98 protein-coding genes, 1 tRNA gene and 1 pseudogene (2 of these 100 only partly in view) are annotated in these 113,064 nt (G+C 70.8%); 55 read left to right on the top strand and 45 right to left on the bottom strand.

What is annotated here, in order from left to right:
- Nucleotides 1–843 carry the 5' portion of an alpha/beta fold hydrolase gene (locus tag E1B00_RS14920; RefSeq protein ID WP_176693287.1) on the bottom strand. Its footprint begins 96 nt before the window's first position, so only the first 843 of its 939 coding nucleotides appear in the window; its start codon is at nt 841–843; its stop codon lies off the left edge, out of view.
- 137 nt (nt 844–980) lie between these two features.
- On the opposite strand from E1B00_RS14920, the gene E1B00_RS14925 reads away from it, so the two are divergent.
- From E1B00_RS14925 to E1B00_RS14960, 8 genes are all read left to right on the top strand, one after another.
- The gene (locus E1B00_RS14925; RefSeq protein WP_139450269.1) at nt 981–2,069 is read left to right on the top strand and encodes an alkene reductase; all 1,089 of its coding nucleotides are present in this window, start codon (nt 981–983) and stop codon (nt 2,067–2,069) included.
- Nucleotides 2,070–2,133: 64 nt separating this feature from the next.
- A complete protein-coding gene (locus tag E1B00_RS14930; RefSeq protein ID WP_139450271.1) occupies nt 2,134–3,495 on the top strand; it encodes an esterase/lipase family protein in 1,362 nt (453 codons plus the stop codon).
- A gap of 34 nt (nt 3,496–3,529) precedes the next feature.
- Nucleotides 3,530–4,291, top strand: coding sequence for a hypothetical protein (locus E1B00_RS14935; protein WP_139450272.1), 762 nt, complete (start codon nt 3,530–3,532; stop codon nt 4,289–4,291).
- Nucleotides 4,292–4,298: 7 nt separating this feature from the next.
- Nucleotides 4,299–4,673: a YchJ family protein gene (locus E1B00_RS14940; protein WP_139450274.1), complete on the top strand. Its 375-nt coding sequence runs from the start codon at nt 4,299–4,301 to the stop codon at nt 4,671–4,673.
- 54 nt (nt 4,674–4,727) lie between these two features.
- Entirely contained in the window at nt 4,728–5,798 is a 1,071-nt protein-coding gene (locus tag E1B00_RS14945) for a TraB/GumN family protein (protein ID WP_139450276.1), read from the top strand.
- 132 nt (nt 5,799–5,930) lie between these two features.
- On the top strand, nt 5,931–8,156 hold the full coding sequence (locus E1B00_RS14950; protein WP_139450277.1) for a winged helix-turn-helix domain-containing protein: 2,226 nt from the start codon (nt 5,931–5,933) through the stop codon (nt 8,154–8,156).
- Between the two features lie 135 nt (nt 8,157–8,291).
- On the top strand, nt 8,292–9,161 hold the full coding sequence (locus E1B00_RS14955) for an AraC family transcriptional regulator (RefSeq protein WP_139450279.1): 870 nt from the start codon (nt 8,292–8,294) through the stop codon (nt 9,159–9,161).
- 117 nt (nt 9,162–9,278) lie between these two features.
- Nucleotides 9,279–11,933 carry a TonB-dependent receptor plug domain-containing protein gene (locus tag E1B00_RS14960; protein ID WP_139450281.1) on the top strand — a complete coding sequence of 885 codons (2,655 nt, stop codon included), beginning with the start codon at nt 9,279–9,281 and terminating at the stop codon, nt 11,931–11,933.
- A gap of 81 nt (nt 11,934–12,014) precedes the next feature.
- On the opposite strand, the gene E1B00_RS14965 is transcribed toward E1B00_RS14960, so the two are convergent.
- The 4 genes from E1B00_RS14965 to E1B00_RS14980 form a co-directional block, all read right to left on the bottom strand.
- On the bottom strand, nt 12,015–12,773 hold the full coding sequence (locus E1B00_RS14965) for an outer membrane protein (RefSeq protein WP_176693288.1): 759 nt from the start codon (nt 12,771–12,773) through the stop codon (nt 12,015–12,017).
- Between the two features lie 191 nt (nt 12,774–12,964).
- Nucleotides 12,965–13,711 carry a LytR/AlgR family response regulator transcription factor gene (locus tag E1B00_RS14970; RefSeq protein ID WP_139450284.1) on the bottom strand — a complete coding sequence of 249 codons (747 nt, stop codon included), beginning with the start codon at nt 13,709–13,711 and terminating at the stop codon, nt 12,965–12,967.
- Nucleotides 13,708–14,820 (bottom strand): sensor histidine kinase, encoded by a 1,113-nt coding sequence (locus E1B00_RS14975; RefSeq protein ID WP_139450286.1) that lies wholly within the window; start codon nt 14,818–14,820, stop codon nt 13,708–13,710. Before E1B00_RS14975 ends, E1B00_RS14970 begins: the two co-directional genes overlap by 4 nt.
- A 125-nt stretch (nt 14,821–14,945) precedes the next feature.
- Nucleotides 14,946–15,377 (bottom strand): YybH family protein, encoded by a 432-nt coding sequence (locus E1B00_RS14980; RefSeq protein ID WP_139450288.1) that lies wholly within the window; start codon nt 15,375–15,377, stop codon nt 14,946–14,948.
- A 215-nt stretch (nt 15,378–15,592) separates the two neighbouring features.
- Here E1B00_RS14980 and E1B00_RS14985 point away from each other — a divergent pair, with 215 nt between their 5' ends.
- Together E1B00_RS14985 and E1B00_RS14990 are read left to right on the top strand one after the other, a co-directional pair.
- The gene (locus E1B00_RS14985; protein WP_139450290.1) at nt 15,593–16,405 is read left to right on the top strand and encodes a helix-turn-helix domain-containing protein; all 813 of its coding nucleotides are present in this window, start codon (nt 15,593–15,595) and stop codon (nt 16,403–16,405) included.
- A 113-nt stretch (nt 16,406–16,518) separates the two neighbouring features.
- Nucleotides 16,519–17,370, top strand: a complete 852-nt coding sequence (locus tag E1B00_RS14990) for an amidohydrolase family protein (protein WP_220396306.1) — start codon at nt 16,519–16,521, stop codon at nt 17,368–17,370.
- A gap of 156 nt (nt 17,371–17,526) precedes the next feature.
- Here the strand turns inward: E1B00_RS14990 and E1B00_RS14995 are convergent.
- Nucleotides 17,527–17,603, bottom strand: a tRNA-Arg gene (locus tag E1B00_RS14995).
- 151 nt (nt 17,604–17,754) lie between these two features.
- On the opposite strand from E1B00_RS14995, the gene E1B00_RS15000 reads away from it, so the two are divergent.
- The gene (locus tag E1B00_RS15000) at nt 17,755–20,532 is read left to right on the top strand and encodes a sensor domain-containing protein (protein ID WP_139450292.1); all 2,778 of its coding nucleotides are present in this window, start codon (nt 17,755–17,757) and stop codon (nt 20,530–20,532) included.
- Between the two features lie 6 nt (nt 20,533–20,538).
- Here E1B00_RS15000 and E1B00_RS15005 read toward each other — a convergent pair whose 3' ends face one another.
- Nucleotides 20,539–20,754, bottom strand: coding sequence for a hypothetical protein (locus E1B00_RS15005; protein WP_139450295.1), 216 nt, complete (start codon nt 20,752–20,754; stop codon nt 20,539–20,541).
- A 111-nt stretch (nt 20,755–20,865) separates the two neighbouring features.
- Here E1B00_RS15005 and ubiA point away from each other — a divergent pair, with 111 nt between their 5' ends.
- Both ubiA and E1B00_RS15015 read left to right on the top strand, forming a co-directional pair.
- Complete coding sequence (gene ubiA / locus E1B00_RS15010) at nt 20,866–21,774, top strand: 4-hydroxybenzoate octaprenyltransferase (RefSeq protein ID WP_139450297.1); 909 nt, start codon at nt 20,866–20,868, stop codon at nt 21,772–21,774.
- 100 nt (nt 21,775–21,874) lie between these two features.
- Nucleotides 21,875–22,408 (top strand): Rid family hydrolase, encoded by a 534-nt coding sequence (locus E1B00_RS15015; protein WP_220396307.1) that lies wholly within the window; start codon nt 21,875–21,877, stop codon nt 22,406–22,408.
- Here the strand turns inward: E1B00_RS15015 and E1B00_RS15020 are convergent.
- Entirely contained in the window at nt 22,405–23,118 is a 714-nt protein-coding gene (locus E1B00_RS15020) for a ComF family protein (protein ID WP_139450299.1), read from the bottom strand. The two genes, E1B00_RS15015 and E1B00_RS15020, sit on opposite strands and share 4 nt — an antisense overlap.
- Before the next feature lie 178 nt (nt 23,119–23,296).
- On the opposite strand from E1B00_RS15020, the gene bioB reads away from it, so the two are divergent.
- The 5 genes from bioB (at nt 23,297) to E1B00_RS15045 (ending at nt 27,946) form a co-directional block, all read left to right on the top strand.
- Nucleotides 23,297–24,313 (top strand): biotin synthase BioB, encoded by a 1,017-nt coding sequence (bioB, locus tag E1B00_RS15025; RefSeq protein ID WP_139450301.1) that lies wholly within the window; start codon nt 23,297–23,299, stop codon nt 24,311–24,313.
- Nucleotide 24,314: 1 nt separating this feature from the next.
- Nucleotides 24,315–25,508, top strand: coding sequence for an 8-amino-7-oxononanoate synthase (bioF, locus tag E1B00_RS15030; RefSeq protein WP_139450303.1), 1,194 nt, complete (start codon nt 24,315–24,317; stop codon nt 25,506–25,508).
- Nucleotides 25,509–25,510: 2 nt separating this feature from the next.
- Complete coding sequence (bioH, locus tag E1B00_RS15035; protein WP_139450458.1) at nt 25,511–26,278, top strand: pimeloyl-ACP methyl ester esterase BioH; 768 nt, start codon at nt 25,511–25,513, stop codon at nt 26,276–26,278.
- Entirely contained in the window at nt 26,275–27,147 is an 873-nt protein-coding gene (gene bioC / locus E1B00_RS15040; RefSeq protein WP_139450305.1) for a malonyl-ACP O-methyltransferase BioC, read from the top strand. The genes bioH and bioC overlap by 4 nt, the downstream gene beginning before the upstream one ends.
- A gap of 76 nt (nt 27,148–27,223) precedes the next feature.
- Nucleotides 27,224–27,946 carry an META and DUF4377 domain-containing protein gene (locus E1B00_RS15045; protein WP_139450307.1) on the top strand — a complete coding sequence of 241 codons (723 nt, stop codon included), beginning with the start codon at nt 27,224–27,226 and terminating at the stop codon, nt 27,944–27,946.
- A gap of 3 nt (nt 27,947–27,949) precedes the next feature.
- Here E1B00_RS15045 and E1B00_RS15050 read toward each other — a convergent pair whose 3' ends face one another.
- The 3 genes from E1B00_RS15050 to E1B00_RS15060 are packed head-to-tail and all read right to left on the bottom strand — an operon-like array spanning nt 27,950 to nt 29,819.
- Nucleotides 27,950–28,402, bottom strand: a complete 453-nt coding sequence (locus tag E1B00_RS15050; protein ID WP_139450309.1) for a PH domain-containing protein — start codon at nt 28,400–28,402, stop codon at nt 27,950–27,952.
- Nucleotides 28,403–28,419: 17 nt separating this feature from the next.
- Nucleotides 28,420–28,854: a ketosteroid isomerase-related protein gene (locus tag E1B00_RS15055; protein ID WP_139450311.1), complete on the bottom strand. Its 435-nt coding sequence runs from the start codon at nt 28,852–28,854 to the stop codon at nt 28,420–28,422.
- Nucleotides 28,855–28,868: 14 nt separating this feature from the next.
- The gene (locus E1B00_RS15060; RefSeq protein WP_139450313.1) at nt 28,869–29,819 is read right to left on the bottom strand and encodes a threonine ammonia-lyase; all 951 of its coding nucleotides are present in this window, start codon (nt 29,817–29,819) and stop codon (nt 28,869–28,871) included.
- A gap of 67 nt (nt 29,820–29,886) precedes the next feature.
- On the opposite strand from E1B00_RS15060, the gene pepN reads away from it, so the two are divergent.
- Nucleotides 29,887–32,499, top strand: a complete 2,613-nt coding sequence (gene pepN / locus E1B00_RS15065) for an aminopeptidase N (RefSeq protein WP_139450315.1) — start codon at nt 29,887–29,889, stop codon at nt 32,497–32,499.
- Between the two features lie 48 nt (nt 32,500–32,547).
- Here pepN and E1B00_RS15070 read toward each other — a convergent pair whose 3' ends face one another.
- Nucleotides 32,548–33,465 carry a DMT family transporter gene (locus E1B00_RS15070; RefSeq protein WP_176693289.1) on the bottom strand — a complete coding sequence of 306 codons (918 nt, stop codon included), beginning with the start codon at nt 33,463–33,465 and terminating at the stop codon, nt 32,548–32,550.
- 108 nt (nt 33,466–33,573) lie between these two features.
- Between E1B00_RS15070 and E1B00_RS15075 the strand changes: the two genes are divergently transcribed.
- From E1B00_RS15075 to E1B00_RS15110, 8 genes are all read left to right on the top strand, one after another.
- Nucleotides 33,574–34,725 (top strand): hypothetical protein, encoded by a 1,152-nt coding sequence (locus E1B00_RS15075; protein ID WP_139450317.1) that lies wholly within the window; start codon nt 33,574–33,576, stop codon nt 34,723–34,725.
- Between the two features lie 458 nt (nt 34,726–35,183).
- A complete protein-coding gene (gene mnmG, locus E1B00_RS15080) occupies nt 35,184–37,061 on the top strand; it encodes a tRNA uridine-5-carboxymethylaminomethyl(34) synthesis enzyme MnmG (RefSeq protein ID WP_139450319.1) in 1,878 nt (625 codons plus the stop codon).
- A 21-nt stretch (nt 37,062–37,082) separates the two neighbouring features.
- Nucleotides 37,083–37,679 (top strand): DUF2062 domain-containing protein, encoded by a 597-nt coding sequence (locus E1B00_RS15085; RefSeq protein ID WP_139450321.1) that lies wholly within the window; start codon nt 37,083–37,085, stop codon nt 37,677–37,679.
- 9 nt (nt 37,680–37,688) lie between these two features.
- Entirely contained in the window at nt 37,689–38,888 is a 1,200-nt protein-coding gene (locus E1B00_RS15090; RefSeq protein ID WP_139450323.1) for a sialidase family protein, read from the top strand.
- A 193-nt stretch (nt 38,889–39,081) separates the two neighbouring features.
- Nucleotides 39,082–40,905 (top strand): autotransporter domain-containing protein, encoded by a 1,824-nt coding sequence (locus E1B00_RS15095; RefSeq protein WP_176693290.1) that lies wholly within the window; start codon nt 39,082–39,084, stop codon nt 40,903–40,905.
- Nucleotides 40,906–41,069: 164 nt separating this feature from the next.
- Nucleotides 41,070–41,834: an isocitrate lyase/PEP mutase family protein gene (locus E1B00_RS15100; RefSeq protein ID WP_139450327.1), complete on the top strand. Its 765-nt coding sequence runs from the start codon at nt 41,070–41,072 to the stop codon at nt 41,832–41,834.
- A gap of 74 nt (nt 41,835–41,908) precedes the next feature.
- Nucleotides 41,909–42,319, top strand: coding sequence for a hypothetical protein (locus tag E1B00_RS15105; RefSeq protein ID WP_139450329.1), 411 nt, complete (start codon nt 41,909–41,911; stop codon nt 42,317–42,319).
- A gap of 48 nt (nt 42,320–42,367) precedes the next feature.
- A complete protein-coding gene (locus E1B00_RS15110; protein WP_139450331.1) occupies nt 42,368–42,778 on the top strand; it encodes a hypothetical protein in 411 nt (136 codons plus the stop codon).
- A 19-nt stretch (nt 42,779–42,797) separates the two neighbouring features.
- Here the strand turns inward: E1B00_RS15110 and E1B00_RS15115 are convergent, their stop codons facing one another.
- Together E1B00_RS15115 and E1B00_RS15120 are read right to left on the bottom strand one after the other, a co-directional pair.
- Nucleotides 42,798–46,562, bottom strand: a complete 3,765-nt coding sequence (locus tag E1B00_RS15115) for a translocation/assembly module TamB domain-containing protein (protein WP_139450333.1) — start codon at nt 46,560–46,562, stop codon at nt 42,798–42,800.
- Nucleotides 46,559–48,334, bottom strand: a complete 1,776-nt coding sequence (locus E1B00_RS15120) for an autotransporter assembly complex protein TamA (RefSeq protein ID WP_139450335.1) — start codon at nt 48,332–48,334, stop codon at nt 46,559–46,561. The genes E1B00_RS15115 and E1B00_RS15120 overlap by 4 nt, the downstream gene beginning before the upstream one ends.
- Before the next feature lie 244 nt (nt 48,335–48,578).
- On the opposite strand from E1B00_RS15120, the gene E1B00_RS15125 reads away from it, so the two are divergent.
- From E1B00_RS15125 to E1B00_RS15135, 3 genes are read left to right on the top strand one after another with little or no spacing between them, the layout of a single operon-like run.
- Nucleotides 48,579–50,945: a TonB-dependent receptor gene (locus E1B00_RS15125; protein ID WP_139450337.1), complete on the top strand. Its 2,367-nt coding sequence runs from the start codon at nt 48,579–48,581 to the stop codon at nt 50,943–50,945.
- 48 nt (nt 50,946–50,993) lie between these two features.
- Nucleotides 50,994–51,683: a Fe2+-dependent dioxygenase gene (locus E1B00_RS15130; RefSeq protein WP_139450339.1), complete on the top strand. Its 690-nt coding sequence runs from the start codon at nt 50,994–50,996 to the stop codon at nt 51,681–51,683.
- Nucleotides 51,684–51,693: 10 nt separating this feature from the next.
- Nucleotides 51,694–54,303: a PepSY domain-containing protein gene (locus E1B00_RS15135; protein WP_139450341.1), complete on the top strand. Its 2,610-nt coding sequence runs from the start codon at nt 51,694–51,696 to the stop codon at nt 54,301–54,303.
- Nucleotides 54,304–54,425: 122 nt separating this feature from the next.
- Here E1B00_RS15135 and glyS read toward each other — a convergent pair whose 3' ends face one another.
- Together glyS and glyQ are read right to left on the bottom strand one after the other, a co-directional pair.
- Complete coding sequence (gene glyS / locus E1B00_RS15140; RefSeq protein WP_139450343.1) at nt 54,426–56,513, bottom strand: glycine--tRNA ligase subunit beta; 2,088 nt, start codon at nt 56,511–56,513, stop codon at nt 54,426–54,428.
- Nucleotides 56,506–57,417: a glycine--tRNA ligase subunit alpha gene (glyQ, locus tag E1B00_RS15145; RefSeq protein WP_139450345.1), complete on the bottom strand. Its 912-nt coding sequence runs from the start codon at nt 57,415–57,417 to the stop codon at nt 56,506–56,508. The genes glyS and glyQ overlap by 8 nt, the downstream gene beginning before the upstream one ends.
- Before the next feature lie 68 nt (nt 57,418–57,485).
- On the opposite strand from glyQ, the gene E1B00_RS15150 reads away from it, so the two are divergent.
- Nucleotides 57,486–58,220 carry a glutamine amidotransferase gene (locus E1B00_RS15150; protein ID WP_139450347.1) on the top strand — a complete coding sequence of 245 codons (735 nt, stop codon included), beginning with the start codon at nt 57,486–57,488 and terminating at the stop codon, nt 58,218–58,220.
- Entirely contained in the window at nt 58,217–59,122 is a 906-nt protein-coding gene (locus E1B00_RS15155) for a hypothetical protein (protein ID WP_139450349.1), read from the top strand. The genes E1B00_RS15150 and E1B00_RS15155 overlap by 4 nt, the downstream gene beginning before the upstream one ends.
- On the opposite strand, the gene E1B00_RS15160 is transcribed toward E1B00_RS15155, so the two are convergent.
- The 5 genes from E1B00_RS15160 to E1B00_RS15180 all read right to left on the bottom strand — a co-directional run bounded on the left by E1B00_RS15160 (nt 59,123) and on the right by E1B00_RS15180 (nt 62,013).
- Entirely contained in the window at nt 59,123–59,818 is a 696-nt protein-coding gene (locus E1B00_RS15160; protein ID WP_139450351.1) for an RDD family protein, read from the bottom strand.
- A gap of 4 nt (nt 59,819–59,822) precedes the next feature.
- Nucleotides 59,823–60,527 carry a twin-arginine translocase subunit TatC gene (tatC, locus tag E1B00_RS15165; protein WP_139450462.1) on the bottom strand — a complete coding sequence of 235 codons (705 nt, stop codon included), beginning with the start codon at nt 60,525–60,527 and terminating at the stop codon, nt 59,823–59,825.
- A 32-nt stretch (nt 60,528–60,559) separates the two neighbouring features.
- On the bottom strand, nt 60,560–61,003 hold the full coding sequence (gene tatB / locus E1B00_RS15170) for a Sec-independent protein translocase protein TatB (RefSeq protein ID WP_139450353.1): 444 nt from the start codon (nt 61,001–61,003) through the stop codon (nt 60,560–60,562).
- A gap of 30 nt (nt 61,004–61,033) precedes the next feature.
- Nucleotides 61,034–61,261, bottom strand: coding sequence for a Sec-independent protein translocase subunit TatA (gene tatA, locus E1B00_RS15175; RefSeq protein WP_139450355.1), 228 nt, complete (start codon nt 61,259–61,261; stop codon nt 61,034–61,036).
- Between the two features lie 68 nt (nt 61,262–61,329).
- Complete coding sequence (locus E1B00_RS15180; RefSeq protein ID WP_139450357.1) at nt 61,330–62,013, bottom strand: lipid-binding SYLF domain-containing protein; 684 nt, start codon at nt 62,011–62,013, stop codon at nt 61,330–61,332.
- A 116-nt stretch (nt 62,014–62,129) separates the two neighbouring features.
- On the opposite strand from E1B00_RS15180, the gene hemH reads away from it, so the two are divergent.
- Together hemH and E1B00_RS15190 are read left to right on the top strand one after the other, a co-directional pair.
- A complete protein-coding gene (gene hemH / locus E1B00_RS15185; RefSeq protein WP_139450359.1) occupies nt 62,130–63,140 on the top strand; it encodes a ferrochelatase in 1,011 nt (336 codons plus the stop codon).
- Nucleotides 63,140–63,988: an alpha/beta fold hydrolase gene (locus tag E1B00_RS15190; RefSeq protein WP_139450361.1), complete on the top strand. Its 849-nt coding sequence runs from the start codon at nt 63,140–63,142 to the stop codon at nt 63,986–63,988. The genes hemH and E1B00_RS15190 overlap by 1 nt, the downstream gene beginning before the upstream one ends.
- A 9-nt stretch (nt 63,989–63,997) precedes the next feature.
- Here E1B00_RS15190 and E1B00_RS15195 read toward each other — a convergent pair whose 3' ends face one another.
- The 4 genes from E1B00_RS15195 to ttcA all read right to left on the bottom strand — a co-directional run bounded on the left by E1B00_RS15195 (nt 63,998) and on the right by ttcA (nt 67,286).
- Nucleotides 63,998–64,513 (bottom strand): hypothetical protein, encoded by a 516-nt coding sequence (locus E1B00_RS15195; RefSeq protein WP_139450363.1) that lies wholly within the window; start codon nt 64,511–64,513, stop codon nt 63,998–64,000.
- A 39-nt stretch (nt 64,514–64,552) separates the two neighbouring features.
- On the bottom strand, nt 64,553–65,317 hold the full coding sequence (locus E1B00_RS15200) for a M48 family metallopeptidase (protein ID WP_139450365.1): 765 nt from the start codon (nt 65,315–65,317) through the stop codon (nt 64,553–64,555).
- 82 nt (nt 65,318–65,399) lie between these two features.
- Nucleotides 65,400–66,311 carry a recombination-associated protein RdgC gene (locus E1B00_RS15205; protein WP_139450367.1) on the bottom strand — a complete coding sequence of 304 codons (912 nt, stop codon included), beginning with the start codon at nt 66,309–66,311 and terminating at the stop codon, nt 65,400–65,402.
- Nucleotides 66,312–66,419: 108 nt separating this feature from the next.
- Nucleotides 66,420–67,286 carry a tRNA 2-thiocytidine(32) synthetase TtcA gene (gene ttcA, locus E1B00_RS15210; protein ID WP_139450369.1) on the bottom strand — a complete coding sequence of 289 codons (867 nt, stop codon included), beginning with the start codon at nt 67,284–67,286 and terminating at the stop codon, nt 66,420–66,422.
- 146 nt (nt 67,287–67,432) lie between these two features.
- Between ttcA and E1B00_RS15215 the strand changes: the two genes are divergently transcribed.
- Nucleotides 67,433–67,639, top strand: coding sequence for a YdcH family protein (locus E1B00_RS15215; protein WP_139450371.1), 207 nt, complete (start codon nt 67,433–67,435; stop codon nt 67,637–67,639).
- 23 nt (nt 67,640–67,662) lie between these two features.
- On the opposite strand, the pseudogene plsB reads toward E1B00_RS15215, so the two are convergent.
- The 3 genes and pseudogenes from plsB to E1B00_RS15235 all read right to left on the bottom strand — a co-directional run bounded on the left by plsB (nt 67,663) and on the right by E1B00_RS15235 (nt 73,096).
- Nucleotides 67,663–70,324: pseudogene (gene plsB, locus E1B00_RS15220) on the bottom strand (glycerol-3-phosphate 1-O-acyltransferase PlsB).
- 1,124 nt (nt 70,325–71,448) lie between these two features.
- Complete coding sequence (gene pyrF, locus E1B00_RS15230; protein WP_139450377.1) at nt 71,449–72,150, bottom strand: orotidine-5'-phosphate decarboxylase; 702 nt, start codon at nt 72,148–72,150, stop codon at nt 71,449–71,451.
- 7 nt (nt 72,151–72,157) lie between these two features.
- Nucleotides 72,158–73,096 carry a 5'-nucleotidase, lipoprotein e(P4) family gene (locus tag E1B00_RS15235; protein WP_139450379.1) on the bottom strand — a complete coding sequence of 313 codons (939 nt, stop codon included), beginning with the start codon at nt 73,094–73,096 and terminating at the stop codon, nt 72,158–72,160.
- Nucleotides 73,097–73,267: 171 nt separating this feature from the next.
- On the opposite strand from E1B00_RS15235, the gene E1B00_RS15240 reads away from it, so the two are divergent.
- On the top strand, nt 73,268–75,628 hold the full coding sequence (locus tag E1B00_RS15240; RefSeq protein ID WP_176693291.1) for a tetratricopeptide repeat protein: 2,361 nt from the start codon (nt 73,268–73,270) through the stop codon (nt 75,626–75,628).
- A gap of 54 nt (nt 75,629–75,682) precedes the next feature.
- Here the strand turns inward: E1B00_RS15240 and E1B00_RS15245 are convergent, their stop codons facing one another.
- Complete coding sequence (locus E1B00_RS15245; RefSeq protein ID WP_139450383.1) at nt 75,683–77,665, bottom strand: UvrD-helicase domain-containing protein; 1,983 nt, start codon at nt 77,663–77,665, stop codon at nt 75,683–75,685.
- Between the two features lie 164 nt (nt 77,666–77,829).
- Here E1B00_RS15245 and arfB point away from each other — a divergent pair, with 164 nt between their 5' ends.
- Nucleotides 77,830–78,255 (top strand): alternative ribosome rescue aminoacyl-tRNA hydrolase ArfB, encoded by a 426-nt coding sequence (arfB, locus tag E1B00_RS15250; protein ID WP_139450385.1) that lies wholly within the window; start codon nt 77,830–77,832, stop codon nt 78,253–78,255.
- Nucleotides 78,252–78,839 (top strand): 1-acyl-sn-glycerol-3-phosphate acyltransferase, encoded by a 588-nt coding sequence (locus E1B00_RS15255; RefSeq protein ID WP_139450387.1) that lies wholly within the window; start codon nt 78,252–78,254, stop codon nt 78,837–78,839. The genes arfB and E1B00_RS15255 overlap by 4 nt, the downstream gene beginning before the upstream one ends.
- Here E1B00_RS15255 and E1B00_RS15260 read toward each other — a convergent pair.
- Nucleotides 78,836–79,795, bottom strand: a complete 960-nt coding sequence (locus tag E1B00_RS15260) for a LysR family transcriptional regulator (protein WP_139450389.1) — start codon at nt 79,793–79,795, stop codon at nt 78,836–78,838. The genes E1B00_RS15255 and E1B00_RS15260 overlap by 4 nt on opposite strands.
- A gap of 117 nt (nt 79,796–79,912) precedes the next feature.
- Here E1B00_RS15260 and aceB point away from each other — a divergent pair, with 117 nt between their 5' ends.
- The 4 genes from aceB (at nt 79,913) to E1B00_RS15280 (ending at nt 86,741) form a co-directional block, all read left to right on the top strand.
- Nucleotides 79,913–81,514 carry a malate synthase A gene (gene aceB / locus E1B00_RS15265; RefSeq protein ID WP_139450391.1) on the top strand — a complete coding sequence of 534 codons (1,602 nt, stop codon included), beginning with the start codon at nt 79,913–79,915 and terminating at the stop codon, nt 81,512–81,514.
- An 80-nt stretch (nt 81,515–81,594) separates the two neighbouring features.
- Nucleotides 81,595–82,899: an isocitrate lyase gene (aceA, locus tag E1B00_RS15270; RefSeq protein WP_139450392.1), complete on the top strand. Its 1,305-nt coding sequence runs from the start codon at nt 81,595–81,597 to the stop codon at nt 82,897–82,899.
- A gap of 130 nt (nt 82,900–83,029) precedes the next feature.
- Nucleotides 83,030–84,046 (top strand): GGDEF domain-containing protein, encoded by a 1,017-nt coding sequence (locus E1B00_RS15275; protein ID WP_139450394.1) that lies wholly within the window; start codon nt 83,030–83,032, stop codon nt 84,044–84,046.
- Nucleotides 84,047–84,134: 88 nt separating this feature from the next.
- A complete protein-coding gene (locus E1B00_RS15280; RefSeq protein WP_220396308.1) occupies nt 84,135–86,741 on the top strand; it encodes a putative peptide modification system cyclase in 2,607 nt (868 codons plus the stop codon).
- On the opposite strand, the gene E1B00_RS15285 is transcribed toward E1B00_RS15280, so the two are convergent.
- Nucleotides 86,742–87,029 carry an NHLP-related RiPP peptide gene (locus tag E1B00_RS15285; protein ID WP_139450397.1) on the bottom strand — a complete coding sequence of 96 codons (288 nt, stop codon included), beginning with the start codon at nt 87,027–87,029 and terminating at the stop codon, nt 86,742–86,744.
- 108 nt (nt 87,030–87,137) lie between these two features.
- On the bottom strand, nt 87,138–87,443 hold the full coding sequence (locus tag E1B00_RS15290; RefSeq protein WP_139450399.1) for an NHLP-related RiPP peptide: 306 nt from the start codon (nt 87,441–87,443) through the stop codon (nt 87,138–87,140).
- A gap of 89 nt (nt 87,444–87,532) precedes the next feature.
- Here E1B00_RS15290 and E1B00_RS15295 point away from each other — a divergent pair, with 89 nt between their 5' ends.
- Nucleotides 87,533–88,708, top strand: a complete 1,176-nt coding sequence (locus E1B00_RS15295) for a putative peptide maturation dehydrogenase (protein ID WP_139450401.1) — start codon at nt 87,533–87,535, stop codon at nt 88,706–88,708.
- 1 nt (nt 88,709) lies between these two features.
- On the opposite strand, the gene E1B00_RS15300 is transcribed toward E1B00_RS15295, so the two are convergent.
- From E1B00_RS15300 to ubiK, 3 genes are all read right to left on the bottom strand, one after another.
- On the bottom strand, nt 88,710–89,123 hold the full coding sequence (locus E1B00_RS15300; RefSeq protein ID WP_139450403.1) for a GFA family protein: 414 nt from the start codon (nt 89,121–89,123) through the stop codon (nt 88,710–88,712).
- 71 nt (nt 89,124–89,194) lie between these two features.
- Complete coding sequence (locus tag E1B00_RS15305) at nt 89,195–90,712, bottom strand: YifB family Mg chelatase-like AAA ATPase (RefSeq protein WP_139450405.1); 1,518 nt, start codon at nt 90,710–90,712, stop codon at nt 89,195–89,197.
- A 21-nt stretch (nt 90,713–90,733) separates the two neighbouring features.
- A complete protein-coding gene (ubiK, locus tag E1B00_RS15310) occupies nt 90,734–91,000 on the bottom strand; it encodes a ubiquinone biosynthesis accessory factor UbiK (RefSeq protein WP_139450407.1) in 267 nt (88 codons plus the stop codon).
- A 224-nt stretch (nt 91,001–91,224) separates the two neighbouring features.
- On the opposite strand from ubiK, the gene E1B00_RS15315 reads away from it, so the two are divergent.
- The 3 genes from E1B00_RS15315 to E1B00_RS15325 are packed head-to-tail and all read left to right on the top strand — an operon-like array spanning nt 91,225 to nt 93,405.
- On the top strand, nt 91,225–92,541 hold the full coding sequence (locus tag E1B00_RS15315) for an ammonium transporter (RefSeq protein WP_139450409.1): 1,317 nt from the start codon (nt 91,225–91,227) through the stop codon (nt 92,539–92,541).
- Nucleotides 92,542–92,560: 19 nt separating this feature from the next.
- Nucleotides 92,561–92,899, top strand: a complete 339-nt coding sequence (locus E1B00_RS15320) for a P-II family nitrogen regulator (protein ID WP_139450412.1) — start codon at nt 92,561–92,563, stop codon at nt 92,897–92,899.
- A complete protein-coding gene (locus tag E1B00_RS15325) occupies nt 92,896–93,405 on the top strand; it encodes a hypothetical protein (RefSeq protein ID WP_139450414.1) in 510 nt (169 codons plus the stop codon). Before E1B00_RS15320 ends, E1B00_RS15325 begins: the two co-directional genes overlap by 4 nt.
- Nucleotides 93,406–93,492: 87 nt before the next feature.
- On the opposite strand, the gene speE is transcribed toward E1B00_RS15325, so the two are convergent.
- Nucleotides 93,493–94,353: a polyamine aminopropyltransferase gene (gene speE, locus E1B00_RS15330; protein ID WP_139450415.1), complete on the bottom strand. Its 861-nt coding sequence runs from the start codon at nt 94,351–94,353 to the stop codon at nt 93,493–93,495.
- Nucleotides 94,354–94,510: 157 nt separating this feature from the next.
- Between speE and speA the strand changes: the two genes are divergently transcribed.
- Together speA and E1B00_RS15340 are read left to right on the top strand one after the other, a co-directional pair.
- Nucleotides 94,511–96,415, top strand: a complete 1,905-nt coding sequence (gene speA / locus E1B00_RS15335) for an arginine decarboxylase (protein ID WP_139450417.1) — start codon at nt 94,511–94,513, stop codon at nt 96,413–96,415.
- A complete protein-coding gene (locus E1B00_RS15340; RefSeq protein ID WP_139450419.1) occupies nt 96,412–97,272 on the top strand; it encodes an NAD(P)-dependent oxidoreductase in 861 nt (286 codons plus the stop codon). Before speA ends, E1B00_RS15340 begins: the two co-directional genes overlap by 4 nt.
- Here the strand turns inward: E1B00_RS15340 and E1B00_RS15345 are convergent.
- The 5 genes from E1B00_RS15345 to radC all read right to left on the bottom strand — a co-directional run bounded on the left by E1B00_RS15345 (nt 97,250) and on the right by radC (nt 102,009).
- Nucleotides 97,250–97,636: a hypothetical protein gene (locus E1B00_RS15345; RefSeq protein WP_139450423.1), complete on the bottom strand. Its 387-nt coding sequence runs from the start codon at nt 97,634–97,636 to the stop codon at nt 97,250–97,252. The genes E1B00_RS15340 and E1B00_RS15345 overlap by 23 nt on opposite strands.
- 29 nt (nt 97,637–97,665) lie before the next feature.
- Complete coding sequence (locus tag E1B00_RS15350) at nt 97,666–98,256, bottom strand: SPOR domain-containing protein (RefSeq protein ID WP_139450424.1); 591 nt, start codon at nt 98,254–98,256, stop codon at nt 97,666–97,668.
- Nucleotides 98,256–100,019 (bottom strand): arginine--tRNA ligase, encoded by a 1,764-nt coding sequence (gene argS, locus E1B00_RS15355; RefSeq protein ID WP_139450426.1) that lies wholly within the window; start codon nt 100,017–100,019, stop codon nt 98,256–98,258. The genes E1B00_RS15350 and argS overlap by 1 nt, the downstream gene beginning before the upstream one ends.
- 200 nt (nt 100,020–100,219) lie before the next feature.
- Nucleotides 100,220–101,263: a hypothetical protein gene (locus E1B00_RS15360; RefSeq protein WP_139450428.1), complete on the bottom strand. Its 1,044-nt coding sequence runs from the start codon at nt 101,261–101,263 to the stop codon at nt 100,220–100,222.
- A 71-nt stretch (nt 101,264–101,334) separates the two neighbouring features.
- Nucleotides 101,335–102,009, bottom strand: coding sequence for a RadC family protein (gene radC, locus E1B00_RS15365; protein ID WP_139450430.1), 675 nt, complete (start codon nt 102,007–102,009; stop codon nt 101,335–101,337).
- Between the two features lie 95 nt (nt 102,010–102,104).
- On the opposite strand from radC, the gene coaBC reads away from it, so the two are divergent.
- The 3 genes from coaBC to E1B00_RS15380 are packed head-to-tail and all read left to right on the top strand — an operon-like array spanning nt 102,105 to nt 106,105.
- Nucleotides 102,105–103,310 carry a bifunctional phosphopantothenoylcysteine decarboxylase/phosphopantothenate--cysteine ligase CoaBC gene (gene coaBC / locus E1B00_RS15370; protein WP_139450432.1) on the top strand — a complete coding sequence of 402 codons (1,206 nt, stop codon included), beginning with the start codon at nt 102,105–102,107 and terminating at the stop codon, nt 103,308–103,310.
- Nucleotides 103,307–103,765, top strand: a complete 459-nt coding sequence (dut, locus tag E1B00_RS15375) for a dUTP diphosphatase (RefSeq protein ID WP_139450434.1) — start codon at nt 103,307–103,309, stop codon at nt 103,763–103,765. The genes coaBC and dut overlap by 4 nt, the downstream gene beginning before the upstream one ends.
- 36 nt (nt 103,766–103,801) lie before the next feature.
- A complete protein-coding gene (locus E1B00_RS15380; protein ID WP_139450436.1) occupies nt 103,802–106,105 on the top strand; it encodes a phosphomannomutase/phosphoglucomutase in 2,304 nt (767 codons plus the stop codon).
- 1 nt (nt 106,106) lies between these two features.
- On the opposite strand, the gene E1B00_RS15385 is transcribed toward E1B00_RS15380, so the two are convergent.
- Nucleotides 106,107–106,808 carry a DUF4124 domain-containing protein gene (locus tag E1B00_RS15385; protein WP_176693293.1) on the bottom strand — a complete coding sequence of 234 codons (702 nt, stop codon included), beginning with the start codon at nt 106,806–106,808 and terminating at the stop codon, nt 106,107–106,109.
- A gap of 13 nt (nt 106,809–106,821) precedes the next feature.
- A complete protein-coding gene (gene pyrE / locus E1B00_RS15390) occupies nt 106,822–107,472 on the bottom strand; it encodes an orotate phosphoribosyltransferase (protein ID WP_139450441.1) in 651 nt (216 codons plus the stop codon).
- A 104-nt stretch (nt 107,473–107,576) separates the two neighbouring features.
- Here pyrE and E1B00_RS15395 point away from each other — a divergent pair, with 104 nt between their 5' ends.
- Genes E1B00_RS15395 through E1B00_RS15405 form a run of 3 tightly spaced genes read left to right on the top strand, consistent with a single transcriptional unit; the run spans nt 107,577 to nt 110,237 of the window.
- Nucleotides 107,577–108,344, top strand: coding sequence for an exodeoxyribonuclease III (locus tag E1B00_RS15395; RefSeq protein ID WP_139450444.1), 768 nt, complete (start codon nt 107,577–107,579; stop codon nt 108,342–108,344).
- Nucleotides 108,341–109,885 (top strand): AmpG family muropeptide MFS transporter, encoded by a 1,545-nt coding sequence (locus E1B00_RS15400; RefSeq protein ID WP_246048755.1) that lies wholly within the window; start codon nt 108,341–108,343, stop codon nt 109,883–109,885. The genes E1B00_RS15395 and E1B00_RS15400 overlap by 4 nt, the downstream gene beginning before the upstream one ends.
- 55 nt (nt 109,886–109,940) lie before the next feature.
- A complete protein-coding gene (locus tag E1B00_RS15405; RefSeq protein ID WP_139450445.1) occupies nt 109,941–110,237 on the top strand; it encodes a hypothetical protein in 297 nt (98 codons plus the stop codon).
- Here the strand turns inward: E1B00_RS15405 and E1B00_RS15410 are convergent, their stop codons facing one another.
- Entirely contained in the window at nt 110,238–111,380 is a 1,143-nt protein-coding gene (locus E1B00_RS15410) for an anhydro-N-acetylmuramic acid kinase (protein ID WP_139450447.1), read from the bottom strand. It abuts the gene before it with no gap.
- 4 nt (nt 111,381–111,384) lie between these two features.
- Nucleotides 111,385–112,629, bottom strand: coding sequence for an OapA family protein (locus tag E1B00_RS15415; protein WP_246048759.1), 1,245 nt, complete (start codon nt 112,627–112,629; stop codon nt 111,385–111,387).
- A gap of 229 nt (nt 112,630–112,858) precedes the next feature.
- On the opposite strand from E1B00_RS15415, the gene tyrS reads away from it, so the two are divergent.
- On the top strand, nt 112,859–113,064 hold the beginning of the coding sequence (tyrS, locus tag E1B00_RS15420) for a tyrosine--tRNA ligase (RefSeq protein ID WP_139450451.1). Its footprint extends 1,006 nt past the window's final position; 206 of the gene's 1,212 nt are visible here — the first part of the coding sequence; its start codon is at nt 112,859–112,861; its stop codon lies off the right edge, out of view.

Consider the following 113,064-nt stretch of genomic DNA (forward strand, 5'->3'; position numbering starts at 1 on the left):
GCCGGCGCCGGCGATGATCGCCCAGCGCGCCGACGGCAGCTCGCCGCGCAGGCGCCGGGCCACTTCGGGCTTCACCCAGCGGTCGTCCTCGCCCCAGACCACCAGGGTGGGCACGCGGTCCAGGCGCGCGGCGTCGGCCGGTGGCGGCCACTGGGCCGAATAGCCGGTGAGGATGGCCAGCGCGGTGCCCGGCCGCTGCAGCGGCGCGAGGTAGCCGCGCACCTCCTCGGGGCGTGGTTCGCGGTTGTAGGCGCGTTCGATCAGGTCGGCGATGCGTTCGGGATGGCCCAGGTAGCGGCTTTCCACCAGGCCGGCGACGAAGCGGCGGAAGCGCGGCGAACGGAAGCGTTCGCGGCTGCGCAGCTCGCGCGGCGAAAGGATCGGATTGCCGGCGATGTAGACCACGCTGCGCGCGAACGCCGGCCGCTGCGCCAGTTCGGCGACCACACGCGTGCCCATCGAATGGCCCAGCAGGCACCACGGCCCGGGTGCCTGCGCCTGCAGCCAGGGGCCCAGGGCGCCGCCGGCGGTGCGCGGGAACGGCACCCGCGCGCTGTAGCCGTAGGCCGGCAGGTCCAGGGCCCAGACCGGATGCCCGGCCGCCGCCAGCGCCGGCGCCAGTTCGCGGAAGGAGAAGGTCGAGCCGCCCAGGCCGTGCAGCAGCAGCACCGGGCAGCCGCGGCCGCCGGCCGCCGCGGGCCACTGGCGCACGTGCACCCGGATCCCGTCCAGGGTCTCGAAGCGGGAGTTGGGGAAGGGCGGGGCGTCCTGGGCCGGGGCGGGGCCGGCCAGTAGCGGACTGGCCAGAAGCAGGCAAAGCAACAGGGCGGACAGGCGGCGCATGGGGCCATTGCACGCCTTCACGCGTCGGCGTGGCGTCACGGCGGCGTTCCATCCCGGAAACGTTACGTTATGAGCCGACCCCTTTGTTGCGCCGATGACCGGGTCCATCTTTCGATTACCTCCACGGAGATCCCGACATGGCCACCCCGCTCACCCAGCCCACCCGCCTCGGCAACCTGACCCTGCGCAACCGCATCGTCATGGCGCCGATGACCCGCTCGCGCGCCGAAGACAGCCTGCCCACCGCCCTGGTCCGCGATTATTACGCCCAGCGGGCCTCGGCCGGCCTGATCATCAGCGAAGGCACCGCGCCTTCGCCGGACGCGCTCGGCTACGCCCGCATCCCCGGCCTGTTCACCAAGGCCCAGGCCCGCGCCTGGGGCGGCATCGCCGAGGCCGTACACGCCGGCGGCGCGAAGTTCTTCATCCAGCTCATGCACACCGGCCGCATCGGCCACCCGGCCAACCTGCCCGCGGGTGCGCGCCTGCTGGCGCCGTCGGCGATCGCCGCGGCCGGCCAGATGTGGACCGACAGCGCCGGCATGCAGGACCACCCGGTGCCCAAGGCCATGGACGCGGCCGAACTCGCCGCGGCCCGCGACAGCTTCGTCAATGCGGCCACCCTGGCGGTGGCGCACGGGGTCGACGGCGTCGAGCTGCATGCCGCCAACGGCTACCTGCTGGCGCAGTTCCTCAACCCGCGCAGCAACCAGCGCACGGACGCCTACGGCGGCAACGGCGAGAACCGCCGGCGCTTCCTGCTCGAGACCGTCGACGCCACCGTCGCCGCGATCGGCAGGGACCGGGTCGGCGTGCGCCTGACGCCGTTCAACCCATTCAACGACCTTGAGGCCAACTTCGAAGGCGAGCGCGAGGAGTTCCTCGCCACGGTCGCCGAACTGGCGCAGCGCGGCATCGTCTACCTGCACCTGGGCGGCGGCACCGTGCCGGCCGAGCTGCTGCCGGAAGTGCGCCGCCTGTTCCCGGGCACCCTGATCCTCAACGGCGGCTACGACGGCGCACGCGCCGAGGCCGACATCGCCGCGGGCCTGGCCGACCTGGTCGCGTTCGGCCGCCCCTTCGTCAGCAATCCGGACCTGCCCGAACGCTTGCGTACGGGTGCGCCGATCGCGGACCTTGATGCCGCCACGCTCTACACTCCGGGCGCCGCCGGCTACACCGACTATCCGCGGCTGCGCGAAGCGGAGGCCGCACTGGCGACCTGACACCGACAGCTGATCTCGCCGCCGCGGCCTGGCCCGGCCGCGGCGACGATGGGAGAATTGCGGCATGACGCGCCTGTTCCGAAGCCTGCTGCTGGTCTGCACCCTGCTGCTGGTCGCCTGCGCGGGCACGCCCGAACGTCCCGACCTGGCGCGCCTGTACGAAACCGACGCGCAGAACGGGAACCAGCCGCCGGTCATCCTGATCCATGGCCTGATGGGCTCGACCCTGGTCGAGAAGGACACCGGCAAGGAGTTCTGGCCCGGCGGCATCGGCAACCTGGCCTTCAGCGAATACCGCGAGCTGGCGCGCATGAAGGCCGCCGAAGCCAAGGGCGGCGGCCTGGTGCCGGGCGACCTGTTCTACGGCGTCGCGCGCACCGACTTCTACGGCGCCCTGGTCGACACCCTGGAAACCGCCGGCCGCTTCAAGCGCGGCACGCCCGGCACGCCGGTCACGGGCGACGACCGCCGTCGTTACTACGTGCTGCTGTACGACTGGCGCAAGGAAAACCTGGTCGCCGTGCGCCAGCTGCACGAACTGATCGACCAGATCCGCCGCGACTACGGCGACCCCGACCTGCCGGTCGACATCCTGGCGCACAGCAACGGCGGCCTGATCGCCAACTACTACCTGCGCTACGGCCCCAAGGACGTGCTGACCTCGGACGAGTTCATCCCCTGGGACGAGGGCGCGCACCGCATCCGCCGCATGGTGCTGCTGGGCACGCCCAGCCTGGGCGCGGTGACCAGCCTCGAGCGCCTGCAGCAGGGTTTCAAGATCGCCTGGCGCACCGTGCCGGTGGAGGTGCTGGTGACCTTCGCCACGCCCTTCGAGGCGCTGCCGCATCCGGACGCGCAGGTGGTGTATTCGACCGAGGGCAAGCCCATCCCCTTCGACATCTACAACGCCGACGTCTGGCGGGTGCGCCGCTGGTCGGTGTTCTCGCCCGAGGTCGAGGCCCGGGTGCTGGCCGACGCGCCCGACCGCCAGACCGGCGAGCTGAACATGGCCGAGCTGCAGGCCTACTTCGTGCGCCACCTGGCCCGCGCCCGACAGTTCCAGCGCGCGCTCAGCGCGCCGGTGCGCGCCAACGGCGTCGAGGTAGCGGTGTTCGGCGGCGACTGCACGCTCACCCCGGCCCGGGCCGTGCTCGACCGCGACGCCGGCGGCGAGCGCCTGGTGATCCGTCCGGAGCAGGTCAAGGCGCGGGTCGAGGGCGTGGACTACGAGCGCCTGCTGCTGCAGCCCGGCGACATGCTGGTGCCCCGGGACTCCCAGCTCGGCCGCGGCCTGCCGACCGTGGCGGGCCAGCCCTCGGCCTTCTTCCCGCTGGCCCAGAGCTTCTTCCTGTGCGAGACCCACGACCAGCTCTCGGTCAACGCCTACTTCCAGAACAACCTGCTGCAGTTCCTGCTCGGCCGCTAGCCGCGGGCCCGCCGCAGGGGCATAGAATGGGCCCATGAAGGACCTGCGTTCCCTGCTGATCGACTGCCGCATCGAGCTGCGCAAACTCTCGCGCGACTTCCAGAAGACCGAGCTGTGCGAACGCCTGGACCTGGCGATCCAGTCGGCGATCAACGCCAGCAACGCCGCCAGCGCCGAACAGGTCAACGAGGCGCTGCCGCCGGAGAAGGCGCAGACCGTCAGCCAGGTCGCGCTGGCCTGGCAGACCGCGTCGCGCGACCTGAAGTTCTCCGACCCGGCGATCCACGCGCGGCTGAGCGAGAAGGTGATGCGTCTGCTCGGCGCCAAGTCCCTGGTCGACCCGGCCACCGAGATCGTGCAGCTCGAGCAGGTGACGGCGACGCTCAACGACCGCATCACCGCGCTGGAGCGCGAACACAAGGCGCTGGTGGTCGAGCGCGACAGCCTGCTCGGTGCCCTGGCCACGGCGGTGCCCAAGCTCAAGGACGGCGGCGACCGCCTGGCGGTGGCGCTGGCGCGCGTGGCCTGGCTGAAGGCGGAAGCCGACAAGGCCGCGGACGCCGCGGCGTCGCCGGCCAAGGCCGGCAAGCGCGCGCCCGAACCGCAGGACACCGTGCCCACGCCCGAGCTGCTCGCGGCCGCCGCCGCCGGCGCCGCCGCTTTCACCAAGGAGCAGCGCGAGTGGTGCGTGGGCGAAGCGATGGTGCTCACCGGCTTCTCGTTCACGCCGGTCGAGCTGATCGAAAAGGGCGACGCGGCGATGGCCAAGATCATCCTCGACGCCCGCAAGGCCTGAGCGCCGCATGCACTGCCCCTGCGGCCGCGGCGCCTACGCGCACTGCTGCGGCCCGCTGCACGCCGGCGCGCCGGCACCGGATGCCGAAGCCCTGATGCGTTCGCGCTACAGCGCCTATGCGCTGGGCCTGGCCGACTACCTGCTCGCCACCTGGCATCCGTCCACGCGTCCCGACGGGCTCGACCTGCACAGCGATCCGCCGCTGCGCTGGCTCGGGCTGGAGGTGAGGCGCCACGTTCCCGCCGGCGGCACCGCGGTGGTCGAATTCGTCGCGCGCCATCGCCAGGGCGGCGGACGCGCCGGCCGGCTGCACGAAACCAGCCGCTTCGTACATGAACGGCAGCAGTGGTTCTATGTCGATGGGGACATGACGCCGGACTGACGCGACCTAGAATCGGCCCGACCCCGGCGCCGCCGGGCCGCCCGAAGGAACCGCATGTCCGCACTCCGCCGCCTGCTGCTGCCGCTGGTCCTGCTGTCCGCCGCATCCCTGGCCGCCGCCGCGCCGGCCGAAGCGCTGCCGGCCGAGGAGCAGCTGCCGGAGGAGATCGACGGCCTGCGGTTGATGGACGTGGTCGTGGTCAGCGGCGTGCAGCCCGGTCCCGGCCTGTGGAAGGTGTCGCGCGACGGCCGGGTGATGTGGGTGATGGGCACCGTGTGGCCGCTGCCCAAGCGCATGGAATGGAATTCGCTCGAGGTCGAACGCCGAATCGCCGGCGCCGGCGTCGTGCTGCTGCCGCCGACGGTGGACATCAAGGCCAAGGGCGCGGCGCTCGGCGGCCTCTTCCTGCTTCCCTCGCTGATGTCGGCGCGCAACAACCCGGGCAAGGAGAAGCTGGTGGACGTGCTGCCGCCGGCCGACTACGCGCGCTGGACGCGGCTCAAGGCGACCTACCTGGGCCGCGACCGTGGCGTCGAAAAACGCCGGCCGATCCTCGCCGCGATGGACCTGCGCGACAAGGCGCTGGACGCCCACGACCTGGGCCAGGGCAATCCCGTGCGCGAGGTGGTCAATCGCGCGGCCAAACGCGCCGACGTGCCGGTGCAGCGCACCCGGCTGACGCTCGAGGTCGAAGACGCCAAGGCCGCGGTGAAGGAATTCGCCGGCCGGCCGCTGGACGACCTGGAATGTTTCCGCCGCACCCTCGACCAGGTCGAGAACGACCTCGACACGCTCGCCCTGCGCGCCAACGCCTGGGCCCTGGGCGACATCGCCCAGCTGCAGGCGCTGACCTACACCGACAACGCCAAGGCCTGCACCGATGCGCTGCTGCAGAGCGGCCTGGGGCAGTCGCGCGGTTTCGCGGAGCTGCCGGCGCGCGTGCAGGCGGCGTGGCTGGCCGACGCCGAGAAGGCGCTGGCCACGCACGCGGAAAGTTTCGCGGTGCTGTCCATGGCCCAGGTCGTCGGCCCCGAGGGTTACCTGGCCCTGCTGCAGCAGCGCGGTTACACCGTGGAGGCGCCGGGCGCGGACGCGCCGCCGGCACCCGCCGCAAACCCGCGCTGAGCGCCGCGCCGCGGCCCTCTGCCGTGCCGCGCGCGCGGTGCGGTTGTGCCGAGTCTGGTCAAATCCGCGCCTGCCTTGTGGCGCGCGCGCGCCGTCCCCCAGAATCGGTCCAGGCCTGAGGTCCGACCCCCCATGCGCGCCCCGCATCCGAACACTCCCGAACCGCCCAGCCCGCGCCTGCGGGTGGGCGACTTCGTCGCCGACCTGCCGGCGCGCGAACTGCGCCGCGCCGACGGCGGCGACACCCACAAGATGACGGTGAAGACCCAGGGCGTGCTGGTGGCGCTGGCGCTGCAGCCGGGCCAGGTGGTGACGCGCGAGGAGCTGATGGACCGCGTCTGGCCCAACACCTTTCCCACCGGCGACGTGCTGACCCAGGCGATCACCGCGCTGCGCCGCGCCTTCGCCGACAGCGCCGACGCGCCGCGCTATGTCGAGACCATCGCCAAGTCCGGCTACCGGCTGCTGGCGCCGGTGGAGTGGCTGCCGGAACCGCCCGCCGCGGCGACCGCTGCGGCCGCCGCCGGCCTGCCCGCGTCCCCCGCGCCGGCGCGCCGGCGGACCGCGCGGATCGCGGCACTGGTCGCCGCGCTGGCGGCGGCCGCGGCGTTTGTCGGGTGGCGCTGGCCGTCGCCGCCGCCGCCGGACGGGCGCGCCGCGCCGCACGCCGCCGCCGCCGCGCCGGCGGCCGAAAGCACGGTCATCGCCGCCAGTCCCGATTCCGAAGTCATGCCGCGGCTGTCGCCGGACGGTTCGCAGGTCGTCTACGCGCGTGCGCCGACCGACAGCAACCGGAGCCGGCTGTACGTGCAGTCGGCGATGTATGTCGAGCCCAAGGCCCTCACCACGCCCGGCCCCGAGGAGTTCGACGCGGTGCCGGTCTGGTCGCCCGACGGCCGCCAGATCGCTTTCCAGCGCCGCGACGCCAAGGAATGCCGGACGATGGTGATGCCGGCCTCCGGCGGCGAACCGCGGCGCGTCGGCCGCTGCTCGCTCAACGTCATCCTCTTCCACGACTGGCTGCCAGACGGCAGCGGCCTGATCACGGGCGGGCTGCGCGTGGCCAAGGTGCCCGGCAACCTGTTCGTGCTGCCGCTGGATACCGGCGAATGGCGCCCGCTCGACTACGTCGTCGACGGCAGGCAGATGGACATCGAACCTCGCGTCTCCCCCGACGGCCAGTGGATCGCCTTCCGGCGCGGCCTGGGCCCGGCCGACCTGTGGCGGGTGCCGATGGCCGGCGGCACGCCCGAGCGCCTGACCCGCATCAACCGCGAGATCTGGGGCCTGGACTGGACGCCCGACGGCCGCGCCCTGATCTTCGCCAGCGCCGACGGTTCGCAGCCGGGCCTTTACCGGCTCGAGCTCGACACCCGCACCGTCACCCGGCTCGGCGTCGCGCCCGCGGCCTTCCCGGACGTCGCCGCGCGCGCCGGCGTCGTCGCCTACGAGATCCCGCGCGTGCGCCGGAACCTCGCCGAGTTCGACCTGGCGCATCCCGAAGGGCCGGAAACCGTGCAACTGGCCTCCAGCGGCAACGAATGGGCCGCGGCCAGCGACGCCGAAGGGCGTCAGCTCGCCTTCTATTCCGACCGCTCGGGCCGCGACGCCGTCTGGCTGGCGACGCGCGACCCGCAGACCGGCGCCTTCGGCGAACCGCAGCAGGTGGACGGCCTGGTGCCGGCCGACCGGTTCCCGCCCGGCTGGTCGCCGGACGGCAGTCACCTGGTGGTTGCCGGCGAGGGTCGCGGCGGGGCCGGGCTGCACGAGATCGAGCGCAGTTCGCGGCGCAGCCACCGACTGGTCCTGAGCCACGATCCCGAGCCCGACTACGGCAGCTACCTCGGGCCCGACCGCCTGCTGGTGGGCAGCCGCGACGGCGACGCCCGCGATCGCCTGAGCCTGTACACGCGCCGTGGTCCGGACGCGCCCTGGACCTTCGCGCACAGCCGCGACCAGATCGGTTTCGCGCGCGCCGACCCGCGCCGCAACCGGGTGCTGGTCACCGACACCCAGCGCAACGGCCTGTTCGCCCTGGCGCCGGACCTGTCCGGCGAGCTGGTGACGGTCGTGCCGGAACTACCGACCGCCCTGGGCTACCGGGGCTGGGACCTGCGGGGCGACCGGCTGTGGGTGCTGGTGATCCGCAACGCCACGCAGATGGAGGCGATGCCGGTCGACCTGGGGACGGTGCCGGCGCCGGACGGGAAGCCGCCGATGCACCGTTACGTGCCGCTCGACGCCAACGGTCTGTCCTTCCTGATGGCCATCGGCCGCGACGAAGACCATCTGCTGCTGGGCCAGAGCACCGATGCCGGCCACGACATCGGCCTGCTGCCGCTGGAGCCAAGTCGCTGATCTGAAAGGCGGCCGCCGACGAAACGGCGGTCTCGGCAGGAATTCGGAAAAGATTCCGGAAAGCTTCGGCCAAATTTCCTTACCCGAACCGGCCGCCCCGGTGCACTGGCCGCTCCCCCACCGAAGGAGCGTGCCATGTGGCTTCAGGAACATCACATCCGTTTCGGCCGCGCCGGCCAGCTGGGCGAGTCGCCGACCCCGCGCCTGGCCCTGTGCGACATCGCCCTGGTCGAGCCGGCATCGGGGCTGCAGGTGGCCGCGGGCACCGCCGCCATCTTCCTGGTGCTGGCCGGTCGGGCCGAGGTGCGCTCGCTCGAAGGGAGGTTCGAACTCGGGGCGCGCCGCTGGCTCGTGCTTGATCGCGACTCCGCGCCCACGCTGCGCATGGGTCCGGGCGGCATCGCGGTAGCGATCACGCTCAACGGCGCCGCGCTGCGCAATCCCGCCGGTCTGGCCGCCGCGGCCCTGATGCCCGGCAGCGGCCCGCTCGACCGCCTCACCTACCGGCTGGTACGCCAGGCGCTGCGGGCGCAGGACGCGCCGATGACCCACTTCTGGATGCGCGAGCCTTCGCTCAATGCGCTGATCGAGCGCCTGGCCGCCTGCCAGCGCGCCCTGCTGCCGAGGGCCGACAGCTGCCCGGGCCGCAGCTACCTGCGCAAATGCCAGGTGCTGGCGCGGCTGCAGCGGGCACGCCTGTACGTCGAGGGCCACGCCGACCGCGTGGTGCACATCCCCGAACTCGCCGCGCTGACCAATTTCTCGCCCTGGTACTTCACCAAGACCTTCCACCGCGTCTACGGCGACAGCCCGCAGAGCTACGCCTGCCGGGTGCGGCTCGACCGCGCCCGCTCGCTGCTGGCGGCGACGCCGTACTCGGTGAGCGAGATCGCCGAGGCCTGCGGATTCGAGAACCAGAGCTCGTTCGCGCGCGCGTTCCGGCGCAGCTTCGGCCGCTCCGCCAAGGAGTTCCGGGCCGCGGCGCCGCAGTTCGCGCACGCCTGAGTGTGCCGGCAGCCACGGTGCGCCAACGGACAGGAACGGCAAAGAAAAGCCGGGCGGCAAGACCTACCGTCGTTGCGTGCTTTAACGCACGCATAACGAAACCATCGGAGAACTGAAATGACCCATTCCAAACTGCGGGACGCCATTCGTCTCGCGCTGCTGCCCACGGCCTTCGCCGGCCTGGCCGCACCGGGGCTGGTGTCCGCCCAGGAAGCGGACGCGGAGGAAACGACCACGCTCGACCAGATCGAGGTCACCGGCTCGCGCATCAAGCGCGCCGACATCGAGGGCGCGCTGCCGGTCACCGTCATCACCCGCCAGCAGCTCGACGTCAGCGGCGACATCTCGGTCTCCGAGTACCTGCGCGACACCACTTTCAACAGCTTCGGCTCGTTCCGCCCGCAGTCGGGCAGCGCGGCCCAGGCTGCGGCGCAGGTGAGCCTGCGCGGCCTCGGCGCCAGCCGCACCCTGGTGCTGATCGACGGCCGGCGCGCGCCGGTGAGCCCGGCGACGGGCTCGGGCCAGGACCTGAACTCGATCCCGCTGGCGGCGGTCGAGCGCATCGAGATCCTGTCCGACGGCGCTTCGGCCATCTACGGTTCCGACGCGATCGCTGGCGTGATCAATGTCATCACCCGCAAGGACTTCAACGGCGTGCAGCTCAGCGTCGGCTCCTCCAATCCCAAGCGTGACGGCGGCGAGACCGAAGAAGGCTCGGTCATCTTCGGCATCTCGGGCGAGCGCGGCAGCCTGCTGGCCGGCGCGTCCTTCAGCAACCGCGGCATCGTGTTCGCGCGCGATCGCGAATGGTCGCGCACCGGCGCCTCGACCTACTCCAACAACTTCACCAACCCCGACGGCACGTTCTTCACCGCGCCGTCTGGCCCGACCGCAGGCACCTCGGTGGTGCCCGGCGGCTGCGCCGAGCCGGCCTTCAGCGTGGTCGGCAACCGCTGCTTCTACGACTTCGGCCTGGTCGCGGCCGACGAGGCCGAGATCCGCCAGGACGGCTTCTTCGCCCGCGGCAGCTACGACATCAGCGACAACTGGACGATGTACATGAACACCTCGGTGAACCGGGTGTTCTCGTTCGGCCGCTACGCGCCCAGCCTGGCGGAAGCCTTCGTACCGGCGGCCTCGCCCAACAACCCGTTCGGCCAGGACCTGTTCGTGCGCCATCGCTTCGCCTCGCTCGGCACCCGCGACGACACCGTCGATTCCAACGCCTACGACCTGCTGCTGGGCCTGCAGGGCCGCATGGGCGTGGTGGACCTCGACGTCGGCATGCGCCGCAACGAATTCAAGGCCTTCACCACCGGCCGCAACTACGTCGTCATTCCGATCGCCGAGCAGTACATCGCCGACGGCACCTACGACATCTTCAACCCCAGCGGCAACTCCGCCACCACGCTCAACGCGATGAAGGCCACCATCGGTCGCGAGTCGGCGACGCTGAACGAGGAGATCTTCGCGGTCGCCAGCATGGACATGTTCGAGCTGCCCGGCGGCACCTCCAGCATCGCCGTCGGCGCCGAGTACCGCAGCGAGGACTACTACGACCAGTACGACTCGCTGTCGGAGGCGGGTGTGATCGGCGGCTCGGCCGGCAATTCCGCCGCCGGCGGCCGCAAGATCCGCGCCGCTTACTTCGAGGCCCTGTTCCCGATCTGGAGCAGCTTCGAAGCGACCCTGGCGGGCCGCTACGACAAATACAGCGACTACGGCGCCGACTTCTCGCCCAAGGTTGCCTTCCGTTGGCAGCCGCTGGACAGCCTGACCATCCGCGGCTCCTACGGCGAGGGCTTCGCGGCGCCGCCGATTCCCATCCTCAGCGCCCAGCCCTCGTCGAGCGCCGACTTCGTCACCGACCCGCAGACCTGCGTGGCCTTCGGCCTGACCTCGCAGTGCACCGACCCGGTCACCGGCGACACCGTGACGCCGCAGGTCACCGCATGGACGATCGCCAACCCGAGCCTGGAATCGGAAACCTCCAAGCAGCTCAGCCTCGGCGTGGCCTGGGATGCGACCGAGTGGCTGAACCTGAGCCTGGACTACTACCGCATCGAGATCGACAACCTGATCGCCGCCATCAGCACCGACACGATCATCGCCTGCCTCGACGACCCGACCCTGGGCGGCTGCCCTCCGGGCCTGAGCACCCTGCCGACCACCACCAGCACCGGCCTGCCGGTGAGCCAGGCGGTGCCGAATCCGCAGCTGGGCCTGGGCCTGGCCCGCGACCCGGCCACCGGCCTGATCCTGTACGTGCAGCGCGGCTTCGCCAACCAGGGCGACCTGGAGACCTCGGGTTACGACCTGAACGTGCGCACCAACTTCGAGCTGGGCAATGCCGGCACGCTGCGCAACCAGCTGCAGGTCAGCTGGGTGAAGGAGTACAGCTTCAACGGCGGCGACAACCTGGTCGGCATCGAGCGCACGCCGGAGTTCCGCGCCTCGCTGCAGAACATCTACAGCGTCGGCGACTTCAGCTTCGCCTGGAACATCAACCACATCGATTCCACCGGTTCGCGCAATGCGCTGCGCGCGACGCCGGATCCGGCGCTTTCGCTGACCCTGCCGTCGTGGACCACCCACGACCTGCAGATCAGCTGGAACGCGCCCTGGAACGGCATCTTCGTGGTGGGCGTGAACAACATCGCCGACAAGGATCCGGTGCTGGACCCGCTGGACCCGACCGGCCGCGGTTACGACTTCAACCTCTACGACGGCTACGGTCGCGTGCCCTACGTGCGCTACACGCAGTCGTTCTGAGAAACGCGGGCGGCCCCAGCGCCGCCCGCTCCACCGCTTGTCCCCTGGCCGCCGCGTTCACCCGCGGCGGCTTTTTTTTGCTCAGAAGCGGTAGCTGAGGCCGACGCGGAAGGTGTCGAAGTCCACGTCCTGGCGGAACGACTCGGTATAGGCCGGCGAGACGAAGGTGCTTCCGGGCAGGTAGGCGGTGTCGAAGCGCAGCTCGTCCAGGTCGGTGGCCAGGTATTCGGCGCGCAGCGACCAGCGGTTGCCGAAGTCGTATTCGTAGCCCGCGCCCCAGACGCTGCCGTCGAGCGTGTCGGAACGGCGCCCCGCCTTGAGGTAGCCGCCGTTGCTGGCGACCGTGGCCACCGCTTCGGCGTCCACCTGGGTCCAGCCGCCGGTGACGAAGAACAGGTGCCGGCCGCTGGCGTAGCCGAAGCGGGCGCGCAGCGAGGCCTGGTCCTCGAGCTCGATGCGGTTGCCGAAGTCGTAGGCCAGGGACGGGATCGCCGGCACCGGCACCGAGCCGGTGGCACGCGCGTCGTCGATGTTGAGCTGGTTGTAGTCGAGTTCGGCGCCCAGCACGAAGCCGTTGCCGAACTGGTGGTTGTAGCCGAACTGCAGGCCGTAGGCGCTGCCGCTCGGGTCGAGGTCGTTGGACCAGTTGCCGGTGACGTGGTCGCGCAGGGCCTGCGATTCGATGCTCCATTGGCCGCCGAGGCTGACGCGCGCGTCGGAGCTGCCGCTGCCGTGGCCGGCGTGGGCGCCGAGGTACCAGCCGGTCCAGTCGTCGCCGGCGGCCAGGGCGGGCGCGCTGAGCAGGCAGCAGGCGGCAAGGAGCGAAATGCGCTTGAACATGTGGGTAGCCTTTTTCGATGGGGGGGAATGCGCCGCCGGGCGCGGCCGGGCGCAATCACTTCCATCGGAATCCGGCGGCCGGAGTGGACATGCGGCGCCCCGCAACGGGGCAGGGCGGCGTCCATCCATGCGCCGATGCGGCCGCGCCGCCGCGCGCGCCGTGGCCTCGAATGCCGCGTGCCGGCGCCGCGTTACGAGGGCGACTTCTGACGCCCGACCAGGGCCAGCACCCGGTCGCGGAAGTTGCGACCGCTCTGCACGCGGCCGCCGCCATGCAGTTCGATGCGGAAGCGCCCCGAACCCACGGGACGGATCTCGCGGATGGCGCCGATGCGCACGATCAGCGAGCGGTGCAGGCGCATGAATCGTGCGGGGTCGAGCTCGGCCTCGAACGAGGCCAGGGTGCGCCGGACGACGTAGCAGCGTTCGGCGGCGCGGATTTCCAGATAGTTGCCCTGCGCCTCGACGGTGTCGATCTGGTCCACGGGCACCAGCTGGATGCGGCGCCCGACCGGCAGCGGCAGCGTGTCGGAGGGGCGCGGCATCGGTGCGCCCGCCGCATCCGCGCCGGCGAGGGACTGGCGCAGGCGGTCGATCGTCTCGCGAAGGCGGTCGGCCGACACCGGCTTGAGCAGATAGTCGACCGCGTGCACGTCGAAGGCGCGCGCCGCGTGCTCCTGGTAGCCGGTGACGAAGACCACGCGCGGACGCGGCGCCGGCCAGCGCTCCAGCGCCGAAAAACCGTCGCCGCCGGGCATCCGGATGTCGAGGAAGAGAACGTCCAGCGGCCCCAGCGGCGCGGCGGCCAGCAGTTCGTCGACGTTGGCGCAGTCCAGCGCGACCACCACCGAATCGCCGGCGACCTGGGCGAGCAGGCGCTGCAGGCGCGCGCGCGCCAGCGGCTCGTCGTCGACGATGGCGACCTGCAGCGGCTTCATGCCGCCGTCTCCGGTGTGCGCGGCGCGGGCCTGGCGTGGCCCTCGGGCAGCGGCAGCGCGAGCTCGACACGGTACAGGCCGTCCTGCTGAACCTGCCGCAATCGCGCCTGGTCGCCGTGCAGCATCTGCAGCCGTTCGCGCGTGGCGCCCAGGCCGGTGCCGGAACCGGGCGCAGCCGGGCCATCGGGTCCGGCGGTGTTCTCGATCTCGATCTGCAGTTCATCGGCGTGCAGCCGCGCCCGCAGGTCCAGCCGGCCCGGTTCGCGGCGGCGCGCGATGGCGTGCACGATCGCGTTCTCCACCAGCGGCTGCAGGATCAGGGTCGGCACCGGCACGGGCAGGCAGGACGGGTCGATCGCCCAGCCGACCTGCAGGCGTTCGCCGAGGCGGATCTTCTCGATCTGCAGGTAGTGTTCGACCAGAGCGACCTCGTCGCGCAGCGGGCGCTGCTGCGGCATGTCGGGGCGCAGGCTCACGCGCAGCAGTTCGGCCAGCGAGACCAGCATGCGGTCGGCCACGTCCGGGTCGCGGTGCACCATTTCGGCCACCGAGTTGAGCGCGTTGAACAGGAAGTGCGGATCCAGGCGCGCGCGCAGGGCTTCGAGCCGCGCCAGCGCGAGTTTGGTCTCGAGCTCGGCGATTCGGCTGGCATCGGCACGCACCCGCCGCGACTGCACGATCGCCTGCGCCACGCCCACCAGCAGCCAGGTGGTGACCGAGTTGTAGGCGGCGCTGGTCATCAGCAGCAGGCGCACCGACGGCGGCGACGGATACCAGCCCAGCACCGGGTCGGTGGCCCAGACGAACAGCGCACGGCCCAGCACCACCGCGGTCACCACCGCGCAGTGCACCAGGACCCAGCGCAGCAGCGAAGCCTGTCGGCGGTGCAGGCGTTCGGCCAGCCAGACCAGGAACAGCGTGATGCCGATCCAGACCAGTGCGCTGGCGGTTTCCTGCGCCAGGCGCAGCATCACGCCGCGGTCCTGGTCGGGCGGGCCCCAGTACTGGGTGGCGCGGAACACCGCGTTGGCCAGCCACGCCATCGCCACCCAGGCCCAGAGCGGCAGGGAGAGGCCGGGCGATGGAGCGGGAGCCGGGGCGGCGTTCATGGGCAGGGACGGCGGAAGGACGCCGCCAGTGTCGCATGGGCTCCGGGGCTGGTCGCTCGCGGGGGCCAACGGCACCCATGCGTATGCGAACGGCATCGCACCGGACGCGCGGCGCTGTCCGCCGCTCAGTCGGCCGCCTCCTCCGGCAGGCGCGTGTTCTGGTCGAACACCAGTCGCCATTGCCCCGCTTCGCAGCCGAAGCCCATCGAAAGCCAGGACGAGCGCGGTGCCGAGGACGGCGTCGCCCGGAAGCTGGACTTCAGTGCCACCAGGGTCATCGACGGGGTCGAGATTCGCGACACTTCCTCGAAGCGCATGCGCCACGACCGGTCGCGGAAGAACGCGCGGTGGAAACGCAGGTAGGCTTCGCGGGTGTCGGTCCGCACGCCGTCGGGAAGGATGAGCACCAGCGCCGCGCCGCGCGTGACGGTGGCTTCGATGCCCGGCAGGTCCCGCGCCTGGATCGCGGCCAGGTGCCGCGAGATGGTTTCGTCGGGCGAGCCGCAGGGGCCTGGCGCGGCGTGCGCCAGGCCGAGCGGCAGAAATCCGGTCAGCATCAGTCCGAGCAACCCTGCACCCGGTGTCGTTCGTCCATCCATCGGCGGTCTCCGTTGTTCGTGGCCATGGCAGCAGCCGGGGGCCCGCGCGAACAACTACCTCGTGGGTAATTGGCGGCGCAGTGCGCCGCATCGAGTCTTGACGCCCGCCTGCCCGCGCCCGATGGGTAGAATCGTGCCCAGTGCCGGCGTCCGAAGGCCGCGGGTGATCCGACATGAACGACAAGACCAGCCCCGCCGGGCTTCCCTCACACCTGCGGACGATGCGGACAACGCTCGGGGTATCGCAGATGGAGCTGGCGTTCCGTCTCGGCATTTCGCAGCGCCACCTGAGCTTCGTCGAGCGCGGCCGCGCCAAGCCCAGCCGCGATCTGGTGCTGCGCTGGGCGCGCGAGACGGGCGCATCCACGGAAGACCGCAACGCGGCGCTGCTCAGCGCCGGCTTCGCGCCCGCCTTCCGCGAGTTCGGTGCCGGGCACGTGCGCGAAACGCCGGGCTTCAAGGCGCTGTCGGAGATGCTGGTCGCGCACGAACCGCATCCGGGCATCGTGTTCAACGCCGACTGGATGATCGTCGCGATGACCGAGGGTGGGCAGTGGCTTTGCCGGGTCGGCATGGCCGACTTCCTGGCGTCGATGTCCGGCCCGCTGTCGCAGATGGACATGATCGCCGCGCTGACGCATCCGGGCGGCATGCTCAGCTGCGTGCGCAACGCGCCGGAAGTGGGGTTTGCGCTGCTGCGCCAGCTCCGCTCCGAGCAGCTGGCGCGGCCGTCGCTGGGGCCGCGGGTCGATGCCCTGGAGGAATCGCTGCTGCGGCGCTACGGCGACGACTGCGCCGAACGGCCCCGTTCCGCGGGCGATCCGTATCTTCGCGTGGTCATGGACACCGCCTGGGGGCCGCTGTCTTTCCTGCTGGTGCAGACCGTGTTCGGTCTTCCACACAGCATCTCCCCGGCATCGCTGCGCACCGAGCTCTGGTTCCCGACCGATCCGCATACCCGGCGGGTGATGGCGGCCAGCGGCTGATCCGGACTGCCGCCGTCATGCCGGCGGTTACCTGGAACGGAATTGAGGCGGCGGCGACGCGCGGCTAGTCTGCCCGCATCGCGCCGCCGCACGGCGCCCGGACGGGAGCAGCCATGAATCTTCGCGCCCATGCCCTGTGGATGGGGGCCTGCATGCTGGCGCCAGGGATCGCCTGCGCCGGTGAACCGGTGTTCGACGTCCATGTGCACCTGCGCGACGGCGAGGCCTCGCTTCAGCGCTACCGCGACGAGGCGGCCGCCGCCGGGAGGCCGCTCGATGGCCTGGCCGCGATGTGGTTCGGCGGACCGAACCAGGCGCGTGCGGGCGACCCGGCGGCGATACGCGCCGGCAATGACGGCGTCCTCGACCTCGCGTCGGAGCATCGCGACGTGCTGCCCGTGGTGACCGTGCATCCCTACGACGGACCGGCGGCGCTGGACGAACTGGCGCGGGTGGCGGCGCGCGGCGCGCGGCTGCTGAAGCTGCATCCGCACACCCAGGGTTTCGATCTGGACGATCCGCGCGTGCTGCCGGTGGTGCGGCGCGCGGGCGAGCTGGGGCTGCGCGTGCTGCTGGACAACGCGGGTATCGTGCCGGGCGACAACGAGCGGTTGTTCAACCTGGCGGCACAGGTGCCGGGCACGACCTTCATCTTCGCGCACATCGGCGGCCTGAACTTCCGCTACTGGAACCTGCTGGCGCTGGCCCGCACCGCCGACGGCTTCGCGCTGGACAACGTCTGGTTCGACCTTTCCGCCACGGTGCTGCTGGCGGCCGATTCGCCGGTCGAGGCGGAGTTCGTATGGACGCTGCGCAACGTCGGCATCGACCGCGTGCTGGTCGGGTCGGACTATCCGCAGATCGGCCTGGACCGGACCCTGGACGCGCTGGAGCGGCTGGACCTGGACGACGAAGAAAAGGCGAAGCTGCGCTCGGGGAACGCGCGGCGCCTGTTCGGGCGCTAGGCCGACCGGGAATCCCGAACCCGGACTCCCGTTGGGAAGGATGGCGCGCCTGGAGGGTCGAGCGTTCGACGCTGTGGACCGCAGGTCCAGTCGAACGTGAGGGGGAGGCCGTCAGGCCGACCGGGAATCCCGAACCCGGACTCCCGTTGGGAAGGATGGCGCGCCTGGAGGGATTCGAACCCCCGACCAATGGCTTCGGAAGCCACTACTCTATCCGGCTGAGCTACAGGCGCGCGGCCCGGCATTATGTCATTGAAGTCCGTCACGGTCTAAGCCCGCGCACCGTGCGGGACTGTGGGCAGGCTCACAGGCCGGGCCTTCCAGGGTTTTCGGTACAGGTTCCGGGGCGTAAGGTCGGGTCGTCTCCCGTGGTGAAGGAGAGGGATGGACGCCGCCTTCCTGACCAGCCTGCTGCAACACCCGTCCCGGCACGCCCTGCTGGCGCTGGATGCCGCCGGCCGGCTGCTGGCCGCCAACGACCGGGCCCGCGAACTGGTCACCCCGAGCCTGGAGGCGGAGCTGCGCCAGGTGCTGGCCGGCGCCATGGCCCAGCTGGCCGCCAATCCCGACCGGCAGGTCCAGCACCGCCACCGCAGCGAGGGCGTCGAGATCGACTGCGTGCTGTTGGCCGCCCGCGACGCCGAGGGCGACCTGCAGGGCTACACCGTCAGCCTGCTGGCGGTGGACGAGGCCCCGGACCTGGCCGAATCGCCCGACCGCGCCCGCTGGCGTTTCGCGCTGGAGAACGCACAGGACGGCCTGTGGGACTGGAGCGCCGATACCGGCAAGGTCTACCGGTCCAGCCGCTGCATGAGCATGCTTGGTTACCCGCGCGACCACCTGAGCGATGAACTCGACAGCTGGCGCAGCATGGTGCACCCCGACGACCAGGCCCGCGTCGCCGAGGCGCTCGAGAACCACATCGCCGGCCGCCACCCCAAGTACCAGTCCGAATACCGGGTGCGCGACGCGCGCGGCCGCTGGCGCTGGATCCTCGACCGCGGCCGGGTGATCGCCTGGACCCTGGAGGGCCGGCCGCGCCGCGTCATCGGCACCCATACCGACATCACCGGCTACAAGCAGATCGAGGCGCAGCTGCGCGAGCGCGAAGTGCTGCTCAACCAGGCCCAGCACGTCGCCCGCATCGGCAGCTGGAGCTGGGACCCGGAGACCGACAGCCTGTGGTGGTCGGACGAACTGTTCCTGATCGCCGGGCTGCCGGCGGGCGCGCCCCCGCCGCCGTTCCGGCGCCAGCGCGCGCTGTTCGAACCGGCCTCGTACGAGCGCCTGCAGGACGCGTCGCGGCGCATGCTCGAGGACGGCTCGCCCTACGACATGGAGCTGGTGATGCTGCGCCCGGACGGCGAACGCCGGACCGTGGCGGCGCGCGGCGAGGGCATCTTCGGCGCCGACGGCCGCGTCACCCGGCTGGTCGGCGTGATCCACGACGTCACCGAGCGCAACCGCGCCGAGGAAACCTCGCGCTGGCGCAACGACCTGCTCAACCGCATCGCCGCGGTCGGCCGCATCGGCGGCTTCGAGCTGCTGGTCGAAACCGGCGAGCTGCAGTGGACCGACGAGAACTACCGCATCCACGGCATCGAGCCGGGCACGCCGCTGACGGTGGCCAGCTCGATGCAGCACTACGAAGAGGAGTCGCGGCCGCGGCTGCTCGAGGCGATGCGCCGCATGATCGAGGACGGCGTCGCCGAGCAGACGCTGGAGGTGGGCTACATCACGCCGGACGAGCGCCGGCTGTGGCTGCGCATCATGGCCCGGCTGGAGCTGCGCGACGGCCGGCCCTACCGCATCACCGGCCTCACCCAGGACATCACCGAGGAACACGAGGCCGACGAACGCATCGAGCAGCTGGCGCACTACGACACCCTCACCGGCCTGCCCAACCGTTTCCTGTTCCGCCTGCGCGCCGAGGATGCCATCGGCCAGGTGCGCAACGGCGAGCCGCCGCTGGCCCTGCTGTTCCTGGACCTGGACCGCTTCAAGCTGGTCAACGACACGCTCGGCCACGCCGCCGGCGACCAGCTGCTGCAGGAAGTGGCGGGGCGCATCAAGAGCTGCGTGCGCGGCAGCGACCTGGTCGGCCGGCTCGGCGGCGACGAGTTCCTGGTGCTGTTGCGGGAAGTGGGCCGGCCGGAGGACGCGTCGGTGGTGGCGCGCAAGATCATCGCCGCGCTCGGCCTGCCGGTGGACCTGGCCGGCACCGAGGTGCAGGTCGGCTGCAGCATCGGCATCGCACTGCTGGGCGACGGCAACCCGGACCTGGACGCGCTGCTGCGTGCCGCCGACACCGCGATGTACGCGGCCAAGGAAGGCGGCCGCAACAGCTTCCAGTTCTACAACGACAGCTTCTTCGAGAAGGTGCAGCGGCGCGTGACGCTGGAGCAGGAGCTGCGCCAGGCGCTGCCACGCGGCGAGCTGAGCCTGGTCTACCAGCCGACCGTCTGCCTGCGCCACGGCAACGTCACCGGCATCGAGGCCCTGCTGCGCTGGCAGGGGCCGGACGGCAGCCTGCGCTCGCCGGTGGAGTTCATCCCGATCGCCGAGGACAGCGGCGAGATCCTGGCGATCGGCCGCTGGGTGCTGGCCGAAGCCTGCCGGCAGGCCGGCGCCTGGCACGAGGCCGGCCTGCAGTTCGGGCGGATCGCGGTGAACGTGTCGGCGGTGCAGCTGCGCGACCCGCAGTTCGCCGACGACGTGCTGGCGATCTGCCAGCGTTACCGCTGGCCTACCGACCGGCTGGAGCTGGAGCTGACGGAGTCCGCGCTGATGCGCGACACCGAGGTGCTGCGGCGCGCGTTCGACCTGTTCGCCGCCAACGGCATCACGCTGGCGGTGGACGACTTCGGCACCGGCTTCTCCAACCTCGCTTACCTGCACCGCTTCCCGGTGCGGCACCTGAAGATCGACCGCAGCTTCGTGCAGCAGCTCTCGGGCGACGGCGAGCGCATGCGCGGCCTGACCCAGGCGGTGGTGACCCTGGGGCACGCGCTGGGCATGGCCGTGGTCGCCGAGGGCGTGGAGACGGAAATCACGTTGGACCTGCTGCGCCAGCAGGGCTGCGACGAGGCGCAGGGATACCTGTTCACCCGGCCGCTCGCGCCGGAGCAGCTGGAAACCTGGCTGCGGGTGCAGCCAGGTTGAGTCCGGTCAGCTGCGGCGCGTGTACAGCGCCGCGTGGATGCACGAGAGGATGTTGGCGATCCAGCCGCCGAGCGTGAAGGTGACGACCCAAAGCACGCCGGCGAGGATCAGCCAGAAGATCGCCCAGAGGATGCGCCCCTGGACCAGCTGGCCGAGGCCGGGAATGAAGAAGCTGCACAGCGCGGCGATGACGTTGCCGGTGGAACCCTGGCCTGCACTCATGGTCCTGCTTCCTCCTGCGGGGTTGGACGTCCCTTGAATGGGGACGGCCCATCCTAGGGGCAAGGGTGCGGGAAGTCATGGTCGCCGTCGGGGCTCTGCTAGGCTTTGCGGATGCCGTACGAACGTTATTCGCCCCCCGTCCCCGACCCGCGGCCGCCGGCCTGGCGCCAGCGATTGCCGCACTACTGGCAGCTGATCCGCGGCGACCGCCCGGTGGGCACCCTGCTGCTGCTGTGGCCGACCTGGTGGGCGCTGTGGCTGGCGTCCGGCGGTTTCCCGCCGCTGGGCACGCTGCTGATCTTCAGCCTCGGCGTCTGGCTGACGCGCTCGGCTGGCTGCGTGATCAACGACTACGCCGACCGCTGGCTCGACCCGCAGGTCGAGCGCACGAAGTCGCGGCCGCTGGCGACCGGCGCGGTGTCTCCGCGCGAGGCGCTGCTGCTGTTCGCCGGGCTGATGGCGGTGGCGTTCGGACTGGTGCTGCTGACCAACCGGCTGACGGTCTATCTCAGCATCGCGGCGGTGTTCCTCGCCGCGACCTATCCCTTCCTCAAGCGCTACACCTACCTGCCGCAGGTCTACCTGGGCATCGCCTTCGGATGGAGCATCCCGATGGCGTTCGCGGCGGTGCAGGGCACGGTGCCGCCGATCGCGTGGCTGCTGTTCCTGGGCAACCTGCTGTGGACCACCGCCTACGACACCTGGTACGCGATGGTGGACCGCGAGGACGACCTGCGCGCCGGGTCGAAATCCACCGCCATCCTGTTCGGCGACGCCGACCTGGTCGCCCAGGGCGTGCTCTTCGCCGGGTTCTTCTGGGCGATGTGGCTGGTCGGGGCACGCGCGGAGCTGGGCGTTTATTACCAGGCGGGCCTGCTGCTGGCCGGGCTGCTGGTGCTGGCGCAGTTCTGGGTCGCGCGCCACCGCGGCCGCGACGAGTGTTTCATCGCCTTCCGCGCCAACCAGTGGGTCGGCCTGGCGGTGTTCGCCGGACTCGCGGCCCACTACGCGCTGGCCTGACGGACGTCCGCAGGCCGCATCGGCGGACGTGACCTGTGGGCGATGCCGCGGCTGCCGCGGCCCCGGACACTGGCCGTCCCTCCGCTTCCGGGAAGCCCCGATGTCCCTGCGCCGACTCCGCCCCGCCGTCCTGGCCGTCTTCGTGCTGGCCGTGCCCGCCTTCGCCGCCGAAACGACCGAAGCGCCGACCCGCGAACATTTCGCCCCCCGCGGCATGGAGCGTTCGTACCACGACTACCACTACACGCCGGTGGTGAAAGTAGGCGACATGGTGATCGTGTCGGGCATTCCGTCCGGCCCCGGCGAAACCTACGAAGCGCAGATCCGCGGCCTGTTCGAGCGCCTGAAGGCGCACCTGGAGACGGCCGGCGCGACGATGGCCGACGTGGTCGAGCTGACCAGCTTCCACGCCACCGCCACCGACAGCGAAAGCTTCGGTGCCGAGTTCGCGCGCTTCGCGCCGATCCACGCCGAATATTTCCCCGACCACTACCCGGCCTGGACCGCCGTCGGCACCACCGCCCTGCTGCAGCCGGGGGCCGCGGTGGAGCTGCGCGCGGTGGCGGTGATCGGCTCGGGCAAGCGGCCGCGCGCCGACATCCCGAAGCCGGCGCCGCGACCGGCCGGAAACTAGCCCGCACCCGGCGCCGGCGCGCGTGCGACCGCCCAGGCGTCCACCCGGACCACGCCGGCGCGCTTGAGCAGGCGGCAGCATTCGGACAGGGTCGCGCCGGTCGTCATCACGTCGTCGAAGACCGCGACATGGGCGGGCAGGGTGCCCGGACGCAGGGCGAAGGCGTCGCGCACGTTGCGCCGGCGCGCGGGCGCGCCGAGTTCGGACTGCGCGGCGGTGGCGCGCTGCCGGCGCAGGTGATCGGCGCATAGGGGCAGGTCCAGCGCCCGCGCCAGCGGCCGCGCCAGCTCCAGCGCCTGGTCGTAACCGCGCTGCCGCAGCCGCGCCGGATGCAGGGGCACGGGCAGCAGGAGCTGAGGGCGCGATGCCTCGGCCAGGGCTTCGGCGGCCAGTTCGGCCAGCAGGCGGCCGGCCGCGAGGTCGCCGTGGAACTTCAGGCGCGGCAGCAGGCGGTCGAGCGGAAAGCCGTAGCGGAAAGCGGCGCAACTGCCGTCGAACGGAGGCGGCGCGCGCCGGCAGCGGCCGCACAGCGGCGCCGGCACGGGCAATGGGAGGGCGCAGCGGGCGCAGGCGCTGCGGTTCCAGGGCAGGGCGGCGCGGCAGTCGTCGCAGAGGTCCTGGCCGCCGACGCCGCGTTCGCCGCAGACCAGGCAGCGGGCGGGCAGAAGGGCCAGGCCCAGGTCCTGCGCCCAGGCGCGCCATCGGCTCATGGCGGACTGTGCAGCGGATCACGGAAAGGCGGCGGCGCGACGGCATAGGCTGCGGATCCTGGTTGGCCCGCCCACAGGGACATGCTGTCAACTTCCGGCCCTCGGGTTCGGTTGACAGGGTGGGGCATGCTCACCAGACTGCCGCTCTCCGCCGCCCCCGCGCCGTCAGGGTTTTGCCATGCCTGCTGTGATCCGCCACGACTGGAAGCGCGAGGAAGTCCTCGCCCTGTTCGACCTGCCCTTCCCGGAGCTGCTGTTCCGGGCCGCCGGCGTGCACCGCGAACGTTTCGACCCGGCCGAAGTCCAGGTCTCGACCCTGCTGTCGGTCAAGACCGGCGGCTGCCCCGAGGACTGCGCCTACTGCCCGCAGGCCGCGCGCTACAACACCGGCGTGGATGCCACCAAGCTGATGAGCACCGAGGCGGTGCTCGAGAAGGCCCGCGCCGCCAAGGCCGCCGGTGCCTCGCGCTTCTGCATGGGCGCCGCCTGGCGCAGCCCGAAGGACCGCGACATCCCGAAGGTGGCCGAAATGATCCGCGAGGTGAAGGCCCTGGGCCTGGAAACCTGCGCGACGCTCGGCATGCTCAAGGAGCAGCAGGCCAGGGACCTGCGCGCCGCCGGCCTGGACTACTACAACCACAATCTCGACACCGCGCCGGACTTCTACGGCGAGATCATCCACACCCGCGAATACCAGGACCGCCTGGACACGCTCGAACACGTGCGCGACGCCGGCATGAAGACCTGCTGCGGCGGCATCGTCGGCATGGGCGAGTCGCGCGCGCAGCGCGCCGGCCTGCTGCAGGCGCTGGCGAACCTGCCGGCGCACCCGGATTCGGTGCCGATCAACCGCCTGGTGCAGGTCGAAGGCACGCCGCTGGCCGGCACCGCCCTGCTCGATCCCTTCGAGTTCGTGCGCACGATCGCCGTCGCCCGCCTGATGATGCCGGCCTCGATGGTGCGCCTGAGCGCCGGCCGCGCCGAGATGAGCGAAGAGCTGCAGGCGATGTGTTTCGTCGCCGGCGCCAACTCGATCTTCTACGGCGAGAAGCTGCTGACCACCGGCAACCCGGACGTCGAGGCCGACCAGGCCCTGTTCGCGCGCCTGGGCCTGCGCCCGATGACCATCGTCCAGGAATCGAACACCGTGCACGCCGACATCGTCGAAACCGCCTCGCCGGCCTGCGCCGCCTGACATGGCCCGCATCCGCCTCGCCGACCGGCTGGCCGCCGCGCGCGCCGAACGCGTGGCCAAGGCCGCGCTGCGCACGCGCCGCGAGATCCAGGCGCGCGAAGGTGCCAAGGTGCTGGTGGACGGCCGCCAGCTGGTCAGCTTCTGCGGCAACGACTACCTGGGGCTGAGCCAGCACCTGGACGTGGTCAGCGCGCTGCAGGAAGCCGCGGCCTGGCACGGCGTCGGCAGCACCGGCTCGGCCGGCGTCAGCGGCCACCATTCCGAACACGCGGCCTTCGAGCGCGAGATGGCGCAGTGGCTGGGCTACGAGCGTGGCCTGCTGTTCGGCAGCGGCTACCAGGCCAACCTGGCCGTGCTGCAGTCGCTGCTGGAGGAAGGCGACGTCTGCGTGCAGGACAAGCTCAACCACGCCTGCCTGATCGACGGCGCGCGGCTTTCGGGCTGCGAGCTCAAGCGCTATCCGCACGCCGACGTGGAAGCGGCGATGCGCCAGCTGATGTCGCGCCGCGACGGTGCCGCCCTCCTGGCCACCGACGGCGTCTTCAGCATGGACGGCGACCAGGCCCCGCTTGCCGACCTGGCCCTGGTCGCGCGCGCGCAGGACGCCACCCTGTACGTGGACGACGCGCACGGCATCGGCGTGCTCGGTCCGGAAGGCCGCGGCAGCCTCGCGGTCGCCGGCCTGACCTCGCGGGAAGTGCCGCTGCTGCTGGTGCCGCTGGGCAAGGCCTTCGGCGGCCAGGGCGCGGTGCTGCTGGGCAGCGCCGCGCTGGTCTCGCACGTGGCCGAAACCGCGCGGCCCTACCTGTTCTCGACCGCGCCGGCGCCGGCGATGGCGGCGGCGATGCGCGCCAGCCTGCGCCTGATCCGCACCCAGCCCTGGCGCCGCGCCAAGCTGGCGTCGCTGGTGGCGCGCTTCCGCCGCGGCGCCTCGGCGCGCGGCCTGCCGCTGCAGGAATCCTTCACCCCGATCCAGCCGATCGTGCTGGGCGACAACACCCGCGCGCTGGCGGCTTCCAAGTCGCTCGAGACCCAGGGTTACCTGGTGTCGGCGATCCGGCCGCCCACCGTTCCCGAGGGCCAGGCGCGCCTGCGCGTGACGCTGAGCTGCGACCACAGCGAAGCCGATGTCGACGGCCTGTTGAACGCGCTGGCCGAAGCGGTGAAGTCGCGGCCCGATCCGGTCACCGCATGACCCTGTTCCATGAGATCCGCGGCCAGGGCCCGGCCCTGGTGCTGCTGCATGGCTGGGCCATGCACGCCGGCATCTTCGCGCCGCTGGTGCAGCGACTGCAGGACCACTTCACCCTGCACCTGGTCGACCTTCCGGGCCACGGCCGCAGCCGCGATGCCGGCCTGCCGCTCACGCTGGACCATGCCGCGACGGCCGTCGCCGAGGTGGTGCCTGAGCGGGCGCTGTGGCTGGGTTGGTCGCTGGGCGGCCTGGTGGCGCTGCGGGCCGCGGCCGCCCTTCCCTCGCGCCTGCGCGGCCTGGTGATGGTCGCGGCCAGCCCGCGCTTCGTGCGCACGGGCGACTGGCCGCAGGGCATGGAGAACGCGGTGTTCCGCACCTTCGCCAGCGAACTGCAGCGCGATTACCGCGGCACGCTCGACCGCTTCCTGATGCTCGAGGCGCAGGGTTCGGAAAAGATGCGTGACGAGCTGCGCCTGCTGCGCGCCGAGGCCTTCGCCCACGGCGAGCCGCACACCGACGTGCTCTGCGACGGCCTGGAGCTGCTGGAGGAAACGGACCTGCGCGCGGCGCTGCCCACCCTGGCCATGCCCAGCCTCTGGATCGCCGGCCGGCGCGACCGGCTGGTGTCGCCGGCGGCGATGCAGTCGGCCGCCGCTGCGGCGCCCGGCGCGTCTTTCCACCAGGTCTCCAGCGGCGGCCACGCGCCCTTCCTCACCCAGGCGGACGAGGTCGCGCAGGCCGTGCGCGGATTCGCGGCGGGCTTGCCATGAGCGTGTTCGACCGTCGCCAGCTGCGCCGCTCCTTCGGCCGCGCCGCGTCGCGCTACACCGAAGTGGCCGCGCTGCAGCGCGAGGTCGAGGCGCGCCTGCTCGAGCAGCTCGGTTATCTCGACGACCGCCAGCCGTCGCGCGTGCTCGACCTGGGCAGCGGCCCGGGGCGCGCCGCCGGCGCGATGAAGAAGCGCTGGCCCAAGGCCGAGGTCATCGCCGTGGACGCCGCGCTGCCGATGCTGCGCGAGGTGCCGAAGCACACGCGCTTCTGGCGCCCGGTGCGGCGCGTGAACGCCGACGTGTCGAAGCTGCCCTTCGCCGAGCAGTGCGTGGACGTGATCTTCTCCAGCCTCTGCCTGCAGTGGCTGGACGACCTGCCGGCGGTGCTGTCGGAGTTCCGCCGCGTGCTGCGGCCGGACGGCCTGCTGCTGTTCTCGACCTTCGGCCCGGAGACGCTGTCGGAGTTGCGCGACGCCTACCTGCAGGCCGGCGAGACGCCGCCGCTGTCACCGTTCGCGGCGATCCAGCAGGTCGGCGACGCGATGCTCGCCGCCGGCTTCAAGGATCCGGTGCTCGACCGCGACCGCTATACGCTGACCTATCCCGACCTGCGCGGCCTGATGCGCGAACTGCGCGCGATCGGCGCCGGCGACGCCCGCCACGACCGGCCGCGCGGGCTCGGCGGGCGCGGCCGCCTGCAGCGGGTGACCGCACACTACGAGGCGCTGCGCCGCGACGGCGTGCTGCCCAGCACCTGGGAAGTGATCACCGCCCAGACCTGGGGCCCGGCGCCCGGCGCGCCGCGCCGCGACGGCGGCGCCGACCTCGCCAGTTTCCCCGCCGACCGCATTCCCACGCGCCGCCGCTGACGCCGGGGTCGGGCCTGGCGCCAAGCGCACCGCCCGGCGCTAGACTCCGGCCATCCCCCCGCGCCCGGAGTCACCCATGATCGTTCGTCGAATCCGCCCGGCCCTTTGCCTGGGCATCGCGCTGGCCCTCGCCGGCTGTGCCACCACGTCTTCCGAGCCTTCGCCCGCGGCCGGTGGGCAGGGAGCGATCGAAGGCGTCGACTGGCGCCTGGTGTCGGTGCCGGGCGGCAAGCCCGGCGCGTCGCTGTCGGGCGCCGGCGCGGCGACGCTGCGCTTCGACGGCGATCGTTTCTCGATGCGCGGGCCCTGCAACCGCCACACCGGCGCCTGGACGCGCAGCGGCGACACGCTGGCCTTCGGCAAGGACGGCGGCGCCGTCGCCAGCACGAAGATGATGTGCCCGCCGGAAATCATGCAGCGCGAAGCCGCCCTGCTGGCGGCGATGGCCCAGCCGCTCGCGCTGCGCGTCGAAGATCCCTTCCTCAGCCTCACCGCCGCCGACGGTTCGGCCTGGCGTTTCGACCGTCGCGACCTGGCGCCGGCCGAAGGCCGCGAGCGCATCGTCATGGTCGCCGGGCAGCGCGCGCCCTGCACCGGCGTGGCGCCGACGTTGTGCCTTCAGGTGCGCACCCAGCCGGGCGCGGCCTGGCAGCTGCACTACGGCGAAATCGAGGGGTTCGACTGGCAGGTCGGCGTCGAATACGTCATCCGCGTGCGCGAAGTCGCCGTGGCCAATCCGCCGGCCGACGGCAGCCGCGTGCGCTGGGTGCTCGAGGAAGTGCTCGAGCGCAGCCCCTGAGGATCAGTCCAGCGCGTCGTGGCCGCCCACGTCCGGATGGCCACCGCCGCCGGACTCCAGCGTGCGCACGCGTTTTGCGTCGCGGCGCGCTTCCGACAGCCTGCGCACGGTCTCGCGCAGCGCCTCGGCGTCCTTGAGCCAGGGCAGGTGCACTTCCGGGGTCGAGGCGTCGGAGGTGAACAGGATCACTTCGCCGAGGCCGAACAAACGCTCGAAGAAGGTCTGCTCCAGGCGCGTGTCGCGCACGCGGTAGAGTTCGAGGTCTTCGGTGATGCGGGTGAACACGCCGCGACGGATGCTCAGCCGCTGGTCGGTGAGGGTGAACACGGTGTTCTTCACCACCAGCCAGCGCCAGATCGCCCAGGGGATCGGGATCAGCAGCAGGCAGCTGATGAACCAGCCCAGGTTCTGCATCTGCGAGGGCGTGCCGGTCCATTCGACGCGTTCGTTGCTCATGGGGTGCTCCGTGGTGTTCAGGCGCTGGCCGAAACCTGGGCGATCCAGTCTTCGAGGTTGTAGTAGTTGGTGACGCGGGCGATGCGGCCGTCGCGGATGTCGAAGAAGGCGCCGCCGGGCAGCACGTACTTCTGGCCGCGGGCGGGCGGCAGGCCGGTGTCGTCGGCGAGGTATTCGCCGTGCACGACGTATTCGGCGGCCACGCGCGCGCCGCCGACGTTGGCCAGCACCACGATGTCCCTGAGCTGTTCGCGGTAGCAGCGGTTCATGCGCTGCAGGAAGGCGGCGAAGGCGTCGCGGCCGGTTTCGCGCGCGCCCTGGTTGATGTCGTGGGCGACGTCGTCGGTGACCCGGGCCAGCATGCCGTCCCAGTCGCCGCGGTTGAAGGCGGCGTAGTAGTCCAGCACCAGCTCGATGGCGCGGTCGGCCGCGCGGTTGCCGTCGATGATCACTCGGTCTTCCTCGGTTACCAGGGCAGGGCGGCCAGGTCCACGTTGCCGCCGGACAGGATAAGCCCGATCCGCTGGCCGGCGAAGTGATCCGGATAGCGCAGCACGGCCGCCAGCACCGTGGCGCAGGACGGCTCGACGATGACCTTCAGGCGTTCCCAGACCAGGCGCATCGCCGCCACCGTCTCGGCATCGCTCACCCGCAGGATCCGGACGCCGTGCGCGCGCATCAGCGCCAGATTGACTTCGCCGACGGTGCCGCGCAGGCCGTCGCAGATCGTATCGGGCACGAACTCGGTCACGCGCCGGCCCAGGCGCAGGGATTCGAAGGTTTCCGCCGCGCCCTCGGGCTCGGCGCCGAACACGGGCAGCCGCGGGTCCCGGCCGTGCGCAGCCAGAGCGGCGCCGCAGACCAGGCCGCCGCCCCCGACAGGCGTGATCACCGCGTCCAGCGGGCCGGCCTCGGCCAGCAGCTCGAGCGTCGCCGTGCCCTGGCCGGCGATCACGGCCGGATCGGCATAGGGATGCACCAGGGTTGCGCCGGTCAGGGCCTGCACCTCCGCAGCCTTGGCCTCACGGGCAGCGATCGTCGTGGCGCAGCGGTGCAGGGTGGCGCCGTAGGCCTGGATCGCCGCGAGCTTGCTGGCCACCGCGCCTTCGGGCACGACCACATGCGCCGGGATGCCTCGGTCGCCCGCCGCCAGCGCCAGCGCCGCGCCGTGGTTGCCCGAGGAGTGGGTGACCACGCCACGCGCCGCCGTTTCCGGATCCAGCGACCACACCGCGTTGCAGGCGCCGCGGAACTTGAAGGCGCCCATGCGCTGGAAGTTCTCGGCCTTGAAGTGAAGGCGCGCGCCGGCGAGCCCGTCGAGCGTGCGCGAGCGCAGCACCGGCGTGCGGGCGGCGTAGGGAGCGATGCGGGCGGCGGCGGCCAGCACGTCGGCGGCGGAGGGCAGGGGCTGGGTCATGGGCGGTCCGGGAGGGCTGCGTGATAGCCTAACAAAGCCACGAACACCCCCCGGAAACCCGCAAAGAATGAGCGTCCCCCGCGACGACGGCTTCGTCTACCTCGCCGACTACACCGCGCCCGCCTGGCGCATCCCGCAGGTCGAACTGCAATTCGAACTCGCCGCCGAGGCCACCGAAGTGGTGTCGCGGCTGCAGCTGGTGCCCGATCCGGCGCAGGGCGGTGAGGCCCTGGTGCTCGACGGCGTGGACCTGGAACTGCTGGCGATCGCCGTCGATGGCGTGGCGCTGGCGGCCGACCGTTACCGCTACGACGGCCGCCAGCTGCAGGTGCCGGGCCTGGACCGCGCCTGCGTGCTGGAAACGCGGGTGCGCATCCGTCCCGCCGCCAACACCCGGCTCGAAGGCCTGTACCGCAGCGGCCGCCTGCTGCTGACCCAGTGCGAGGCCGAGGGCTTCCGCCGCATCAGCTTCATGGCCGACCGTCCCGACGTGATGCCGCGCTGGCGCATCGTGCTGCGGGCTGCGCGCACCGACTATCCGGTGCTGCTGGCCAACGGCAATCCGCTGGGCACCGCCGACCTGGGCGGCGGCCAGCACGAGGCGACCTGGGAGAACCCGCATCCGACCCCGGCCTACCTGTTCGCGATCGCCGCCGGCCCGCTCGAGCGCGTCACGCAGACGCTCGACACCGCCGAAGGCCGCCGCGTCGAACTCAACATCTGGGCCGAAGCCGCCGACGTCGCGCGCTGCGCCTACGCGCTGGGCGCGGTCGAACGCGCGCTGCGCTGGGACGAGCGGCGTTTCGGCCGCGGTTATGACCTGGACGTATTCAACGTCGTCGCCGCCCAGGACTTCACCATGGGCGCGATGGAAAACAAGGGCCTGAACATCTTCAACGCCCGCTACATCCTCGCCGACGAGGCCACGGCAACCGACGCCGACTTCCTGGCGATCGAGTCGGTGGTCGCGCACGAATACCTGCACAACTGGTCCGGCAACCGCGTCACGCTGCGCGACTGGTTCCAGCTTTCGCTCAAGGAAGGGCTGACGGTGTTCCGCGACACCGAGTTCAGCTCCGACCTGCATTCGCGCGCGCTCAAGCGCATCGAGGTGGTGCGCCTGCTGCGCGGCCGGCAGTTCGCGGAGGACGCCGGCGCGCTCGCGCACGCGGTGCGGCCGGACCGCTACCGCGAGATCAGCAACTTCTACACGCTGACGATCTACGAGAAGGGCGCCGAGATCGTCCGCGTGCTGCACACCCTGGTGGGCGACACGGCATTCCGCGCCGGCATGGACCGCTATTTCGCCGACAACGACGGCCGCGCCGCCACGCTCGAGGAGTTCCTGGCCGCGCACCAGGCCGCCAGCGGCCGCGACCTGTCGCAGTTCGCGCGCTGGTACTCGCAGGCGGGCACGCCGGAGCTGCGCATCCGCGAACACTACGACGCCGCCAGCGGCGACTACACCCTCACCGTCGACCAGCACACGCCGCCGACGCCGGGGCAGGCGCAGAAACAGCCGCTGCTCATCCCGCTGCGTTTCGCGCTCTACGGTGCCGACGGCGCGCCGGTCACGACGCCGCCCGACACCGGCGCCGCGCAGGCCCCGGGCCTGGTCGAACTGACGCGGGCCCGCCACGTGCTGCGCTGGACCGGTCTCACCGACCGGCCGCTGCCGGCTTTCAACCAGGCTTTCGCCGCGCCGGTGAAACTCGACCTCGACTATGCCGCCGACGACCTCGCGCGGCTGGCGCGGCTCGAGCGCGATCCCTTCAATCGCTGGGACCTGCTGCAGCGCCTGGCCACCGGCGCCCTGCTGGGCACGCTCGACGCGGAGTCGGCGACGTCGGCGCTCAGCGATGCGCTGGCCGACCTGCTCGACGACGACGCGGCCGATCCGGCCTTCGTCGCCGAATGCCTGGCGCTGCCGGACTTCGACACCCTGGCCGAGGCCGTGGACGTGGTCGAGGTCGAATCGCTGGTCGCGCGCCGCGAGTCCCTGGTCGAACGCCTGGCCGAAGACCACGTCGAGCGCCTGGAGCGCCGCTACCACGCGCTTGCCGCCACGGCGCGCCAGGGCCTCTCGGGCGCGGCGATGTCGGCGCGCGCGCTGCGCAACGCCTGCCTGGCCTGGCTGACCCGGCTCGACCCGCAGGCGGCCCTGGCGCAGGCGCAGTTCGCGGCGGGCGGCATGATGACCGAACGCCTCGCGGCGCTGCGCTGCCTGCTGCATTTCGACGCGCCGGACGCCGCCGCGGCGCTGCAGTCCTTCCGCGACGCCTTCGCGCACGACCCGCTGGTGACCGACAAGTGGATCGGCCTGGTCGCCACGCGCCCGCATCCCGACAGCCGCGACGCGGTGCTCGCGCTGCTGGCGTCGCCCTGGTGGAAGGCGACGAACCCGAACCGGGTGCGGGCGCTGCTGGGCAGTTTCGCCCGCGGCAATGCCCTGGGCTTCCATCGTCGCGACGGCGGGGGTTACCGCCTGCTGGCCGAACAGATCCTCGGGCTGGACGCGCTCAATCCGCAGGTCGCGGCGCGACTGCTCGGCAGTTTCGAGAGCTGGCGCCGCCTGGCGCAGCCGCAGCGTGGCGCCGCCCGCGCCGCGCTGGAGTCGCTGCAGGGTGGCCTGGTGTCGCCCGACAGCCGCGACCTGCTGCAGCGCCTGCTCGAAGACTAAAGCCCTGCCTGGCGTCCGCACCAGGCTGGGCAGGAACAGCGCATGGGCTCAGCGTTTGCTGCCCATCAGGCTGGTCAGCGCCGAGCCCAGCACCACCAGCGCCGCGCCGGCGTAACCCAGCCAGCCGATGCGCTCGGGTGCGATGCTCGCCGGCCACAGCGTGTGCACTCCGGCCACGGCGGCGACGCACAGCAGCGGCGTGGTCGCCAGGATCGCCGACACCCGCGAAGCCTCCCAGTGCGCCAGCGCCTCGGCGAAGGCGCCGTAGGCCACCAGCGTATTGACCGCGCAGAACATCAGCAGGCCCCAGTGCAGGCCGTCGAGCTGCAGCAGCGCCGCCGGCCGCGCCAGCGGCAGCAGCACCACGCTCGCGCAAAGGTAGATCGCCAGCAGGATGGCCGGTGACGACAGCCGCAGCAGCAGCTGCTTCTGCAGCAGCGCATAAGCCGCCCAGACCACCGCCGCGAACACCACCAGGCCCGAACCGAAGGCATAACCCCGGCCGCCGACGCCGAGCTGTTCGCGGAAGAACAGCGCCAGGCCGCCGAACAGGATCGCCAGCCCGGCCCACTGCCAGCCGTTGAAGCGTTCGCGGAACACGAAGATGCCGCCCAGGGCCATCAGCAGCGGCGCCAGCTGGATCAGCAGCTGCGCGTTGGCCGGCGACGTCCACTGCACGCCCAGCAGATAGAAGACGTAGTTGCCGATCAGGCACAGGGCCGCGGCCAGCAGCAGGCCCCAGCGCCGACCGTCGAGCGAGGCGAACCCGCCCAGGCCGTCGCGCGCTGCCAGCCAGGCCAGCATCACGCCGGCCGCGAGCAGGAAACGGAACCAGGTCAGGGTGTAGGGATCGAGCTGCTGCAGGGTGAGCTTTAGCGCCACCGGCAGGGTCGCCCAGCAGGCGGCGGTGACGAGGGCCAGCGTCAGGCCGAGTTTCCAGCGGCCGGAGGCCTGGTGCAGCGGCATCGGAACCCCCCGTGAAGGTCGCGCACAGTAGCATGGGCGGGGGCGGGAGGATTAAGCACGGATTCACCGCCTCACGCCGAGACTGCCGTCGCCACCGGGGGAACTCCCATGACTCGCCGCCTCGCCCGTTTCGCCCCGCTCCTGCTGCTTCTGCTCGCGGGCTGCGTCACCTATACCGACGGTTACTACCGTGGCGGCTATTACAGCGACGGTGGCTACTACTATCCGGCCGAGGATGGCTACGGCGACTACTACGCCGGTCCGGATTACGACGACTACGACTATTACGACGACTACGGCTATTCGTCGTACACGCCGTTCTGGGGCCTGGACCGCTACGGCTGCGGCGCCTGGTCGAGCTGCTCGCCGTACTGGAACAGCTACTACCGCCGACCCTACAGCGGCTGGAGCCTGTCCTTCGGCAGCCACTGGAACTGGGGCCACTGGGGCTGGTACGGCCATCACTGGTCGCCCTGGTACGACTACGGCTACTACAACCCACGTCCGCGTCCACGTCCGCCGCACCACGGCCCGGGCCCGATCCCGGGCGGGCCGGGCGGCACGATCCGGCCGCCCTATACCGGCCCGATCGCGACCAATCCACCGCGCACGGACCCCGGCGAGAATCCGCGCGGCCCCTTCCGCCCGCGTCCGCGTCCGGTCGAAGGCGGCACCTCGCCCGATGGCATGGGCGCCGTGACGCCGCGTCCGATGCCGCGCAGCGATTTCCGCGACGGTCCCCGCAACCCGGGCGGCAAGCCCTACGGTCCGGGCGATGGTCGCGTGGCGCCGCAGCCGCGGCTCGATCCGCAGGCGCAGCCCGCCCCCGCGCCGCGCTACGAGCGGCCGGCGCCGCGCAGCGACTTCCGCAACCCGGGCGGCAAGCCCTATGGCCCGGGCGACGGCCGCGTGGCGCCGCAGCCGCGGCTCGAGCCGGATTCGCGCTACCCGCGCCCGACGGTGCGTGAACCGTCTCCGCCGCCGCGCTACGAACGCCCAATGGTGCGTGAAGCCGCGCGTCCCTCGCCGCCACCGCGTTACGAGCGCCCGGCCATGCGTGAAGCCGCGCCGCCGCCGCGCTACGAGCGCCCGGCGATGCGCGAGCCGGCGCCCTCGCCCTCGCCGCGTTACGAGCGGCCGATGGTGCGTGAGGCCGCCCGGCCGGCCCCATCGTCGTCCCCGCGCTACGAGCGCCCCGCGGCGCCGGTGCGCGAAACGAGACCTGCGTCACAGAACGAAACACGCGACGACGAACCCTGAGCGCGGCGGCCCCTGATCCCGTTGCGCCGGCCCCCGGGCCGGCGCATCCTACGGCCCTGACTGACACAGCGCGTCGCTTTATGACGCGAGCGTTGCCCCCGCATCGCCTGTTCGGCGCCCGGCACCAGGTCCCCTGGATTCCCCCTGTTCCAAGACCCGCCGGGCGCCGACTTTTCTTCCGATCCGCCGCGCAAAGCCGCGGATCCCTGCATCGGACGCAAAAAAAAGGGCTGGTAGCTCCCCCCCGGGAGCTACCAGCCCTGGCATCCCTGTCACGCGCCTGACCAGCCCCTGTTCAGTCTGGTCGACGCCCCCCGGCGTTTGGCCGTGGCAGGTGCCATTGAGTAAAAGCAGGAACCGTGCCAACCCGGCCAAGTGCGGCCGGACCGGCGGCGCGCAATAATCAGCGCCCCATCCGCGCCCCCTCCGCGCCCGGCGCGAACCAGGAACCCGGTCACATGTTGAGCTACGACGTCATCGTCATCGGCGGCGGCCACGCCGGCACCGAGGCCGCGCTGGCGGCCGCGCGTGCGGGTGCACGCACGCTGCTGCTCACGCACAGCCTCGAGACGGTCGGACAGATGAGCTGCAACCCGGCCATCGGCGGCATCGGCAAGGGCCACCTGGTGCGCGAGATCGACGCCCTGGGCGGCGCCATGGCGCGCGCCGCCGACGCCGCCGGCATCCAGTGGCGCACCCTCAACGCCAGCAAGGGCCCGGCCGTGCGCGCCACCCGCGCCCAGGCCGACCGCGTGCTGTACAAGCAGGCGATCCGGCGCATCGTCGAGAACCAGCCAAACCTGGATCTGTTCCAGCAGGCGGTGGACGACCTGGTGATCGAAGGCGATACCGTCACCGGCGTGATCACCCAGAGCGGCCTGCGCTTCGGCGCGCGCGCGGTGGTGCTGACCGCAGGCACCTTCCTCGCCGGCCGCATCCACGTCGGCCTGGTGAACTATCCCGGCGGCCGCGCCGGCGATCCGCCCGCGACGACGCTGGCGCAGCGCCTGCGCGAACGGCCGTTCGTCGTGGACCGGCTCAAGACCGGCACGCCGCCGCGCATCGACGGCCGCAGCATCGATTACGAGGGACTGGCCGAACAGCCGGGCGACACGCCGGTGCCGGTGTTCTCCTTCCTGGGCAGCGCCGCCGACCATCCGCGCCAGGTCAGCTGCTGGATCACGCATACCTCCGAGCGCACGCACGAGATCATCCGCGGCGGCCTGGACCGCTCGCCGATGTATTCGGGCGTGATCGAGGGCGTGGGTCCGCGCTACTGCCCCTCGATCGAGGACAAGGTGGTGCGTTTCGCCGACAAGGCCTCGCACCAGGTGTTCATCGAGCCCGAGGGCCTGGACACGCACGAGATCTATCCCAACGGCATCTCCACCTCGTTGCCCTATGAAGTGCAGTTCGAGCTGGTGCGTTCGATCAGGGGCTTCGAAAACGCGCACATCACCCGGCCGGGTTACGCCATCGAATACGACTACTTCGATCCGCGCGGGCTGAAGGCCTCGCTGGAAACCAAGCTGGTCGCCGGGCTGTTCTTCGCCGGCCAGATCAACGGCACCACGGGCTACGAAGAGGCAGCGGCCCAGGGCTTGCTGGCCGGGCTCAACGCCGCCCGCCACGTGCTGCAGCGCGTGGCCTGGTCGCCGCGCCGCGACGAGGCCTACCTGGGCGTGCTGGTGGATGACCTGGTCACGCACGGCACCACCGAGCCCTACCGCATGTTCACCAGCCGCGCCGAATACCGGCTGCAGCTGCGCGAGGACAATGCCGATGCGCGCCTGACGCCGGTCGGCCGCGAGCTGGGACTGGTCGACGAAACCCGCTGGGCGGCGTTCTCGCGCAAGGCCGAGGCCGTCGAGCGTGAACGCGCGCGCCTGCAGGCGATCTGGGCTGCGCCGGGCGGCACGCTCGCGCGCGAACTCGAAGCGGCGACCGGCATCGTGCTGGCCCGCGAGGCCACGGCGCTGGACCTGATGAAGCGCCCCGAGCTCGACTACGCGCAGCTGACCGCACTGCCTTCGCTGCAGCCTGCGGTCGACGATGCCGCCGTCGCCGAGCAGGTCGAGATCGGCGTGAAATATTCCGGCTACCTCGAGCGCCAGCGCGAAGAGATCGAACGCAGCCGCCGGAACGAGGACAGCCGCATTCCGGCCGACTTCGACTACGCCGGCATTCCCGGCCTGTCTGCCGAACTGCAGGGCAAACTGGCCAAGGTGCGGCCGGAAACCATCGGCCAGGCGCAGCGTATTCCCGGCATGACGCCGGCGGCGATCTCGCTGCTGCTGGTGCGGCTGGCCAAACAGCGCGGCCGCCGCGTCGCCTGAGCGGCGCGCGCCGCACCCGCCATGCCGGTCCGTTCGCATCCGCTGCACCGCCAATGGCTGGCGCGCCGGCGCCGGCTGCGGCGCTGGCTGCGGCCGCTGCCGCGGCGCGCGAACGTCGACCGCTACCCGGTGATCAAGTGGTTCGCCGATGCCGCGCGGCGTCGGCCCTACCTCTGGTCGTTCAAGCGGCCGCAGGTGCTGGCCTCGCTGTATGCCGGCGGGGTGCTGGCGCTGCTGCCGGTGTACGGACTGCAGGTCGTCATCGGACTGGCGCTGGCGATCCTCGTGCGCGGCAACCTGACGGTGATGATCGCGCTGCAGATGATCACCAACCCGCTGACGCTGGCGCCGATCTACGTCGGCACGCATGCACTCGGGCGCTGGCTGATCGGACTGGCCGGTTTCGGCGACCGCGCCACCCCGCTGGGTCCCTATGTCGATGCGCTGGTGGTCGGCGGCATCTTCGGCGGCCTGGCCTTGGCCCTGGTGCTGGACTTGTCGTGGCGCGCGCTGGCCTGGGAAGCGCGGCGCTTCCGCGGCCAACGGCAGGCCCTGCACGAGCGCTTCGACTACCGCCACCACCGCCGCGAAGATGACGGCTCAGCGCACGGGCGGTAGATTGCGGCGATGAAAACCCTGCTCGCGCTGCTGCTGGTTCCCACCCTGGCCCCGGCCGCCACCGTCGCCGATTGGGCCTTGCCCGCGCCGCCCGGATCGGCCCAGCCCAATCTTTCTGTCGCGCCCGACGGCGACCTGCTGCTGAGCTGGATCGAGCGCCGCAAGGACGGCGGCCATCGGCTGGCCTTCGCGCGGCACGATGCCGCGACCGGCTGGTCGGCGCCGCGCACGATCGCCCAGGGCGACGACTGGTTCGTGAACTGGGCGGACTTCCCCGCGCTTCAGGCGCTGCCCGACGGCAGCCTGTGGGCGCACACCCTGGTGAAAAACGGTGTCGCCACCTATGCCTACGACGTGCGCCTGCAGCGTTCGACCGACGGCGGCGCCACCTGGACCGCGGCGACGCCGGTGCACGACGACGGCACACCGACCGAACACGGTTTCGCAAGCCTCTGGGCCCAGGACAAACACACCCTGGGCATCGCCTGGCTCGACGGCCGCCACACCGGCGGCGGCCACGACCACGGCGGCCACGGCGGCGGCGCGATGACGCTGCGCGCCGCCACCTTCGGCCGCGACGGCCGCAAGCGCAGCGACAGCGAACTCGACGCCAGCACCTGCGACTGCTGCCAGACCGACGCCGCCGCCGGCGCGGACGGCCTGCTGCTCGCCTACCGCGACCGCGCCGAAGGCGAAGTGCGCGACATCGCCGTCGCCCGCTTCGACGGCAAGGCCTGGTCGGCGCCGGTGATCGTGCACGCCGACCGCTGGGTGATGCCGGCCTGCCCGGTGAACGGTCCGGCCATCGCCGCACGCGGCCGCCAGGCCTGGGTGGCCTGGTACACCGCCGCGGGCGGCGCGCCTTCGATCCGCCTCGCTGCGTCGACCGACGCGGGCCGCCGGTTCGGGCCCATGAGGCTCGTCGCCCAAGGCCCGGCCCAGCACGGCCGCGTCGACCTGGCCGCCGACAGCACCGGGGTCTGGGTCGCGTGGCTGGAAGAGGACCGCGGCCGGCAGTCCCTGTGGCTGGCGCGCTACGGCCATGACCTCGCCGCAGAACACTTCCGCCGGAAGGTCGCCGACGTCACCGGCCGCGGCCGGGCCACCGGCTTTCCCCGCCTGCAGCTGCAGGACGGCGCGGCCTTGCTGGCCTGGACCGACATCGTGGCCGGCCGGCCCCGGCTGCGGGGCGTTTCGGTCCGGCCCTGAGCGATTTGCACTGTACCCGGTGGTATGGAATCGGCCTTTGGATTAAGGTGATGCGGCCTCCCCCGGACCGATGTCCGGAGGAGACAGGCAGCGGCTCAAGGGGAGGGAGCGGCACCGGCGCAAGCACGGTGGCGCCGAAGGAGACCCTGGGCTCGTGGTCGTACAACCCATAAGCCCCGACAGGAGTTTTCCCATGCCCCGTTTCCATCGTTTGGCCGGCGCCGTTGCCTTGGCGCTCGGTTGCGCCGGCGCCGCCCAGGCGCAAGAGTTCAGCAGCTTCGTCGTGTTCGGTGACAGCCTCAGCGACTCGGGCAACATCGCCCAGTTCAGCGGCCTGCCGGCCGGCAACAGCTTCACCACCAATCCGGATCCGGTCGCGGCCGAAATCATCGCGGCGGCCTTCGGCCTGCCGGGCACCAACTCGCTTGCCGGCGGTTCCAACTACGCCTGGGGCGGCGCCTGCGTGAACGCGGCCGGTGCCTGCCTCAACCCGGTGCCGAACATCCCGACCCAGATCACGCAGTACCTGGCGCCGCGCAGCAACGCCGCCGATCCGAACGCGCTTTACAGCGTCTGGGGCGGCGCGAACGACATCTTCGCCGCGCTCGGCAACCCGGCCACCGCGCAGGCGGCCACCGTCGCCGCCGCCACCGCCTACGTGCAGCAGATCGGCCGCCTGCAGGCCGCCGGCGCCAACTACATCATCGTCTACAACCTGCCCGACCTCGGCGTGACGCCCCAGTTCGCCACCAACCCGGCGGCCGGCACGATCAGCCAGATCACCGTGGTGTACAACACCGCGTTCGCCACCGGCCTGGCCCAGCTCGGCGACGGCATCATCCCGATCAACACCTTCGGCCTGATCAACGAGATCCGCGCCAACCCGGGCCTGTACGGCTTCACCAACATCACCGGCACCGCCTGCGCGCCGGCCAACTCCGTGGCCTGCGGCCCGGCCGGTTCCGGCCTGCCGGCGACCTACCAGCCGGGCACCAACGAGACTTTCCTGTTCGCCGACGGCGTGCACCCGACCGGCGCGGCCCACCGCATGCTGGCCAACGTGGTGCTGTCGACCCTATCGGCGCCGGTGCAGGTGTCGTACGCGGGCGAAGGCGGCATCCAGGCCGCCGAGAACCACAGCCGCTCGGTCACCGACGAACTGATGTCCGACTTCCAGCTCGACCGCGAAGTGGGCAGCGTGCGCGGTTACGCGACGGTGCAGTACGGCGAGCAGGACTTCGACGGCACCTCGGCGGTCACCGCCGGCAGCGCCGACGTGATGACCCTGACCCTGGGCGCCAACCACCGCGCCAGCGACAACGCCTACTGGGGCGTCGCGGTCAGCCTGGGCAACCACGACAACGACGTCGCCGGCGCCAACCTCGACAGCCGTCCGGTGCTGGCCTCGCTGCACGGTGCCCTGCGCTTCGGCGGCGGCGGTTACCTGAGCGGTGCGATCAGCGGCGGCAGCACCAGCGTCGACATCGAGCGCTACATCGAGCTCGGCCCGACCACCCGCATCGAAACCGGCTCCACCAGCGCCCAGCAGCTCGGCGCCGAAGTCGGCTTCGGCTGGCTGTTCGGCCAGGCCGGCGGCGTCCAGCACGGCCCGTTCCTGGGCGCGCAGTGGATCAAGCAGGAAATCGACGGCTACAGCGAAGACAACGGCACCGCGACCTCGATGAACTTCCGCGGCTTCGACCGCGATTCGATGGTCAGCCGCGTCGGCTACCAGCTGATGGGCGGCACCGCCGACGGCTTCCGTCCGTACGCGCGCGTGGCCTACAACGAAGAGAGCGAGGACGACCAGGTGGTGGTCAACGCCGGTTCGAACTCGATGCCGGGCCGCTTCACCCTGGGCGGCTACACCCCGTCGCAGGACTGGATCAGCGCCGACATCGGCTTCAACTGGGGCTTCAGCGAGAACGTGACCGGCTTCTTCGCCTACACCGGCCGCTTCAGCGACGACAGCCAGGAGCGCAACAGCATCAGCCTGGGCCTGCGCACCACCTTCTGATCCATCGCGTCATCGTGTCGGGAAAGGCCGCCCTCCGGGGCGGCCTTTTTCTTTGCGTGGCCGAAGCGCGCAACACAGCATCCGCCGGCCATGACCTGGCAGGTCATTGCGGCGGCGCAGTTCGATCCCGATGATCGTTCCCGAACCCAGACACGGAAACGACCATGACCCACGCCGATCACGCCGCCACCTTCCGCCGCCTGCATGTGCCGGGCCAGCCGCTGGTGCTGTTCAACGCCTGGGACGCCGGCACGGCGCGCGCGATCGCCAAGGCCGGCGCGGCGGCGATCGCCACCGGCAGCTGGTCGGTGGCCGCGGCCAATGGCTTTCCCGACGGCGAGAAGGTGCCGCTGGAGCTGGCCTTGGCCAATCTCGCGCGCATCGTCGGCGCGACCGCCCTGCCGGTGAGCGTCGATCTGGAAAGCGGCTACGGCGCGGACGCCGAGGCCGTCGGCCGCACGGTCGCGCTGGCCATCGCCGCCGGTGCGATCGGCGCGAACATCGAGGACAGTTTCCCGGCCGACGGCAAGCTGCGCCCGGTCGCCGAACAGGCCGCACGCCTGGCCGCCGCCCGCCGCGCCGCCGAAGCCGGCGGCCACGACTTCTTCCTCAACGCCCGCACCGACGTGTTCTTCCAGAAGCCGGCGGATGCGCACGACGAAGCGATGGTGGCGCAGGCGATCGAACGCGCGCAGGCCTATGCCGCCGCCGGCGCCGACGGCCTGTTCGTGCCGGGCCTGGTGGACGAAGCGCTGATCGCCAGCGTGGTGCGCCAGAGCCCGCTGCCGGTGAACGTGATGGTCGGCGGCGGCACGCCCTCGAACGCGCGCCTGGCCGCCATCGGCGTCGCACGCATCAGCCACGGGCCGGGGCCGTACCTGGCGATGATGGCGCAGCTCCAGGCGGCGGCCGAGGCGGCATTGCGTTAGATTGCGTCCGAGCGCACTGAAGCTGACCCTCGGAACGGGTCCGCGGGAGCTAACGCATGAGCGGTGGGTGGGACATGGCCGGTGTCCTGGTTCTTCTGGTGGCCGCGATGGGCGGCCCGGGCGTCGCGAACGGCGAGGCGGTGCAATCCGACGTGACCGTGTCGAAGGGGCCAGCCGGCGATCCGGCAGGGCAAACCGTTCCCACGTATCCCGTTGGCCGCGAGCAAATGTTTGAGTTTCTTTCAGGGCGCATCCAGATGTCGTGCAAACTGCCGGAGCTGCAGGCCGCGGCCCGGCTCTCGGAAAGGAAATGCGTGGAACGGGTCCGGGCGGCAGAAGCGCGCTGCAAGGCGGATGCCCGTGTCTTGATTCCGGAAAGCGAGATCGCGGCAAAAGAGCAATACGAGAAAGAGTTCAAGCGTTACCTTGACTGCCTGATTCCGCCGACGGATCGGGCGCGGCCTGGAGCGCAGGAAATTGCCTGAGGCGGCCGTCCGGAGGGCCGTTTTCGCCTCGTTGTCCAGGAGTCCCGAATGAAGTCGATCCCCGCGGGAATTATGGTCCTGCTCTTGGCCGCTTGCCACGCGAGCTCAGCCCGGAAAGCAGCCAATGAGATGACGATCTGCCAGATCAATGCCGCGGGAGACGCCGTGGTCGGTGCCCTAGTGCGGTCCTCGGGAATCTACAAGACGGACGGCGCCAACTTGTCGTTCTTCGTCGATGAGGCCTGCGGGGCTGAGGCGAACGGGATTGATCTTGGGCGTGCCTGGGGTGTTCCAAGCTATGACGCTCTTCGCGAGAAATGGACGCGTGACTGCGAGGCGGCAGGCAGAAGGATCGTCTGCGTGGTGGAGAGGAAAGTCTTCTTCACCGGGCGCGTCAGGAGATCGGAAGACGGCGGCCATCCGGTCATCGATCTCAAGAGCATCCACGAAAGCCGCTGAGGCCAACGCTCTATCCCGTCTACCGCTCCCGCCGCCAGTTCAACGACGCCGCGCTCTCGTTGCCCTGCTCGATGCTGATGTCGAAGCCGCGCGTCAGCAGGTACTTCAGCGTCACCACCTGGCCGCTGCCGATCAGGGAGACGCCGTAGCTCAGGAACAGGCGCGGCGACACGTATTTGCCGATGGTGAAGGTGGCGCCGCCGAGGTTGCGCGAATCGGTGACGCCGGCTTCGTCCAGGCCCAGCTGGGCGCCGAGCTGCTGCGCGACCAGGTTGCCGCCGGCGCCCAGGGCCAGGGCGGTGGCGCTGAGCTGTTCGCTTTCGTTGCTGGTGGTGGTGCTGAGCGGACGGCCGAACACCAGCCAGGACAGCGCCTCGCTGGTTTCCATCGCCGGCGACGACACCACGGTGGTTTCCGGGCGGCGCGCGGTGCCGCGCACCTGCACGCCGACGGTGACCTCGTCGAACTCGCGTTCGGCGCGGATGTCGAGCGTGGGATTGTCGTAGGGCGAGTCGGCGAAGCCCAGGCGCGCGCGCTCGATGGTCAGCGCCTGGCCGTAGGCGCGGTACTTGCCGGTGACCTGCAGCGTGCCCGTGGCGACGGCGCGGCGGCCCGGCGCTTCGCGCAGGGCCAGGCGGCCGGTCATCGCGCCGTCCAGGCCGAAGCCCTTCAGCTTCACGTTCTCGCCCAGGGTCACCGCGAAGTCGAGGTCGAGCGGCGTCGCGCGTTCGCGCGGGCCGTCGAGGGGATCGACCACCACCACGTCGGGCGAAATCGTGACGTCGGAGTCCAGCGCCTCCAGGTCCACGCGCGCCTCGGGCACGTCGAGCGTGCCGCGCACTTCCAGGCCGCCGCCGAGCCAGCGCAGCGTCAGGTCGGGGTTGGCGATGACGTAGAGCTCGGGCGTGCTGGCCAGCGTCACCTTCTCGCCCACCAGCACCAGCTGCAGCGGCGCGGTGTCGTCGCGGAAGTTCAGGCTGCCGTCCAGGCGCAGCACGCCGTCGCCGGACGCGACGCGTCCGTCCACGCGCACGGCGCCGTCGGCGGTGCCGGCGAGGTCGGCCTCGCCCTCGCGCAGCTTCAGGCCCAGCGCGGGCAGTTCGGCGGCGAACTGCTGCAGCCGCGCCTGGCCCGAAAACGCCGGTTCGGCGCGCGTGCCGGCGATCAGCAGCCGGCCCTGCAGGCGGCCGGTCGGGCCGGCGAGATCTTCAGAGAACAGCTCCAGCCAGGTCAGGTCGCGCACGTCGAGCTGCAGTTCGCCGTCCATCGTGGCGGTGTCGGCCAGGCCGGTGCGCAGGCGGGCGCGGACTGAACCGTTGTCGGCGAGCGCGGCGCTGAGTTCGCCGTCCACCGCGTCGCCGTCCAGCTGCAGCTGCACGACCAGGTTCGTATACCCGAACACGTCGCGTTCGAGGTCTTCGTCCAGGCGCAGCGCACCTTCGGCGGACGTGAGCTGGCCCTCGCCGCGCCAGGCGCCGTCGCGGCCGCGGCGCAGGTCGGCGCGCAGGTCGAGCGTGCCGTCGACCTGCAGCACGAGGTCCTGGTCCGGCGTCAGCCAGGGCTGGGCGAGCGCCAGCGGCACGGATTCGCCTTCGATCGTCGCGCTGTCGCCCTGCGCGGCCAGACAGAGCCGGCCGCTCATCGCTTCGGCGACCAGGCAGCTGCGGTCGAGCTGCAGCACGTTGGGGCCGTAGCGGAAGCCGGCGCCGTTCTCCAGCGTCAGCACCGGCGCCTGCTTGGCGGCCAGGCGCAGCTGCTCGATCCGGCCGCGCCATTCGGCGCCGCTGCGCGCGACATTGCCGGCCAGCGACAGCTCGCCCAGCTCACCGGACGCCGCGCCCTGCAGCTGCATCGCCGCCAGGCTGCCGGTGCCGCGCGCGTCAAGGCGATCGAGCGCGAGGCCGGCGAGCTGCAGGCCTTCGCCCGATACTTCGAACGCGCCCGAGTCGCCGCGCGCGGGCAGGGTGCCCGACAGGCGCAGGCGATCAGCGCGCTGGCCGTTCCAGACCAGACCGGCGCCCTGCAGTTCGGCGGCATAGTCGAGCGCGTCCGCGGGGCCGCGCAGCTGCAGGTTGCCGTCGAGCAGGCCGCTGGCGCCGGCGACCAGGTCGGACAGGTCCAGCGGCGCGAACTGCGCCTGCAGGTCGTACACCGCGCCGAAGCCGCCGCGAACGCCGAGCACGCTGCCGCCGATGCGCAGGTCGGCTTCGCCGCTGCCGCGGTCGCCGTTCCAGTCGGCGAGCAGACGGCCGGACACCGCGCGGTCGCGCAGTTCGCCGGACAGATTCTCGACGCGCGCTTTGCCCGTCCACTGGCCGTCGTCGCGCTGCGTCGCGTCGGCGACCAGGTCGCCGCTGAGCGCGCCGGGATAGTCGGGCAGGAAATAGCCCGGGTCGAAGCCGGCGAGCGCGGCCTCGAGTTCGAAGGCCAGCGCCGGCGCCCAGCGCACGGTGCCGCGGCCGTCGAGCGAACCGGTGGGCGTGTCGGCGCGCAGCGTGCGCAGCGCCAGCTGCTCGCCGTCGCCGATGCCTTCGAGTTGCACCTGCGCTTCTTCGCCGGCGCGCGCGAGCGTGGCGTCGCCGGCCAGCGACCAGTGGTCGAAGGTGCCGGCCGCATGCAGTTCGCCGCGGGCCGTCACCGCGCTCGCGCCGGGCTCGGTGGTCGCCGGCTCCAGGCGCAGGCCCGGGCTGCGCAGCACGGTGTCGAAGGCGGCGTGGTCGCCGTCCACCAGCAGCTTGCCCTCGAGCTGCAGAGGCCCCTGGGGCAGCACAAGTTTCAGCGGCTCGGCGCGCAGCATCTGCGAGGCCAGCACCAGCCGGGAAGATTCGATGCCGATGCGCCAGTCGCCGCGGATGACTTCGCCCTGCAGCTGCGCTTCGCCGCCGCGGCCGTTCGCGTCGAGCTGCCAGGCCAGGATTTCGCCGGGCGCGGCGCCGAACAGCGCGGGGTCGAAACCTTCCGAGTGCGAGGCGAACGTCCACACCGGCACGGCTGCCGATTCGCGCAGGTCGAGGCTGAGCGAAAGCGGCTGCGGGGCGCGGCCGGCGAGGTCGAGTCTCATCTCGTCCAGGTCGCCCTTCGCGCTCAGCTGCAGGTTCGCGGCCGGTGCGGTATCGGTGGCGGCGACCGCCCAGGTCGCGGCGAGGTCGGTGCGGAAGTTGCGGTCCGGGCGGTACTCGCCCTTGAGCGTGAGCCGGCCGCGGTTGCTGTCGAGCGCCAGCGCATCGGCCTCGAAACCATCGCCGACCAGGCGCAGGGCGCTGGCCTCGATCGTCGCGATGTCGATCAGCGTCGTGTCGTCGCGTTCGATGCGCAGACCGTCCACGTCCAGGCGTTCGCTGCGGATGCGCAGCGGCATCGGCAGGCGCGGCAGCACCTCGGGCCAGGTCGGCAGGGCGAAGGGCTCATCCACGCTCGGCGGCAGCACCAGCACGGCGCCGTCCACTTCCAGGCGGTCGAGCTGCAGGCGGCGGCCGAGCACCGGCAGCACGTCGGGATCGAGCAGCACGCGTTCGGCGGTGAAGGTGACGCCGTCGTGCGAATAGCGCACGCCGAACAGTTCCAGCGGCCCGCTGACCGTGCCTTCGGCGCGCTGCCAGCTCAGCGAATCCGGCGGCAGCAGGCCGAGCACGCGGCCGAGCAGGGTGTCGCGGCCGGCCGTGGTCTGCAGCAGCCAGAGCAGCAGGGCCAGCGTCGCCAGCGCCAGCAGGCCCGAGCCCAGGCCGAGGCGCCGCGACCAGCGGCGGGCGAAGCTGCGCGGCGGTTTCGCGGCGGGCGCGCTCACAGGTCCGGCCCGATGTTGAGGTGCAGGCGCACGCTCTGCTGCGCCGCGTCGCCGAAGCCGTGCGCCACGTCCAGCCGCACCGGCCCCACCGGCGAACGCCAGCGCAGGCCGACGCCGACGCCGACTTCGGCCTCGAAGGTCTCGTCGAAGGCGTCACCCGCGTCCACGAACACGGCGCCGCCCCATTCGCGGGTGAACATGCGCTCGAACTCGGCGCTGAACACCGCCAGGTGCTTGCCGCCGAACACGTAGCGGCGGCCGGTCGGGTCTTCGATGTACTGGCCGATCTCCTTGTAGCCATAGCCGCGCACGCTGCGGTCGCCGCCGGCGTAGAAGCGCAGCGAGGGCGGGAAGTCGGGGAATTCGCCGCTGATCGTGGTGCCGGCCTCGGCGCGCAGCAGCAGCCGGTTGCGGCGGCCGAAGCCGCGGATCCAGCGGCCTTCGGCGCGCATCTGCAGGAAGTCGATGTCCGAGCCCAGGGCGGTGTTGCCGCCGCGCAGCTCCAGCGTCAGCCCCAGCGCGCGGCGCGGGTAGAGCAGGTCGTCGGCCTCGCTCCACTGCGCCCACAGCGAGGGATAGACCAGCGTGCTGTAGGCGTAGTCGAAGCCGGTCTCGGCGTCCTCGAAGCGCTCGCGGCGGAAGTTCATCGCCGCGGTCAGGTTCCACTTGCCCAGGCGGCCGCTGCGGCTGCCCACGAGTTCGAACAGCTGGTTGTTGATGCCGTCGATCTCTTCCTCGCGCGCGCTGGCCGAAGCGGTGTACCAGCCGTCGAGCCAGGCGAAGGCCGGGATGCGGTACTGCACGGTGACGTCGCTGCGGCGCTGCGCCAGGCTGGCCAGGCTGCGCAGTTTGTGGCCGCGGTTGTTCACCCAGCGCCGCTCGAGGCCGAAGGTCAGGCCCAGGCCGGTGTCGGTGCCGTAGCGCACGCCGGCGGAGTAGATGCTGCGCTTGCCCGGGGCCAGCGCCACCTTCACTGGCATGCGGCGCTCGGCGTCGGCGGCCTTGGGGTCGGCGGTGATGTCGATGGCGCTGAAGTAGTCGAGCTCGGACAGCGACTTCTGCAGGGCCAGCAGTTCCTTCTGGTCGTAGGCCTGGCCGGGCGTCCAGGGCACCAGCTTCTCGAGCAGGCCGGGGCGGAACTGGTGGCCTTTGAAGCTCGCGTTGCCCAGGCGGTAGCGTTCGCCGCTGGTCCAGGCCAGTTCGATGTCGGCGGCGCGTTCGGCGCGGCTGACGGTGACGCGGTGCACGGCCTGCTCCGCGTCGAAGTAACCGCGCTCGGCCAGGGCGCGGTCCATCGCCGCCTTGCTGTCTTCGTAGGTGCCGTGGTGGAAGGGCTGCTCGGCGCGCGGACGGAAGCGCTCGAGCCGGCGCATCAGGGCGCTGTCGGCCTCGGCCGGGCCGGTGAGGCTGAGGTCGCGGCGGCGAACGCGCACCGGCTCGCCGGGCGCGATGGTCACCTGCACGGTGACCTGTTCGCCCTCGCGCTGCACCTCGGTGCGGATCTCCGGATCGTAATACCCGAACGGCTCCAACGCGGCGCGGGCCTCGCGCGGGGCGCGGCGCAGCAGGTAGGACAGGCGGCTTTCGCTCAGCGACTTGCGCCGGTTGGGATTGAGGCGCTGCAGCGACAGCGCGTCGGAGACGTTGTCGCGCATCTCCTCGTCGTCCAGGCCGCGGATCTCCACCGCCTGCAGCTCCAGCGCCCAGGCCGCGGGTGCGGACAGCAGCAGGGCGGCGACGAGCAGCAGGCGGGCGGGGGGCGATATCGGCATGCGCGGCAAGGATAACCGCTGCGGATGTTCGGGCTTCGCGACGATGGTGTTGCCGATCAGGCCGGCAGGCCGGCCCGGCCCGGCGTTGACCGCGGGCCGCGCCCCGGCGTGCGGGTGCGCCGACGCTCGACCCCAGGCCCGGGAATCCCGCCCCCTCTTGCGCCCGGAGGCTTGTGCAAATAAGATTGATTCGCATTAGCTAGCCGGATCGGCCAAGCTACCGACCCTCAGGGAAGAACTCCGCATGTCCATCGCCTCTCCGACGGCCCGCCGCCTGCCGGCGCCCCGCCTCGTTTCGCTTGCCATCGCCTCGGCCCTCGCCGCCGCCGTCCTGCCGGCCGCCGCCGCGCCCAGCGCGGACCTCTATGCCGAAGCCGGCATGGCGCCGGATGGCGCCGCCGACGCGACCCGCCTGGACGGCATCGAGGTCACCGGCGAGCGCGTGGACAAGCCGGCCTCGCCGAAATACACCGAGGCGCTGATCGACACGCCGCAGACGATCACCGTGGTGAACAAGGCCACGATGGACCAGCAGGGCCTGCTGAGCCTGCGCGACGTGCTGACCACCCTGCCGGGCATCACCTTCGGCGCGGGCGAGGGCGGTGGCGGTTACGGCGACAGCATCAACCTGCGCGGCTTCAGCGCCAACACCGACATCACCGTGGACGGCGTGCGCGACAGCGCCCAGTACAGCCGCACCGACAACTTCAACCTCGAAGCGCTGGAGCTGGTGAACGGCGCCAACTCGGTGTATTCGGGCGCCGGTTCGGTCGGCGGCAACATCAACCTGGTCAGCAAGGCCGCGTCGCTGGAGGAGTTCAGCATGCTCACCGTCGGCGCCGGCACCGACGGCTATGGCCGCATCACCGCCGACAGCAGCCAGGTGATCGGCGAGCAGACCGCGCTGCGCCTGAACGCGATGGTGCACCAGAACGACGTGCCGGGCCGCGACTTCGAGAAGTTCGAACGCTGGGGCTTCGCGCCCTCGCTGGGCCTGGCCCTGGATTCGGATACCCGCTTCACGCTCAGCGCTTACATCCAGCGCGACGACAACGTGCCGCAGTACGGCGTGCCCTACTTCCCGGCCTACGGCGGCCTGCTGCCCGGCGCCGACGTCGAGGGCTACTACGGCTACCACAACCTCGACCGCCAGGAGATCGAAAACGACACGATCACCGGCGTGTTCGAACACGACTTCAATCAAAACGTGAGCCTGCGCAGCCTGCTGCGCTACCAGCGCGTCGAGCAGACCACCGTGGTCGACGCCGTGCAGGGCACCTGGTGCCTGGACAGCGGCATCAACCCGGCCACGGGCGCCGCTTGCGCCGCGCCCGGTACCTACCAGCCCAGCGGCCCGCGCGGCCTGCAGCGCGACACCGAAAACGGCATGGCGACCAGCCAGACCGACCTCACCGCGCGCTTCGGCACCGGCGGCATCGAACACGCGATGGTGGTCGGCATGCAGTTCACCCGCGAGACCTTCGACCTCGACACCGGCAGCCTGCTGCGCAACCTCGACGGCACCCTGGTGCCGCTGCCGGTGATGGACCTGTCGGACCCGGATTCGCTGTGGACCGGCCCGGTCAACTACACGCTCACCGGCCGCAGTGAGGGGGAGCTGAGCAACTCTGCAGTCTATGTGTTCGACACGCTGAAGTTCAGCGAACAGTGGATGCTGAACCTGGGCGCGCGCTACGAGCGCAACGAAGGCAGCAACGGCAGCTGGACCGTCGTGGCCGCACCGGCGCTGGGCCAGCCGGCCATCCCCGGCATCGGCACCATCACCGGCAAGGGCCCGACCTTCACCAACGATGAAAACCTGTTCTCCTACCGCGCCGGCGTGGTGTTCAAGCCGGCCGAGAACGGCAGCGTCTACCTGAGCTACGCCAACAGCAAGACGCCGTCCAAGACCTCGGTCAACGGCAGCTGCACCGCGCTCACCTGCAACGTCGAGCCCGAGTCGGCGGTCAACATCGAGCTGGGCACGAAGTGGGACCTGGTCGACCAGCGCCTCGCGCTGACCGCGGCGGTCTTCCGCAACGACCGCGAAAACTACAAGGTCGCCGACTTCGACCCGGTCTCGGGCGTGGCGATCGAACAGACCCTGGACGGCGAGGCGCGCGTTGACGGCATTTCGGTCGGCGTCGCCGGCAACCTCACCGACGCCTGGTCGATCTTCGCCAACGCGACCTTCCTCGACAGCGAAATCCTGCAGTCGGTATCCGACCATTGCCTGGCGAACCCGGGTGCGCCCGGCTGCACCAACACGCCCGCCAATCCGGACCCGGAGGCCGGCCGTCGCATCGTCAACACCCCCGAGAAGTCCGCCAACCTCTGGACCACCTATGCCTTCGCGCCGCAGTGGACCGTCGGTTACGGCATCACCTACCAGGGCAGCTTCGACGGCGGTCGCGTGGCCAACGTCCCGGATGTGAAGGGCTTCACCACCCACCGCGCGATGGTGGCCTGGAAGATCAACGAGCAGCTGGCGCTGCAGCTCAACGCCAACAACCTGTTCGACAAGCAGTACTTCACCCGCGTGCGCAACAACGGCTGGGCCACGCCGGGCGAGGCGCGTTCGCTGGTGCTCAGCGCCACCTACCAGTTCTGACCGATCCAAGGCACGCCCGCCGCGCGGCGGGCCCACCCGGAGCCGCCAATGCTGCTGCACGTACCGAACGTCCTCAATGCGGAACAGGTGGCGGAGTTCCGGCAGCGGCTCGCCGGCGCCGGCTGGGCCGACGGCAAGCTGACCGCGGGCTACCAGTCGGCCCAGGCCAAGGACAACGCGCAGCTGCCGGACAACGACCCGGTGGCGCGCGAACTCGGCGGCCGGGTGCTCGATGCGCTCGGCCGCAGCCCGCTGTTCTTCAGCGCGGCGCTGCCGCGGCGAATTTATCCGCCGCTGTTCAACCGCTACGCCGGCGGGCAGTCCTTCGGTTTCCACGTCGACAACGCCATCCGCTACGAGCGCGGCGCCAACGGCGCCCAGGTGCCGGTGCGCACCGACGTCTCGTCCACGCTCTTCCTCAGCGCGCCCGAGGAATACGAGGGCGGCGAACTGGTCATCCAGGACACCTACGGCACCCAGCGCGTGAAATTGGCCGCCGGCGACCTGGTCCTGTACCCGGGCACCAGCCTGCACCAGGTGACGCCGGTGACCCGCGGCGAGCGCATCGCCTGCTTCTTCTGGACCCAGAGCCTGGTGCGCGACGCCGGCCAGCGCCGCGAACTGTTCGAACTCGACCTCGCCATCCAGCGCCTCACCGTCGCCGCGCCGGGCAATCCCGCGCTGGTGCAGCTGACCGGCGTCTACCACAACCTGCTGCGCCGCTGGTCGGACGCCTGAGCCCGGTCCCATGTTCAAGAACCTGATCTTCCAGCTGCACTGGCTGCTGGGCATCACCGCGGGCGTGGTGCTGGCGGTGGTCGGCGTCACCGGCGCGATGCTGTCCTTCGAACACGACCTGCTCAAGGCGATGAACCCCGGCGTGATGACGGTGGCGCCGCAAGCGCAGGCGCTGACGCCGGCCGAACTGCTGGCGCGCATCGCCACCGCCGCGCCCGGCAAGACGATCCAGTCGCTCAGCCTCGCCGGCGATCCGGAAGAAAGCGCGCGCGTGGGTTTCGCCCCAGCCCCCGACGCCAAACCCGGCCCCGGCGGCCGCGTGCGCGGCGAAACCCGTTACGTGAACCCGTACACCGGCGAACTGCTCGGCCAGCCCGTGGGCGAAGACTTCTTCCGATTCACGATGCAGATCCACCGCTGGCTGGCGATGGATGCGGTGGGCAAGCAGATTGTCGGCGCGTCCACGCTGGCGCTGATCTATTTCTGCCTCTCCGGCCTCTACCTGCGCTGGCCGCGCAAGTGGCTGGACTGGCGCGCCTGGCTCCGCCTGGACTGGGCGCAGAAGGGCCGCAGTTTCCTGTGGCACCTGCATTCGGTGGTCGGCACCTGGGTGCTGGTGGCCTATCTGGTGATGGCGCTGACCGGCCTGTTCTGGTCCTACGACTGGTACCGCAACGGGCTGTACACGATCACCGGCACGCCGGTGCCGGCGCAGCGTGGTGGGCCGGGCGCGGGAGCGCCGCCGCGCGACGGCGGGCAGCGCGCGGGCATGGGGCGCGAGGCAGGCGGGCAGGGAGAGCGCCGCGCGGTGGAAGCGACGGCCACAGCGCTCGATGTCGCCGCGGCCTTCGCCGCTTTCGCGGCGGTGGTGCCGGAGTATTCGAGCCTCACCCTGCGCCTGCCGGGCGGGCCGGGGCAGCCGGTCGAATTCGTCTATCAGGATCCCGATCCCGCGCACGAGCGCGCGAACAACCGGCTGGTGCTCGAGCCGGGCACGTGGGCGATCACCGCGCACGAACGCTATGACGGCAAACCCTTTGGCCAGAAGATCATGGCCAGCATCTTCCCGCTGCACAGCGGCGCCTTCTTCGGCCTGACGGGCCTGGTGCTGTTCATGCTCGCCAGCCTGGCGATGCCGCTGTTCGCGATCACCGGCTGGATGCTCTACCTCGACCGCCGCCGCAAGAAGCGCGCGGCGCGCGAAGCGGCCGCCGCGCTGGCGCCGGCCACCTCCGAGAAGGACCAGGTGCTGGTCGCCTTCGCCAGCCAGACCGGCACCGCCGAACGCCTGGCCTGGCAGACCGCCGCGAGCCTGCAGGCCGGCGGCCTGGGCGCGCGCGTGCTGCCGCTGGCCGCGCTGGATGCCGCGACGCTGGCGAAAACCCCGCGCCTGCTGGTCGTCGCCAGCACCTTCGGCGAAGGCGAGCCGCCGGACGCGCTGCGCGGTTTCGCGCGCCGCGTGCTCGGCGCGCCCGCGACGCTGGGTGGCCTGCAGTACGGCCTGCTGGCCCTGGGCGACCGCAGCTACGAACACTACTGCGGCTTCGGCCACGCGCTCGAGCACTGGCTGCGGCACCACGGCGCCACGCCGCTGTTCGACACCGTCGAAGTGGACAACGGCGACGCCGGTGCGCTGCGCCACTGGCAGCACCATCTGTCCGTGCTCGCCGGCCACGCCGACCTTCCCGACTGGAGCGCGCCGCGCTATCAGGCCTGGCCGCTGCTGGCGCGCGAGCACCTCAATCCGGGCAGCCCGGGCGGCGAGGTCTACCGGCTGGCGCTGCAGCCACCGGCGGATGCCGACTGGCGCGCCGGCGATATCGTCGAAGTCGGTCCGCGCAACGCCGAAACCGACGTCGCCGCGCTGCTGCTGGCCAGCGGCCACCTGGCCTCCGCCGCCGTGCAGTGGCAGGGCGACACCACCACGCTCGGCGCCGCCCTCGCCGCCTCGCGGCTGCCGGACGCCGGTGCCGCCCGCGCGCTCGACGCGCAGGCGCTGGCCGATACGCTGGAGCCGCTGCCGCATCGCGAATATTCGATCGCCTCGCTGCCCGCCGACGGCCGCCTGGAGCTGCTGGTGCGGCGCCTGTTCCGCCCCGACGGCCGCCTGGGCCTGGGTTCGGCCTGGCTGACCCGCGACGCCCGGCTCGGTGCGCCGGTCGCCGTGCGCGTGCGCAGCAATCCCGGGTTCCACGCGCCAGCCGATGCGCGCCCGCTGGTCCTGGTCGGCAACGGCACCGGCATCGCCGGCCTGCGCGCGCTGCTGCGCGCCCGCATCGCCGCCGGCCATCGCCGCAACTGGCTGCTGTTCGGCGAGCGCTGCCGCGACCACGATGCCTACTTCGGCGACGAGATCGCCTCGGCGCAGGCCCAGGGTTTCCTCGCGCACGTGGACTACGCGTTCTCGCGCGACCAGCCCGAGCGCATCTACGTGCAGCAGCGCCTGCGCGAACAGGCGGCGCGCCTGCGCGAGTGGATGCAGCAGGGCGCGGCGATCTACGTCTGCGGCAGCCTGCAGGGCATGGCGCCCGGGGTGGAGGCGGTGCTGGTCGAGGTGCTGGGTGCCGAAGCGGTGGAGCAGCTGGCTGAAAGCGGGCGGTACCGGCGCGACGTGTACTGAGCGGAGAAAGTAGTGGGTGGAGCGAGGAAGTAGGAAGTAGAGAGAGGCGAAGTGCGGCTCTTCCCTACTTCCTACTTCCTCGCTTCACTTCTACTTCCTATTTTTTCCGTTTCCCACCCAACTCAGCTGGCCGACAGCTGCTCCACCGCCGCCACCGCCGCGAACCGGTCCGCGACCTGCTTGAGCAGGGCCAGGCGGTTGTCGCGCAGGGCCGCGTCGTCGGCCATCACCATCGTGCGCTCGAAGAAGTTGTCGACCGGGCCCTGCAGCTGGGCCAGGCGCTTGAGCGTGCCGACGTAGTCGCGTTTGGCCAGCAGCGGGTCGGTGTCGACGAGCGCGGTCGCCAGCGCGCCGTGCAGCGACTGCTCGGCGGGTTCGACCAGCTTCGACGCGTCGACCGAGGCCGGGATCGCCGTCTCGACCTTCTTGAGGATGTTGCGGATGCGCTTGTTGGCCGCGGCCAGCGAGCTGGCCTCGCGCAGTTTGGCGAACTCGGCGATCGCCTTCAGGCGGCGGTCGAAGTCGAGCAGCGAGGCCGGGCGCACGTCGGCGACGGCGTCGAACTGCACGGACGGCACCCCCTGGTCGGCGTAGTAGCCGCGCAGGCGGTCGAGGATGAATTCCTGCAGCTCGGCCGTATCCAGCGTCAGCCCGGCCGGCAGAGACTTGGCGGCGGCGTCGAGCAGCACAACCAGGTCCAGGTCCAGCCCCGCCTCGATGATCGTGCGCGCCAGGCCCAGCGCATTGCGCCGCAGTGCGAACGGGTCCTTGTTGCCGGTCGGCTTGAGGCCCGCGGCGAAGCCGCCGGCCAGCGTGTCCAGGCGCTCGGCGATGGCCAGCACCTGGCCCAGCTTCGAGGGCGCGATCGCGTCGCCGGCGAAACGCGGCTGGTAGGCCTCGTCGATGGCGGCGGCGACGTCGGCCGGCTGCTTGGCGGCCGCGGCGTAGTAGCGCCCGGCGATGCCCTGCAGTTCCGGGAACTCGTTGACCATGCGGCTCTGCAGGTCGGCCTTGCCCAGCAGCGCGGCAACCCGCGCATGGTCGGCGTTGGCGCCGGCCTTGAGCGCGACGATCTCGGCCAGGTGCGCCACGCGCGCGGCCTTGTCGGCGACGCTGCCCAGCTTGGCCTGGTAGGTCACCGTCTTCAGGCCCTCGGCCATCGAAGCCAGGCCCTGCTTGAGATCTTCGTCGAAGAAGAACTGCGCGTCGGCGAACCGCGGGCGGATGACCCGCTCGTAACCGAGGCGGATCTGCGCCGGGTCCTTGCTCTCGAGGTTGGCGATGCCGATGAACTTCTCGCTGAGCTTGCCGTCGGTGTCGAGCACCGGGAAGAACTTCTGGTTGCTCTCCATGGTCGAGATCAGCGCTTCCTGCGGCACGCGCAGGAAACCGGCCTCGAAGCTGCACAGGATGGCCTTGGGCCATTCGACCAGGCAGTTCACTTCCTCCAGCAGTTCGGGCAGTACCCGCGCGGTGCCGCCGGCCTCGCGCGCGGCGGCGGCGATCTCGGCGCGGACGCGCTCGCGGCGCTCGCGCGGGTCGGCCAGCACCTTGGCCTCGCGCAGCGCCTGCAGGTATTCGCCGGCCTCGTTGAGCCACACGCCCTTGTCGTGGTGGAAACGGTGGCCGCGGCTCATGCGGTCGGCCTTCAGGCCCAGCACTTCGGCCTTGGCGGCCTCGCGGCCGAACAGGATCACCAGCCAGTGCGCCGGCCGCACGAAGGCGATGTCGCGATTGCCCCAGCGCATCGGCTTGGGAATCGGCAGGCCCTTGACCGCTTCGTTGACGATCTCGCCCAGCAGGTCGATCGTGGCCGCGCCCGGCCGCGAGCTGCGCGCGACGAAGCGCATGCCCTTGGCGTCGGTGACGCGCTCGAGCTTCTGCCAGTCCAGGCCGCTCTTCTGCGCGAAGCCGAGCAGGGCCGGGGTCGGGTTGCCGCTCGCATCCAGGCCGATGTTGAGGTACGGCCCCAGCACTTCGCTGTGCTGCACGGGCTGTTGCACGGCCACAGCCGGCAGGAAGCTCGCCAGGCGGCGCGGCGTGTACAGCGCGCGTGCGGGCTGGTCGCCGGCGTCGGCCTTCACTTCGATGCGGCGCGCGGCCAGGGCCTTGAGCACGCCGTCGTGGAAGGCCTGCGCGAGCTCGGGCAGGGCCTTGGGCGGCAGCTCCTCGGTGCCGAGCTCGATCAGCAGGGGCAGGAAATCAGCCATTCGCGGCCTCCGTGGTCTTCTTCAGGCCCGGGAAACCGAGCTTCTCGCGCTGGGCGTAATAGGCTTCGGCGACCGCGCGCGAGAGGTTGCGCACGCGCAGGATGTAGCGCTGGCGTTCGGTCACGCTGATCGCGCGGCGGGCGTCGAGCAGGTTGAAGCTGTGGCTGGCCTTGCAGACCTGGTCGTAGGCTGGCAGCGGCAGGCCGAGCTCGACGAGCTTGAGCGCTTCCTTCTCGCAGGCATCGAAGCGGTGGAAGAGTTCGGTCACGTCGGCGTGTTCGAAGTTGTAGGTGCTCTGCTCGACTTCGTTCTGGTGGTAGACGTCGCGGTAGGTCACGTCGCCGTGCGGGCCGCGGGTCCAGACCAGGTCGAAGACGTTGTCCACGTTCTGCAGGTACATGCAGAGACGTTCCAAACCATAGGTGATCTCGCCGGTCACCGGCCGGCACTCCAGGCCGCCGGCCTGCTGGAAATAGGTGAACTGGGTGACTTCCATGCCGTTGAGCCAGACTTCCCAGCCCAGGCCCCAGGCGCCCAGCGTCGGCGATTCCCAGTTGTCCTCGACGAAACGCAGGTCGTGCACCAGCGGGTCGATGCCCAGCGCCTTCAGCGAGCCGATGTAGAGCTCGAGGATGTTGTCGGGGTTGGGCTTGAGCACCACCTGGTACTGGTAGTAGCGCTGCAGGCGGTTCGGGTTTTCGCCGTAGCGGCCGTCGGTGGGGCGGCGGCAGGGCTGCACGTAGGCGGCGTTCCAGGGCTCGGGCCCGAGCGCGCGCAGGAAGGTGGCGGGGTGGAAGGTGCCGGCGCCGACCTCGAGGTCGAGCGGCTGGATCAGGACGCAGCCCTGGTCGGCCCAGTACTGGTTGAGCCGGAGGATCAGTTCCTGGAAGGTCGGTGCGGTCATCGCCGTTTCGCCATGTCCAAAGCGGGCTAGTATAGCCGCGGCCCGCATCCCCGCTGCTTCTGCACCCGATGAATCCCTTCCTGATCCTCGAGACCGGCACCCCCATCCCCAGCCTGCGCCGCCACGGCAGCTTCGGGCACTGGATCCGGGTCGCTGCCGGCCTGCACGGGCGCCAGGTGCGCCAGGTCTGGGTCGCCGACGGTGAGCCGCTGCCGGATGCGGGCGATTACGCCGGCGTGCTGGTCACCGGTTCGGGCGCCATGGTCACCGAGCGCGCCGACTGGAGCGAGCGTTGCGCCGACTGGCTGCGCGCCGCCGCCGAGGCCGGGCGCCCGCTGTTCGGCATCTGCTACGGCCACCAGCTGATCGCGCACGCGCTCGGTGGCACCGTCGACTACAACCCGCGCGGCCGCGAGATGGGCACCGTGCCGGTGAAGCTGCGCGAACCGGCGGGCCAGGACCCGCTCTTCGCCGGCCTGCCCACGCAGATCTCCGCCCAGACCACGCACCTGCAGACCGTGCTGGCGCCGCCGCCGAAGGCGCAGGTGCTGGCGCATTCCGAGCGCGACGACTGCCAGGCCTTCCGCTGGGGCGAGGCGGTCTGGGGCGTGCAGTTCCACCCCGAATTCAGCACCGGCATGATGCGCGGCTACATCCAGGCGCGCTCCGACGCGCTGGCCAAAGAGGGCACCTGCCACCGCGGGCTGCTCGGCGCGGTGAAACCCGCACCCAGGGCGCGGCAGGTGCTGCGCCGTTTCATCCACCTGGCGCATCGACGCGCCCGTTCCGGGGACAAGGCATGACCGCAAAGACCGTAAGCATGGGCGCACCCTTCCGCTGGCTGATGAAGTCGCTCGACATCGGCCGCCGCCAGCCGGGGGCGCTGTTCGGCGGTTTCCTGCTGCTGCTCCTGGTCGGGCTGATCCCGTCCCTGGTGCAGATGGGCGTGCAGCTGGGCCTGAACCCGTCGCCGCCGGTGATGCTGGCCGTCTACGCCGTGGTGATGCTGGCCGGCCTGGTGCTGATGCCGCCGCTGATGGCCGGCGGCCTGCGCCTGATCCACGCCTGTGAAACCGGCCAGCCGGCCCGCGCCACCGACGTGTTCGCCGTGTTCGGCGACCGCCCGGCCGCGCTGCGCGTGATCCTGACCGCGGTGCTGCTGATGGTGATCTACCTCGCCGTCTTCGTCGGCCTGATCCTGATGCCGGGCGGCAACTATTTCGGCGAGCTTATGCAGGTGGCGATGACCACGCCGCCGGGCGAGCAGCCGGACATGTCGGCGCTGCCGCCGGTGCCTTCGGGCCTGCTGCTGTGGCTGCTGCTGGCGATGTTCGCGGTCGTGGTGGTCGGCAACGGCTACATGCTCGCCATGGTCCAGGCCGCGCTCGGCGGCCGCGGCCCGGTCGGCGCGACCGGCGACGGCTTCCTGGCGACCTTCAAGAACCTGCTGCCGCTGCTGGGCTTCGTGATCGTGGCGACCATCGTCGGCTTCGTGGTGATGATGATCGTGGCCGTGGTGCTGGTGCTGGTGGTCGGCCTGCTGGCGGCGCTCAGCCCGGTGCTGGGCGTGGCGATCGCGATCCCGGTCTACCTGGCCATCGTGCTGGTGTTCTACGTGGTCTCGTTCGCGTTCTACTACCACGCGTGGCGCGAGATCTTCGGGGAACCGGTGGCGCCGCAGAGCGCCGACGCGATCGCGGCCTGATCAGGGCAGGCCGCCCTCCGCGACTTCCCAGAGCAGCTGCGCGTAGCGCAGCCCGATGAAGCCCACCGTGGCCGCGAAGGCGGCGGCCTGGGCGTACAGCCACCGCCGCGCCCCGCGCGGCATCGCCGGCGCCGCTCCCGGGGCGAGTTCGACCCGGGTGCCGGCGAGGTAGTCGTGCAGGGCGCGCTTGCCCGGCGTCCAGGCCGCCATCGCGTGGCCCAGGTTGAGCAGCAACCAGGACGGCGCGCCCGCGAGGAAACGCAGCATCACGCGGCCCAGGCCCGGCCGCACGCCGTCCCGGTCGGTCACGCGCAGGCCAAAGGCGCGCTTGCCGGGGCTGGCCTGCCAGGGCGAGGCTTCGCCCGCGATGAACCAGACCGCCGCGAGGCCGCAGAACACGGCCAGCGTCTGCAGCGTCAGCACGGTGCCGGAAAGCACCAGGGACTCCATGCCGGCGCGCAGCACCGGATCGGCCGCCCATTGGTTCGCCAGCGCCAGCGGACTGGTGTCGGGATGCGCCAGGCTCGCATCGAACATCTCCCACAGCCGCCACTGCAGCCGCTCCAGGCCGGCGTCGAGTTCATCGGCGCCGGCGGCCAGTCGCGACCACAGCAGGGGCAGGGCGAGCAGGGCCAGCAGGGCGATGTCCAGGCTGTAGGCCGCGTAGCGGCGCCAGAAGCCGGCCGGCGGATTCATGCGCTCAGTCGGCGGCGGGTTTGGGCCGCAGCAGCGAGCCGGCGAGGATGCCCAGCTCGTAGAGCAGGCACATCGGGATCGCCAGCAGCAGCTGCGAGACCACGTCGGGCGGCGTGATGATGGCCGCCAGGATGAACACGCCGACGACGACGTAACCGCGCGCCTCGCGCAGCTGGGCCGGCGTCACCACGCCCAGCAGCACCAGCACGACCACCGCGACCGGCAGCTCGAAGCTCAGGCCGAAGGCCAGGAAGATCACCAGCACGAAGTCCAGGTACTTGGTGATGTCGGTCATCATCGCCACGCCCTCGGGGGTCACCGCGGCGAGGAAGCCGAACACGGTCGGCAGCACCAGGAACCAGGCGAAGGCGCAGCCGATGTAGAACAGCGCCACCGCCGCCACCAGCAGCGGCTTGGCCAGGCGCTTCTCGTGCTGGTACAGGCCCGGCGCGACGAAGGCCCAGGCCTGGTACAGCAGCACCGGCATCGCCAGCAGCACGGCGGCGAAGAAGGCCAGCTTGACCGGGGTGAAGAAGGGCGAGGCGACGTCGATGGCGACCAGCTGGCCGCCGGCCGGCAGCTTCGACAGCAGCGGCGCGGCGAACTGCGCGTACAGGCGGTTGGCGAAGGGCAGCATCGCGACGAAGACGACCAGCACCGCGATCACCGCCTTGAGCAGGCGCGAGCGCAGCTCCAGCAGGTGGCCCATCAGCGATTCTTCGGGCTGGCCGGGGCGGGTACTCACGGCGGCGTCGTGCCCTGGGGCGGGCGCGGGTCGGCGGGGGCGTCCGGCGCCGCGTCATCGGGCGTCAGTTCGAACGGCGGCGGGGTGTCCGGCGCGGCGGCCGGCGCATCCTGCGCCGCGGGCGGCAGGTCCTGCACGGCGGTGGCGGCGTCGTGGTCGGCGCGCACGCGGGTTTCGACGTCGCGCATCGAATCGCCGAAGTCCCGGCCGACGCCCTCGACTTCCCGGCGCAGGTCCTGCACCGGATTGCCGAGGCTGCGCTTCATCTCGTCGGCGGCCATCTCGCGCTCGAACTCGGACTTCACCGAATACCACTGCGCGCGCGCCTTGCGCACCCACAGCCCGGCGAAACGCGCGGCCTTGGGCAGGCGCTCGGGGCCGAGCACCAGCAGGGCGACCACCGCGATCACCAGCAGTTCGCTGAATCCGATGTCGAACATGGGGACTGCCGCTCCCGGCCGGGGCCGGGCTCAGGAATCCTTACGCTGGCTGTCCTGGCTCTTGTCGCCGGCGCCGGTCTCGTCACGGCGCTCGCTGCCGATCTGCGACGGCGGCTCGTCCTTGCCCTTGAGGCCTTCCTTGAAGCCCTGGATGCCTTCGCCCAGGTCCTTGCCCACGCCCTTGAGCTTCTTGGTGCCGAAGATCAACACCACCACCACCAGGACGATGAGCCAATGCCAGATGCTGAAACTGCCCATGTGCGCGCTTCCCGCTCAGGTTTGAATGGGCGAAGGATAGCGCAGCCGGACCCCGGCCGCCCTGGCCATCAGTCCTGGGGAACGGTGTTCTCTTCCAGGCGGTCGCGGAAGTCCACCACCGGGCTGGAGGGCGGGTCCACGCGGCCCTCGAAGATCTGCCGGGGCGTGGTGTTGCGGCCGTAAACGGCGGCATTGGCCTTGTGGTTGATGCGCAGGACCGTGCCGTCCAGGGCGACGCCGGCGAACAGGCCGCGGGCGCGGGAATAGCTGTAGATCTCGGCCTTGAGCTGCTCGTCGGTGCTGGCCTGGGCGCTGCGGCCGACCGGGCCGGCGGCGACGCTGGCGTCGGCGCCCAGGGTGAACTTGCCGTTGACGATGTTCTCGACGCCGCGCGGGCTGCGGAACACCAGGATGATGTCGGCCGACTGCACGCCGGCCTGGAAGCCGATGCTGCCGCCGCCGAGCTTGACGAAGCTGGGGTTGGACCAGGTGCCGTCCGGGCTGCGCACCGAGATCAGGCCCGTGCCGCCGCGGCCGCCGAGCACCAGGCCGGCCTTGACCACGTCCGGGAACACGGCGATGGCGTGGGCCTCGGAGAACATCTTTTCCGGCACCGCGGTTTCCGGGATGCGCATGATCTCGCCCAGCACGCGGGCGGCGTCGGCGGCCTTGGCGTCTTCCTTCTCGCCGGCGAGGGCGGACAGGGGCAGGACGAGCAGCAGGGCCAGGGCGGCGGCGAAATGACGGGTCATGGAAGTCTCCGGGTGGCGCGACGGGTCGAGTATGGTCGCCGGGCATGAACCGGGCGTGAGCCGCGCCTTCATTCCGGCGATGATAGTTTGAGCCCAGCACACATGGACAGTTCCGCATGAGCCCGACCTTCCGCGATGCCCCCGTCCACGCCGGACCCGGCCACACCGCCGTGCTGCTGGTCAACCTGGGCACGCCCGACGAAGCGACCCCGGCGGCGGTGCGGCGCTACCTGGGCGAGTTCCTGCACGACCACCGCGTGGTCGAACTGTCGCGCTGGCTGTGGTGCCCGATCCTGCACGGCGTGATCCTGCCGCTGCGTTCGGGCAAGGTCGCGCGCAACTACGCCTCGATCTGGACGCCGGAAGGTTCGCCGCTGCTGGCGTATTCGAAGAAACTGGCCGCGGCGATGCAGCACGCGCTGCCGGACCTGCCGGTGCGGCTGGCCATGCGCTATGGCAACCCGTCGGTGCCGTCGGTGCTGCGCGCGCTGGAGGCCGAGGGAATGACCCGGCTGCTGGTGCTGCCGCTGTACCCGCAGTATTCGGCCAGCACCAGCGCTTCGGTGCTGGACGCGGTGGCGCAGGAGATCGCCACCTGGCGGCGCGTGCCCGATCTGCGTTTCGTCGCCGACTACCACGACGACGCCGGCTGGCTGGACGCGGTCGAAGCGCGCATCCGTGCGCACTGGGACCTGCATGGCCGCGGCGACCGGCTGCTGTTTTCCTTCCACGGCCTGCCGCAGCGTTTCGAGAGAGCCGGTGATCCCTATCCGCGCCAGTGCGAGGCCGGCGCGCGCGCCCTGGCCGCGCGCCTGGGCCTGGCCGACGGCGAATGGCTGCTGACCTACCAGTCGCGCTTCGGCCGGGAGAAGTGGCTGGAGCCCGCGACCGACAAGACGCTGGAACAGCTGGCCCGCGAGGGCGTGAAAACCGTGGACGTGGTCTGCCCCGGCTTCGCGGTGGACTGCCTGGAGACGCTGGAGGAGATCGCCGTGCAGAACGCCGAGATCTTCCGCCACGCCGGCGGCGGCGAGCTGCGCTACATCGGCGCGCTCAACCACGAGCCCGGCCACGTCGCCGCCCTGGCTGCGCTGGCGCGCCGGCACCTCCAGGGCTGGCCGCACTGATGCCGCTGCGCGAGGTCCGCCTGGGCACCGCCCGCGGCGAACTGGCGGCGCTGCGCGGCGGCACGCCCGGCGGGCCGAAGCTGCTCTGCCTGCACGGCTGGCTCGACAACGCCGCGAGTTTCCTGCCGCTGGCGCCGCACCTGGCCGGGTTCGACCTGGTGGCCCTGGACCTGCCCGGCCACGGCGCCTCGGAACACCGCGCGCCCGGCTACGACTACGCCTTCGTCGACTGGGTGCACGACGCGCTGGACGCGATGGACGCGCTGGGCTGGGACCGCGCCGACTGGCTGGGGCATTCGATGGGCGGCGCGATCGCGTCCTCGGTCGCGGCCGCGGCGCCCGCGCGGGTGCGGCGCCTGGCCCTGATCGAAGCGCTCGGGCCGGTGGCTGCCGATGCGCAGGGCGCGGGCTCCCGCCTGCGCGACGCCGTCGCGGCACGGCGCGCGCTCGCCGCCCGGCCGCCGCGCGTGATTCCGGACCTCGATACCGCGGTGGCGGCGCGCCTGGCCGCCAGCCGCATGACGCCGGAGGCCGCGCGCCTGATCGTCGAGCGCAACCTTCGGCGCGTCGAGGGCGGTTACGCCTGGCGCAGCGATCCGCGCCTGACCCTGCCCAGCCACCTGCGCCTGACCGAAGACACCGTGCAGGCGATCCTGCGTGGCATCGAGGCGCCGGTGCTGGTGATCGCCGCCGATCCGTCGCCGCCATATTTCACGCCCGCGGTGCGCGCGGCCCGCCTGGCCTGCCTGGCCGATGCCCGGGTCGAGGTGATCGCCGGCGGCCATCACCTGCACATGGAGCAGGCCGGACGCGTGGCGGCGCCGCTGCTGGATTTCCTGCGCGGCTGAAACCGCCGCTCAGGGCGCCTGCAGGCTCAGCGACACCGTGGTCTGGCCCTCAGGGTCGGGGCGCAGGTTCACCAGCATGCCGCGCCGGGCCTTCTCGAAGCCCAGGGCGGCGCCTTCCGGGCCCTGCATGGACATGGTCTCGCGCCAGCCATGCTGCGACTGGCCGGCCTTGTAGTGTTCGACCAGGTCGGCCACCGGCTCCGGGCTGCGCAGCACCAGGGACTGCGACGGGCCCATGCGCATCACCGAGACCACGGTGTAGTCCCCGGGCAGCACCACGTCCGGCGGGAAGTCCGCCGGCAACGGCACGTTTTCGCCGGTGGTGTGCTGCAGGCGGCCTTCGTCGGTGCGCATTTCCAGCGTGTGCTTGCCGTCGGTGCTCTGGACCTCGGCCCTGGCGGCATCGGCCTGGGCCTCGAGGGCCTGTTCGGCCAGGGCCTCGGCGGCCGAATCCTGGGCCTTGCCGCAGGCGCACAGCGCCGCGGACAGCAGCGCGGCAACCAGCAGGAAGCGGGGGAAGGACATGGGGGACTCCGGAGCGGACGGGCCCCGGTCGCGGACCCTTCAGCCAATCAAACGGGACAGCCGGGCCTTCAAGGCCAGCCCTTCGCCGCGCAGATAGTCCCGTTCGTCGCGCCAGTCCGGCCAGCGCGCCTCGACCTCGCGCCAGAAGCGGCGCGAGTGGTCGGCATGGATCAGGTGGCAGAGCTCGTGCACCAGCACATATTCGAAGGCGCTGGGCCGGCCCAGCACCAGGGACAGGTCCAGGGACAGCGCGTCGCCGGGGCTCAGCGACCCCCAGAGCGAGGACAGCGGCCGCAGCTTGAAGGTGCTGGGCGGCCGCGGCAGGCCCGGAAGGTATTTCGGCATCCACGCGCCCAGGTCCTGGCGTGCCTGGCCGAGGTAGAACTCGCGCAGCGCGGCGCGGGCCTGGGCGTCGCCGGCGCGTTCGGGCAGCTGCAGCACCACGCCGCCGTCGCCGAGTTCGGCGCGGGCGTAGCGGCCGTCGCGCCAGTGCACCGGCAGTTCGGCGCCGCGCAGCGGCAGGGTCTCGGTGCTGCCGCGTGCGAACGGCGGGATCGTCGCGGCCGGTTGTTTTGCCAGCTGTCCGGCCAACCAGTCGCGGTGTTCGTCCAGGAAGGCCAGGGCCAGCTTCTGCGAGGCGGCGCGCGGCAGGGTCAGGCGCGCGCCCTTCTCCGACACGATCAGGCGCAGGCGGCGGGCGCGCGGGTCGCGCACCCAGCGCACCGGCACCTCGCTGCCGTCGGCCAGCACCAGCGGCCGGATCTCGGACGCGGGTGGTGCGGGGCGGAGGAGGCGCAGGAACATGGCGTGACTCTAGCGCGAGTGCGCGCGCCGCCCCAGTGGACCAAGGTCGGAACCGGCCGGGGCCGCGCGTCCCGGGGTCGCCTCAGGCCTCGGCGGCGCTGAACTTCAGGACCGGCTCAAGCACCGCGAACAGGCGCTTGAGTTCGCCGGCCATCAGCGCGTAGCGGGCGTCGAGTTCGGCGTGCAGGCCGTCCTGGTCGGTGTTCTCGAGCTGGTCGACGGCGCCGTCGAGGAACTTGAGCTTGCGCACCACCAGGTCCTCGCCGAGCACGAAGCTGACGTGGTCGTCCAGGATCAGGGCGAGCTTGCTGACCTGCTTGCCGGATTCCAGGTGCTTCTTGATCTCGTCGCAGAGCAGCTCCTGGCGCTGGCACTTCACCACCGCGCCGCCGTCGATCGGGTCCTTGAGCTCGCATTCGTCGCCCAGCACCAGGCCTGAAGGCAGCGGTTCGCCGGCGATCCAGCCGGTGAGCACGCCGCGCGCCGAGGTTTCGGCGTTCAGCGGCAGCGCCGGGAAACTGCCCAGGGCGTGGCGCAGTTCGGAGACGACGTTTTCGGCCGACTTGCGCGAGCTGGCGTCCACGGCGATGAAGCCATGCTGCAGGTCGAGCGTGGCGCCGGTGCGCGTGGGCCGCACGAAGGCGCGCGGCAGCAGCTCCATCACCAGGTCTTCCTTCAGGCGCTTGCGGGCGCGGCCGCCGAGCTTGCGGCCTTCCTTCTCCTCGAGCGCGGCGATGCGCTTGCCCAGCTCCTCGTTGACCACGGCGCCGGGCAGCAGGCGGTCTTCGCCGCCCAGCACGACCCAGATGGCGTCGCCGACGCGGTGGCTCATCGTGGCGTCGTCGCGGCCGAAGGGCGAGATGAAGCCGCGCGACATCAGCTCGGACGGACCGACCGGCTTGAGCTTGCACTCTTCCAGGCGGGCGTCGAGTTCATCGAAGGCTTTGGCGAGGGACGTGGGAAAGCGGAAAAACGTCAGGTTGCGAAAGAACATCAAGTTTCCAGAAAAAGGTGAAGATCGAATCCGGGGTCAGAGTGCATTTATCTTCTTTCCGGCCCCGGCCAAAGAGCGCGGAAGATAAACGCACTCTGACCCCGGAGTTCAGTCGGTGGGGTCGCCGGCGAGCCAGGCGTGGGCGTCGGGCAGCGGCGCATCGCCGCGGCGGCCGAGGGCGGCGAAGTCGAACAGCGAGGCGTCGGCCAGCTGCGAGGGTCGCACATCGGCCAGGGATTTGGCGATGGTGTCGATGCGGCCCGGGTGGTCCTTCTCCCATTGCGCCATCATTTTTCCGACCTGCTTGCGCTGCAGGTTCTCCTGCGAGCCGCAGAGCGTGCAGGGGATGATCGGGAACCGTTTCCACTCGGCGTATTCGGCGATGTCGGCCTCGCGCACGGTGGCCAGCGGGCGGATCACCAGGTGCTCGCCGTCGTCGCTGAGCAGCTTGGGCGGCATGGTCGCGAGTTTGGCGTGGAAGAACAGGTTCATGAAGAAGGTCGCCACCAGGTCGTCGCGGTGGTGGCCGAGCGCGATCTTGGTGAAGCCGTGGTCCTTGGCGTGCTGGTACAGCGCGCCGCGGCGCAGGCGCGAGCACAGCGAGCACATGGTCTTGCCCTCGGGCACCACGCGCTTGACCACCGAATAGGTGTCCTGCTCGAGGATCGTGTACGGCACGCCGAGCGAGGCCAGGTAGTCGGGCAGCACGTGTTCGGGGAAGCCCGGCTGCTTCTGATCCAGGTTCACCGCCACCAGCTCGAAGCGCACCGGCGCCTTCTTCTGCAGTTGCAGCAGGATGTCGAGCAGGGTGTAGCTGTCCTTGCCGCCGGACAGGCAGACCATCACCTTGTCGCCGTCCTCGATCATCCCGTAGTCGGCGATCGCCTGGCCGACCTGGCGGCGCAGCCGCTTGGCCAGCTTGTGGCGTTCGTGCGCCTGTTTGCGCGGGACGGGGTCTTGCAGCAGCAGGGTCATCACGGGGTGCGGCGGGACAAGGGCCCCCATTTTAGGCGCATTGCCGCTCCGCTGCCGGAAGGCCGCCCCGCCCGGAACCGGCCGGACCGCAGGGCCCTCCTCCCGGGAAGGGCGTAGGCGTAAGCTTCGGACATCCGGAGGACACGATGGCCGACGAGGATCCCGCCAAGATCGCCGCCCAGCTGGTCGAGCTCAAGGTCGAACACCGCGACCTGGACGAGGCCATCAACCGCCTCGCCGCCACCATCGCGTCCGACGAGCTGGCGATCAAGCGCCTGAAGAAGCGCAAGCTCAAGATCAAGGACATGATCTCGTCGCTGGAAAGCCGCCTGATCCCCGACCTGGACGCCTGAGCGCCCAGGCCGGTCCATCCGCCTCAGTCCTTGGCCGCTTCGCGCGCCGGCGCCGCGCCGGCCCGCATCGCGGGCTGGCTGCCGGTCATTCGGCTCATCGCCTCGGGCGAGAGCTTGGCGATGGTGTGGCGCAGCTCGCGGCCCAGAACCACCTTGGCGTCCTTCTCCCAGGTGGTCAGCTGCTCGTCGAAGTCGAGCTTGCCGTCCGGGCAGATCCACACCAGCTTCATCTCGCGCAGCTTCATGATGAAGCCGCGGAACAGCGACTTGTCGAAGAACTCCGGTGCCGCCGGCGCGTACAGCAGGCTCAGGCGCTGGGCGGTGAGCTGGCACAGGGTCTCGAGCTCGCCCGAGCTGAGCGTGCGCGGGCCGTTCTTGACCAGGGTGGTGATGGCGATGAAATAGCGCTCGAAGGCCTGCTGCAGGCTGTGCGAGATCGCACGCAGGCGGTAGACCTCGTCGGTCTGGCCCGGGCCGCGCGAGATGATGCCGCCTTCTTCGTCGCTGGCGACGCTGAGCAGGCCCTCGGCCACGAACAGGTCCACAGTGGCGCCCAGGCGGTCGGCGAAACCGTCCTGGTCCCAGGGCAGGAACAGCTCTTCCTGCACGAACGGGTAGATGGTGCGGCCCAACCGCAGCAGGCCGGCGCGGCTCATGCGCCGGTTGTTCTGGAAGCACAGGGCCACCCAGCTCGCCGCCGCGAACAGGTGCAGCACGTTGTTGCGGAAGTAGCTCTGCAGCACCGCTGTCTCGCCCTCGACGCTGATCACGTCGCCCAGCGGGTGCACGGTGCGGGTCAGCACGCCGATCTTCTCGCCGTAGGCGACGATCTCGGCCGGCTCCATCGGCGTCACGGTGACGCGATCGGAATAGGGCAGGGCCGCCAGCAGCTTCTTGCTCAGCGCCAGCTGGGCCAGCAGGTCGGCCTCGGACATGGCGTGCTTGGGCGTGGACAGCAGGGCCAGGGCCAGCAGGTTCACCGGGTTCACGTCGGCGGCGCGGTTGATGTTGACCTGGATCTGCTGGGCGATGTCTTCCACCGCCGGGTTGATCCAGGTCGGCTTGTCGTCCGGGTCGGCGTTGCGCTCGCGCCAGTCCGGCGCGTGTTTCTCCAGCACCTTGTCCAGGAAGATCGGCTCGCCGAAGTTCACCGCCACCTTGCCGTAGTGCTGGCGCAGGATGCCGGCGCCGGCCTTGATCAGGGCCCAGATGGTTTCCTTTTCCTTGGGCTGGCCGGTCAGTTCGTCGAGGTAGCTCTTGCCCTCGATCAGCTTCTCGTAGCCGATGTAGACCGGCTGGAACACCACCGGCCGGCGCGGTGCGCGCAGGAAGGCCTTGATGGTCATCACGATCATGCCGCCCTTGGGCGCCAGCAGGCGGCCCGTGCGCGAGCGGCCGCCCTCGATGAAGTACTCCAGCGAAAAACCTTCGCCGACCAGCTGCGCCACGTATTCGCCCAGCACCGCGGCGTACAGCGCATTGCCCTTGATCGAGCGGCGGATGAAGAAGGCGCCGCCGCGGCGCAGGATCGGCCCGATCACCGGCATGTTGAGGTTGATGCCGGCGACGATGTGCGGCGGCACGATGCCGCGGCTGTAGAGCAGGTAGCTCAGCAGCAGGTAGTCCATGTGGCTGCGGTGGCTGGGCACGTAGATGACCTCGTGCCCGGGCGCGACCTGCTTGAGCGCGTCGAGGTGGTTGACGTCCACGCCGCCGTAGATGCGGTTCCAGAAACCGGTGAGCGCGAACGAGGCCGAGCGCACCACCGGGTTGGAATAGTCGGCGGCGATCTCCCAGGCGAAGCCGTGCGCCTTCTTCCAGGCCTCCAGGTATTCGGTGCTGTCCCGGCGTGCCTGGTCGGTGATGGCCTTGCGCACCGGCTCGGCGTCGAGCACGCGATCCACCAGCAGGCGGCGGGTCGACAGGTCGGGGCCGATCACCGCGGTCTTGATGCGGCGGAAGTGCCCGCGCAGCACGCGGCTGACCTTGCGCACCTGGCGTTCGTGCGGCAGGTCCTCGCCCAGGATCTCCCACACGCGCACGCCCGGGGAGAACTGCACCAGGGTGTCGCGGCCGTTGAGCAGGATCGCCAGCAGGCGGCGGAAGCGGCCGACCAGGGCCCAGTTTTCGGAGAACAGCACCGAGAACCAGCCCGACTGCCGGGTCGGCGCCCGGCCGACGAAGATCGACACCGGCACCAGCTGCACGTCCTGGTCCGGATACAGGCGGTGCGCCATCAGCAGGCGCGACAGGGCGTCGGAATGGTTGCGGTTCTTGGGCCGGCCGATCAGGCCGGCACGGCGCCGCGACAGCGCAACATAGGCGCGCTTGCGGCCCAGCGGATCGCCCGGCAGCGCCGCCAGCGGCGAGGGCAGGCCGGCTTCGCGGCAGGCGCGGTCGAGGATCAGCGCATTCGACAGGCCGTAGTTCTCGATCACGTAGCAGACCGGCCGGTCGAGGTTGAAGGGCGGCACCACCGGCTCGCGCTTGATCTCGATCCAGGGCTGCAGCAGTTTTTCGATGAAGCGCGCCCACAGCGGCGGGCGGTTCTTCTTGCTCGGCAGGCGGGGCGCCGGCGGCGGGGTGGCAGCGTCGTCCATGGCGGGGCTCAGCCGGCGCTGGCGGCGGTGTCGGCCGTGCCGGCGGCCGGGGCGCGGTCATCGGGTGCGGCGTCGGGGGTGGCATCGGCTTCGGCCAGCTCGGCTTCGGCCTGGCGCACGGCTTCGGCGCTGTACCAGGCGCCGTCGCGGCGCAGCATCTCCATGTCGAAGCTGATGGTCTTGTCGAGCAGCGGATAGCTGACCTTGACCCGGGCGGTGTCGCCTTCGCTGGACACCAGTTCGGCCTTCACGCCGTCCAGGGACTTGTCCATGTCCAGCCCATAGGCGCGGCCGACGTCCTTGATGCCGGCCAGGGCGATGCCGCCCTTTTCCAGGGCCGGCAGCAGCGGCAGGGCACGGGCCTGGTCCAGGGTCGGCAGGTCCAGCTTGCGGGCGGTGCGGGACAGCGCGGCGACGGCCTGGCGGGCGCGCTCGCGGTCGGTGAACAGGGCCGGCTGGGCCCAGGCCATCAGGCCGGCCACGACCTCACTGCCGTGCGCCTTCTCGGCATCGCTCAGCTCGGTGTTGGCCTGGATGGCGGCGTTGAGGAAGATCGAGGCGGTGGCCTGCATCAGCGGCCACTGGCCGCTGATCTCGGACTCGAGCTTGACCAGCTTGGGCTCCAGGTCGCGCATCAGCGCGGTCTCGGCGTCGGGGGCGGTCAGGCGCGCCATCATGTCGGCGTACTCCTGGGCGTCCTCGGCGCTGGGCGGTTCGGCTTCGGCCTGGCGGCGCTGCCACAACTCAGCGCTGCGGGCGTGCAGATCCGGCGGCAGGCTCAGGCGGGAATAGCGCACCAGGTCGTTGTCGCGCAGCGCTCCAACCAGTCCCTGCACGGCGGCGACCGGGTCGCCCGGCGCCTTGGCGGCGTCAGCGGGCTCCCGGCGGCAGGCGCCGAGGGCAAAAAGAAGGGACAGCAGGGCGAGCAGGGCCCAGGCGGGCTTGCGTGAGGTCATGCGGCAGGGTCGAGTTGGGCTGGCGCCGAATCTATCAGATCGCGTGTTTGCGGCCTGTTTGCCGGGCCCGGATGGGGCGGGCGGGGAGGCCATAAAAAACGGGAGGCCGGAGCCTCCCGCCAAATCCGGATGAACCGGAGGACTGGGTCGTCGTTGTGGATCCCGGCGGGCCGGCAGCCCGACGACGGCCGCAGCATAGGGCGGCGCCATAGTTTATGCAATACCTGAACTAACTTAAGGTAAGCCGCTGTTTTTATTGGCCTACAGCGGCCAGGATCTGGGCCTGGATGGCCTCCGCGGCGGCGGCCGGGTCGGCGGCCTGGCGGATCGGCCGGCCGACCACGACGTGGTCGGCACCGGCGGCGAAGGCCGTCGGAACGTCCACGGTGCGCTTCTGGTCGTCGGTCGCCGGACCCGCCGGCCGGATGCCGGGGCAGACGATCAGGAAGCCCGGGCCATTGGCCTGGCGCAGCGCGCCCGCCTCCTGGCCCGACGAGATCACGCCGTCGCAGCCGGCCGCGCGGGCGGCCGCGGCGCGGTCCAGCACCACCTCCGAAGGCTCACGATCGATGCCCAATTGACGAAGATCGGCCCGGTCCATCGAAGTCAGCACGGTCACCGCGAGCAGCTTTATTTCGCCTTTCTCCTGCGAAGCCGCGCGCATCATGCCGTCATGTTGCCCGTGGATGGTGCAGAACGTGACCGGGTAGCGGGCCAGCCCGCGGATCGTGTGGCCGACGGTGGCCGGCACGTCGTGGAACTTCAGGTCCACGAACACCTTCTTGCCCCGGCCGGCCAGCTCGTCCAGCACCCGGAAGTAGTCGCCGCTGGTCAGCAGCTCCATGCCGATCTTGTAGAAGCCGACCGAATCGCCCAGGCGGTCGATCCAGCTGCGGGCCTCGGCGGCGGTCGGGACGTCGAGGGCGAAGATCAGGCGGTCGCGGACGGCGGTCATCGGCGGCTCACTCGGCGTAGATCAGGGCGTCGATCTTCATCCGGCGGCGTTCGGCCGCCGGCAGGTCCCAGGCGTTGTTGAACAGCGCCGGCTCCCAGCTGCCGTAGCTGGGGTTGGGCAGCACGAACCAGCGCTCGCCGATCCAGCCTACGTAGGGCGCGATCGCCTGCTCGCGGCCTTCCTTCGTATTGACCAGGATGGTCGCCATGTCGCCGATCTGGTCGCCGAACTGCATCAGCACCCGGTGCGTGCGGCCGACGTGCTGGCGGCGGCAGCCCTTCTCCGAGCCCTGCTGTTCGCAGCCCTCGACGAAGAAGCCCAGGCCCAGGAACTGCTCGGGCCGCTCCAGCGGGAAGCCGAGCGCGCGCAGGTTCTTCAGCGTCGGCTCCTCCAGGTGGGCGGCGCGGTTGCTGACATAGAAGATGGTGACGCCGCGCGCGGCCGCGGCCTGGGCGAACTCGACGGCGCCGGGGATGGCCGTGGCCTCCTCCTCGCGGACCCAGCCGTCCCAGGTCACTTCGTCGTAGCTGCCGCCGTCGCGCACCAGGCGGGCCTGGTAGGGCGAGTTGTCGAGCACGGTCTCGTCGATGTCGACGATGACCGCCGGCGCCAGGCCGGTGGCGGGGTTGGCGCGCTCTTCCGGCACCAGGGCGTCCCAGTCCGGGGTCTTGAGCGCGCGGTCGAGCTGCAGCAGCGCGGCGCGGTAGGTCTGGCCGGCGAGCAGGCGGTATTCCAGCGAGGTCTGCATCCAGGCAACGGCATTGAGGTTGTCGTTGGCGGCCGGGCCGGACGGAACCCGCGGACCTTCGGGCGCCTTGCGCACCGGCGTGGGTTCGACTGCCGCCAGGTCCTCGTCGGAGACCGGTTCGCCGCGGGTCGGCAGCACTTGGCACGCGGCCAGGGCCAGCACGAGGGTGGAAAGGGTGAGGGTCTTGAGCGGGGTCATCGGGTTCGGTCCGTAGTCCTGAGCGGCCCAGTTTAAGCCGGGGCGGCATCTTAAGCGGCGCGCATGACGGTCCGGCAGGCCCCGGGGCGGCCGGAATGGGGCCGATGTGCCGTGTTAGAGGGCTTCGGGCCGCCGCAGGGCCGCCCGCGCCACGACCAGAACGAGAACGTCATGAGCCCCAACCCCCTGGATTCCTCCGCCCGCTGGCTGCGCCGGGCCGGCAACGGCTACCGCAAGCTGCCGAACGTGGCGCAGAAGGTCGTGCTGGCCGCGATCGCGCTGCCGATGTTCGCGCTGGCCGGCGTCGGTATCGGCGCCAGCCTGCTCGGCGACGACGCGCCCGAGTCCCCGGCGCAGGCCACGGCGTCCGGCAGCGTCGCCGGCGGCACGACGATGCTGCACGGCGCCACCGGCGTGCTCACCCACGACCTCGACCAGACCCTCGAGGAGATCGGCGAGGCCGGCCCGCGCGTCCAGGGCGCGCCGACCTACAGCCCGGAATACACCGCGCGCGCGACCGCGCTGATGCAGGCCCTGCCCAAGGACAAGGACGGCAATCCGGACTGGGCCAAGGTGGACATGCAGGAGTACACGCGCCAGGTCGCCGAGCTGGGGCCGCCGGAAGAAGCGCAGGTGCCGTCGGGGCCGGTTGAGTTCGAGGCGCTGGACCTGGACGAGGCGCTGGAGCTGATCGCCGGAAAGATCGACGAAGCCAGCGAGATCGGCGACGTGCTCGAAGCCATCCGCGACAGCGAGCAGGGCGACCAGCCGAAGATGCTGATCTCGCACAGCATGGTGCTGATGACCGCCGGCGACCCCTGGGGCGCCGCCGCCAACCTGCTGGTGGCGCACGAAGTCGACGAGGACGACGCCACGCCGCTGGTGAACCTGGCGGCGATCGCCAACAGCCAGAACCTGCCGGCGGTGTCGCTGGCCCTGCTCGATGCCGCGGCGGAGCTGGACATCGGCGACGACGACTCGCCGGTCGGCATGCGCGAGCGCGCGGCCCTGCTCAACAACCGTGGCCACGCCCGGGTGTTGCTGCGCGACTACGCCGCCGCCGAAGCGCCGCTGCGCGAGGCGCTGGCGATGAACCCGGAGATGTCGGAGGCGGCGCGCAACCTCACCCACGTGCTGCTCAAGCAGGGCAAGGACGACGAGGCGCGGCAGCTCGTGCCGCGCGCGGTCTGGCGCCTGCGCGGCAATCCGGCACAGCCCGTGCCCGTGCAGGACCGCGACCAGGCGACGACTGCGCCGGCCCAGGCGCCGCCCACCGGCACGCCCGAGCAGATCGCGCAGTGGGTGCAGTCGCCCTTCCTCGAGCGCAACGATGGCAGCACGTCGCTGCCGCTGTGGATCGCGCTGGACCTGTCCAAACGCGGCCAGATCGCCTGGCCCGAGGTGCTCTACCCGAAGGCCGACGCCAGCTACGCCGGCTATTTCCCGCAGGCCTCGGCCAACTACGTTGCCGCGCGCGAGGCGGCCGAGGCGCTGCAGCAGGCGCAGGCCGGACCGATGCGCGCGCTGGTGGTGCGGCGCATGACGCTGGGCGAGGTGATCCAGCAGCTGATCCAGGTGAAGGCGACCTCGCAGTGGTCGCTGGAGCCGATCGACACCGAGATGCACCCGCTGAAGGCGTGGAAGGAGAACCTGATCCTGGACGCGCCCTTCGAGACGCGTTTCCAGGCGCTGGACGTGGCCCAGGCCGAGTACCAGATGGAACTGGCCGCGGACACGCTCAACGAGCGCTACGGCAAGCAGTCGGTCTGCCCGGCGGGTTCGACCCCGGAGGAATGCTGCGCGATCAACCGGCGCGAGATCTACCGCAACATCAACGACATGACGCCGATCGCGCGCGAGTACGAAGACCAGATGCGGGTCTTCTTCCGCGACGCCTACGGGCTGTCGACCGCGATCGCCAGCAACTTGTCGCCGGGCGGCTGGCACGACGTGGCGCGGCTGGGCATCGAAGAGCAGGTGATGCGCCACCACGTGCGCGTGCAGCAGGAAATCGCCTTCGCCTTCACCCATGCCGCGCCGTCCGGCGGCGCCTGTTATGGTCCTATCGGCAACCCCGATGGCGACGTGCCCGAACTCGCCGTCGAGGTCCCGGCCTGCAGCGCGACCTCCCAGTGGGGTTCGGGCAAGTGGGCCTTCAGCGAGAATTTTTCGGTGGAAGCGACCTGCGGCAAGATCAAGTTCGTCGCCGAGGTCAACGTGATCGGCACCAAGAAGCTCAAGTTCGGCAAGGGCGGCGAGCTGGGCGCCGACATCGGCATGCACGCCGAGATCGAGTTTTCGATGGAGGGCACGGTGACGATCTTCGCCGGGCCCAAGGCGACCGCGGCCGGCAAGATCGGCGAGTTCGGCGGCGACTTCGGCGTCAAGGACGGCATCTACGCCGTGATCGGCAAGGACGGCGTGCAGGACGTCGGCATGCGCGTGGTGGTCGGCGGCGGCGTCGCGGCGGGCCCGCTGGGAGGCACGCATGATGTCGAGACGATGGATTTCTCCTTCGTCTCCGCGCTGTAGCAACTCCGGGGTCAGAGTCGATTTATCGAGATAAATCGACTCTGACCCCGGAGTTCAGTCGGTGCCGAAGAGGGCGGCGATCGCGTCCATGTGGGCGCGGCCGCGCTGCTTCTTCTCCGCGGTCTCGCGCTCGGGATCGCTGCCGTCGCGCAGCAGGTCGCCCGCCGGCAGTTCATCAAGGAACCGGCTCGGCAGCAGGTGTTCGACCGCGCCCCAGCGCTTGATCTCGGCGCTGTGCGCCAGGTACAGGCGTTCCTTGGCGCGGGTGATGCCCACGTACATCAGGCGGCGCTCTTCCTCGAGCCGGTTCTCCTCGAGGCTGGCCTCGTGCGGCAGGTTGCCGTCCTCGCAGCCGACCACGAACACGACCTTGAATTCCAGGCCCTTGGCCGCGTGCAGGCTCATCAGCCGCACGGCATTGCCGGGTTCGCCGCGGTCCGCGTTCGACAGCAGAGCCAACTGCGCGGCCAGCTCGCCCGGGCCGCCGCCGCGCGCGCCCTCGAACCACGACGCGAGTTCGTCGATATTGGCCTTGCGGCGCTGGAACGAGGCCTCGTCCTTGCACTGGCTGCGCACCATGGCCAGCAGGCCGCTCTGTTCGGCCAGCATCGGCACCAGTTCGGCCGGCGTCACCTTTTCGGCGACGTCGCGCAGGCGCTCGACGATGCGGGTGAACTCCTCCAGGCCGGCGGCCGCGCGCGGCGTCAGCTGCTTCAGGAAGCCGATCTGGCCCGCGGCCACCGACATCGGCAGGCCGGCGGTCTGCGCCATCGCCGCCAGTTTCTCCAGCGTGGTCGCGCCGACCTCGCGCTTGGGCGCGGCGATCGCGCGCAGGAAGGCGGCGTCGTTGTCGGGATTGGCCAGCACCTGCAGCCAGCACAGCGCGTCCTTCACCTCGGCGCGGTCCAGGAACTTCGTGCCGCCGGTGAGGTGGTAGGGAATGCGCAGCAGCTGCAGCGCCTTCTCCAGTGGCCGCGACTGGTGATTGCCGCGGAACAGGATGGCGAACTCGCCCCAGGGGATTTCCTTGGCCTGGTGCAGGTAGTGGATCTCGGCGGCGACGCGTTCGGCCTCGTGTTCATTGTTGCGGCACTGCCAGACGCGCACCGGTTCGCCGTCGCCGTGCTGGCTCCAGAGCTGCTTGAGGTGGGCGTGCGGGTTCTTCGCGATCAGCGTGTTCGCGCAGCGCAGGATGCGGCCGGTGCAGCGGTAGTTCTGCTCGAGCTTGATGACCTTCAGGTTCGGGTAGTCGTTGGCCAGCTGGTCGAGGTTTTCGGGCTGGGCGCCGCGCCAGGCGTAGATGCTCTGGTCGTCGTCGCCGACGCAGGTCATGTGGCCCTTGGGGCCGGCCAGCTGCTTGAGCAGGCGGTACTGCGCGCCATTGGTGTCCTGGCATTCGTCCACCAGCAGGTAGCGGATGCGCTCGCGCCAGCCCGCGGCGAGGCCCGGGTCGGCTTCCAGCAGGGTCAGCGGCAGCCGGATCAGGTCGTCGAAATCGACCGCGTTGAAGGCCTGCAGCCGCGCCTGGTAACGCGCGTAGATGCCGGCGGCTTCGCGTTCGCGCGCCGAACGCGCCGCTTCCGCGGCCTGCTCGGGCGACAGCGCGTTGTTCTTTGCGGCGCTGATCAGGTTGTGCAGCGAGTACAGCGCGTCGTTCTTCAGGCCCGGCGTGGCCAGGTCCTTGATGATCGCCATCTGGTCGTCGGAATCGAAGATCGAGAAACCGCGGCGCAGGTTGGCGCGCTCGTGCTCGATCTGCAGGAAACGCAGGCCCAGCGAGTGGAAGGTCGAGATGGTGAGGTTCTCGGCGTCGTCGCCCTTCACGCGCTTGGCCACGCGCTCGCGCATCTCGCGCGCGGCCTTGTTGGTGAAGGTGATGGCCGCGATGTGCCGGGCCTCGTGCCGGCCGCTGGCGACCAGGTGGGCGATCTTCTCGGTGATCACCTTGGTCTTGCCGCTGCCCGCGCCGGCGAGCACGAGCAGGGGTCCGCCGGTGTAGGCGACCGCTTCCTTCTGGGGAGTATTGAGACCGGACATGAGGGGGCGGATTCTACCGGGCCCGGGGGGGGAGCGAGGAAGTAGAGAGGAGGAAGTAGGAAGTAGAGGAAAGCTGATCAGGGCCGGCCCTTGCTTCTCTCTACTTCCTACTTCCTCCCCTCTACTTCCTGATTTTTGAACCCACCCCCCGCTATCATCCGCCCATGCTCCGGATCTCCCCCTCCCTGGCCATCCCCGACGACGAACTGGTCGAGCGTTTCGTGCGCTCCAGCGGTCCGGGCGGGCAGAACGTGAACAAGGTGGCCACGGCCGTCGAGCTGCGCTTCGATGTGCTCCATTCGCCCTCGTTGCCCGAGCCGGTGCGGCTGCGTCTGCTGGCCCGGCGCGACCGCCGGCTCACCGACGAGGGCGTGCTGGTGCTCAGCGCCCAGCGCTTCCGCACCCAGGACCGCAACCGCGAGGACGCGCGCGAGCGCCTGGCCGCCCTGATCGCCGCCGTGCTGGTGGCGCCGAAGAAGCGGGTCGCGACCAAGCCGTCCAAGGGCGCGAAGGAGCGTCGTCTCGGCGCCAAGCGCGAACGCGCGACGGTGAAACGCCAGCGCAGCGCCAGCGCCTGGGACCGCGAATGACCCGCATCCCGACCCTGCCGCCGCAGGCCCCGCGCACCGGCAGCCGCTTCACGCGCTGGCTCGGCCGCAGCGTGCTGCGCCTGGGCGGCTGGACCATCGCTGGCGACTGGCCGGACCTGCCGCGCCTGGTGGTGATCGCGGCGCCGCACTCCTCGGGCTGGGACGCCGTCTGGGGCCTGGCCGCGAAGCTGGCCATGGGCGTGGACATCACCTTCATCGCCAAGGCCGAACTGTTCCGGGGCCCGCTGGGCTGGCTGCTGCGCAAGTTCGGCGGCCATCCCGTGGACCGCAGCGCGCCCGGCGGCATCGTCGACCAGACCGCAAGCGAGATCCGTGCGGCCGGACGCATGTGGTTCGTGCTGGCGCCCGAGGGCACCCGCAAGCGCGTCGAACACTGGAAGACCGGCTTCTGGAAGATTGCCCGCCGCGCCGGCGTGCCGGTCTACTGCGCCTGGTTCCACTATCCCGACAAGACCATCGGGCTCGGCCCCCTGGTGGAACTCAGCGACGACCCGGTCGCGGACATGGCGCGCATCCGCGCCATCTACCGGCCCTACCTGGGCAAGAATCGCGGCACCGACTAACGCTCCGACGGCCCCGAGTCGAAATAGTCGCGGCGCTCGAACAGCCCCGGCTTGATCAGGTCGATGAAGGCGCGCGCCTGCGGGCTGAGGTATTTGCCCTTGCGCATCACCACGCCGTAACTGCGCGGCGGGAAATAGTCGGCCAGGCTGCGCGCCACCAGGCGGGTGCGGTCGGCCTCGGTCAGGCAGATCGCGGTGACGATGCTGATGCCCAGGCCCATCGCGACGTACTGCTTGATCACCTCCCAGCCGCCGACCTCCAGCGCCACCGTGTAGGGCACGCGCCGCTGCTGGAACACCAGGTCCACCAGCCGGTAGGTCGTCAGGCGCCGCGGCGGAAGGATCAGGCCGTAGGGCGAGAGGTCCTCGAGCTTGAGGTCGGGCTTGCTGGCCAGCGGGTGGTCCGGCGGGCAGATCAGCATCGGGTCGAAGGAATAGACCGGGGCGTAGGCCAGGTCGGTGGGCACGTCGAGCATGGAGCCGACTGCCAGGTCGACGCCGTCGGCGCGCAGCAGGCCCAGGCCGTCCTTGCCGGTGACGTTGTGCAGCACCAGCTGCACCTCCGGATGCTGGGCCCGGAAGGCCTGCACCAGGGCCGGCAGCAGGTAGAGGATGGTCGAGCTGCCGGCCGCGACGTGCAGTTCGCCGGCCTGCAGGCCCTTGAGCCGGCCGCGGAACTCGCCATCCAGCCCGTCCAGGCCCTCGACCAGGGGCCGGGCCAGGTCGTAGAGCACCTGGCCCTCGCGGGTCAGGCTGAAACGCCGGCCGATGCGCTCGAACAGGGGGTGGCCCAGTTCCCGTTCCAGGGCCTGCAGCTGCAGGGTCACGGCCGGCTGGCTTAGGAACAGGGCCTCGGCCGCCCGCGACACCGAACCCAGCCGCGCGACCTGGCAGAAGGCCCGAAGCGGCTTGAGCCGGTCGCCCTTGTAGTAAAAGCGGGCCGTGGAGCTGGACATAAGCCCCTGTTCCTCATGATGTATAAGCTACGCTCATAATAACTATCAAAACATTTGGTTTGTCAAAGCCTGTTGGCGAGGCCTACGGTCGAGCTCCGAAACAACGGAGCAGATCCCATGGCTGGCGACGCGGCGCGCATCCTGAACCCCATCGAATTGACCGGCCCCCGGCTCGCCGGCCAGGAAGACCTGCTGACCCCGGCCGCCCTGGGCTTCCTGATCGACCTGCACCGCGCCTTCGAGGCCAAGCGCCAGGCCCGGCTGGCCGCGCGCCGGCAGCGCCAGGCCCGCTTCGACGCCGGCGAGCTGCCGGACTTCCGCGCCGACACCCGGGCGATCCGCGAGGGCGACTGGACCGTGGCCCCGCTGCCCGAGGCCCTGCTCGACCGCCGCGTCGAGATCACCGGCCCGGTCGACCCGAAGATGGTCATCAACGCCCTGAATTCCGGCGCCAGCTGCTACATGGCCGACTTCGAGGATTCGACCTGCCCGACCTGGGAGAACCTGCTCACCGGCCAGCGCGCGCTGCGCAAGGCCGTGGCCGGCAGCCTGGACTGGATGGCGCCGGACGGCAGCAAGCACTACGTGCTCGACCCGGCCTCGAAGACGGTGCTGATCGTGCGCCCGCGCGGCTGGCATCTGGACGAAAAACACGTGCTGGTCGACGGCCAGCGCCTCAGCGGCAGCCTGTTCGACTTGGGCCTGTTCGCCTTCCACAACGCCGCGGCGCTGCAGGCCAAGGGCCGCGGCCCGTACTTCTACCTGCCCAAGCTGCAGGCGATGGAAGAAGCCGCGCTCTGGGACGAGGTTCTGGCCTTCATCGAAACCCGCCTGGGCCTGCCCGAAGGCGCGATGAAGGTGACGGTGCTGATCGAGACCCTGCCGGCCGTGTTCGAGATGCACGAGATCCTGCACGCGCTGCGCGGCCGCATCGCCGGCCTCAACTGCGGCCGCTGGGACTACATCTTTTCCTACCTCAAGACCTTCCGCCGGCACCGCGATCGCGTGCTGCCCGAGCGCAGCCAGGTCGGCATGACCCAGCCCTTCCTCAAGGCCTATTCCGAACTACTGATCCAGACCTGCCACCGCCGCGGCGCGCACGCGATGGGCGGCATGGCGGCGCAGATCCCGATCGCCGGCGACCCGATCGCCAACGAAGAGGCCCTGGCGCGCGTGCGCGCCGACAAGCAGCGCGAAGCCGGCGCCGGCCACGACGGCACCTGGGTGGCGCACCCGGCCCTGATTCCGGTCGCGCGCGAGGTGTTCGACCAGGCGATGCCCGGCCCGCACCAGCAGGCCGTGCGCCGCGAGGACGTGGCCGCCGACCGCGACGCACTGATCCGCCCGAGCATCGGCACGATCACCCGCAAGGGTTTCGACAACAACGTCGAGGTCTGCGTGCGCTACCTCGCCGCCTGGCTCGAGGGCCAGGGCTGCGTGCCGATCCACTGGCTGATGGAAGACGCCGCCACCGCCGAGATCGGCCGCGCCCAGCTCTGGACCTGGCTGCACCACGGCCATCTGCACCTGGACGACGGCACGCCGGTGGACTTCTCGCTGTTCGACCGTTCGCTGATGTCGCTGCCCTCGAAGCTGGCCGACCGCATGAAGCTGCCGGGCGGCTCGAAGATCAACGAGGCGATCGCGCTGCTCGATCAGCTGACGCACGCCGAGGAACTGGCCGAGTTCCTGACCCTGCCGGCCTACGAGCGGCTCTGAAAGCCAGCCCTCTCCCCAGCCGTCTCCCGCAAGGGAAGAGGGCGCAAAAAACCCCACGTCACATTGAAAGGACCGCCGCGATGACCACGACCCTCCCCACCGCCGAACAGCTGAAGAAGACCTGGGCCACCGACCCGCGCTGGGCCGGCATCCAGCGCGGCTATTCCGCCGAAGAAGTCGTGCGCCTGCGCGGCACCGTCGCGGTCGAACACTCGCTCGCGCGCCTGGGCGCCGAGAAGCTCTGGAAGTACCTGGGCGAGAAGCCCTTCGTGAACGCGCTCGGCGCGCTCACCGGCAACCAGGCCATGCAGCAGGTGAAGGCCGGCCTCAACGCGATCTATCTCTCCGGCTGGCAGGTCGCGGCCGACGCGAACGTGGCCGGCGAGATGTATCCCGACCAGTCGCTGTACCCGGCCAACTCGGTGCCGCTGGTGGTCAAGCGCATCAACAACACCCTGCTGCGCGCCGACCAGCTGCACCACGCCGAAGGCAACGACAGCATCGACTTCCTGCAGCCGATCGTCGCCGACGCCGAGGCCGGTTTCGGCGGCGTGCTCAACGCCTTCGAGCTGATGAAGGCGATGATCGAGGCCGGCGCCGCCGGCGTGCACTTCGAGGACCAGCTGGCCAGCGTGAAGAAGTGCGGCCACATGGGCGGCAAGGTGCTGGTGCCGACCCAGGAGGCCGTGCAGAAACTCATCGCCGCGCGCCTGGCCGCCGACACCATGAACGTGCCGACCCTCCTGGTCGCGCGCACCGACGCCGAAGCCGCCGACCTCATCACCTCCGACATCGACGACAACGACAAGCCGTTCTGCACCGGCGAGCGCACCGTCGAAGGTTTCTACAAGACCCGCCCGGGCATCGACCAGGCGATCAGCCGCGGCCTGGCCTACGCGCCCTACGCCGACCTGGTCTGGTGCGAGACCGGCAAGCCGGACCTGGCCTTCGCGAAGAAGTTCGCCGAAGCCATCCACGCCAAGTTCCCTGGCAAGCTGCTGGCCTACAACTGCTCGCCGTCCTTCAACTGGAAGAAGAACCTCGACGACGCCACGATCGCGAAGTTCCAGAAGGAGCTCGGCGCGATGGGCTACAAGTTCCAGTTCATCACCCTGGCCGGCTTCCACTCGCTCAACTACTCGATGTTCCACCTGGCGCACGGCTACGCCCGCAGCCAGATGAGCGCCTTCGTCGAGCTGCAGGAGAAGGAGTTCGCCGCGGCCGAACTGGGCTTCACCGCGGTCAAGCACCAGCGCGAGGTCGGCACCGGCTATTTCGATTCGGTCACCCAGGCCATCCAGGGCGGCCAGAGCTCGACCACGGCGCTCAAGGGCTCGACCGAAGAAGAGCAGTTCCACGGCGAGGCCAAGGCCGTCGCCGCCTGAGTTGGGGAATCCACGTCCCCGGCCGGCCCTGCGGGGGGCCGGCCGGGGACGCTGGATTCCTTGACGGGCATCGCTGTCCCCAGCCCGTCAGCTTGGATACACTCGGGCAGCTTCCCTGTCCGAGCACCCCGTGAACCCGACCGACTTGCCCGGCTCCCCTGCCGTCGCCGACCCGACGGCCGGTGCGGACCGCCTGCCGACCCAACTGTCTACGGAAGAGTTCCGGGTGCTGGCCGCGGCCGGCGTCAGCCGGGCGGTGCTGCCGGGGGAAGAGCTGTTCCGGCGCGGCGAGGCCGCGCAGAGCATGTTCCTTATCGACACGGGCGAAATCCGCCTGAGCTTCGACGACGGCCTGGCCGACAAGCTGCTCGGCCCGGGCCAGTACTTCGGCGAACTCGCGGTCTTCATCGGCCGGCACCAGCGCTTCGCGCGCGCCGTGGCCGAGACGCCGGGCGTGCTCTACGAAATCACCCAGGCCGCTTTCCAGGGCGTGATCGAACGCGAGCCGGCCCAGGTTGCGCGCTTCATGCAGCGCAGCTTCGCCTACCTGGTCGCCGGCGAGCACCAGCTGGTGCAGCACCTCAAGCGCCGCAACGAAGACCTGATGCAGACGCTCGACACCCTGCGCCAGACCCGCACCGAACTCACCGTCGCCCAGCAGCTGGTGCGCACCGACGACCTGACCGGCCTGGCCAACCGCCGCGGCCTGTACCGGTTCCTGGACGAACTGGGCCGGCAGAACCTGAACGACCTCAAGCTGGCCCTGCTGCTGGTCGACATCGACCACTTCAAGCTGATCAACGACCGCAGCGGCCATCTGGCCGGCGACGCCGCCCTGCGCGCGGTCGCCGAGGAAGTGCGGCGCCTGGCCGGCCCGCTGGAACTGCCCTGCCGGCTGGGCGGCGACGAATTCGCCCTGGTGCTGCGGGTGAGCGACGACGGCGAGCTGGCCAACCGCGCTCTGGGCCTGATGAGCGCCGTGCGCAGCCTGCGCCTGCCCAGCCTGCGCGAGCACCGCCTGTCGGTGAGCATCGGCGGCGCCTTCTGCGAGGACCCGGGCGGCTGGTCGAACTGGTACAGCCAAGCCGACCGCTCCCTGTACGAAGCCAAGCGCCAGGGCGGCGACCACTGGCGGCTGGCCCGCTGACCCGGGTGGCCGCGACCGGAGGGGGCCTGCGTTCACCCCGGGAAGAAGGTTCCGAGTTTCCTGAATGGATGCGCCCGAGCTCCGCCCGATGAATGCCCACGCTGCCGCCGTGACTCCGGTCCTGCGCACGGTCCTGCTGTGCGACATCGTCGAATCCACCGCCCTGGTCGAACGCCTGGGCGATGTGCGCGTGGTCGCGCTGCTGCAGAAGCACGACCGGCTGCTGCGAGAGGCCATGGCCTTCTGCCATGGCCAGCTGATCGACAAGGCCGACGGCGTGCTGGCCCTGTTCGAGCGGCCGATCCAGGCCCTGGATTTCGCCCTGCGCTACCAGCGCGGCCTGCGCGAACTGGGCGCCAGCGAGAAACTCGAGCTCAGGGCCCGCATCGGCATCCACGTCGGCGACGTGATGATGTGGGCGAACGAACCCAAGGACGTGCTGGCGGGCGCCAAGGCCTTCGAGGTCGAGGGCCTGGCCAAGCCGGTCGCCGCGCGCCTGATGAACCTGGCGCTGCCGGGCCAGATCCTGATGTCGGGCATGGCCCAGAACCTGGCCCAGCGCGCGGTCGGGGAGCTGGGCGATGCCGGCGCGAACCTGCGCTGGTTGCTGCACGGCCGCTACAGCTTCAAGGGCGTGCCCGCGCCGATGCTGGTGCACGAAGTCGGCGAACCCGGCCTGTCGCCGCTGCGCGCCCCGACCTCGGGCGCCAAGGCCTGGCGGGAAGTGCCGCTGTGGCGGCGGCCGCCGGTGCTGGCACTGGAGCTGCTGCTGGTCGGCGTGCTGGGCACGGCGGTGTTCTGGACCACGCTGCGCAGTCCGCCCGCCATCGCCTTCGCCGAACGCGACTGGGTGGTGGTGGCCGACCTGCAGAACCGCACCGACGAGCCGGTGTTCGACGACGCGCTGGACGTCGCCCTGCGCATCGGCCTGGAGCAGTCGCGGCACGTGAACCTGGTATCGGAGCTGCAGATCGACCGAGCGCTCGAGCGCATGCAGCGCCAGGGCCAGCCGGTGGACCGCCAGCTCGCCACCGAACTGGCGCTGCGCGAAGGCGCGAAGGCCGTGATCCTGCCCACCGTCGCCGAAGTCGGCGGCGTGGTGCGGGTGAGCCTGGAGGTGATCGATCCCAACAGCGGCGTCACCGTCTACAGCGAAAGCGCCGATGGCCGCGGCGCCGACGGGGTGCTTCCGGCGATGGACGTGGCGATGGCCAACGTGCGCGGCAGGCTGGGCGAGGCCATGGCCAGCGTCGAAAACACCAGCCGGCCGCTGGAGCAGGTCACCACCGGCGACCTGGAGGCGCTGCGCGCGTTCTCTCTGGGCCTCAAGGCGCTGTGGGCGTCGCGCTATCCCGACGCGTGGTCGCTGTTCGAGCAGGCCGTCAAGCGCGATCCGGAGTTCGCGATGGCCTACCTGCGCATGGCCTTCATGCGCTACTCGGCCGGCGACGGGCCGGAGACGGAACGCCTGCTGGCCAAGGCGCAGGAGCACCGCGGGAACCTCAGCGAGCGCGAGGCGCTGTTCCTGGATGCCGCCGCCGAGGTCCTGAAAGGCCCGGACGCCGCGATGAGCAAGCTCAAGGTGCTGGCGGCGATGTACCCGGACGAATACCGCGCCTATTACAACTTCGCCTACTTCGGCGTCCAGGACGCCCAGCGCTACCGGGAGGCGGCCGACTACCTGGCGCCGGCCATCGTCCCGCAGAACCCGATGCAGGCCTCGGCGGCCTACCTGCTGGGCAATGCGCTGCTGGCGGCGGGAGATACCGATGCGGCGCTGGCTGCCTTCCAGCGCGCCGACTCGCTCGGCGTCGGTGGGTTCAAGCGCAACCACGCCGAAGCCTTTGCGGTGCAGCGCCGCTACAGCGACGCGGACCGCGTGCTGCGGTCGCAGACGCCCACCGGTTTCGACGACATCGACATCGGGCAGCAGCTCGCCCGGGTGTCCTTCAACGTGGACCGTGGCCGGATCCCCGACGCCCTGGATGCGGCGCGGGAGCTCGTGGGGAAGTCGCGAACGCTGGCTTCGCGCGCGCAGTGGACGCATCAGGGCGTGGAGCTGTCGCTGCGCGCCTATGCGAAGGACCCGGGGTTCGCAGCCGACCTGCGGGCGTACCAGCGGGTGTTGTCCGGACCGTTGGCATCGGCCACGCTTCAGGACCGCCGCCATCTCGAATTCAACCTGTTGGCGGCCGGATGGATGGCCGCCTACAGCGGTGACCTGGCGCTGGCGCGACAGATCCTGGCGGAGCTGCCGCAGGCGGGGAAGAGCGCCTATCCCGCCAACGTGGGCATGGCGGCGGCGCTGCAGGCCGAGCTGGACCTGGCGGAGGGCCGACCCGCCGCTGCGCTCGCCAGGCTCACGCCGCTGGTCGACGACGGGCGCGAGCTGTATTTCGTGCGGGCGGTGCGGATGCGCGCGTTCGAGGCTTCGGGAGACCAGGAAAGCGCGCTCCGCGACGCCGAGTGGCTGCTGACGCAGCGCGGACGGGCGTTCGTCGAATACAACGCCGACCACGTCTGGCAGGCCGCGAACCTGATCGAGGCGAACCTCGCGCTGGAGGCGGCGTCGCGTTATGCCGACGCGCTGGGCAAGCCGGAGCTGGCCCAACGGCGCCGGAACGAATTCGGCGCAGCCTGGCCCGACTCCCGCCAGGTGCGCCAGATCCTCAGGCTAAGGGCGGGCAGGCACTGATCAGGACCGGCTGGTTTCCAGCGAGATCGGGTGGGCGGCGGCCTGGGCCGACAGCAGCTGCTTGCGCAGAGTGTCGCGGCTGGCCTTGATGCTGTCCTTGCTGGCGAGCCGGGAGACGGTCATGCAGCTCCAGGCGCCGCTTTCGACCTTCGCGTCCGCCGAAGGCCCATGGCCTAGCGACGCCAACGCGCGACGCGGATTCTTCTGGAAACTGTCGCGGAAATCGTCGTCGCTGGCGAGCTTGTCGAGCAATGCATCGACGGTTTCTTCGGAAAGCTGGTTGGACATGGTGCATTCCCCTGGTGTTGGCGCATCGCGCCGAAAAGTTGAAAAGGCGCGACCTTTGCCCCGGCGCTCCCCGGCGGCCGGTGATCGCGGTGTGTCGCGGGCCTGGGTTCAGGCGACGCGTTTGCCGGCGGCAGGATTGATCTCGAGGGTGATCGGCGAATGGCCGGCGCGTTCGGCGGTGATCTGGCGGAACAACGCGGCGTGGCTGCTGCGCACCGATTCCTTGCTGGCCAGGGTGTCGACCGACAGGCACTTCCAGATTCCCGCCGTCACGCCCGCATCCGCGGCTGCCGCGAAACCGAGCTCCGCCAGTGCGGCACGCGCGTCGGCAGCGAAGCGGTCGCGGAAGGCGTCGTCATTGCCCAGCTTGTGCAGCAGGTCGAGCGCGATCGGTTCGGGTAGCGAAAACGACATGGCGGATCCTCGATAGGCGCTTGGCGGCGCGCTTGCAAGATAAACCGCTGGGCTGGCACTGTCACCAGCCCCTCTGCCGAGCCTCCGCCATGCGCCTGCGCCGCTGCACCCACCTGATGGTCGAGCTGGACCAGGAGCCGCGCTTCGAGTTCTCGACCCTGCTTTCGGGCGGCGACGGCTTGGACCGCAGCCCGCGCTGGCGGGCCTATGCGCCGCACCTGACGGAGCCGGCGACGATCGGGCTGGAGGCGCTGGCCCTGCTGCAGACGGTCTCCCGGGACGACTGGGTTGCAAGGGAGGATCTGGAGCGCGGCCAGGCTGCGGACGTCGTCGCCGCCCTGCTGGCGGCCGGCCTGCTGATCCCCGACAGCGATGCGGAGGCGGTCGCCCGCGACCAGGCGGCCCGCGACATCGCCTGGTGGCCGCCGGCCTTGATCGCCCATGCCCACGGCGGCTGGGGCGACGTGGACATCCAGGCGCGCAACCAGAGCGGACTGATGCTGAGCAGCCAGCAGATGGTCGACGCTTTCGGGGCCGCGCCGGAGCCGGCGTACCGGCGGTCGCCCGCAGCCGAGCCGGTCGCGCTGGCCGCGCCGGCCCGCAGCGACTTCGACGAACTGCTCGCGGCACGGCGGACTTGCCGGAACTTCGACGGTGCGGCGGTGCTGGGCCGCACCGACTTCGCGACGATGATGCGGCGGGTCTGGGGCGCGATCGGCACCCGTGAACTCGCGCCCGGCGCGGTGGCGGTGAAGAAGAACAGCCCGGCCGGCGGCGGCCTGCATGCGGTCGAGGCCTATGTGCTGGTGCAGCGGGTCGAGGGCCTGGCCCCCGGGATCTACCACTACCTGGCGATGGAGCACGCGCTTGAGCCGCTGCGCACGCTGACGGCGGAAGACGCCGCGAGCTGGGCGCACCGTTTCGTCGCGGGCCAGGACTGGTTCAACAACGCGCCGGTGATGGTGGTGATGACGGCGCGCTTCGACCGGCTGTTCTGGAAGTACCGGCGACACACCAAGGCCTGGCGGGTGGTGCACCTGGACGTCGGGCACCTGTCGCAGACCATGTACCTGTCGGCCACCGAGCGGGGGCTGGGCTGTTTCGTCACCGCGGCGATCAACGACCGCGCGGTGGAGGAAGCGCTGGCGCTGCCGGCGTTGCGCGAGGGGCCGATCGCGATCGTCGGCTTCGGTGCCCGTTCGGGCGAGGTCCGCACGATGGAGCTGGAGGTGTTCGAGCCGGTCCGGCCGGCGAACGCGGGCTGAGTCAGCCGCCGAGTCCGCCCACGCGCTTGAGGCCGTCGTCGCCGACCTGCAGCCAGGGCACGTGGTCGTCGTAGGAGACGTGCACCTGCGGTTCGCGGTCGAGCGGGCCGTCGAAGTTGCTGCGCACGATGTGCAGCTCGCCGGGCCAGCGTTCGGAGCGGAAGAACAGCGTGGTGCCGCAGCGGCTGCAGAAGCCGCGTCCGGCGCCGGGCGAGGATTCGTACCAGTGCAGCCGCGACTGGGAGTCGTCGAAACGAACCGCTTCGGACTTGAAACCCACCCAGGTCACCAGCGGCGCGCCGTGGGCGCGACGGCACATCGAGCAGTGGCAGTGCGCGACCCATTTGCTGGGGAGCTGCGCTTGGAAGCGCAGGTCGCCGCAGAGGCAGCTTCCGGTGGTCGTCGTCGCAGTCATGGGCGGTACCTCCGGGCACAGGCTAGCGCAATGCGGCGCAGGGCCGGGTAATCAGTCCCAGGCCGTGCGCCTCAGCTTCGGCCGGGCGCCGGGCCGCGGTCGAGCAGGCGGTAGCCGATGGCTTCGGCCAGGTGCGGGGTGAGGATGGGGTCGGACGCATCGAGGTCGGCGATGCTGCGGGCCACGCGCAGGATGCGGTGCATGGCGCGGGCCGAGAGCTGCAGCGATTCCATCGCCTGCTCCAGCAGCTGCTGGTCGCGGGGCGCCAGCCGGCAGTGCCGTTCGGTCTGCGCCTGCGACAGCTGTGCGTTCACGGTGCCCGCGCGCGCCTGCTGGCGTTCGCGCGCGGCCAGCACGCGCCCGCGCACCGTGGCCGTGGCTTCGCCGCGCGGTGCGTCGGGGCGCAGGTCCATCGCGGGCAGGCGCGGCACCGCCAGCTGCAGGTCGATGCGGTCGAGCAGCGGGCCGGAGAGTTTGCCGCGGTAGCGCTGCACCACGTCTTCGCTGCAGCGGCAGCGGCCGGACGGATCGCCAGCCCAGCCGCAGGGGCAGGGGTTCATCGCCGCGACCAGCTGGAAACGCGCCGGGAATTCCGCCTGGCGTGCCGCCCGCGACACCGTCACCACGCCCGACTCCAGCGGCTGGCGCAGCATGTCCAGGGTGTGCCGCGACCATTCGGCGAGCTCGTCGAGGAACAGCACGCCGTTGTGCGCCAGCGAGATCTCGCCCGGGCGCGGGTCGCCGCCGCCGCCGGTGATCGCGACCGCGCTGGCGAGGTGGTGCGGCGCGCGGAAGGGCCGGCGGCGCCACTGCGCCAGGTCGATGCCTTGCCGGCTGACCGAATGCACGGCGGCGGTTTCCAGCGCCTGGGCTTCGTCGGGGTCGGGCAGCAGGCCGGGCAGCCGCGCAGCGAGCAGGGTCTTGCCGCAGCCCGGCGGCCCGATCAGCAGCAGGTGGTGGCCGCCGGCGGCGGCGATTTCCAGCGCGCGCCGGGCGGCGGCCTGCCCGCGCACATCGGCCAGGTCGGGGTAGCGCGGCGCCTCGGCCAGGGCCGGGCGTTCGGCGCGCGGCAGCGGATGGGTGTCCTGCAGGAAACCGCAGACCTCGAGCAGGGTGCGGGCGGTCCAGGCGCGGCCGCCGGCGGCCAGCGCCGCCTCGGCGCCGTTGGCCGCCGGCACGATCAGACGGCGGCCTTCGCGCGCGGCCGCGAGCGCAGCCGGCAGCACGCCGTCCACCGGCTTGAGTTCGCCGGTGAGCGCCAGTTCGCCCAGCACCTCGACGTCGGCCAGGGCCTGCACCGGCAGCTGGCCGCTGGCGGCGAGGATGCCCAGGGCGATGGCCAGGTCGTAGCGTCCGCCCTCCTTGGGCAGATCGGCCGGCGCCAGATTGACGGTGATGCGCCGCTGCGGGAACTCGAACTGGGCGTTGGCCAGGGCCGAACGCACACGCTCGCGGCTTTCGCGCACGGCGGTGGCCGGCAGCCCGACCAGGGTGAAGTTGGGCAGGCCGCCACCCAGGTGCACCTCGACCCGGACGGCGGGCGCAAACACGCCGACCCGGGCGCGGCTGTGCGCCAGCGCCAGGTTCATGGCTTCGGGGTGCCGTGCGGTTTAGTTCTTCGACGCGCCGGGTTCGGCCAGCCGCGCCTCGAGCACGGTGATCGCGCGCTCCATGGCGTCGAGCTTCTCGCGGGTGCGCAGCAGTACCGCGCGCTGCACTTCGAACTCCTCGCGCGTGACCAGGTCGAGCTTGCCCAGGCCGGCCTGCAGGGTGGCCTTGAAGTTCTGCTCCAGGTCGGCGCGCGCGTCCTTCAGGCCCGGGGGCACGAGATCGGACAACTTGCGGGCGAGGTCGTCGAGGTTCTTGAGGTCGATCATGGGATGGGGCTCCGGTGGGCGCCCCCACGATGCGCCGGATGCGGCGTCGAAGGCAGGGGAGATTCCGCCAGCGGGCGGTAGGAAAACGCCGGAAGCAGCATCGGCCGGCGTGGGCCCACAAATAGACCACGACTCCGGTGAGCAATCAATCCGTCATCGGTGGGTCATGGTTCAGTCGCTCTCCCCCGAGTACCCCTTCCCTCAGCGTCAGGAGGCAGTCCCTTATGGTTTCCGTAAAGTTCCTGCGACATCTGGGCATCCTCGCCCTGCTGACTCCACTCCCTGCCCTGGCCGCGCCCCCGGTGCTCAATACCGGCGACACCGCCTGGATGATCGTGGCCACGCTCCTCGTGCTGATGATGACCCTCCCGGGCCTGGCCCTGTTCTACGCCGGCATGGTCCGGTCCAAGAACGTGCTGTCGGTGCTGATCCAGTGTTTCGCCATCACCGCCCTGATCACGGTGCTGTGGGTGGCCTACGGCTACAGCCTGGTGTTCGACACCACCGGCATGGAGAAGGGGGTGGTGAACTTCAACTCCTTCGTCGGTGGCTTCGGCAAGGCCTGGCTGGCCGGGCTGGGCACGGACAGTCTTTCCTACGCCATCCCGGAAAGCGTGTTCGCCACCTTCCAGATGACCTTCGCCATCATCACCCCGGCCCTGATCGTCGGCGCCTTCGCCGAGCGCATGAAGTTCTCGGCCCTGCTGGTGTTCATGGCCCTGTGGTTCACCCTCGTGTACGCACCCATCGCGCACATGGTCTGGAGCGGCGACGGCGGCCTGATGTGGGACTGGGGCGTGCTCGACTTCGCCGGCGGCACCGTGGTGCACATCAATGCCGGCATCGCCGGCCTGGTGGCGGCCCTGGTGCTGGGCAAGCGCAAGGGCTACCCGACGGTGGCGATGCCGCCGCACAACCTGGGCTACACCGTGATCGGCGCCAGCCTGCTGTGGGTGGGCTGGTTCGGCTTCAACGCCGGGTCGGCGGTGGCGGCCAACGGCACCGCGGGCATGGCCATGCTGGTCACCCAGGTGGCCACCGCGGCCGCGGCCCTGACCTGGATGTTCGCCGAATGGGTGATCCACAAGAAAGCCAGCGTGCTGGGCATCGTCTCGGGCGCGGTCGCCGGCCTGGTGGCGATCACCCCGGCCTCGGGCACGGCCGGCCCGATCGGCGCGCTGGCCATCGGCGCCTCCGCCGGCCTGGTCTGCTTCGTGTTCTCGACCAGCATCAAACGGTCGCTGGGTTACGACGACTCGCTGGACGTGTTCGGCGTGCACGCCATCGGCGGCATCGTCGGCGCGATCCTGACCGGCGTGTTCGCGGCGCCGGCCCTGGGCGGCTTCGGCACGGTCACCGACATCGGAGCCCAGGTCTGGGTGCAGGTGAAGGGCGTGGGCTTCACCATCGCCTACACGGCCGTCGCGACGCTTGTCATACTCAAGGCCATCCAGTGGACGATCGGCCTGCGGGTCAGCGAGGAAGCCGAAAGCGAAGGCCTCGACATCGCCCTGCACAACGAACGCGGCTACAACCTTTGAGGACCAGGGAGCTAATTAAATGAAAATGGTCATGGCCATCATCAAGCCATTCAAGCTCGACGACGTCCGCGAAGCGCTGAGCGAAGTCGGCGTCACCGGCGTCACCGTCACCGAGGTCAAGGGCTTCGGCCGGCAGAAGGGCCACACGGAGCTCTACCGCGGCGCCGAGTACGTGGTCGACTTCCTGCCCAAGATCAAGCTCGAGGTCGCGGTCACCACCGACCAGGTCGAGCGCGTGGTCGAGGCGATCCAGTCGGCGGCCAACACCGGCAAGATCGGTGACGGCAAGATCTTCGTCTACGAGCTGGAGAAGGTGCTGCGCATCCGCACGGGCGAGCTGGACGGCGACGCGCTGTGATTGCCCGCATGCGCCGGCGGAGCCGGTTTTTTGTCGCGCTGTTTGCTGGCGCGATGTCGACAGGCTCCGTCGGTGCGCGTGACATCATTCCACCGCCAGCGGTTTCGCCACCGGCACCGGAGGCGCTGCCGTTCGAACCAAAGTACCCGATCGAGGCCAGGGTCAAGCTTGGCGAGTGCGAACCGTACACGCAGGACGACGCCATCGTTGTTGAGCGCCTTGCCGGCGGTGGTCTGCGCGTCAGCCAGTGCTTGGTGGGTTATGGCGAATGGATTCCCACCGAGGAAGTCCGTGTATTGCAGCAGGGCGGCCGACTACGCATTTCCTTCCTCGACCACAGCCGGCCCTACGAGCATGACGACGCGGTTCCTGGCTGCAGCTCGACGCTTCGTCTGATAGTAGAAGTCGACACAACGGTCGCGCCTGTGACTAGCGTTTCGATAGAAGGCTGGCGTGTGAGGGCCGAGGGCACCACGTCCACGACTTTGAGCCAGGATGCGTCATAGTCCGAGTTCCGAAAGCAGTGATGAGCGAAAAACCCGCCGGCGCCTCGACGGCGCCGGCCTTCTTATGGCTGCGGATCTGCGGTGGCGTCAGTCGCCCAGCGCCTTCTGCATGATCGGCGGCATGGCCAGTGCGCCCTGGTGCACGTCGGCGGTGTAGTACTGGGTGTCGAAGCCCTTGGCGGCGGCGTCGGCCTTGCGGAACTGCGTGAGGTCGCGCTTTTCCTTGGAGGCGATGGTGCAGCTCCACCAGCCGGTCGGGTAACACGGCTGCGGGAAGGGCAGGGTGCGGTAGCTGACGAAACCGGCCTCGGTCATGGCCTGGCGCATGTCCAGGATCAGCTGCATCAGGGCCAGCGGAGATTCGCTCTGCTGCACCAGCAGGCCGCCCGGGCGCAGGGCGCGCAGGCAGGTTTCGTAGAAGGCCTTGTTGAATAGGCCCTCGGCCGGGCCGACCGGGTCGGTGGAGTCGACGATGATCACGTCGATGGATTCCGGCGCGGCATTCTTCATGTAGGCGATGCCGTCGTCGAACATCACGGTGGCGCGCGGATCGCTGTTGGACTCGCACAGTTCCGGGAAATACTTCTCGGCCATGCGCGTCACCTGCTCGTCGATGTCGCACTGCACGGCGGTGCGTACGCCGGCGTGGCGCAGCACTTCGCGCAGGGTGCCGCAGTCGCCGCCGCCGATGATCACCACGTCCTTGGGATCGGCGTGGGTGAACAGCGGCGCGTGCGCCATCATCTCGTGGTAGAAGAAGTTGTCGCGCGTGGTCACCATCATGGCGCCGTCGATGAGCATGACGTTGCCCCAGTCGGTGCTCTCGTACATCTCGATCTTCTGGAACGGCGACTGCACTTCGTCGAGCTTGCGGGCCATGCGCAGGCCGAAGGCCGAGCCGGTGTGCTCGAAGTTCTCGTGCAACCACGTCGAGGAAGAGGAAGTCATCGTTTTTCCAGATAGGTTCGTAGACGGGGCCGCATTGTAGCGGATCGCGCTTTTCACGAAGATTTCCGCCCCCGCCAGCCACCCGGGGCAGGCGAACATGAACCCGCCACCCCCGGGGGGTACAATGCGCCCCCCAACCACCCCCGGAACGCCGCCCATGCCCGCCTGGTCCCTCGACCGCGCCCGCCACACCTACTCCGTGCCCTACTGGAGCGAGGGTTATTTCGACGTGGACGGCGCCGGCCATATGGTGGTGCGCCCGCGCGGCGTCGACGGCCCGAAGCTGTCGCTGCCGGCCGTGGTCGGCCAGGCCACCGACGCCGGCCTGAAGCTGCCGCTGCTGCTGCGCTTCTCCGACATCCTCGGCGACCGCCTGGGCAAGCTGCAGGCCGCCTTCGGCCGCGCCATGGCCGAGCTGGACTACCGGGGCGGCTACACCGCCGTGTACCCGATCAAGGTCAACCAGCACCGCGGCGTCGCCGGCGAGCTGGCGGCCGCGGGCGGCGAAGGGTTTGGGCTGGAAGCGGGTTCCAAGCCGGAGCTGATGGCGGTGCTGGGGCTGGCGAAGCCGGGAAGCCTCGTCATCTGCAATGGCTACAAGGACAGGGAATTCATCCGGCTTGCGCTCATTGGCCGCAAGCTCGGCCTGGAGACCTTCATCGTCATCGAGAAGCCGTCCGAGCTGGCGATGGTGATCGAGGAAGCGAAGGCGCTGGGCGTGAAGCCGGGCCTGGGCGTGCGCATGCGCCTGGCCTCGCTGGGCGCCGGCAAGTGGCAGAACAGCGGCGGCGACAAGGCCAAGTTCGGCCTCTCGCCGCGCCAGGTGCTGGACTTGGTGGCGCGCCTGAAGGCGGCCGGCATGCTCGACGCGCTGCAGTTGCTGCACTTCCACATGGGCTCGCAGATCTCGAACGTGCGCGACATCGCCAACGGCATGCGCGAGGCGGTGCGTTATTTCGTCGAGCTGTCGAAAATGGGCCTGAACATCCGCTTCATGGACTCCGGCGGCGGGCTGGGCGTGGACTACGAAGGCACGCGTTCGCGCGGTTTCTGCTCGATCAACTACGGCCTGGACCAGTACGCACACACCCTGCTGCAGCCGCTGGCCGAAGCCTGCGCCGAGTTCGGCCTGACGCCGCCGCGCATGGTCACCGAAGCCGGCCGCGCCATGACCGCGCACCACGCGGTGATGGTGGTGAACGTGTCCGAAGTCGAGCGCGCGCCGGAAGGTTCGGTGCCCGGCGCGGCGGCCAACGAGCCGGCCGTGGTGCGCCACCTGCGCGAAATCCACGCCGCGCTCGACGAGCGCCCGGCGCTGGAGCTCTACCACGAGGCCCAGCACCACCTGGCCGAGGGCCAGGCGCTGTACTCGCTGGGCCAGCTCACGCTCGACCAGCGCGCGATGCTCGACGACCTGTTCTACGCCATCGCCCACGCCGTGCGCGCCCGCCTCACCGGCGAGGAGCGCAGCCACCGCGACGCGCTGGACGAGCTCAACGAGCGCCTGGTGGACAAGTACTTCGTCAACTTCTCGGTGTTCGAGTCGATCCCGGACGTGTGGGCGATCGACCAGGTCTTTCCGATCGTGCCGATCGCGCGCCTGGACGAGGCGCCGGACCGCCGCGGCGTGATCGCCGACCTGACCTGCGACTCCGACGGCCGCATCGACACCTATGTCGAATCCGAGGCGCTCGATTCCTCGCTGCCGCTGCACTCGCCGCGCGCCGGCGAAAGTTACCGCCTGGGCATCTTCATGGTCGGCGCCTACCAGGAGACCCTGGGCGACATCCACAACCTGTTCGGCGACACCGACACGGCCAACGTGCAGCTCGACGCGCAGGGCGGCTATTCGGTGACGCGCCAGCGCAAGGGCGACACCACCGACGTGATGCTCGACTATGTCGGTTACGACCTGGCCGAGCTGCGCGCCGCGTACAGGGCCAAGGTGGATGCCGCGTCGCTGGGTTCCGACGAAGCCGCGAAGGTGCTTGCGGCGCTCGAGACCGGCCTGACCGGCTACACCTACCTGCACGAAGAGCATGCGTCGGGAGGCCAGGCATGAGCACCGGTTTCATCGGCCTGGGCGCGATGGGCGCGCCGATGGCCGGCCACCTGGCCTCGCGCGGGCAGCTGTCGGTGATCGACAACCGCACGCGCAACAAGGCCGACGCGCTGGCCGCGCAGCTGGGCGTGCGCGCCGCGGCGACGCATGCCGATTTCGCCGGCTGCACGGTGGTCGCGCTGTGCGTGTCCATGGATGCCGACGTGCTGCAGCAGGTCGAGGCGCTGGCGGCCGTGCTCAAGCCCGGCAGCGTGGTGGTCGACCACAGCACGGTGTCGGTGGAGACCGCGAAGGCCGCGCAGGCGCGGCTGGCCGCGCAGGGCATCGGCTTCCTCGACGCGCCCGTTTCCGGCGGCGTCGAAGGCGCGCGCAACGGAAAACTTTCGGTGATGGTGGGGGGCGACGCCGCCGACCTCGAGATCGCGCGGCCGGTGCTCGAGGCCTATGCGGCCCGCATCACCCACATGGGCGGCACCGGTTCGGGCCAGGCCACCAAGGCGGTGAACCAGGTGCTGGTCGCCGGCATCAACGAAGCCGTGTGCGAAGGCCTGGCCCTGGGCGAAAAGCTCGGCCTAGACCCGGACAAACTGCTGCCGACCCTGATGGCCGGCGCGGCCGGCAACTGGTTCCTGGAGAAACGCGGCGCGACCCTGCTGCGCAACCAGTTCACGCCGGGCTTCAAGTGCGGGCACCTGCTCAAGGACCTGCGCATCGTGCACGGCATGGCCCGCACGGCCGGCATCCGCGCGCCGGTCATCGAACAGGCGCTGGCGGATTATTCCGAGCTGGTGCAGCGGGGCGAAGCCGACGCCGACACGTCGGCGCTGATCCTGCTCAAGCGGCAGGGTGGCGGCTGACCCAGTCCAGCGCGCTCTGTTCGTCGAAGAACAGGCGCAGGAAGTGGATGCCCAGGTTGCCGCACTGGATGGCGTAGAACTCGAAGTCCGCGCGCGAGGGCGAATCCGGGCTGATCAGGATGGCGATGCGCAGGTCGGCGCCGAAGCCGGCGTCTTCGCCGCGCTTGGGCATGTCGAAGATTTCCGCCGTGCCCAGCACCAGCCGGGTGCGGCGGTGGTCGATCAGGAAGCGCGCGCAGCGGTGCTGGTGGCCGGCCATCACCGCGTCGCGGGTCAGCTGGCGCAGCTGCAGCCGGTCGGCGGGGCCTTCGGCCGTCACCCGCACCACGCCGCGATCTTCGAGATGGTCGACGGTCCAGCCCATGGCCTGCGTGGACGCCTCCGGTTCCGGTGCTACTGGGCGCGGATCGCCACGGCGTCGATGCCGTGGCTGCCCAGCGCCTGCTTGGCCGCCGCCAGTGTACTGGCATTGGGGTAGGGCCCCAGGCGCACGCGGTAGATCGTGCCGCCCTGGATCTCGGCCGACTCCACGCGGGCCACTTCGCCGGTCAGGGCGATGCGGGCCTTGAGCGCCTCGGCGTCCGAGGACGAGCGGAAGGCGCCGGCCTGGATCAGGTAGCGCGGGCCGTCGGCGGCCTCGGGCGCGGTCTCTTCGGCCGGCTTGGCGGCTTCGGCCTGGGCCTGGGCGCTGAGTTCGGCGTCGGGAATGATGACTTCCTTGTCGCGCAGCACGTCGTAGAACTCGTACTTGGGCTTCTTCGGCTCCGGCGCGTCCTGGGCCACCGGCTCTTCGGACGCGGCCGGCGCGCGCGCCTCGGGGTTGGGCTTGGGCAGCAGGCTGCCGGCCTCGCTCCACTGGCCACGCAGCAGCAGGCCGACCGTGATCACCGCGCCGATCAGCAGGCCGACCAGCAGCCAGACCCAGCCCGGAGTGCCCTGGCCGCCGCTGCGGCGGGCCTGGTTCTTGTTGGAACGTCGTGCCATTACATGGTCTCCGGGGCGGACACGCCGAGCAGGGCCAGGCCGTTGGCCAGGACCTGCTGGGTGGCCTTGGCCAGGCCCAGGCGCGCGTTGCGCACGTCTTCCTCGGCGCTGAGGATGGGCTGGTCGTCGTAGAAGGCGTGCAGCGCGGCGGCGGTCTCGCGCAGGTAGTTCACCAGCACCTGCGGCGCGCGCTTTTCGGCGGCGGCCTCGATGGCCTCCGGGAAGCGCATCAGTTCGTCCAGCAGGTCGAGCTCTTTCGGCTCCACCAGGCGCTGGCGCGCGGCTTCGGCGGCGCTGCGGTGGTAGCTGAGCTGCTTCTCGGCCAGGGTGCGGAACAGACGGCAGATGCGCGCGTGGGCGTACTGCACGTAATAGACCGGGTTGTCCTTGCTGTGGCTCTTGGCCAGGTCGAGGTCGAAGTCCAGGTGCTGGTCGTTGCCGCGCATGACGTAGAAGAAACGCGCCGCGTCGGTGCCCACTTCCTCGCGCAGCTCGCGCAGGGTGACGAAGCTGCCGGCGCGCGTGGACATCTGCACGCGCTCGCCGCCGCGGAACAGGATGGCGAACTGCACCAGCTCGACGTCGATGCGCGACGGATCCAGGCCCAGGCCCTTGGCCGCGGCCTTCAGGCGCGCGATGTAGCCGTGGTGGTCGGCGCCGAAGATGTAGATCGCGCGCTCGAAGCCGCGCTCGAACTTGCTCAGCAGGTAGCCGAGGTCGGAGGCGAAGTAGGTGGTGACGCCGTTTTCGCGGCGCACGACGCGGTCCTTGTCGTCGCCGAAGTCGGTGGCGCGGAACCAGAGCGCGCCCTCCTGTTCGTACAGGTGGCCGTTGGCCTGCAGGGTCGCGATGGCGCGATCCACGTAGCCGTCGGTCATCAGCGAACGTTCGGAGAAGAAGTTGTCGTGGTGCACGCCGAAGCCGGCGAGGTCGTCGCGGATGTCGGCCAGGCACCAGTTCAGGCCGGCCTCGAACACGCTGCGGTAGCCGGATTCGCCCAGCAGCTGCTTGGCGCGGGCGATCAGGGCGTCGACGTGGGTTTCCTTGTCGCCGCCCTGGCCTTCGTCGGCCGGCAGGCCGTCGGTGATCTCGATGGCGCCGCGGCGCAGCGAATCACCCGCCTTGGCGCGCAGGGCGCGGGCGATGTCGACGACGTATTCGCCCTTGTAGCCGTTGTCCGGGAAGCGCACGTTGACGCCGCCCAGCTCCTGGTAGCGCAGCCACACCGACACGGCCAGGATGTCCATCTGGCGGCCGGCGTCGTTGACGTAGTACTCGCGCTGGACCTTGTGGCCGGCCGCGTCGAGCAGGGCCGCGACGCTGGCGCCGTAGGCGGCACCGCGGCCGTGGCCGACGTGCAGCGGTCCATTCGGGTTGGCCGAGACGAATTCCACCGTCACCGACTCGCGGCTGCCGGCAGGCTGGCGGCCGTAATCCTTGCCCAGCTCGAAGACGCGCCGCACGGTGCCTAGGCGGCAGCCGCGGGCCAGCGTGAAGTTGATGAAGCCGGGGCCGGCGATGCTCACCTTCTCCACGTGCTGGGAGGTGGGCAGGGTGGCGACCAGCAGGTCGGCCAGTTCGCGCGGCTTCATGCCGGCCGGCTTGGCCAGCAGCAGGGCGATGTTGGTCGCATAGTCGCCGTGCTCGCGCGACTTGGTGCGTTCGATCACGAAGTCCGGCATCGCCAGGTCCTGGGCCAGACGGCCGTGCCGCCGCAGGTCCAGCAGGGACTGCGCCACCAGTTCGCGAAGATGCTCTTTCACGGGGTCGAATTCCGCATAGGGGAACTGCCTATTCTAGCGCGGGCGGGCGGGGGCGCTGTCACGCCGGTGTCACCGTGGCCGGGGACAATGCCCTCCGACACGCCTAGACATCGTGTTCCTCTCCCAATTGTCGGCCCGGTGTTCGCATCGGGATCCGGGGCAAGGACCGGCCTTCGGGCCGGTCTTTTTTTGCCTGGGACTCAGCCGCTTCCGCCCGTTTCGGCCTGGCACAGGGCCAGGAAGGCATCCAGCACGGCCTGGCCGCTGGCGGGGGGCTGGTCCTCGAAGCGCTGCAGCAGGCCCTGGCTGACGCGGCGGACCCGGGGGCCATTGGCCGCCTTGGCCGGCCCGAACACCCGCTCGCCCTCGCGTGAGCAGAACTGGTGCAGCTCGAAAAAATAATGGGTCTGGCCCCGGGTCAGGAAGCCCAGGCAGGACGGGGCGCTGGCGGCCCGGTCCAGGGCCCGGCCGGAGCGGCGCTCGCGCTCGCGGCACAGGCGCAGGGCGCTGCCGGCCAGCAGCAGGAAGTCCTCGCCGACGTTGGCGGTGTCCAGGTCGGCCGACAGGCGGGCCAGGCGTTCGCCGCGGCGGGCAGCGGCATCGGCGCGCCATTCCGGCCGCTCGCCGTCCAGCCACAGGCCCAGGCTGCGGGCCAGGGAGCCTCCGGCCGCGGTGGCCAGCTCGCCGCTGTCGGCATGCGGCAACGGCCTGGCGTCGAAGGTGCTGCCGGCGATCATCAGTTCCAGGGCGACGTAGAGGTCGCGGTCGCGCACGGGGTCGAAACCGCAGGCGGCCAGGATGCGGAAGGTCTCGGCGATGCTGGCCGCCTCGTTGCCGCCGACCGGCCCGGGCACGTCGAAGGTCTCGCGCTGGCGCAGGTCGTGGCAGGCGGCGAACAGCAGCAGGGCCAGCCAGTCGGCGGCGGGCAGGCCGCTGTCGCCCAGGCTGTCCATCACCTGCCCGAGCCGGCGCTCGCCGAGTTCGAGCACGTGGTCTTCGTTGTGGTAGTCGTGCGGGTCCTGACCGAAGCCGCCGTGGCGAAGGCCGAGCCGGCACAGCCCAAGCAGCGCGGCGTCGGCATGCTGCGGCGAGCCGGCCCCGGCAGTGGCCCGGTCGACCATGGCTTCGATGCGGGCTGGGATGTCGGGGCGCTGGTCCAGCAGCAGGCGCCGCGCGGAAGAAGGATCCGGCAGCGCGCGCTCGGCGGCGTCGGCGGCATACAGGCTGGAGTACCCGAGGATCACGCCCGCTCCTGGCTGCGGCGGCTTGCCGCCCGGGGAGTATACGCAGCGGCAGGCGGGGACCAGCCACCTGCCTAGAGCGCCCCCAGCCGGGCCATCGAACAGGGCGGGCCGTCGCCGATGATGAAGTGGTCCAGCAGCCTGACCTCGACCAGGGCCAGGGCCTGCTTGAGCCGGGCCGTCACCGCCCGGTCGGCGGCGCTGGGCTCGGCGCTGCCGCTGGGGTGGTTGTGTCCGATGATCACCGCCGCGGCGTGGTGCGCCAGGCAGCGCTGCACGACTTCGCGCGGATGCACCTCGGCCCCGTCGAGCGTGCCGCGGAACAGTTCCTCGAAGGCGATCACCCGGTGCCGGGTGTCCAGGAACAGGCAGGCGAAGACCTCGTAGGGCAGGGGCCGGAGCCGGCGTGCCAGATAGTCGCCGGCCAAGCCCGGTTCGGTCAGGGCCTCACCGCGGGCCAGGTGCTGCGCGAGGTGCCGGGTGCCGAGCTCCAGCGCACCGGCCAGCGCGCTGGCCCGGGCGGGCCCCAGACCCGGCAGTCTCGCCAGATCGGCGGCGGGCCGATCGAGCAGGCCACGCAGTCCGCCGCAGCGCTCCAGCAGCTGACGGCCCAGGTCCACCGCGGTCTGGCCCCGCGGCCCCGAGCCTAGGAACAGCGCCAGCAGTTCGGCATCCGACAGGCGCGGCGGGCCCAGGGCGAGGAGCTTCTCCCGGGGACGCTCACCTTCGGGCCAATCGCGTATCTGCATGGAGGCAGATTGCCGCCGCCGTCGCGCCGAGGGCATCGGTGCCGCGGAAGGCTTCGGGTAAGCTAGCGGCGCGCGATCACGTAGGGAAAGCACAGGTGGCCGAACTCCAGGGACAACGCATCCTGCTGGGCGTCAGCGGCGGCATCGCGGCCTACAAGGCGGCCGAGCTGGTGCGCCGGCTGCAGGACGCCGGCGCCGAGGTGCGGGTGGTGATGACCGCGTCGGCCCTGCACTTCGTCGGTGCGACCACATTCCAGGCGCTGTCGGGCCACCCGGTGCGCAGCTCGCTCTGGGACGAGGCGGCCGAAGCCGCGATGGGCCATATCGAACTCGCGCGCTGGGCCACCCGCGTGCTGATCGCCCCGGCCAGCGCCAACACGCTCGCCCGCCTGGCCCAGGGGCGCGCCAACGACCTGCTGAGCACGCTCTGCCTGGCCACCGAAGCGCCGCTCACCGTCGCGCCGGCGATGAACCGGGTGATGTGGGCGCATCCTGCCACCCAGACCAATGTCGCGACCCTGGTGGCGCGCGGCGTCGAAGTGCTCGGCCCCGCCACCGGCGACCAGGCCTGCGGCGAGGTCGGTGCCGGCCGCCTGCTCGAACCCGCCCAGATCGTCGCCGCGGTGATCGCCGGCGCGCCGCCGCCGCGCCTGGCCGGCCGCCGTCTGCTGGTCAGCGCCGGCCCGACCTTCGAGGACATCGACCCGGTGCGTTTCATCGGCAACCGCAGCTCGGGAAAGATGGGCTTCGCCGTCGCCGCCGCGGCCCGGGCGATGGGCGCGCAGGTGACCCTGGTCGCCGGTCCGGTCTCGCTGCCGACGCCGCCGGGCGTGCGCCGCATCGACGTGCGCCGCGCCGCCCAGATGCGCGATGCCGTGCTGGCGGAACTGCCCGGCCACGACATCTACCTGGGTGCCGCCGCGGTCGCCGACTACACGCCGGCCGAAACCCTGCCGCAGAAGATCAAAAAATCCGGGGAGACCCTGGCCATAACCCTGGTACGCACGGCCGACATCCTGGCCGAGGTCGCCGCGCATCCGCAGCGCCCGCGCCTGGTGGTCGGTTTCGCCGCCGAGACCCAGGACATGGAGGCTTACGCCCGCGACAAGCTGCACCGCAAGGGCCTGGACCTGATCGCCGCCAACGACGTCGGCCGCGCCGGCCAGGGTTTCGAATGCGACGACAACGCTCTGTCGGTGTTCTGGCGCGACGGCCGCCACGACATCGCGCACGGCCCCAAATCCCGCGTTGCCCGCGACCTGCTCTCCCTGGTGGCGGAACGCCTGGAGGCGCTGCGATGAGCCTGCAGGTCGAGTTCCGCTGCCTGGACGAACGCCTGGGCCGCGATTTTCCGCTGCCCGAATACGCCACCGCGCACTCGGCCGGCCTGGACCTGCGGGCCATGATCGACCAGGCCATCGAGCTGGCGCCCGGCGACGCCCAACTGGTGCCGACCGGCATGGCCATCCACATCGGCGACCCCGGTGTATGCGCGGTGATCCTGCCGCGCTCGGGCCTGGGCCACAAACAGGGGCTGGTGATGGGCAACCTGGTCGGGCTGATCGACGCCGACTATCAGGGCCCGCTGATGGTCAGCCTCTGGAATCGCGGCCGCTTACCGGTCACCATCACGCCGGGGGATCGCGTCGCCCAGCTGGTGTTTCTGCCCGTCGTGCGGGCGGTGTTCCACCAGGTGGACCAATTCGAACGCAGCGCGCGCGGCGAAGGTGGCTTCGGCCACACCGGCGTGCGCTGACGGAACGGCCAGGACGTTCCGGAACCAGGGGGAAGCATGAAATCATCGGCAGCTGGCGTGCTCAAGTCGGTCAAACCCAACGTGATCCTGGCCTTGCTGGTCCTGCTGGCGGCAGGCTGGTTCGGTTGGCGGGGCGTCCAGGCCTCGAAGGTCGAATCCCTGGGCGATGAAGCCGGGCGGGTGCGCGCGGACGTCGCGGCCAAGCTGGGCGAGCGGCTCCAGGCCGCCAGCGACCGGCTGGATGCCACGCGGTCCCGGATCGCGCTGGCGACCGCGCTGGGCCGCGGCGACACCCAGGCCGCGAACGACCTGATCACCGAAGGCTGGTCCGGGGTGGAGGCCGTCGAGTGGCACGCCGCCGACCTGGAGGCCGCCTACGCCGATCCGCAGGCCTTCGGCTTCGGCAAGCTGCGCATCCTCGAGCTGGCGCTGCAGCAGAACGGGACCCAGGCGGCGGTGGTCAAGGACGCCGGCGGCCCGCGACTGGGGCTGGCGGCCCCGGTGATCGAGGACGGCAAGGTGCTGACCCTGGTCTATGTGCGGATGCCGCTTTCGGCCCTGGTCGAGCCGCTGCAGACCGCGGCGCTGGAGGGGGGCTATCTCGCCCTGCGTCAGGGGCAGCACACGGTGCTCGAGCAGGGAGACGCCGAGCTGTCGAAGATGGCGGAAGTGGGTGCGGTCACCATTCCCGACACCCAGCTCCGGGTGGTCGCGGCGGTGCCCGCGGGAGATTCGGGGCTCGGTGCCGGCACCAACTATCTGCTGGCGGCGCTGGCCGGTTTCATCGGCCTCGTGCTGATGCTGCTGCCACGCCTGAAGGGGCTGCGCATCCAGCGCAAGGGCGGTGCCGACGAGGAGCAGGACCAGCCTACGCTGGCGCAGCTCAAGGAGGCCGGGGCTCTGGAACCGGCGGCCCCCGCGCCGGGCAACCGGCCCGCGAGCCCGCCGCCCGCGCCGCGTGCCGCGCTGGACCGCAGCATCTTCCGCGCGTACGACATCCGGGGCGTCGTCGGCAAGACGCTCGACACCGAGACGGCCCGCCTGATCGGCCAGGCCATCGGCACCGTCATGCAGCAGCAGGACGCGCGCAGCATCGTGGTCGGCCGCGACGGCCGCCTGTCGTCGCCGCAGATGGCGGAGGCCCTGATCGACGGCCTGCGCCGCGCCGGCCGCGAGGTCATCGACATCGGCGAGGCGCCGACGCCGGTTGTGTACTTCGGCGCCTACCACCTGCGCGCCGGATCCTGCGTTTCAGTGACCGGCAGCCACAACCCGCCCGACTACAACGGTTTCAAGATCGTGATCGAAGGCGAGACCCTGGCCGGCGACGCGATCCAGAAGCTGTACGAACGCATCGCCGAAAACCGCCTGCATACCGCCGACAGCCAGGGCCTGGTGAGCCGCCGCGACATCTCCGACGACTACATCCAGCGCATCGCCGGCGACATCCAGATCGAACGCAAGCTGCGCGTGGTGGTCGACTGCGGCAGCGGCATCGCCGGCGCGATCGCGCCGCGCCTGCTCGAAGCGATCGGCGCCGACGTCGAACCGCTGTTCTGCGAAGTGGATGGCACCTTCCCGCACCACCATCCCGACCCCAGCGACCCGCACAACCTGCAGGACCTGATCAACGTCGTGAAGCGCGTGGACGCCGACCTGGGCCTGGCCTTCGACGGCGACGGCGACCGCTTGGGCGTGGTCACCAAGTCGGGCGAGATGATCTATCCCGACCGACTGCTGATGCTGTTCGCGGCCGACGTGCTCGAGCGCAACCCGGGCGCCTGCGTCATCTACGACGTCAAGTGCACGGGCCACCTGTCCATGCACATCCTGCGCCACGGCGGCAGCCCGCTGATGTGGAAGACCGGGCATTCGCTGATCAAGGCCAAGATGCGCGAGACCGAGGCCGAACTGGCCGGCGAGATGAGCGGCCATTTCTTCTTCCGCGAGCGCTGGTACGGGTTCGACGACGGCATCTACGCGGCCGCGCGCCTGCTGGAGATCCTGTCCAGCCGCGGCGAGACGCCGCAGGAAGTGTTCGACACCCTGCCCAAGGGCGTGTCCACGCCCGAGCTCAAGATCCAGGTCGAGGAAGGCCAGCAGTACGCCTTCATCGAGAAGTTCCTGGCCGAGGCGAAGTTCGAAGGGGCGCGCATCGCCACCATCGACGGCCTGCGCGCCGACTGGCCGGACGGCTGGGGCCTGGTGCGTGCGTCCAACACCACGCCGGTGCTGGTGCTGCGCTTCGACGCCAAGGACACCGCGGCGCTGGAGCGCATCAAGGAAACCTTCCGCCGGCAGCTGCTGGCGGTCGATCCGGGGCTGGCCCTGCCGTTCTGAATCAGCCGGCCGGGGCGTCGGCTCCGGTTTCGGCGGCGGGTTCAGCCGGCGTGGCGGCGGGCGCACTTCCGGACCGCGGCGCCTTGAGCTCGCGGAAGCGCTCGATCAGGCGGACCAGCTCCTGGTCCAGGTGCTCCAGCTCGCCCTGCTTGAGCACCAGCATCTGCTGCTGCTTCACCATCTCCGAGTGCAGTTCCTGGATGGTGGTGGTCTGCTTGGACATGACGGGCTGGCCGGCGAGTTCGGCTTCCGCCGCCTGTCCCAGCAGGGCGCTCAGGCTGGCGCGCTGGCTGCCGATGCCGGCTTCGATCGCATCCAGAGTCTGCTGCATCAGTTCGACCCGGACCTGGAAGGAACGTTTGAGATCCTCCTCGGTCTGGAACGAGGCGATCATCGCCTCTTCGGTCATGCGGGCCTGTTCGGCGTCCTTTTCGGCGAGGGCTCGTTCGGCATCCGCCTTTTCCTTCGCGACGCGCTCCTCGGCGGTCAAGGCACGCTCCACCTGGGCGGTGGCCATGCCGCTCTTGGCATTGATCTCGGTGCGCGCCTGGTCCACGGCCTCGGCCGGCAGGGTGTCGCTGAACTGGACCTTGCCGTCCTTGTCCACCCAGCGGTAGAGCTTCTTGGGTTTGTCCTGGGCGCCGGCCAGGCCTGCGGCCAGCACGGCGGAGATCACGGCGAAGCTGAGAAGTTTGCGGACCACGGGGTGACTCCGGTCAGTCGGCCTGGCTGCCATATTGCGCACGATACGCCAGCAGCGCGGCCTTGTGCGTGGCGATCTCCGGCCGTTCGTCGGCATGGGCCAGCAGCTCGTCCAGGCCGGCGATGGCGTGCACCGGCAGGCCGAACTCGGCCGTCACTTCCTGGGCCGCCGAACGGTGGCCGGCCTGGCCACGCTCCTGCCGGTCCAGGGCGATCAGCACCCCGCAGGGCTCGCCGCCCGCGGCGCGGATGGTCTGGATGGATTCGCGGATGGCGGTGCCGGCGGTGATCACGTCGTCGACGATCAGCACCCGCCCGGCCACCGGTGCGCCGATCAGCAGGCCGCCCTCGCCGTGGGTTTTGGCTTCCTTGCGGTTGAAGGCGACCGGAAGGTCGCGGCCCCGGCGCGCCAGGGCCACCGCCAGCGCAGTCGCCAGCGGGATGCCCTTGTAGGCCGGCCCGAACAGCATGTCGAAGGCCAGCCCGGACTGCTCCAGCGCGTCGGCGTAACACCCGCCCAGGGTGTCGAGCGCGGCGCCGGAGTCGAACAGCCCGGCATTGAAGAAATACGGACTGGTGCGGCCCGATTTGAGGCTGAATTCGCCGAAGCGCAGCACGCGGCGCGCCAGCGCCAGGTCGAGGAAACGGCTCTGGTGGGGTTTCATGGCGTGTCCCGGCGGCGGAAAAGGTAATTGTGCAACAGCAGCGGCCGCGCCGGCAGGTCGGTTTCGGCTAACCTTCGTCATCCAGAACCGCCGGACCACGCGCCGTGAGAATCATCAGCTTCAACGCCAACGGGCTGCGCTCCGCCGCCACCAAGGGTTTCTTCGACTGGCTGCCGGCCCAGCAGGCCGATTTCGTGTGCGTGCAGGAGACCAAGGCCCAGGAGCACCAGCTGCGCGTCCCGGAAATGCTGCCGGCCGGCTACACCGCATATTTCCGCGACGCCACCACCAAGAAGGGCTACAGCGGCGTCGGCATCTACACGCGGCGCGAACCCGACGAGGTTCGCACGGCGTTGGGCTGGGACGAGTTCGACGAAGAGGGCCGTTACCTCGAGGCCCGCTTCGGCAACCTCAGTGTGGTCTCGCTGTATTTTCCGTCGGGCTCGTCGGGCGACGTGCGCCAGCAGTTCAAGTTCCGCTGCATCGACTGGATCACGCCGATCTTCGACCAGTGGCTCAAGAGCGGCCGCGACTACGTCATCTGCGGCGACTGGAACATCGTGCACACGCGCAAGGACATCAGGAACTGGACCTCGAACCAGAAGAACTCCGGCTGCCTGCCCGAAGAGCGGGCCTGGCTCGACACGCTGTTCCTCGAACGCGGCTGGGTGGACAGCTACCGGCACCTCAAGCCCGAGGGCGAGGACTACACCTGGTGGAGCCAGCGTGGCGCCGCGCGCGCCAAGGACGTCGGCTGGCGCATCGACTACCAGGTGGTTACGCCCTCGCTGCGTGAGCGGCTGAAGTCCTGTGCGATCCACCCGACGCCGCGCTTCTCCGACCACGCGCCCTACGTGGTGGACTACCTGTGAGCGAAGCGGTCGTCCCCGGCACCGGCCCGATGGCGACGCGGCTGGGACGTTGGCACCGTTTCCTGGCGGTGGTGGTCCTGGGCTTCGCGTCCGGACTGCCGCTCGCCCTGGTCGGTGGTGCGTTGCAGACCTGGCTGACGGTCGAAGGCCTCGACCTGACCACGCTCGGATTCCTCACGCTGATCGGCATCCCCTATACCTGCAAGTTCCTCTGGGCGCCGCTGCTCGACCGCTTCGAACTGCCGTGGCTGGGGCGCCGGCGCGGCTGGATCGTGGTCACCCAGCTGGCCATCGGCGGCGCGCTGCTGCTGATGGCCGAAGTGCCGCCGATCAGCCAGCTGCCGTTCTTCGCGCTGGTTGCGGTCGCCGCCGCGTTCCTGTCGGCATCGCACGACGTCGTCGTGGACGCTTACCGCACCGACGTGCTGCTGCCGGCGGAGCGCGGTCTCGGCGCGTCGCTGTCGGTGCTGGGCTATCGCAGCGCGATGGTCATCTCCGGCGGCATCGCCTTGGTCTGGGCGCAGCAGTGGGGCAGCTGGCCCCAGGTCTATCGCGTCATGGCGATGGTGATGGGAGGCTGTGCGGTGTTTTCGCTGCTGGCGCTGCCTTCCGTGCGCAGCGACATCAAGCCGCTCGCCACATCAGCGACGCGCGAGCTGTTCGGCTTCGCGGCGATGCTGGCGGGCGTGGTGGCGGGCTATTTCATCGGCGGCTGGCTGCTGCAGCTGGCCGGCTTCGATCTCGAGAGCACCCATCCCTGGCTCCGGCTGGTGTTCCTGGTCGTGCGGACCGGCCTGGCGATCGCGCTCGGCCTGTACCTCGCGCGACGCGTCGGTTTCGACACGCTGCTCAAGGCGCTGACGAGCTACTTCGCCAGTCCGGGCGCCTGGGCTTTCCTCGGCCTGATCGTGCTCTACAAAGTCGGGGATGCGTTCGCGATGAGCCTGGGCACGGCCTTCCTGATCCGCGGGGTCGGCTTCGAACAGCTCGAGGTCGGACTGGCCAACAAGTCCGTGGGGCTGCTGATGACGATCGCGGGAGCGCTGATCGGCGGCGCGGTGATGATGCGCGTGCGCCTGCGCACCGCCCTGATGGCCTTCGGCGTGCTGCAGCTGGTCTCGAACCTGGGCTTCTACGCGCTTTCGGTGCTCGGCAAGGGCGCGTGGGGCGTGCTGATGGTGCCGGCCTTCAACCTGGGCATCGTCGCGCTCGCCGATCCGACGCCGATGGATGGGCTGCTGCTTGCGGCCATCTCGATCGACAACCTCAGCGGCGGCATGGGCACGGCCGCCTTGGTCGCGTTGCTGATGGGGCTGTGCAACCTGCGCTTCAGCGCGACCCATTTCGCGCTGTTGTCGGCCTTCGCATCCCTGGGGCGCGTATTCATCGGCCCGGTGGCCGGCGTGGTGGCCGACCAGTTCGGCTGGCCGCAGTTCTTCCTCGTGTCGCTGGTGGTCGGCGCGCCGAGCCTGTTCATGGTCTGGTGGCTGCGGCGCGAGATCGACACGGTCGACAGTCGCCCGGGGCCGGTGGCCGCCTGAGGGTTGCACTGGGGCCAACTGGCCTTATGCTGGAACCCCCCCGAGGTTCGAGGCCATGGCCGACTTCCTGTTGCGCGACATCGACGAGCGTGTGGCCGAGCGCATCAAGGAGATCGCGCGGCAGAAGGGCTGGCCCTTGAACGACGTCATCCTCCTGCTGGTGAAGCAGGCGCTCGGCTTGGCCGAGCCGGAGCCGGCGCCGATCCCGGGGGATATCGCGCGCCTCACCGGCGCCTGGAATGACGACGAGAGCCGCGCCTTCCAGGAAGCCATGGCGGCACTCAACAGCCTGCCGGACGATGCGCCGGCCTATCTGCTCGACGAGAAGGGCAACAAGCTGCCCGGGCAGTGATCAGGAGGCGTGGATGGCGCCCAGCACGCGTGGACCGCGCGCGCCCGTCACCGAGGGCAGGTTGCCGGGGCGGCCCGCCAGCGTTTCCCGCGCCAGCCAGGCGAAACCCGCCGCTTCGATGAAATCCGGATCCAGGCCGACGCTGGCCGTGCTGGCGACCGCCAGGCCGGGCAGGCGCGCGGCGAGCCGCGACATCAGCAGCGGGTTGTGCACGCCACCGCCGCAGCCGAGCACCCGCTGCGTGGCCGGCTGCGTCTCGAGCAGGGCGCGGGCGACGGTGGCGGCGGTGAGTTCGCAGAGCGTGGCCTGCACGTCGGCGGGCGCCAGGGCGCTGTCGCCCAGGCGATCCTGGAGCCACTGCAGCTGGAACTGGTCGCGGCCGGTGCTTTTGGGGGGTGGCTCGCTGAACCAGGGTTCCGCGAGCAGGCGCGCCAGGAGCGCGTCATCGACGCTGCCCGCGCGTCCGAACGTTGCGTCGCGGTCGTAGGGCTGGCCGGTGTGCAGCGCGCACCAGGCATCCATCAGTCCGTTGGCCGGGCCAGTGTCGAACCCGCGCACCTCGCCTTCGCGCGGCAGCAGGGTCAGGTTGGCGATGCCGCCGAGGTTGAGGATCGCGCGGTCTTCGGCCGGCGAGCGCAGCACCGCGGCGTGGAAGGCCGGCATCAGTGGTGCGCCCTGGCCGCCGGCGGCGACGTCGCGCCGTCGGAAATCGGCGACCGTGGCGATGCCGGTGGCTTCGGCGATGACGTTGGCATCGCCCAGCTGCTGGGTGAAGGGGGCGGCGCCGCGCGGGTCGTGGCGCAGGGTCTGGCCATGCGAACCGATCGCGGCCACCGCGGCCGCCGGCGTGCCGCTGTCGCGCAGCGCCTGCATTGCCGCCGCGGCGAAGGCCTGGCCGATGCGGGTGTCCAGGCGACCGACGGCATCGAGGTTGATCAGTGCGTCCGCCTGCGACAGCCGCAGGACTTCGCCGGCCAGTTCCGGAGGCAGCGGATAGGTGCGGCCAAACACCAGGCGCGGCGCCGGATCGAAGGCGACCAGGGCGGTGTCGATGCCGTCAACGCTGGTGCCAGAGATCAGGCCAAGAAAAAGCCCGCCGGAGCCGGCGGGCAGGTCGTTCACGGGCTGCGGATCGACCGCCATGCGGTCAGCGTGCGGCGAGGCGCACGCCCTCCACGCGCTTGAGCTGCGCCATCGCCGGCGCGGTCGCCGCGCGGAAGCGGGCCAGTTCGGCGCCGGCCAGCGGATCGGGCTTGGGCATGGTCACCGTCAGCGGGTCGCGGTGCACGCCCTTGACGCGGAATTCGTAGTGCAGGTGCGGACCGCTGGCGAGGCCGGTCATGCCGACGTAGCCGATGGTGGCGCCCTGCGAAACGCGGCTGCCGGTCTTGAACTTGCCGAACCGGGACATGTGGCCGTACAGCGTGGTGGTGCCATTGCCATGGTCGAGCACGACAGTGCGGCCGTAGCCGTTCTGCCAGCCGACGAAGCTGACGCGGGCGTCGCCCGCCGCCATGATCGGCGTGCCGGTGCCGGCGGCATAGTCCACGCCCTTGTGCGCACGCACGGTGCCCAGCACCGGGTGGCGACGGTTGGGGTTGAAGCGCGAGCTGATGCGCGCGAACTCGATCGGCATGCGCATGAAGCTCTTCTTCAGCGGACGGCCGCTGAGGTCGAAGTACTCGTCCTTGCCGTTGCGCTGGTAGCGCAGCGCGGTGAACTCCTTGCCGCGGTTGACGAAGCTGGCGGCGACCACGCCGCCGCTGCGCAGGCGCTCGCCGTCGCGCCAGATTTCCTCGTACACGACCTGGAAACGGTCGCCGTCGCGCAGGTCCTGGGTGAAGTCGATGTCGTAGGAGAAGGCGTTGGCCATCTGGTTGATGGCGGCGTTGCTCAGGCCTGCCTTGGCACCGGCGGCGTACAGCGAGCTGGTGATCTCGCCGCTGGCGACCATCACGCGGCGCTCGAGCGGCCGTTCGATCACGTTTTCCTTGATCTTGTCGCCGGCGAGGGTGAGCTCGACGCGGCTGGCCTCGTCGCGCTCGAAGCGCAGGCCGCGCAGCTGGCCGTCGTTGCCCAGGTCGAAGGCGATCTCGGCACCGGCGCGCAGCCGCGAAAGCGTGCGGGCGCTGGGCTGCTCGAGCACGCGGTGCATCACCGAGGCCGGAACGCCCATCTGTTCGAACACGGCGCCCAGGGTCTGGCCGCTCTGCACGCGCACGACCTGCCAGGCGCTGCTGCCGGCGGCCTGGGCGGCCTTGCCGACCAAGGGCGGCAGCGGCAGGCTGAGCGTCGCGCGGTCGTTCGCGCTCGCGCTGCGCATGGCGCTGGCGAAGCCGGGAACGATGGTGACGATCAACAGTGCGAGGAAGGCGAAGAGGCTGGCCAGCACCCAGTGCTCACGCGACCAGCGGCCGAGGGGGGAGGATTCGTGGTGATGCAAAGGGATCTTCCCCGCGTGGGCTCAAAGTCGCGGTACGATAACCAGAGCGAAATAGTTGCGTCAAACCCTTGTCGCATCTGGTTTTTTTGCCCTCCGCACTTTAACTTTCTATTAACCTGCGTTTAACGCCGAGGCCCTTGCCGGAGCCCTGGCCCTGAATACGAGCCCCGATACGTTCATGTCCGACCTGAAGCACGCCCTCGAAACCATCGCCCGTGGCGCCGAAGAGATCCTCAAGCCCGAGGAGCTGGCTGCCCGCCTGGCCCTGGGCCGCCCGCTGCGCATCAAGGCCGGCTTCGACCCGACCGCGCCGGACCTGCACATCGGCCATACGGTGCTGCTCAACAAGATGCGGCAGTTCCAGGACCTGGGCCACCAGGTGAT

The sequence above is a fragment of the Arenimonas terrae genome (genome assembly GCF_006265115.1).
In the GTDB taxonomy this organism is placed as follows: domain Bacteria; phylum Pseudomonadota; class Gammaproteobacteria; order Xanthomonadales; family Xanthomonadaceae; genus Arenimonas; species Arenimonas terrae.

Bases quoted from the DNA above. Each gene is read 5' to 3' on its own strand.
- E1B00_RS15190 (WP_139450361.1), top strand. From the start codon at position 63,140: ATGCCGCTGCGCGAGGTCCGCCTGGGCACCGCCCGCGGCGAACTGGCG.
- arfB (WP_139450385.1), top strand. From the start codon at position 77,830: ATGCTCCGGATCTCCCCCTCCCTGGCCATCCCCGACGACGAACTGGTC.
- E1B00_RS14940 (WP_139450274.1), top strand. From the start codon at position 4,299: ATGCACTGCCCCTGCGGCCGCGGCGCCTACGCGCACTGCTGCGGCCCG.
- E1B00_RS15350 (WP_139450424.1), bottom strand. From the start codon at position 98,256: ATGGCACGACGTTCCAACAAGAACCAGGCCCGCCGCAGCGGCGGCCAG.
- hemH (WP_139450359.1), top strand. From the start codon at position 62,130: ATGAGCCCGACCTTCCGCGATGCCCCCGTCCACGCCGGACCCGGCCAC.
- tatC (WP_139450462.1), bottom strand. From the start codon at position 60,527: ATGGGCCACCTGCTGGAGCTGCGCTCGCGCCTGCTCAAGGCGGTGATC.
- E1B00_RS14935 (WP_139450272.1), top strand. From the start codon at position 3,530: ATGAAGGACCTGCGTTCCCTGCTGATCGACTGCCGCATCGAGCTGCGC.
- E1B00_RS15125 (WP_139450337.1), top strand. From the start codon at position 48,579: ATGTCCATCGCCTCTCCGACGGCCCGCCGCCTGCCGGCGCCCCGCCTC.
- E1B00_RS15045 (WP_139450307.1), top strand. From the start codon at position 27,224: ATGATCGTTCGTCGAATCCGCCCGGCCCTTTGCCTGGGCATCGCGCTG.
- ubiA (WP_139450297.1), top strand. From the start codon at position 20,866: ATGCCGTACGAACGTTATTCGCCCCCCGTCCCCGACCCGCGGCCGCCG.
- E1B00_RS15345 (WP_139450423.1), bottom strand. From the start codon at position 97,636: ATGGGCTGGACCGTCGACCATCTCGAAGATCGCGGCGTGGTGCGGGTG.
- E1B00_RS14990 (WP_220396306.1), top strand. From the start codon at position 16,519: ATGAATCTTCGCGCCCATGCCCTGTGGATGGGGGCCTGCATGCTGGCG.
- E1B00_RS15135 (WP_139450341.1), top strand. From the start codon at position 51,694: ATGTTCAAGAACCTGATCTTCCAGCTGCACTGGCTGCTGGGCATCACC.
- speE (WP_139450415.1), bottom strand. From the start codon at position 94,353: ATGACTTCCTCTTCCTCGACGTGGTTGCACGAGAACTTCGAGCACACC.
- E1B00_RS15280 (WP_220396308.1), top strand. From the start codon at position 84,135: ATGAATGCCCACGCTGCCGCCGTGACTCCGGTCCTGCGCACGGTCCTG.
- E1B00_RS15105 (WP_139450329.1), top strand. From the start codon at position 41,909: ATGGCCGGTGTCCTGGTTCTTCTGGTGGCCGCGATGGGCGGCCCGGGC.
- E1B00_RS15050 (WP_139450309.1), bottom strand. From the start codon at position 28,402: ATGAGCAACGAACGCGTCGAATGGACCGGCACGCCCTCGCAGATGCAG.
- pyrF (WP_139450377.1), bottom strand. From the start codon at position 72,150: ATGACCGCCGTCCGCGACCGCCTGATCTTCGCCCTCGACGTCCCGACC.
- E1B00_RS15005 (WP_139450295.1), bottom strand. From the start codon at position 20,754: ATGAGTGCAGGCCAGGGTTCCACCGGCAACGTCATCGCCGCGCTGTGC.
- E1B00_RS14980 (WP_139450288.1), bottom strand. From the start codon at position 15,377: ATGCTGACCGGATTTCTGCCGCTCGGCCTGGCGCACGCCGCGCCAGGC.
- E1B00_RS15110 (WP_139450331.1), top strand. From the start codon at position 42,368: ATGAAGTCGATCCCCGCGGGAATTATGGTCCTGCTCTTGGCCGCTTGC.
- E1B00_RS14965 (WP_176693288.1), bottom strand. From the start codon at position 12,773: ATGTTCAAGCGCATTTCGCTCCTTGCCGCCTGCTGCCTGCTCAGCGCG.
- E1B00_RS15180 (WP_139450357.1), bottom strand. From the start codon at position 62,013: ATGACCCGTCATTTCGCCGCCGCCCTGGCCCTGCTGCTCGTCCTGCCC.
- E1B00_RS15380 (WP_139450436.1), top strand. From the start codon at position 103,802: ATGAAATCATCGGCAGCTGGCGTGCTCAAGTCGGTCAAACCCAACGTG.
- E1B00_RS14960 (WP_139450281.1), top strand. From the start codon at position 9,279: ATGACCCATTCCAAACTGCGGGACGCCATTCGTCTCGCGCTGCTGCCC.
- pepN (WP_139450315.1), top strand. From the start codon at position 29,887: ATGAGCGTCCCCCGCGACGACGGCTTCGTCTACCTCGCCGACTACACC.
- E1B00_RS15235 (WP_139450379.1), bottom strand. From the start codon at position 73,096: ATGACCCCGCTCAAGACCCTCACCCTTTCCACCCTCGTGCTGGCCCTG.
- E1B00_RS15290 (WP_139450399.1), bottom strand. From the start codon at position 87,443: ATGTCGTTTTCGCTACCCGAACCGATCGCGCTCGACCTGCTGCACAAG.
- E1B00_RS14925 (WP_139450269.1), top strand. From the start codon at position 981: ATGGCCACCCCGCTCACCCAGCCCACCCGCCTCGGCAACCTGACCCTG.
- aceB (WP_139450391.1), top strand. From the start codon at position 79,913: ATGGCTGGCGACGCGGCGCGCATCCTGAACCCCATCGAATTGACCGGC.
- E1B00_RS15150 (WP_139450347.1), top strand. From the start codon at position 57,486: ATGAATCCCTTCCTGATCCTCGAGACCGGCACCCCCATCCCCAGCCTG.
- E1B00_RS15245 (WP_139450383.1), bottom strand. From the start codon at position 77,665: ATGTCCGGTCTCAATACTCCCCAGAAGGAAGCGGTCGCCTACACCGGC.
- E1B00_RS14945 (WP_139450276.1), top strand. From the start codon at position 4,728: ATGTCCGCACTCCGCCGCCTGCTGCTGCCGCTGGTCCTGCTGTCCGCC.
- E1B00_RS15300 (WP_139450403.1), bottom strand. From the start codon at position 89,123: ATGACTGCGACGACGACCACCGGAAGCTGCCTCTGCGGCGACCTGCGC.
- bioF (WP_139450303.1), top strand. From the start codon at position 24,315: ATGGCCCGCATCCGCCTCGCCGACCGGCTGGCCGCCGCGCGCGCCGAA.
- E1B00_RS15075 (WP_139450317.1), top strand. From the start codon at position 33,574: ATGACTCGCCGCCTCGCCCGTTTCGCCCCGCTCCTGCTGCTTCTGCTC.
- E1B00_RS15130 (WP_139450339.1), top strand. From the start codon at position 50,994: ATGCTGCTGCACGTACCGAACGTCCTCAATGCGGAACAGGTGGCGGAG.
- E1B00_RS15315 (WP_139450409.1), top strand. From the start codon at position 91,225: ATGGTTTCCGTAAAGTTCCTGCGACATCTGGGCATCCTCGCCCTGCTG.
- E1B00_RS15215 (WP_139450371.1), top strand. From the start codon at position 67,433: ATGGCCGACGAGGATCCCGCCAAGATCGCCGCCCAGCTGGTCGAGCTC.
- E1B00_RS15410 (WP_139450447.1), bottom strand. From the start codon at position 111,380: ATGGCGGTCGATCCGCAGCCCGTGAACGACCTGCCCGCCGGCTCCGGC.
- tatA (WP_139450355.1), bottom strand. From the start codon at position 61,261: ATGGGCAGTTTCAGCATCTGGCATTGGCTCATCGTCCTGGTGGTGGTG.
- E1B00_RS15085 (WP_139450321.1), top strand. From the start codon at position 37,083: ATGCCGGTCCGTTCGCATCCGCTGCACCGCCAATGGCTGGCGCGCCGG.
- E1B00_RS14985 (WP_139450290.1), top strand. From the start codon at position 15,593: ATGAACGACAAGACCAGCCCCGCCGGGCTTCCCTCACACCTGCGGACG.
- tatB (WP_139450353.1), bottom strand. From the start codon at position 61,003: ATGTTCGACATCGGATTCAGCGAACTGCTGGTGATCGCGGTGGTCGCC.
- mnmG (WP_139450319.1), top strand. From the start codon at position 35,184: ATGTTGAGCTACGACGTCATCGTCATCGGCGGCGGCCACGCCGGCACC.
- E1B00_RS15240 (WP_176693291.1), top strand. From the start codon at position 73,268: ATGAGCCCCAACCCCCTGGATTCCTCCGCCCGCTGGCTGCGCCGGGCC.
- E1B00_RS15070 (WP_176693289.1), bottom strand. From the start codon at position 33,465: ATGCCGCTGCACCAGGCCTCCGGCCGCTGGAAACTCGGCCTGACGCTG.
- E1B00_RS15295 (WP_139450401.1), top strand. From the start codon at position 87,533: ATGCGCCTGCGCCGCTGCACCCACCTGATGGTCGAGCTGGACCAGGAG.
- E1B00_RS15160 (WP_139450351.1), bottom strand. From the start codon at position 59,818: ATGAATCCGCCGGCCGGCTTCTGGCGCCGCTACGCGGCCTACAGCCTG.
- E1B00_RS15340 (WP_139450419.1), top strand. From the start codon at position 96,412: ATGAGCACCGGTTTCATCGGCCTGGGCGCGATGGGCGCGCCGATGGCC.
- E1B00_RS14930 (WP_139450271.1), top strand. From the start codon at position 2,134: ATGACGCGCCTGTTCCGAAGCCTGCTGCTGGTCTGCACCCTGCTGCTG.
- E1B00_RS14950 (WP_139450277.1), top strand. From the start codon at position 5,931: ATGCGCGCCCCGCATCCGAACACTCCCGAACCGCCCAGCCCGCGCCTG.
- E1B00_RS15405 (WP_139450445.1), top strand. From the start codon at position 109,941: ATGGCCGACTTCCTGTTGCGCGACATCGACGAGCGTGTGGCCGAGCGC.
- E1B00_RS15020 (WP_139450299.1), bottom strand. From the start codon at position 23,118: ATGAGCCGATGGCGCGCCTGGGCGCAGGACCTGGGCCTGGCCCTTCTG.
- speA (WP_139450417.1), top strand. From the start codon at position 94,511: ATGCCCGCCTGGTCCCTCGACCGCGCCCGCCACACCTACTCCGTGCCC.
- E1B00_RS15205 (WP_139450367.1), bottom strand. From the start codon at position 66,311: ATGTTCTTTCGCAACCTGACGTTTTTCCGCTTTCCCACGTCCCTCGCC.
- E1B00_RS15090 (WP_139450323.1), top strand. From the start codon at position 37,689: ATGAAAACCCTGCTCGCGCTGCTGCTGGTTCCCACCCTGGCCCCGGCC.
- E1B00_RS14970 (WP_139450284.1), bottom strand. From the start codon at position 13,711: ATGAAGCCGCTGCAGGTCGCCATCGTCGACGACGAGCCGCTGGCGCGC.
- aceA (WP_139450392.1), top strand. From the start codon at position 81,595: ATGACCACGACCCTCCCCACCGCCGAACAGCTGAAGAAGACCTGGGCC.
- E1B00_RS15095 (WP_176693290.1), top strand. From the start codon at position 39,082: ATGCCCCGTTTCCATCGTTTGGCCGGCGCCGTTGCCTTGGCGCTCGGT.
- E1B00_RS15015 (WP_220396307.1), top strand. From the start codon at position 21,875: ATGTCCCTGCGCCGACTCCGCCCCGCCGTCCTGGCCGTCTTCGTGCTG.
- E1B00_RS15305 (WP_139450405.1), bottom strand. From the start codon at position 90,712: ATGAACCTGGCGCTGGCGCACAGCCGCGCCCGGGTCGGCGTGTTTGCG.
- E1B00_RS15255 (WP_139450387.1), top strand. From the start codon at position 78,252: ATGACCCGCATCCCGACCCTGCCGCCGCAGGCCCCGCGCACCGGCAGC.
- E1B00_RS14955 (WP_139450279.1), top strand. From the start codon at position 8,292: ATGTGGCTTCAGGAACATCACATCCGTTTCGGCCGCGCCGGCCAGCTG.
- E1B00_RS15060 (WP_139450313.1), bottom strand. From the start codon at position 29,819: ATGACCCAGCCCCTGCCCTCCGCCGCCGACGTGCTGGCCGCCGCCGCC.
- dut (WP_139450434.1), top strand. From the start codon at position 103,307: ATGAGCCTGCAGGTCGAGTTCCGCTGCCTGGACGAACGCCTGGGCCGC.
- E1B00_RS15155 (WP_139450349.1), top strand. From the start codon at position 58,217: ATGACCGCAAAGACCGTAAGCATGGGCGCACCCTTCCGCTGGCTGATG.
- E1B00_RS15285 (WP_139450397.1), bottom strand. From the start codon at position 87,029: ATGTCCAACCAGCTTTCCGAAGAAACCGTCGATGCATTGCTCGACAAG.
- E1B00_RS15195 (WP_139450363.1), bottom strand. From the start codon at position 64,513: ATGTCCTTCCCCCGCTTCCTGCTGGTTGCCGCGCTGCTGTCCGCGGCG.
- E1B00_RS15320 (WP_139450412.1), top strand. From the start codon at position 92,561: ATGAAAATGGTCATGGCCATCATCAAGCCATTCAAGCTCGACGACGTC.
- E1B00_RS15120 (WP_139450335.1), bottom strand. From the start codon at position 48,334: ATGCCGATATCGCCCCCCGCCCGCCTGCTGCTCGTCGCCGCCCTGCTG.
- E1B00_RS15260 (WP_139450389.1), bottom strand. From the start codon at position 79,795: ATGTCCAGCTCCACGGCCCGCTTTTACTACAAGGGCGACCGGCTCAAG.
- pyrE (WP_139450441.1), bottom strand. From the start codon at position 107,472: ATGAAACCCCACCAGAGCCGTTTCCTCGACCTGGCGCTGGCGCGCCGC.
- E1B00_RS15200 (WP_139450365.1), bottom strand. From the start codon at position 65,317: ATGTTCCTGCGCCTCCTCCGCCCCGCACCACCCGCGTCCGAGATCCGG.
- glyS (WP_139450343.1), bottom strand. From the start codon at position 56,513: ATGGCTGATTTCCTGCCCCTGCTGATCGAGCTCGGCACCGAGGAGCTG.
- E1B00_RS15000 (WP_139450292.1), top strand. From the start codon at position 17,755: ATGGACGCCGCCTTCCTGACCAGCCTGCTGCAACACCCGTCCCGGCAC.
- bioB (WP_139450301.1), top strand. From the start codon at position 23,297: ATGCCTGCTGTGATCCGCCACGACTGGAAGCGCGAGGAAGTCCTCGCC.
- radC (WP_139450430.1), bottom strand. From the start codon at position 102,009: ATGCAGATACGCGATTGGCCCGAAGGTGAGCGTCCCCGGGAGAAGCTC.
- E1B00_RS15100 (WP_139450327.1), top strand. From the start codon at position 41,070: ATGACCCACGCCGATCACGCCGCCACCTTCCGCCGCCTGCATGTGCCG.
- bioC (WP_139450305.1), top strand. From the start codon at position 26,275: ATGAGCGTGTTCGACCGTCGCCAGCTGCGCCGCTCCTTCGGCCGCGCC.
- ttcA (WP_139450369.1), bottom strand. From the start codon at position 67,286: ATGACCCTGCTGCTGCAAGACCCCGTCCCGCGCAAACAGGCGCACGAA.
- E1B00_RS14975 (WP_139450286.1), bottom strand. From the start codon at position 14,820: ATGAACGCCGCCCCGGCTCCCGCTCCATCGCCCGGCCTCTCCCTGCCG.
- glyQ (WP_139450345.1), bottom strand. From the start codon at position 57,417: ATGACCGCACCGACCTTCCAGGAACTGATCCTCCGGCTCAACCAGTAC.
- ubiK (WP_139450407.1), bottom strand. From the start codon at position 91,000: ATGATCGACCTCAAGAACCTCGACGACCTCGCCCGCAAGTTGTCCGAT.